Source organism: Amorphus suaedae (assembly GCF_053629675.1).
Genome location: NZ_JBRJIT010000003.1, coordinates 226,116 through 337,852, shown reverse-complemented (window position 1 = coordinate 337,852; position 111,737 = coordinate 226,116). Strand labels below are relative to the sequence as shown.

Here is a 111,737-nt window from a genome sequence, read left to right as displayed (position 1 = left end):
CGAACCGTGAAGATGCTGGCGACCGGAGGCCGAAAGCTGCCGGTCAATCTGCCCGGCCTTGCCATTGTCGCGGCCTTTCTCGTCGCCTGGGAGCTCTATACGCGGACACTTGGCGCCGAGTTCGATTCCCTCGCCTCTGTCGGGGAGATTGTGGTTGCGCTGAAGGCGCTGTGGACAGAAGGGCCATTGCTCGGGCAGATCCTGCACACCCTGACGGTCGCGGTCGCTGGATGGCTCGCAGCCGGTGTGATCGGGCTGACTCTGGGCGCCATCATCGGTGCCTCGCGGCCGGTCTGGACCTATACGATGGCCAGCATCGACGTGTTGCGCTCGATCCCCTCGATCTCGCTAGTGTCGGTCGCGCTGCTCGTGTTCGGGTTCTCGTTTCGCTCCGAACTCGTGATCGTCATCTATGTCAGCCAGTGGCCCGTCCTGCTGGCAACGATGGGCGGTCTCAGAAGCACCCCGGAAGGCCTCCTGGAGATGGCGCGCTCGTTGCGGCTGACGCCAGCTGCGACGGTGCTGAAGATCCTGCTCCCTGCCGCCGTGCCGAGCATCCTCGTTGGGCTGCGACTGGCCCTGACACTGTCCATCGCACTGACCGTCGTGGCCGAGATGATCGGCAATCCTGCAGGGCTCGGCTTCGGCCTCGTGTATGCCCAGCGCGCCATACAGCCGGCAGAGGCGTTCGCCTATCTGGTGGTGATCGGCATCCTGGGATGGCTCGCGAACGCGGTGTTCCTTCAGATCGTGCGGCGCGGCTTTGCCGGTTATGGGGTGGTCAGCTGATGGTGCCGCGCAGCAAGGGGACCGATAGGAGCATGGCTGTCTCGATGCGCGAGCGCAACGGCACGCCGATGCGTGGCCTCCTGCCGCTCATCGCTGCCTTGGTCCTGTGGCAGCTGTTCGGCGCCCCCAACTCGCCCTATTTCCCTCGACCGCTCGACTGGTTCGTCGCGCTGGATGCACTCAGGGCATCCGGTCGGCTGTGGCCGGCGCTCGCAATGACTATTGAGGACTTCCTGCTGGGGCTGCTTCTGAGCGTCGTCATCGGGTCGACGCTCGGCATCCTTCTGGGACGCTCGGCGACGCTCGACCGCCTTCTGGGGCCGATCCTGGAGTTCGGACGCACGATGCCAGCCGGTGCTCTGGTGCCCGTCGCAGTGCTGATCATGGGCTATACCTCGTCGATGACACTCTTCGTCGTGACCCTCACCAGCATCTGGCCCGTCCTACTCAACGTCCGTTCGGCCGCACAGAACATCAGTCAGGATCGGTTGGACACGGCGCGGGTGCTGCGGATGTCCTGGTGGGACGCGCAGCGGAAGGTCTTCTTGCCATCGGTGATTCCGGCGATCCAGCTCGGTACTCAGATCGCAGCCCCAATCGTCCTGATTATCGTGCTTCTGGTCGAGATCCTGACCCAGGTGTCTGGCATTGGTCGCGAGATTGCCGTGGCGCAAAGCACGTTCCGCAGCTCCACCGTCTTCGGACTCGTGATGCTGACCGGAGTGCTGGGCCTAGCCGTGAACTGGGTCATCAGCCGCGTCGGGATTTTCACGCGGATTTACCGCGCCTAGGGCGCGCGGTCGAACCGACACGTAAGGGCAAGCGGAAGGGGCGGTCAAATGGTCCTGCATGAGACCGACACTGAGGCGGCCACGCTGCAGGCTGCGCAGGCTGCAGCGCTGGGCACCCTTACGGATGCGATGTGTGACGAGATCGTCGGGGTTGCCTGCGAACTGATCGACATTGCCAGTCCCACCGGTGAAGAACTGGAGGTCGGCACCTACCTGGCCCGCCTGTTCGAGTCTCTCGGGATGACCATTGCGATGCAGGAGGTCGAGCCGCAGCGCAACAACATGGTGGCGCATCTCAACCCCGAGGCCGTCGGCCCCAGCATCATGTTCAATGGCCACATGGACACCAGCACCAGCGGCCGTGAAAGCTCGAACTTGCCGGTTGGACTGCTGCCTCGTGCGGTGATCGATGACGGCTGGCTGCGCGGGTTGGGCGCGTCCAACATGAAGGCCGCCTTCGCGTCCTATTATGGCGCCCTGCGGATGATCCAGGCAGCCGGTTTGCGGTTGGGCGGGCGCGTCACCGTCAGCGGCGTCGTGGGTGAGATCGAGAAGGCGCCTGTCGCGCGTTACCAGGGCGCTTGCTTTCGCGGCGGCGGTTGCGGGGCCAATTACGGCGTCCAGCACGGCATGATGGCGGACGCCGTGGTGATCGGCGAGCCGACCGGGATGCGTATCCAGAACGCTGCATCCAGCTACATGTTCTGCCGCGTTGGCACGACTGGTATTGCGCAGCATACGTGGTCGCGGGAGCACGGCGTCGATGCCCTTGATAAGGGCATTTACATCATTAACGCGCTGCGCGCGTGGGAACCGGAATTCGAGCGCCTGGTTGGCGGCGACAAGGTCGGCGCCCGGCTCACCGTCGGCGCGGTTGAGGGGGGGTATCCGTTCAAGCCTTCCATCGCGCCGGCGCCCATGTGCGACGTGTTCGTCGACGTTCGGTTTCCCCACGAGCGGTCGGTCGTTGAAGTCACCGGATTGCTGAGGCGGAAGTTGAAGGAGTTGGCCGAGGAGGTGGAGGGCCTCGACCCGACGCTGGAAGTGTTCCTGTGCCGCAACGGATTCATGCTGTCACCGGCTGATCCCTTCTTCCAAGATGTGGCCGCAGCCCACCTGCGAGCGACCGGTGAGCCGACGGGCGAGGTGGCGCGCAACCGCTATTTCGTATCGGCCGATGCGCCCACCTTCATCGAATACGGCATGAAAGCCCTCGCCTACGGCCCGGGCGGTCGCACACGAGACGGGTCGTACCAAATGTACGACCGGCTCGGCGAGGTATGCAGCATTGAGAACCTTTTGGCCTGTGCGAGGTCCTACGCGATGCTGATACTGGCGCACTGCAACGTCGAGGCGTAACCACCGGACCCGCGATCCGCGCGCAACAAGTGCTTGCGTAGCCGCGGTCGCCGCGGCGCTTGGGCTGGTACCTGATCGGCTTCAATTCGCCTGGCGACATTCGGGAGCGTGCGGGCACGCCGTATCCGGCGCCGATCCCCTAGATTTCGCTGGAACGCGCATCCTGCGCCGCATTGGTGCGCCTGCGCGGCGCAGGTTTTGCCTCAGCGGCCCGAGCATGCTTGCGCGCCAGTTCAAGCGCCTCGGGTGAGTTGGCGACTATGGTGCGGGCAACTCGGTGGGCCCGCGACAAGGCCGATGGGCTGACGTTCTGGAACAGCAGGTCGTTCACGTCTCGTACCAGCGGAGCGATGCGGTCGATGGCCTGCTCGCCGGCCGGGGTCAGGCTCACCAGCACCATGCGCCGGTCAGCCTCAAGGCCCTGCTTCAGCAGCAAGCCCTTGCGCTCCAGCCGACCAACCTCTGTCGTAACATGGGTAGAAGCCAGCGAAACGTGTTCGGCCAGTACTTTGATGGCGACGCCCTGCGATTTTTGCTGCGAGGCGACACCCATGAGAACCGCAAACTGAGACGAGGTAAGTCCCAGGGCGCGAGCAAAGGCATCACGGCATTTCAGAAGCTGATCGACGCTCAGGACCAGCGTGTAGATCGCTTCCCGGAACGTAACGTCGGATCCGTTATCCAGGAAATCGTCTCGGGAGGTCGTTAGCGGTTGTTTGTAGGTCATTCTCGGTATCGGTTCCGGCGCCGACTGCGGAAATACCTCCTACAACAACGGTAGAGGCTCATGCGGCTATAGAAGGGAAGCTGGCCCGAGGCAAGGCCACCTTTTGTCCCACAAAGCGTAGCAATTCCGCACTGGAAGGTCGTAAAGCGACTGTCGTGAAACACCGGTCCCGGCCGCACGACGCGCAGCGCGCCTGCATCGCTGGCAGATCATGCCGGCCGGACTCGCTGCCTGTGAACGACGATCGCCCGTGTTGAACCTTCGCGCTAGGCCAAGTTCGGCGTAGCCAGACTCCATCCGAGCAATAGGCGATCGCCTCGCGGTCGATTGGTACGGCTTAGGGAATCCGCGCACTATCTATCTACAGTATGTAGCGATAAATCACCCCTCTGAAGCCGCCGTGCTTCATTCCGCCGCTCTCATCTGTCGGGTGATCCACCCCAGCAGATATCCTTCTTGACAGCTACAATATGTAGGGTTCTATTCGGGCAATGTACTCTCGCGAGCCGCTCTTCTGCGGCGCGCTTCGGCGGGGTAGCGGAGGCCTTTGCGACAGGAGTGACTGTGGTCACCGCCTCCAGCGGAGGAGATGAGAGACGGGGCGCGACGGCCGGGTTGTTCACCACCGGCTTCGGGTCGCGGTGACAAACTGGACCCATGGAGCGCCGAATGGACTCTTCTGCCTTGTTTCAAGTTGTCGAAGCCACCATCGGGGACATCCACGAAGGATACCGAAGCGGCGCGCTCACAGCGCACCAACTGGTCAGCACGTATCTGGCGAGAATCGACGCCTACGACCGGAGCGGACCATGTATCAACTCCGTGATCGCGCTCAATCCGCAGGCGCTGGAAGAAGCTGGCCGCCTCGACGAACTTTACTTGAGCTCCGGTCCAGTAGGACCACTGCACGGCATTCCGGTGCTGCTCAAGGACCAGATCGACCTCGGTGGGATGCCGACCACCCTGGGTTCCGTCCTGTTCCAGGATTTCGTTCCCGAGCAGGACGCTTTCGTGGTCGCGAAGCTGAGGCAGGCCGGCGCGATCATCCTCGGCAAGGTCACACTGGGGGAGTTGGGGGGCGGCGACACGCACGGATCGCTGTTCGGTTCGACGCGTAATGTCTACGATCTAGAGCGGACCGCAGGCGGCTCGTCCGGCGGCTCGGGAGCTAGCGTTTCGGCCAACTTCTGCACCGTCTCGGTGGCGCAGGAGGGATTCTCGTCGATCCGCCGTCCGGCCGCCTGGAACGGCGTGGTGGGGATGCGCCCGACGGTTGGCCTGGTCAGCCGCACGGGGGTTTTCGGAGGCTGGCCGACAACAAATGGCTCGCTCGGCCCCATCGCCCGGACGGTCACGGACGCCGCCAGGTTGCTGGACTGCATGGTCGGCTACGATCCCGCCGATCCGGCCACGGCGCGCGGAGTGGGACGAGCGGCCCCGACCTATTGCGAGGGGCTGGACGCCGGGGCGCTGGCCCGAGCGCGGATCGGCATCCTTCGTGAGCCAATGGGCTATGCGGTCGAGCCCGACACGGACGACTTTGCTCAGGTCACCGAAGTCTTCGACAACGCTGTCGCCGATCTACGCAAGGCCGGCGCGGAGGTGGTCGATCCAGTCGTCATCCCTGACCTCCGCGCGCTTCTCTCCGCTCGCGCGCGAGATCTGGAGGCGGATGATCGCATGTTCGAGTTGTACTTCGCCGGCGGCAACGCACCGTTCGCCAGCCGGCGGGAGGCGATGGAATCCCCACTTTTCGCTTCGGTGTGGGAAGGCTCGCGGCGCCGCTGGGCAGATGCCAGCACGCCAGCGCAGTATGGCGCCAGCGCGGTGGCACGCGAAACTCTGATGACCAACCTACTCAAGGTCATGGCCGATCACCGGCTCGACGCGATCGTGCATCGGTCGGTCGAGCATCAGCCGACCCTTATCAGGGACGGCGTGAATCCTCCGTTCACCGATCAGAAGGGGGCGCCGCACATCAATACCTTCCTTAAGTACGTGCCCTCGATCTCGGTCCCGGCCGGGTTCACTCGCAGCGATCTGCCGGCGGGCATCACATTCCTCGGGCGACCCTATGACGATGCCAGGCTGATCCGGCTCGCTTTCGCCTACGAACAGGCGACGCACCACCGCCGTACCCCGTCCGTCGCGCCATGACGGTGGGGACCAGGTCTAAGCGGCACTTTCGATAAGTCGTTAGGGAGGCCAGGCAGTCCGGTCTCCACGGCAGGGAAGAGTGCGTCGCATTCTTCGGCGGCATGCCGACCGAGAAGGTCAATGTCACCCCCCGTGACGTGTGGGGATGCCTGCTTATCGGCCGGAGCTGGGTATCGCTGAAGTTGGGCGCAGGCGCTCGCCTCGGTTTCTTTCCGGGGGAGGAACGGTCAGCTGGACGCCCCAGATTGACATGCTCCAGATAGCTACATATTGTAATTAAAATGGCTCGCCACGCAGCGTGCCAGTCCGTTCCGACTTCGTGGGAGGTCCAAATGACAGTTCGACCGGCGCAGCCCCTCCGGGCAGAGGTGCATGATGCCGTCCCCTTAAGGACGGGTGAGAGTTTCCTTGCCGATCTCAGGGCTCGCGAGCGGACGATTTTCGTGGATGGTGAGCGCGTGCGCAATCCAGCCGACCATCCGGCCTTCCGGGGTGCGGCGCGGACCTTCGCGCGCCTGTTCGACTATGCGGCGGCGCCGGCCAACCGCGAGCAAATGACCTTCACCTCGCCCGACACCGGCGGTCCTGTGTGGCGCTGCTTCCAGATCCCGCATACGCACGCGGACCTGCGCGCCAAGCGGCTGGCAGCCGAAGGTTGGGCAGAGCAGACCCTCGGGCTGATGGGGCGTACGCCCGACCACGTTGCCAACTTCTTCGCCGGCTTTGCCGCAGTCCCAGAGTTCTTCGAGCAGGACGGTCGCGGTTTTGCCGACAACGTCCTGAACTTCTATCGGCACATCCGCGACAACCACAAGTATGTGGCGTACGCCATCGTCCCGCCGCAGATCGACCGGAGCAAGCCGGCGCACCAGCAGTCCGATCCGTCGCTGTACGCCGGCGTGGTGCGCGAGACCGATGCCGGCATCGTGGTCAAGGGCGGTCAGCAGCTTGCGACGGGTGCCGTGTTTGCCGACTATCTGCACCTCAGCTGCATCCATCCGCTGCGTCCGGGTGACGAGAACTACGCCATCAGCGTAGCCATTCCGCTGGATGCCCCAGGCGTCAGGTTGTTTTCTCGGCGGGCCTTTGCGCTGCAGGCGTCCGACGTGGAGGATTATCCGCTCACCACGCGCTTCGACGAGACGGACAGTTTCGTGGTTCTGGACGACGTCCATGTGCCGTGGGAACGGGTCTTCATCTATCGCGACATCGAGCGCTGTTTTCAGCAGTGGTGGAAGACGCCGTCGCACGCCTACGGAAACCATCAGGCGCAAGCCCGCTACGCCACGAAGCTCCGCTTCATGCTGGGCTTGGGCCAGCGCATGAACGAGGCGACCGGCAACGACAAGGCGCCTCCGGTGCAGGTCGAGATGGGGGAACTCGCCGCCTACGCCTCCATCGTGGAGCACATGCTGGCCGCGCACGAGGTATCCGGAACGATCGACGCCAACGGCATTGTCTGGCCAAGCAGGACTGCGCTCTATGCGGTGATGGCTCTGCAGTCGCAGATCAACCCGCACATGATCGACATCGTGCGCGAGTTGACCGGCGCGGCAATGATCACCCTGCCGTCATCGTCGAAGGACTTCGACAATCCCGAGGCGATTGGGGATATCGAGCGCTATTACGTGTCGGGCGACATGTCAGCGCGTGACCGCGTGCAGCTGATGCGGCTCGCCTGGGATTTCATCGGCTCCGAGTTTGGCAACCGCCACCAGCAGTACGAGAAGTTCTATGGCGGCGCTTCCTATCTCGTGAAAACCAACATGTACCGCAATTATGATTTCGAGCGGGCCGGGAAGCTGGTCGATTTCGCGCTCAACCTGCCCGAAGCCTGAGCCGTCGTCCGCCCGGAACGGGCCGCTGATGTCAGTTTCCCGGCCGCGCACAGAGGACGGGGGAATGGCAAGGTGGAGATCGATGCGCGGGGTGATCTCGCTGGATCCTTGCGCTGTCGCTTCAAACGAAAAACCCCGCCGGTCGGGCGGGGTCTTCGGAAGTTAGTTGGTTGCGGGGGTAGGATTTGAACCTACGACCTTCAGGTTATGAGCCTGACGAGCTACCGGGCTGCTCCACCCCGCGTCACCAGTGACGGTCATGTAGCAAACGCACCTCCCAGGCGAAAGGGGCAGGCGACATTTTTTTGTCATGTCCACCGGCTTTCGCGAATGTCCGCCTACTTTGTCACAGTCGCGGCCCTCGGCGCCGCCCCAGGCGAAGCCGGTCTCAGGATCGTCATCCCGCGCAGCCGCTGCCGTTTCAGCGAGGGCGTGTCCGGTGCCCGGGCCGTCCTGCTGGCCGCGAACCGCGCGCCGTCTTCGTTAAGCCGATGATGTCGAAGGATCTGTTTGGTACGGGTGGTCGGACTCGAACCGACACTCTGTCGCCAGAACCGGATTTTGAGTCCGGCGCGTCTACCATTCCGCCACACCCGCACGGCCGACCGTCGGTCCTGGGACCGCTGCGCGCTGCCGCGCTCCGCCGGCGAACGCCTCCGACCGGTCCATGCCGATGCCCCAGGCGCCCAGTCCGGTGCTCTAGCCGGAAACGCGGCGCGTGTCGACATCCTCCGGCACCGGATGAGCGGGACTCGCCGAAAGCGATTCTTTGCTACTCAGTTGTGTCCTTAGGTTGTAGAATTCACCGCGCGGGTGAGAGCGGCCCTCCGACGGGTCGCGGAACCGGTGTGGCCAGCTGCGGCTCAAGGGGGCGTCGATGCGGCTTGCGCGAGCGATCATCCCGGGTCCGTTTCACCGCCACGCATTGTCGCGGCGCGGCGCGAACGGATATTTGCCGGCTACGCACCGGCGCCGGACGTGGCATTCGTCGGCTGGTTTGCAGGTGGCGTTGGGCGCATTCGTTGCGGCGAGCGCCTTCCTCGCCGGCAATGCTTCCGCCCTCGCCGGCGCGTGGACCCCCGAGCGCGGCGACGGTGTGGTGATCGTCACCGGCACGTTCTCGGGAGCCGCGAAGGGCTTCGATGCGGACGGGCGCCTGGAGCCGCTTCCCGAATACCGGAAGTTCGAACTGTCGGCCCATGTCGAGTACGGCGTGACCGACTGGCTGACGGGGGTCCTCCACAGCGCGGCGCGGCTCGAGACCCAGGATGCGAATCTGACCACGACGGCGGTCGACGGCATCGGCCTGCGGGCACGGGTTGCCCGGTCGGACCGGATGGTCGTGTCCGCCGAGCTGAACGGCTACACGCCCGGCCTCGATCGCAACGGGCTATGGGTCGAGAGCGAGCCGGCGACGCTGGAGGCGCGTGCGCTGCTCGGCTACGCGTTCGAGGTCCGCGACCTCCCGGCCTTCGTCGACGTTCAGGGCGCCTACCGGTTCAGCGAGGGCGGGCAGGATGACGAGATCCACATCGACGTCACCCTCGGCCTCAAGCCGACGCCGCGCTGGCTGCTGATGGCCCAGTCCTTCACCACGCTGTCGGCGGGGAAGGCGTCCGACTATCGCTACCAGAAGCTCCAGGCCAGCGCGCTATGCTGGCTGACGGCGCACCACGGGCTGCAGGCCGGCGTCAGCGGAACGGTCGACGGGGTCGCGGCGCTGCAGGAACGGACCGTGTTCGCCGCCATCTGGTATCGCTTCTGATCCCGAGGCGCGGTGGCGGCACGCGATTCGGCAGCCGACCCAATCAGCCGGCGGGCTGTGGCGGGCGCGTTCCGAACAGCGCGGAACCGATGCGGACGTGGGTCGCGCCGAAGGCGACGGCAATTTCGAAGTCCGACGACATGCCCATCGACAGGCCCTGGACGCCCGCTTCCGCGGCAAGCGTCTTGAGAAGCGCGAAATGCGGGCCGGGCGCCTCGTCGACGGGCGGAATGCACATCAGCCCTTCGATCGACAGGCCGTGAACCTCCCGGCAGCGTGCCACGAAGGCGACGGCGTCTCCGGGGGCGATGCCGGCCTTCTGGGCTTCCTCGCCGGTGTTGACCTGGACGAACAACAGCGGGTGGCGCCCCTGCGCGGCGCATTCGGCGGCGATCGCGGCGGCGATCTTCTCGCGATCGACGGTGTGGATCGCGTCGAACAGGGCAACGGCTTCCCGGGTCTTGTTCGACTGCAGCGGCCCGATGAGATGCAGCTGGACGTCGGGATGCGCCTCCTTGAGCGCCGGCCACTTGGCCTTCGCCTCCTGGACGCGATTCTCGCCGAAGACGCGCTGGCCGGCCTGGATCAGCGCTTCGGCGTCCTCGGCCGGAAAGGTCTTGGAAACGGCGACGAGCTGGGTGGAGCCGCGCGCACGGCCGGCGTCGGCCTCGGCCCGTTCGATGGCGCCGCGGACGGCGGCCAGTCGCTCAGATGCATTCGCGTCCATCCGTTCCCATATCTCCGTCGAGGTTTCGGCCTCCCTCCTTAGCAAAGGTGGGCCGGGCGGTTCCAGTTGACCGGGGTGCGGTTTTTTGGTGACTGTCTCCCGACACCGCAATCGGCCCCCTTTCACACGAGCAGAACCGTCCGATGACGACAACGGAGCGCTACAACGCCCGCGACGTGGAAATTCGCTGGCAGAGCGAGTGGGATGCGCATGGCGTTTTCCGCACCCGCAACGAGGATCCGCGCCCGAAATACTACGTCCTCGAGATGTTTCCCTATCCGTCCGGCCGCATTCACATGGGCCACGTGCGCAACTACGCCATGGGCGACGTGATCGCGCGCTACAAGCGGGCCAAGGGCTTCAACGTCCTGCATCCGATGGGATGGGATGCGTTCGGCATGCCGGCCGAGAACGCGGCGATGCAGAACAAGGTGCATCCGCGCGAATGGACGTATTCGAACATCGCCCACATGCGCGGGCAGCTGAAGCAGATGGGCCTGTCGATCGACTGGGATCGCGAGATCGCCACCTGCGACGTGAGTTACTACCAGCAGCAGCAGCGCCTGTTCGTCGACTTCTACAAGGCCGGCCTGGTGGCCCGGAAGACGGCGAAGGTGAACTGGGATCCGGTCGATCAGACGGTGCTGGCGAACGAGCAGGTCATCGAGGGCCGCGGCTGGCGATCGAACGCGCTCGTCGAGCAGCGCGAGCTGACCCAGTGGTTCTTCCGCATCAGCGACTACAGCGAGGAGCTGCTGGAGGCCCTCGACAAGCTGGAGCGCTGGCCGGAGAAGGTCCGGCTGATGCAGAAGAACTGGATCGGACGCTCCGAGGGCCTGCGGCTGCGCTTCGAGTTGACGAAGACGGCCCCGCACGGCGCATCGGACCTGGAGGTCTTCACCACCCGGCCTGACACGCTGTTCGGAGCGAGCTTCGTCGCGGTCGCGGCCGACCACCCGCTGGCGATAGCCGCCGGCGAGCGGGACTCCGAGCTGCGCGACTTTCTGGTCGAATGCCGCAAGCTGGGCACGACCGCGCTGGCGATCGAGACCGCCGACAAGAAGGGCTACGACACCGGGCTGCGGGCCCGCCACCCGTTCCTGCCCGACGTCACGCTGCCGGTCTACGTCGCGAATTTCATCCTGATGGAGTACGGCACGGGCGCGATCTTCGGCTGCCCGGCCCATGACGCGCGCGACCTGGAGTTCGCCCGCAGGTACGACCTTCCGGTCCTGCCCGTGGTGCTGCCGCCCGACGCTGATCCGGCGACCTTCGAGATCACCGACACGGCCTACACCGGTCCGGGCACGATCTTCCGCTCCAGTTTCCTCGACGGCCTGTCGATCGAGGACGCCAAGGACGTCGTCGCGACCCGGCTGGAGAAGAAGCACCTCGGCAACGCGCCCCAGGCGGCGCGCCAGGTGAACTACCGCCTGCGCGACTGGGGCATCTCGCGGCAGCGCTACTGGGGCTGCCCGATCCCGATGATCCACTGCGAAGCGTGCGGGACGGTGCCGGTGCCCGAACGGGACCTGCCGGTCGAGCTGCCGTCGGACGTGACGTTCGATCGTCCGGGCAACCCGCTCGATCATCATCCGACATGGTCGAAGGTCGACTGTCCGGAGTGCGGCAAGCCGGCGCGCCGCGAGACCGACACGATGGACACGTTCGTCGACTCGTCGTGGTACTTCGCCCGCTTCACCGCGCCGCGGGCGATCGCGCCGACGGAGCTCGAGGCGGTCGACCACTGGCTGCCCGTCGACCAGTACATCGGCGGCGTCGAGCACGCGATCCTGCACCTGCTCTATTCCCGGTTCTTCCTGCGCGCCATGAAGAAGACCGGTCACGTCCGGATCGACGAGCCGTTCGCGGGCCTTTTCACCCAAGGCATGGTGACCCACGAGACCTACAAGGACGCCGACGGGAACTGGCTGTTCCCCGAGGAGGTTGCCGTGCGCGACGGCGCCCACGTGCATGCGAAAACGGGCGCGCCCGTCGTACTCGGGCCGGTCGAGTCCATGTCGAAGTCGAAGAAGAACGTGGTCGATCCGACCGCGATCATCGCGTCCTTCGGCGCTGATACGGCGCGCTGGTTCATGCTGTCCGACACGCCGCCGGAACGCGACATCCAGTGGACCGAGGGTGGCGTCGAGGGCGCGCATCGCTTCATCCAGCGGATCTGGCGGATGGTCCAGGAGTGCGCCCCCGCGCTGAACGACGTGCGCGAAGGCGACGGATCGGGACCGGACGCCGATGCCGTGCGCAAGGCCATGCATCGGGCGCTGGCCGCCGTGGAGCACGACATCGAGAGCCTCGGCTTCAACCGGGCCGTGGCGCGCGTCTACGAACTTTCCAACACGCTGCAGCCGTATCTGGCCACCGGCGTCCGCAACCCCGAGCTCGCCCCGGTGCTGAAGACCGCGATCCGCTTCCTGCTGCAGATGATCGCGCCGATGACGCCGCACCTGGCCGAGGAGTGCTGGTCGGTGATGGGCTTCCGCGGCCTCGTCGCCCAGGAAAAGTGGCCCGAGGCCGACAGGTCCCTGCTGGTCGACAGCTCGATCACCCTGCCCATCCAGATCAACGGGAAGAAGCGGGCGGAAATCACGGTGGACCGTGCGACGTCGTCAGAGGACGTGGAGCGCGCCGTGCTTCAGCTCGATGAGGTCAGGCGCCACCTCGATGGCCAGGTTCCGAAGAAGGTCATCGTCATTCCGCAAAGGATCGTCAATGTGGTCGTCTGAGATCGTTCGCGCCGTCTCGATCCGCGGCGCTGTCCGCCGGCTTGCCGCCGGCGTCGGCCTTGCGGTGGTGCTCGCCGCCGTCGGCGGATGCCAGGTGAAGCCACTTTACGGGGATGTCGGTCTTGCGGCCGACGAGGGCGTGCAGGCCCGGCTCGCAAGCATCTCCGTGCCGGCGGGTGGCTCCCAGTTCCTTCAGCAGTTTGTCCGTGAGCTGGAGTTCCGCCTGCGCGGAGGGGCCGACCCGGCGCCGACCCGCTACACGCTCCGCTACATCACCAACGATCGGTCGGCCTCTCTCGCCGTGCCGGTCACCCTCGACGAGCCGACCGCCATCTCGGTCACCCTCGGCGTCGACTTCGCCCTCATCGACACGGCGACCAACCTGACGCTGCTCACCGGGTCGAGCTTCGCCACCGCGTCCTACGACTACTCGAGCCAGCGCTTCGCCAACACGCGCGCGTCGGTCGATGCACAGAACCGGGTTGCCAGATCGGTGGCGCAGGACGTGGGTAACCGGCTTGCGGCCTATTTCTCCGCCAACCCGCAGAGCTGATCTTGCGGACGTTCACGGCCGGTCTGGAATCGCGCGGACGGCAGGCGCAGGGCGGGGCTTCCTAGGCTTGGAGGCCTCAGCCTAATCTTGTCCATCCGGTGCTGCCACCGGAGCGAAAGGGCTCGAGCGGAGCGGGAATGGCGGTCCTCAAACCCCAGGACATCGATCGCAGGCTTGCCGAAGCGGCCGGGCTGCCTCCGGTCATCCTCGTGTACGGGCCCGACCACGGGCTCGTCGGCGAGCGTGCGGGGGACATCGTCAAGCGCGCGTCCGGCGAGGACGATCCGTTCGGGCTGGTGCGGATCGATGGCGACGAGCTGGGATCGGATCCCGGCCGGCTGAGCGACGAGGCGCGGACGATCGCGCTGTTCGGAGGCAAGCGCGTCGTCTGGGTGCGCGACATTGGCGCGCGCAATCTGCTCCCGTCCGTGCAGCCGCTGCTCGACGATCCGCCGACGGACGCCCTGATCGTCATCGAGGCCGGCGACCTTCGGCCCACCTCCCCCCTGCGCAAGAGCCTGGAGAAGCACGCGGCCGCGCTGGTCATTCCCTGCTACGCTGACAGCGCGCGCGATATCGACCGGCTGCTGGAGGAAGAGGCCCGCCTTCACGGCCTGGCCGTCAGCGCCGAGGCGCGCGAGGCGCTTCACGCGCTGCTCGGATCCGACCGCACCGGCAGCCGCTCGGAGATCGGCAAGCTGTGCCTTTATGCCCATGGCGACGGGACGATCACGCTTGCCCACGTGGAGGCGGTGGTTGGCGACAGCGCCGCGCTGTCGATCGAGGAAGCCGTGGACGCGGCCTTCCTCGGCGATGCGGATGGCGCGATCCGGCGGCTGAAGCGGCTGGAAGCGGCCGGCACCCATCCGTCCGTCACCGCCGGCTTCGCGCTTCGGCTTGCCCAGTCGCTCCAGAAGATGCGGGCTCAGGTCGACAGCGGGCTCGCCGCGGACACCGTCGTCGATGGCGCCCAGCCGCGGATCTTCTTCCGCCGGAAGCCCGCCATCAAGACGATGCTCAGGGCCTGGCCTGCGGCCCAGCTCGTCCGGGCCCAGCGCCGCCTCGCCGATACGGTGAAGGCGACCCGGGTGAACCCCGTGCTCGCTCACGAACTGGTATCCGATACGCTGCTGGCATTGGCCCAGGCGGCCCGCCGCAAGCGTTGAGGGCGCCGACTGTCAGGGTCGAAACCGCGTCCTGACGTCCCGGATGATCGAGCCGATTGTCGCCGCGCCCGTGGCGAACTCCCCGGCATTTGCCGCCTGGCGCTGCTTGAGGCGCTCCAGGGCGTCGAGCACGAGATCGACCTGGCGGCTGCCGGACGTCTCGACGGGCAAGCTCGCGAGGACCCGCCGCGCCGCCGCGACCGCCATCACGCCCGTCTTGGCATCGTAGCTCCGGCTTTCGATCGCGTGCTGGCGGTCGAGAATCTCCGTCACCGCGCCGATGATCGCCCGACCATCCGGTCGGCGAACGACCCTTCGTGCCCGCTCCAACAGCCTCCGCATGGTCCGCGTGGATCCACCGCGCCCGGAGCGCCGATCAGGCGCGTGCCTTGCGCGCGCGGCTGACGCTGGCGAAGGCGAGAATCCAGGCGAGCACGGCCGCGACGGCGCCGGCAATGGCGATGGGCGGCAGCACCGAGCCGATCGGATCCCGCACCATTGGCGGCACCAACGGCACCATCGCCATGACAAGTGCCCCGGTGACGACGACATAACCGACGGCAGTGACGACGGTCGCGTTGAAGGCGGGCGAGCGGTCGTTGCGGCTGCCGATCACCCGCGCAATGAGCGTCGACACGGCGATCCAGACGATCAGCATGCTGATCACGATCATTTCCATCTGAGGTTTCCCCATGAGTTCGGCGGTCCGAGCGGAGTCACCGGCCCTGCCGTCGCTGCGAGAGCTGCCAGTAGGCGGTGCCCTGCCGCCGCCGGCATCCCCCAGATGGGGCAAGGAATCCCGGTTTCGGCTTCGCATTCCGGATAGCCTCGATTAGTCTCGCGTGACGGGGAGACGCGAGGTCACAGGGGGCGCGGGTCGGGTGGATTCCGATAGACTTCTGGCCCTGGTGGGAGGGCTCTACGAAGCCGCACTCACGCCAGAGCTGTGGCAGCGCGCGGTCAACGATATCGCCGACGCGCTGGGGGCACACACCTCGCATGTCATGGCGCTCGACCGGCGGAGCGGCGCCGAGCCCGTCAACGTGCTCGCACGACAGGATCCCGCGGCGATCCGCGCCTACATGGACGACTTCTTCGAAATCGACATCCGGGTGCCGCGCATGGACGCCACTCCGCCGGGGTTGATGGTCCTGGATTGCGACGTCTGGAGCCCGGAAGAGAAGCGTGCGAGCCCGGTCTACCAGGATTTCCAGCGGCCCCAGAAGATGTTCCACATCACCGGCGCCCAGCTGGGCGTCGAGAATTACATGACGTGGTACGGCGTTTCGCGCGAGCTCGACGACCCGTTCGATGCCGGCGAAGTCGCCATGATCGAACGGATCGTCCCCCACGTGCGTCAGGCCGTCCGGCTGACGTGCACGGTGGAGGAGCTTCGCGCCCGCGACCGGCTGCTGGGGGGACTTTGGGCCGATGCCGGCCGCGGCGTTCTCGTCCTCGCCCCAACCGGGGTGGTGACGTTCTGCAACGCGGCTGCCGAGATGCTTGCGCGCGCAGGCGTGATCGCGCTGCGCCGTGACCGGTTGCGCTTCCGCGAGGCGGGGCTGAACGGGCTTCTGGCCGCCAACCTCGCCGCGCTCGCCAATGGCGCGCCTGGCCCGGCCGCGATCGGGGCCGGACTGAGCATGACGGAGGATGGCGAGCAGTTCGGCGTGCGGTTCGTGGCGATCCCGGCGCCGGTCGCCCCTGACCTTTCAAGGGGCGCGGCGCTGGCGGTGCTGCTGGTTCCGCTGTCGCGCGAGGTCGCCCCGAGCGAGACCGAGATCGCGCAGTTCGGCAGCCTCTTCGGCTTGACTAGAAGCGAGCAGCGCGTGCTGGGCGCGGTTGCCGCGGGAGAGGACCTGACCGCCCATGCGCTGGCGCGGAAGGTCAGTCCGGACACGGTCCGCAAGCAGATGAAGACCGCGCTCGCGAAGGCCGGCTGCCGCAGCCAGAAGGACCTTCTGCGTCTGCTCGAGCGCTTCTGCTTCCTGAGCCTGCGCTGAAGCGCCACCCCCGGTCCGGATCGGCTTCGAGAGGGGCCGAACTGCGTGCGGGGGTGCTCAGTCCGCCGCGTCCTGCGGGACCGGGCAGAATGCGGCGTGAAGCGCTTCCACGACGGTCAGCACCTCCGGCTGGGTGATCCGGTAGAGCTGGGCCGTGCCTTCGCGGCGCGCCTCGACCAGCCCGTCCGATCGCAGCCGCATGAGCTGCTGGGACATCGGCACCTGCGCGAGCCCGAGTTCCTCGCGCAACTGGGCCACCGATTTCTCCTCGCGGCCGAGCGCGCACAGGACGAGGAGCCGCTGCGGATGCGAGAGGCTGCGCATCAGATCGGCCGCGCGGCCGGCCGCCGGAATCATGTCTGATACATTCATACTCTTGAATTTACATTTCTTGAATGTTACCTGCAAGACCTGATCGTTGCAGGTCCGACGGGTGCCGTCGAGCCGAGACGACCAGCCGGGCCGCATGAGGGCGCCGGCCAACGTTTCAACCATTGCGTTTGCGCAATGCGCGCAGTCATCGGAAGGCGCAGCCTTTCCCATGGTTCGGCAGGACGCAACGCTCGAAGAACGAAAAGGCGGAGGAAGTCATGGCGGAGGTTGTCGTACTTGGCGCGGGTCTCGGCGGGGTCATCATGGCCTACGAGATGAAGGAGAAACTTGGACGCGAGGGCAAGGTCACCGTGGTGAACCAGGGGGCCACCTATTCCTTCGTTCCGTCCAATCCGTGGGTGGCCGTCGGCTGGCGAAAGCCCGAGGACATCAGCGTCGATCTCGAGGGGGTGTTCTCGCGCCGCGACATCACGCTGCGCCCGGAGGGCGCCCGGCGTGTCCATCCGTCGGAAAACCGGGTCGAGCTCAACGACGGCTCGTCGATCTCCTATGATTATCTGGTCATCGCCACCGGCCCCGACCTTGCCTTCGACGAGGTGGAGGGCCTCGGACCGGACGGACATACGGCCTCGATCTGCCAGGTCGATCATGCCGGCAATACCCACGCGGCCTTCGACGCGCTGGTGCGCAATCCCGGTCCGATCGTCGTCGGCGCGGTCCAGGGCGCTTCGTGCTTCGGACCGGCCTACGAGTTCGCCTTCGTGCTCGATACCGCGCTGCGACAGGCCAAGGTGCGCGACCGCGTGCCGATGACCTTCGTGACGCCCGAGCCCTATGTCGGCCATCTCGGCCTCGACGGCGTCGGCGACACCAAGGGCCTGCTCGAGAGCGCGATGCGCGACCACCACATCAAGTGGATCACCAACGCCCGGGTGACGAAGGTCGACGACGGCCTCATGCATGTCGAGGAGGTCGCCGACGACGGTGCCGTCAAGGCGACGCACGAGCTGCCCTTCTCCTTTTCCATGATGCTGCCGGCCTTCCGCGGCGTCGAGGCGGTTCGCGGGATCGAGGGGCTGACCAATCCGCGCGGCTTCATCCTCATCGACAAGCACCAGCGCAACCCGGCGTTTCCGAACGTGTTCGCCGTCGGCGTCTGCGTGGCCATTCCCCCGGTCGGCAAGACGCCGCTCGCGGTCGGCGTGCCGAAGACGGGCTTCATGATCGAATCCATGGTCACGGCGACCGCCCACAACATCGCCGCGCTGGTGAAGGGCGAGCAGCCGCGCGCGGTCGCGACCTGGAACGCCGTCTGCCTGGCCGACTTCGGGGACGACGGCATCGCCTTCGTGGCGCAGCCGCAGATCCCGCCGCGCAACGTCAACTGGTCGTCCAAGGGGCGGTGGGTGCATGCCGCCAAGATCGGCTTCGAGAAGTACTTCCTGCACAAGGTCCGCCAGGGAAAGAGCGAGACTTTCTACGAGAATCTCGCGCTCGACATCCTGGGCGTGAAGAAGCTCAAGGACATTCACATCGAGCCCGCCGAATGAGCGCGGGACGCAACCTGGAGAAGTGAAAAATGACCGTCGATCGTGCCGTGATGATGTTCGCCGGCTTCGTGACCCTGGTGTCGTTGGCGCTCGGCGTCTTCGTGTCGCCCTACTGGTTCCTGCTGACGGCCTTCGTGGGCATCAACCTGATCCAGGCCTCCGTCACCGGCTTCTGCCCGGCGGCGATGGTGTTCCGGAAGCTCGGCGTGCGCTCCGGCGTCGCCTTCCGCTGAGCGCCGCTGCCTTCAAGCTCCCCCGTTCCCGCGCGCCGGCCACCTTGCCGGTGTGCGCCAGTCAGGATTCCGAACCGTGCGCCTGAGGCTCCTTGTCGCCCTGCCGCTGCTTGCCGCCACAGCCTTTCCGCTGGGTGCACGCGCGGCCGATCTTGTCCTCGAACCGGTGGTCGTGCCGGAGTTCAAGGCCGTCTTCGGAAAGGTGGAGAGCCGGACGATCGCGCCGGCACGTGCCCGCATCGGCGGGACGATCCGAGAGGTGCGCATCGTCGAGGGCGATGAGGTGACGAAGGGCGAGGTCCTGGCGATCGTCGTCGACGACAAGATCGCGCTGGAGACCGCGGCCGCCGACGCCCGCATCAAGGCGCTCGATTCCCAGATGGAGAATGCGCGCACCGAGCTCGACCGGGCAAAGCGGCTGCTCGAGCGCGGCGTCGCCGCCCAGAGCCGGCTGGACCAGGCACAGACCGATTTCGACGTCGTGCTGAATCAGGTCGCCGCCGCACAGGCCGACAAGTCCGTCATCGAGCAGCGGGCCCACGAGGGTGAGGTGCTCGCGCCGACCGATGGCCGGGTTCTGACCGTGCCGGTCACGCTGGGTGCCGTCGTCCTCGCCGGCGAGGAGGTCGCCCGGATCGCCAGCGGCGGCTACTTCCTGCGCCTCTCGCTGCCCGAGCGCCATGCCGCCGAGATCGAGGAGGGCGCCGTCGTGCAGATCGGCAAGCGCGGGCTCGCGGGTTCCGCCGCGGTCGATGCCGGAGCGGCGACGAGCGGGACCATCGCCAAGATCTACCCCGAGATTTCCGACGGGCGCGTCATCGCCGACGTCGAGGTCCAGAGCCTCGGCGACTATTTCGTCAACGAGCGCACGCTGGTGCGCATTCCGGTCGGCAAGCGCACGGTGCTGGCGGTCCCCCCCGACGCGGTGAAGACCATCCACGGCATCGATTACGTGAAGATCGCCAATGATGCGGGCGAGCAGGACGTGGCCGTCGTGCTCGGTGACCCGGTCACGGTCGACGACGAAGCCCGCGTCGAGGTCCTGACCGGCCTGCGCGCCGGCGACCGGGTCGTCCTGCCATGAGGCTCGGGATCGCCGGCGGCCTCACGCGCGCCTTCATCACCTCTCCGCTCACGCCCCTCTTCCTGCTCGCCTCCTTCGCGCTGGGCATCGTCGCGCTGCTGACGCTGCCGCGCGAGGAAGAGCCGCAGATCTCCGTTCCGATGGTCGAGATCCGCGTGCAGGCGAACGGCCTCAAGGCGGAGGACGCGGTCAAGCTCGTCACCGAACCGCTCGAGACCATCGTCAAGAGCATCGACGGGGTCGAGCACGTCTATTCCCGCACGGAGGACGACGGCGCCGTGGTGCTCGCGCGCTTCGTCGTCGGCACCAGCCAGGACGCGGCGATCCTGCGCGTGCACGAGAAGGTGTCCGCCAACATGGACCGGATCCCGGTCGGGATCCCCGAGCCGCTGATCGTCGGCCGCGGCATCGACGACGTCGCGATCGTCGTCGTCACGCTGACGCCGAAGCCCTCGGTGGCTGGCCGCTGGACCGAGAACGGGCTGACCCGGCTCGCCCGCGAGCTGCAGATCGAAATGTCGAAGCTGCCCGACGTCGGCCTCACCTACATCGTCGGCGAGCAGCCGGAACGGCTGCGCATCGAACCGGACCCGGAGAAGCTGTCGCTCTACGGCATCACGCTGCAGCAGCTTGCCCAGAAGATCTCCGGAGCCAACCGCTCGGTCGAGATCGGACGCGTGCGGGAGGACCAGGACCAGCGGACCCTGGTCGCCGGCCAGACGCTCCACGGCGGACCCGAGATCGGCAACCTCTTCCTGACGGCGCGCGACGGCCGGCCGGTGTACGTGCGCGACGTGGCGACCATCACGCTCGCCACGTCGCCCAACGAGGTGCGCGTCGCCGACGTCCGCAAGGTCGACGGAACGCTGGAGCGCGTGCCGGCCGTCTCGCTGGCGATCGCCAAGCGGCCGGGCAGCAATGCGGTCGTCATCGCCGAGCAGATCGTGCACCGCCTCGACCTCATGCGCGGCCAGGTGCTGCCGGACGACATCGACGTCGCCATCACGCGCAACTACGGCGAATCGGCCAACGAAAAGGCCAACGAACTCCTGTTCCACCTCGGGCTCGCGACGGTCACCATCGTCGCGCTGATCGGGTTCGCGATCGGCTGGCGCGCCGCGCTGGTCACGCTGGTGGTCATTCCGACCACGATCCTGCTCACCCTCTTCGCCGCCCGGATCATGGGCTACACGATCAATCGGGTGAGCCTGTTCGCGCTGATCTTCTCGATCGGCATTCTCGTCGACGACGCCATCGTGGTCATCGAGAACATTTCCCGACACTGGGCCATGCGCGACGGCCGCTCGCGTGTGCAGGCCGCCATCGAGGCGGTGGCGGAGGTGGGCAACCCGACCATCGTGGCGACGCTCACCGTCATCGCGGCGCTGCTGCCGATGCTTTTCGTGTCGGGCCTGATGGGCCCGTACATGGCGCCGATCCCGGCGAACGCCTCCGCCGCCATGATCTTCTCGTTCTTCGTCGCGGTGGTGCTGACGCCTTGGCTGATGCTCAAGGTGGCGGGAAAGGCCTCGGCCGCGGCGGGTGCGCACGGCGGGCATAGCGACGCCCATGGCCATGGCGGCGGCATGCTCGGGCGGATCTACGTCGCGGTGGCGCGTCCGATCCTGAAGGCGCGCTGGCGGGCCTGGACCTTCCTCCTGCTGGTGGGGGTCGCCACGCTCGCCTCGATGGTGCTGCTCTACACCAAGCACGTCACCGTCAAGCTGCTGCCGTTCGACAACAAAACCGAGCTCCAGGTGGTGGTCGACCTGCCGGAGGGCGCGTCGGTGGAAGACACCGACCGGGCGCTGCGGCAGGTCGTCGAGCGGCTCGCCGACCTGCCCGAGGCCGTCTCCTTCCAGACCTATGCGGGGACGTCGGCGCCGTTCAACTTCAACGGCCTGGTGCGCCAGTACTACCTTCGCAATCAGCCCCAGATGGGCGACGTGCAGGTGAACCTGCTGCCGAAGCAGGAGCGCGACCGCACCAGCCACGACACGGCCCTGGACATCCGCGAGCGGCTGAAGGGGATCGACGTCCCGGCCGGCACGGCGATCAAGGTCGTCGAGCCGCCGCCCGGACCTCCGGTGCTGGCGACGCTGCTGGCGGAAATCTACGGCCCGGACGCGGAGACGCGGCGCGCCGTGGCTACGAAGGTGCGCGAGGCGTTCGCCAGCGTACCGTTCGTGGTGGACGTCGACGATTCCTTCGGAACGCCGGCCGAGCGCGTGCGCATCGCCATCGATCAGGCGAACCTCGAATACTACAAGGTCGAGCAGGACGACGTGTACGACACCGTCCAGGCGCTGTTCGGCGGCCAGACGGTCGGCTACTCCCACCGCGGCGGCGGCCGCCAGCCGATCCCGATCACCATCGCGCTGCCGAAGGGGGGCAAGGTCGTCGACGAACGCACGCTGACGACCCCCGTCGCGGCCAACGCGCTGCCCGGCGACCGGGCCATCGTCGAGCTGGGCGACGTCGTCGACGTGACCCGCGAGCGGGCCTCGTTTCCGATCTTCCGTCACAACGGGCGTGCCGCGGAAATGGTGCAGGCGGAGCTCGCCGGTGCCTACGAGGCGCCGGTCTACGGCATGATCGCGGTGGCCGACGCCATCGACGCCGCCGATTGGGGCGACGTGCCCAAGCCGGTGATCAGGCTGCACGGCCAGCCGGAGGACGAGACGCATCCGACCCTTCTGTGGGACGGCGAATGGGAGGTGACCTGGGTCACCTTCCGCGACATGGGCGCGGCCTTCGGCGTGGCCATCCTCGGGATCTACATCCTCGTGGTCGCCCAGTTCGGCTCGTTCAAGCTGCCGCTGGTGATCCTGACGCCGATCCCGCTCACGCTGATCGGGATCATGATCGGCCACTGGCTGTTCCAGGCGCCGTTCACGGCGACCTCGATGATCGGCTTCATCGCACTGGCCGGCATCATCGTGCGCAACTCGATCCTGCTTGCCGACTTCATCCGCCACTCGGCCAGTCCGGATCGGCCGCTCATCGACGTGCTGCTCGAGGCGGGCGCCATCCGCTTCAAGCCGATCCTGCTCACCGCGCTGGCCGCGATGATCGGCGCGGCGGTGATCCTGGCCGATCCGATCTTCCAGGGTCTCGCGATCTCGCTGCTGTTCGGGCTGGCGTCGTCGACGCTGCTGACCGTTCTCGTCATCCCGGCGATCTACATTGCGCTCAGGGGTGGCCGGCAGCCGGCGGTGGGGGGCTGAACGAACAGGCTGGACACGCTGATGAGAGGGGTGCCGTGGACGCGCGGAGCATCGCGCTGTCGCGAGGCGCTGGTCGGGCGGGAGAAACTGTGGGGCAAATGAAAAAAAGGCCCGGACCTTACTTGTGCTTTGGTCCGGGCCTCTGAGTTGGACGCCACCCGCTTCGGGGAGGGAGGAAAGGGGGCGTCCTGCAAAAGAAACTCTCGGGTTCGAGCGGACGGCGTCCGCCGAGGCCGATCGATCCGGATCCGCTCAGGTCGTCGCCGCGGATCCGTCTCTTCAACGAGATCAACCCTAGGCCGCGTTGCTTGCGCGAACCTTGTGTCCCGGCGCGGGCCTCGTGCGGCGCTGCCAACGTCCGACCGGCGGGTCTTGGTATAGGAGGTCCGGAGGAGTCGGCAGGGCCGGGAGGTCTCGGCCGCCCTCACACGGATGAGGACCACGTCAAACGAAAAGGGCCTGGATCGGCGTATCGCTGATCCAGGCCCTTTCGGCTGGCGGTGGTCGGGTGGGAAGGAAGGGACGTCAGGCAACGTCCTTGAGGAAGCGGTCCACCACGGAACGCAGGTCGGCGGTCTGCGAAACGACGTCGTTGGACGCGGTCTCGACCTGGGACGCGGCCTCCGACGTCTGCAGCGCGACCGAGGTCACGCCGGAGATCCGGGCCGCGGCGTCGCGGGTGCCGTCGGCGGCTTCGGCGACGTTGCGCGAGATGTCACCGGTCGCCTGGCCCTGCTGGCCGACGGCGGTGGCGATCGCCGCGGTGCAGTCGCTGACCTCCTCCATGATGTCGGTGATCGACTTGATCGCGCTGACGGCATCCTCGGTCGAGCTCTGGATCGCGGCGATCTGGGCGCCGATCTCCTCGGTTGCCTTCGCCGTCTGGTTCGCGAGCGTCTTCACCTCGGCCGCCACGATGGCGAAGCCGCGGCCGTGCTCGCCCGCCCGAGCGGCCTCGATGGTGGCGTTGAGCGCGAGGAGGTTGGTCTGCGCCGCGATGTCAGAGATCAGCTCGACCACCTCGCCGATCTTGTGGGCGGCCTCGGCGAGACCGGCGATCTTCTCGTTGGTCGTGCGGGTGTCGTTGGCGGCGCGACCGACGACGTGGTTGGTGTCGGAAACCTGACGACCGATCTCGCCGATCGAGGCGGCGAGCTGTTCGGAGGCGGAAGCGACGGCCCCGACATTCTCCGACGCCTGCTGGGAGGCGGCGGCGGCGCCCGACGCGCCGCTGGTGGCGCTCTCGGCGATGCCCATGAGCTCCGATGCGGTGGCCTGCATCTGGTTCATGTTGGCGCTGATCGAACCGAGCACGCCCTGGATTTCCTCACGGAAGCGGGAAATCAGGCGCTCGATGTTTTCCTGGCGCTCCGCCCGCTCAAGCTGGGCGCGTTCCTGCTCTTCGGCCAGGCGCCGATGCTCGATGGCGTTGTCGCGGAACACCGCCACGGCCCGGGCCATCTCGCCAATCTCGTCGCGGCGGTCGACCCCTCGGATCTCGAAGTCGGTCTGACCGTCGGCGAGCTTGTTCATCGTGCCCACCACGTCGTCGATGGGCCGGCTCATCCAGCGCCGCATCGCCACCTCGATGAGCAGCGCGACCACGAGCGCGATCAGGAGAGCCTCGCCGAGGCTGATGAACGCACCGTTGCGCAGGGCGGTCCAGGTCTCGGTGTTGTTCCAGGTGACCACCACCGCGCCGATCGTGTCGTTGGTCGCACCGAAGCGCACCGGAGCGGCGGTGAACTGGTAGGATCCGTCCGTCTCGGTGACGATGTCGTTGGCGGCGAGCGCGGCGCGGGCAACCACCAGCGCGGCTTCCGCATCGTGGGCGGTCCCCGTCTCGGAGATGACGGTGCCGTCGGCGCTGACCGTCAGGAAGTGGTCGGCGTGGGCGGCCGCGTCAGCGCCGAGCTGGCCGGTCGCTCCGTCGATGGCGTCGACCTTCGCGAAACGGACCGCTCCGGACAACTGGCCGGCGAGCAGGCTGGTCAGCTGGGCGTGGGTCCGTTCCAGGGTCTCGGTCGTGCCGTTGACCTCGGTGTAGTAGGTGAGAACCGTGGTGCTCGCGAAGCCGATCGAGACGGCCGCGAAGACGCCGAGAGCGATGCGCCTGCGCAGAGATTTCTTGCGGGAGGCTCTTGCCGGCCGATCTTTGGTATCCTGTTCAGACATCGTCGTCCTCCGGTTGTCGTTTGTCGCGGCACGTGCCGTCGGAAGAAGAAAGCGGCCGCTTTCGCGGCCGTTGAAGGTGGGTGGGTTACTGCAGGTACTCGACGTTCACGCCGACGGTGAGCGCGCCGATGACGGTGCCGTTGTCGACGACGGGGATCGAGACCTGGCTCTGATAGGTCTGCGTCGACTCATCGAGCTCCACGTCGGAGAGGTGCACGGCGCCCGCGCCCTTCGGATAGGTCTCCTGCCACTTGGCTTCGTCACCCTGCCAGTAGTCGGACGTGACGCCGCTCTGGGCGACGTTCAGGCCCTTGGCGTCCATGACGAAGATTTCGGTAAACAGGCCCTGCGAGTTTTCCTTCGCGGCGACGAGAAAGGTCGACGCGGGACGGGCGAGGATGGCGTCGATGGTCGGCTGCGAGCCGCTTCCGATCTCGGCACGCCAGGCCTTGTCGGCGGCGTCGATGGTCGCCTGGTCGTAGCCCGAGGTCTGGGCGTTCTGGGCCTTCACGGCGGCCACGACTTCCGGCGCCGACGCGATGGCGGCGATATCGCCCTGGGCCAGGGTGGTCAGCGGAGCCTCGAATTCGTTGGCGAACACCGGCGCGGAGAGGAGTGCGAGGGCGCAGAGGCCCGAAACAAGCGTGGACTTCATCCTTGGGGTTCCTTCTGGTGGCTTGTCCTTACAAAGGCGGCTCGAGGCCTATCCGAGCGAGCTTGTGCGAAGCTTGGCAGCCTCGGCGGGGCTTTGAGGGGGACGGAAGCGACAGGGGAGCACGGGCCGGAGGGGCGTGCTGGTCCGAACTGGGACCAGAAAAGGGGGGGTCACTCCCAAAATGGAGTGAAATCACCTTCGCGGCGCGCCGGGTCGTGTGCGAACATCTTAACCATGTTGTCGAGAGCGCGCGGGGCCACCGCAATCTGCGGATCGTCCGCCCCTGTGCGCTATCCTGTCCGGAGCTGCGACCTCATGTTGTCGAAGCTGACGCGTCTTCTGGCGGCGCTCGCAATTGCCATCTTTCCGGGCGCCGCTCTCGCGCTGCACCCGCAAATTGATCTGACGGTGCGGTGGAAGGCGCAGGACGGCACCGTCCTGAAGGAACAGACCCTCGACACGGCAGCCCTCGAAACGCTGCCCCAAAGCACCTTCAGCACCACGACCCCGTGGACGGACGGAATACAGACGTTCTCGGGGCCTTCGATCGGCGAGATCGCTGCACTTGGACCGCATCCGGTGAAGGAGGCGAAATTCAGCGCGCTGAACAACTACAGCGGTACGCTTCCATCGGAAGACTGGACGGTGCTTGGCGCCATTTTAGCCACCCGGCACAATGGCGAGCATATGGATGTCCGGAATCTCGGCCCATTCTGGGTGATCTACCCGATCGACAAGCAACCCAGCATATTGGATGTGCAGCGTTATCATGGCCGTATGGTTTGGCAGGTCAAAGAAGTGGACTTCGTCGTCGAGTGAGGGCGGAAGGGGGTGGTCGAACCTCCTGACGGTCATCCTCACGCTGACGACGCTGGGTCTGCTGGCAAGCACTGCCATGCTCTACTGGGAGCAGGAGCGAAGCCGCCAGGCGCTGGCGATCAGCGTGCGCACGTCGGGCTGGGTCGCCTATCAGGCCCAGCTGGAGCTCGTGCGATCCCGTTCCGCGATCCGTGTCGCGGTTATCGCTCCGTCGCAGGAGGCGATGGACAATGTCGGACTTCGCCTGGCGATCCTCAGGTCCCGATTGCCGCTGCTCTACGGGTCCGAGGAAGGCCGGCTGTTGCCGAACATCCAGCAGTACCGTGGGTTGCTTGAGGGGTATGAGAGCCTGCTCGACGGTTATCTCGACAGGGAGACGCCGACGCCGGGCAGCCCGGAGGCCGTCGATGTCCTGAACGGGCTCTACGATGAGCTGGCGCCGCTGTCACAGACGCTGCAGACGGTGTTGCAGTCGGCGATCGCATACAACGAGGAAGTCTATCGGCGCGAGCAGATGCTGGCGGAGCGATCCGCCTTCGTGCCGCTCGCCCTTCTGGCCGTCTCCGGCGGTCTGCTGGTCGTGTTCCTGATCCTGCAGGGGGCGCGGGATCGCCAGCGGTTGATGGCGATGGCGGCGGCGGAGGAGGAGGCGGCGTCGGTGCGCGAGAACCTGCGCGCATTGATCGAGGCGATGCCGGCCATGATCGTCGTCTATGATCCGAACGATCTGGAAGTCTACTTCATAAACGCCATGGGTCTGGCTCTGATCAATCCTTCGTCGGAGCATCCGGACTGGCAGCGCTTCCTGGCGGCGGCGCAGACGGCGTTGCCGGATCGCGACGAACTGGACACAGGTTGGGGCTCGTTCTCGTTCCCCCGAGACGAGAGGTCCATCGTGGCCCTCAGGGGTAGTCGTCGTCCGATCACCTGGGAAGGCCGAACCCTCTGCCTCCTTGCGCTTGCCGACACCACCCAGCTTCGCGACGCCGAGTACCAGATCATGCAGGCCGCGAAACTGTCGACCCTCGGCGAGATGGCCTCGGCGATCGCGCACGAGATCAACCAGCCGCTTGCTGTCATCCGAATGGCGGCGGCAAATGCCCGCCGTCTGCTGGCAAACGGCGATACCCAGGCCCTGCAGACCAAACTTTCGCGCATCGACGAGCAGGTCGAGCGCGCCAAGCGCATCATCGATCAGGTACGCAGCTACGGCCGCAAGCCGTCGCTGCGTGCCGAGCGCTTCGCGCTGCCCCGCGCGATCGACCTTGCCATCAGTTTCGTCGCCGAGCAGTACCGGCTGTCGAGCATCCACCTGCTGCTCGACCTCGACTTGTCCGAAGATGTGATGGTCGACGGCGAGCAGACGCTGTTCGAGCAGGTCATCGTCAACATCCTGCTCAACGCGCGCGACGCGTATGAGGGAACGGAGATCGATGCGGATCGGCGGGTCGTTTCGGTCGCGGCCGCGACCGACGGGATCAAGATCCGCATCACTATTTCCGATGCTGCCGGCGGCATCGCTGAGAGCATCATCAAGGACCTCTTCGAGCCGTTCACCACCACGAAGCCCGACGGCAAGGGCACGGGGCTCGGCCTGTCGCTGTCGCGCAACATCGTCCGGAAGATGGGTGGTGAAGTCAGTGTCGAGAACATCGCGAGCGGGGCGCGCTTCACGATCGTGCTGCCGGTGGCGGATGGTGGTGTCGGCGAGCGGAGCGCGGCCTAGTGCGGGACCGCTCCATCCTGATCTGCGACGACGAGGTCGAGATCGTCGAGGAGCTCGCCGAGTTCTTCCACAGCTGCGGATGGCAGGTGCGGCTGGCGTGCACGGGGGCAGACGCCAAACGCATCCTGTTGGAAGGCGGGTGCCGGGACGTGCTCCTGACGGACCTGCGGCTGGACGACGTCGACGGATCCTCCCTCGTCACGTTCTCCAGCGAGCTGCCAGCAGGCAAGCGGCCACAGCTTCACGCAATCATGACCGGCTATGTGGTGGAGAATACCACCGCGGAAGAGCTGGGCGCAGACGCGCTCTATCTCAAGCCGGTCGATCCACTCGCGCTCGTCAAGGACGTTGAGCATCGGCTGGCGCTTCGCGACAAAGCGGCGCCGGAAGATGGATGAGCTCCACAAGAAGCGAAGACGCGAGATCGTGATCCTCGATGATGATCTGAGTCTGAGGCAGGAGCTCGCTCATTTCCTGACTGCGCACGACCATGCCGTCGTGACCCTCGCCGACGAATCCATGCTCGATCTGTCCCGTCTCGGCTTTTCGGACATCCTCATCCTCGATTTCATGCTCGGGGCAGGAGACTGCACCAACATCCTCAAACTGGTCGCGAACGTGCCCAATCCGCCTCATCTCATTCTGATGACCGGGCGGGGTGAATCGGTTCTGCGGGCGACGGCGGCGGCGGCGGAGAGCGCGGGACTGTCGGTTCTCGGCGTTCTGAACAAGCCGTTCGACTGCTGTCAGCTGCAGTGCCTCGTCGAGTCCGTTGTCGACCATGAGCCCCCCTCGGTGGCCAATGCGATCTCGCATACGCAGATCCGAAACGCGGTGGATGCCGCACTGGAGCGCGGCCAGCTCCCCGTGGCGTTCCAGCCGCTGGTGGCCGCCGACACGCTTGCATTCTGCGGAGCGGAGGCCTTGCTGGCGGGATGGCTGCCGGACATCGGGCCCGTCTCGCCGATCAAGATCATCGAGGCGCTGGAGGGCGATCGCGGCCTGATCACGCGCCTCACGGAGGACGTGCTCCGTCAGGCCGCCGTTGCGTGCCGGACCTGGACCGACGCCGGATGGAGCGGGGCGGTAAGCGTCAACGTTCCGATCGAGGTTCTGACCCAGCCGCACGCCGTCGATCATTTTTCCGTGGTCGTGCGCGATGCCGGCCTCGCTCCGGAGCAGCTGATTCTCGAGCTCACGGAGAACGCCCTTTACGATTCCTCCTTCGTTGCGGTGACCGCCCTTCTGAAGTTGCACATCGCCGGTTTCGGTCTCGCCCTCGATGACGTCGGTCAGCGCCAGAGCGGGCTTCTGCAGCTCGCGAACCTGCCGGTGACCGAGCTCAAGATCGATATGGAGCTCATCCGCGCGGCCAGGTCATGGACCAAGGGAAGGGCCATTTTCGAGGCACTCGCCGAGCTCGGCCGGAGCCTCGATCTGATCGTCGTCGCGGAAGGCATAGAAAAGGCGGAGGATCTTGCTCTCGCCCGGAAAAATCGGGTTAGCTACATTCAGGGCTATCTGATCTCTCAGAAGTGCTCGTTGTCGGAGTTGATGATCATGTTGCCAGAGTTCAGCAGTCGCTTGTCGACATATGCGGCACTCGACAATCAGGTAGCTTGACCATTGTCCGCGCCCAAAGTCCTCATTGTCGATGACGATCCTCTGGTGCTGGAGGAGCTTGGCGAGGGCCTAGTGGCGCTCGGCCATCCCGTGCACTCGGCATCAAGCGCCAACGAAGCGCTCGAGCTCTTCGACCGTCATCAAGAGCTGAAGGTCGTCGTGACCGACATCCAGATGCCGAACATCAACGGCATCGAGCTGCTGCAGAAGCTTTCCTACAAGCGCAAGGTCCGGCCATTCGCGGCGATCGTGATTACCGGCAACGCCTCGCTCGACAGGGCTGTCGCCGCCTTGCGGCTGCAGGCCGTCGATTTTCTGCAGAAACCGATCATGCCCGAAGAGGTCGCGCACGCCATCGATCGAGCGCTCGCGCTGGGAGAAGAAGTCGCCGCCGCACCGGGGCAGGCGGCACCCCCACCTGCGAAGCCGCAGCCGGATGATTATCTCCGCGGGCTGATCGCGGCGCGGAGCGATCGGGATCAGATCTTCGATTCCAGCCTGTTCTCGGATCCGTCCTGGGACATGCTGCTCGACCTCGCCCTCGCGGAAGAAAGTGGGCGCGCGATCTCGGTGACGAGCCTGTGCCTGGCGTCGCGTGCACCGACGACCACTGCGCTGCGGCGGATCGACGAGCTGCAGGCCGCGGGCCTCGTCGAGCGTGTCCCGGATCAGCAGGACCGACGCCGGATCGTCGTGCAATTGACCGAGACCGGACGGACCCGAATGCACGAATTCGTCGACCGTCAGACCAAGCGTGGTGGCCGGCAGTCGCACTGACGGAAGCGCCCGGGACAGGTCCGGACGCGCGGCTGCTGCGGGATGGGAAACGGTGCGATTGCCGCTCGGGGCTCGACGTGCCCAAGCTGGCACGCGATCGACCCGTCGGCCGGGGGGATTTTCCGCGAAAGGCCGCCGGCTGGCGGCCCTTGATTGTCGAGATCAGCCGACGAAGCGGTAGCCGATGAAGCGCTTGGCGTCGATGACGTCGTGATCCAGGCGCTGGCGCAGCTTCTTGCGCAGCTTGCTCATGTGGCCCTCGATCACGGTCTCGTCGAGGTCCTCGTTGAAGACCCCGTAGATCGCGTTGAAGAGCTGGGTCTTGGTGACCCGGCGGCCGCTGTTCTTCACCAGATACTCGAGGATGTGGCGCTCGCGGCGGGGGAGCTGCAGGGGCTCGTCGTCGATTTCCGGATCGCGGCCGTTGAAGAAGACCTTGAGGCGGCCGCTGGTCGACGGCTTCTCGACGGCATTGGCACGGCGCCAGACGGCGTCCAGCCGGGCGACGATCTCGCGAACGTGGATCGGCTTGCGAACCACATCGTCGATGCCCGCCGTGAAGAGCTCCAGCGTATGCTCCAGGGAGCGCTCCTCGCTCAGCGCGATGATGGGGGCTCGGGAATGACCACGGATGATGTCGGGATAGGTTGTCCGCCCGTCGAGCTCACCGAGAACAAATCCCTGCACCGCATCAAGGTCCTGGTCCGACGCGCTGGTCAGCCAATCCTTGAATTCGTTTGAGCAAAGCCCAAGTGACGCAAAGCCTTCGCGGGCAAAGCCGGCGGTATATCCAGATGTAACGGTGTCTCTATGATCAACTACAACGTACACGGCTGAACCTTTCCGCGAATGTTAATCTGCCAAAAGCCTGAATTTGTGAATTCTGGGCTGTCCCCCGGCGGTCTCGCCGTGTCACAATTTCTTAATATTCAGGAAAATACATCCACTCAACGGCAACCCGTTCTGCTTTGGCAGACGTTTCCATTCCAATTTGGAGCTATTCTCGAAACGTGATGGGCGCGCTTTCAAAGCGTGATGGCGCGGAGCGCCAGGCACGGCGGTTCGGCCCGTCTGCTCGATCGCGGCGGCCGGACTGCGCGTGATGCTGTCGATGAGTGAGGCCGGGATCCGGGTGAGATGTGGGCGAGGCGTGGCAATGCCGGTGCCCGTTCTCCTCATGGCTCCGGCGTCTAGGGACGCGAAGCCGGACGGGTCTCGTCGAGAACAAAGGGAAGAATGACGCGCGAGGGAGGTGGCGCGCTGGCCGCCGGCTTCGGCGCGGCGGTCCCCGGCGTTTCTGCTGATGGTCGCACGGCGCCGGCGGACGCACTGTCCGAGCTGGCCCGGGATCCGGCGATCGCGCCGTCTGTCCCCGGCCCGCGACCCGTGGGGTCGAGGGGCGCTGTCGCCGCGGCGGCCGGGAGGCCATCCGCTTCGACCAGGTCGTCCATCCGCGTCGGGCGCCATCCGGTCTCCGGGCGCCAGCATCGTCTGCCGGTGACGCGGGCCTGGCCGGCGGTCGGGGGCCTGTACTCGTACTCGAAGACCCGGCAGTCGGCTCCGTCGGGGCCGGGTTCGTAGGGGGAGACGCTGAGAAGCAGCGTCGAGCCCGAGATCAGTTCGATGCGAACACGCCGCCCCGGCGGCGTCATGTCCATCGCGGCTTCGAGCTCGTCGTCGATGGCCGCGCGGTCCGGTCCGACGATGTCGGCCGGAGTCGGGTTCCAGGCGGCTTCAGCCGGCCCGCCATTGGAGGCCGCAGCCGTCGCCGTTCGTTCCGCGGCCGGTCCGTCTGTCTGTCCGGCGGCGTGGTGCATCGATGCCGCAAGAGCGGCGGCAATGCAGGCGGCCCGGATCGCAGGGCCGCACCGAGCGGCGGTACCGGGCATGGCCGCCGTCGCGTTGGCGCGCAGGTCAGTTCTGGAAGACGGTCTCGATCTTGCCCTTCAACGTCTGGGCGTTGAACGGCTTCACGATGTAGTTCGAGACGCCGGCCTTCTTCGCGGCGACGACGTTCTCGGACTTGGCTTCGGCCGTCACCATGATGAACGGGATCGCGCTGAGGGCGTCGTCCGAGCGCACGTGCTGCAGGAGCTCGTAGCCGGTCATCGGCTGCATGTTCCAGTCGGAGATGACGAGGCCGTAGGTGCGCTCCTTGAGCTTGCCGAGCGCTTCGGTGCCGTCGGTGGCTTCGTCCACGTCCTCGAAGCCGAGCTGCTTCAGGAGATTTTTGATGATGCGGATCATCGTCTTGTAGTCGTCGACCACCAAGACCGGCATCGAGAAGTCGAGCGCCATCGTTAGCTCCATATGATTGATCGTCAGAGATACGCTCACTCTCGGGCGGCGCACCGGTTTCGATACATATCGTGTAATGGAGGTTAACTTGCGCGAGGCTTGCTTTGGTGTTCGGGGGGGAATTTACGTAGATCGCGGAGCCATACTATAAAATCTTCGCGAAAACTTGTATTGAGCCAAAGGAGACGCCGATGTCGGCAGGCTTGCGACCATATCGCATTGAGCGCGCCGGACGAGATCAGAAGGCGGCGAACGTCGAGGCCCCGACGGCGCTGCTTACGCATTTCGACCGCATTCACAGTGAACTTGCCGATCTGAGAGACCTGATCACGCGCCTCGAGGAGCGGGCCCAGGACGGCTCCGCGCCGAGTGGCGGGGTGACCCTCCTTGCCGGTGTCGAGACGATCCAGGATGCGATCAAGCGGACCCGCGGCGAGCTCGGTGCCCTGAACGCGAGGGGAAACAAGAAGGCGCAGTTCCATCGTGCCACCGACGAGCTCGATGCCGTCGTGTCGGACACCGAGGGGGCGACGGATGCCATTCTTGCCACCGCCGAGACCATCGAGGATCTGGCCTCGCGCCTGTCGAAGTCCGCGTCGCTGGAAAACGCCGAACGCGAACTGGTCGAGCAGATCCACGAGAACACCGTTCGCATCTTCGAGGCCTGCAACTTCCAGGACATCACCGGCCAGCGCATCAGCAAGGTGGTCGGCCTGATGCACTTCATCGAGACGCGTCTCGCTACGATGGCCGACATCTGGAAGAGCTTCGGGTCGCTCAACGAGGAGTACGACTCCGAGGCTCAGGAAGCCCACAGCTTCACCCGCACCGCGTCGGGCGTCGAGATGCACGGCCCGGTCCTCAACGGCGATGCCGACGTGGTGTCCCAGGACGATATCGACTCGCTCTTTCCCTGAGGGCGGGTTGCTCCGGAGGCTCGGACGCCAAGGCGCGCGGTTTCCTGCCGCGCGCCTTGGCGTTGTCGGGCCTCAAGCGCCCTTCGGCCCGGAATGGATCGATCGGGGCCGAGCGCTCTCGCCATCGACCGTGAACTCACCCGTCGCAAAGAAAAGGCCCGCCGATCGGATCGGCGGGCCTTCTTTGTTTGCGCGAACGGCGTCGGGGAGGCGGCCTCCGGGCCGGATGCGTCAGCCGCAGAAGCGGCGGGCGTTCGGCGTCCAGGTGCCGAAATCGGTGGCGACCATGTTGCGGATGACCGCGCAGACGTAGCGCTTCTGGGCAGGGTTGTTGTTGGGGCCCGCGTGATAGCGGGCGACGGCCATCGTCCAGCTGCCTTCCCTTGCCTTCAGCTCCTTCAGGAAGCGGGCCGCATAATCGACATTGGCGCGGGGCTCGAGCATCTGGCTGATGGAGCGGAACTTCTCGGCGTGAAAATGATGGTTGATCTGCATGCAGCCGAGGTCGATCAGCTTCTTGCCCTGGCTGCGCGCCTCGGCGAACTTGCGCTGGGCTTCGGCCGAGCTCTTGCCGAAGAACGACTTGCCCTCGATGTTCATCGCGTAGGGCTGGAGCGACCCCTTTCGGCCGGTTTCTGTCAGCCCCACGGCATAGAGAATGCCGAGCGGCACGCCGTACTGCGCCGAGGCCCGTTCCATTTCCTTCTCGCAGATGTTTCCGGCAACGGCGGGCGCCGCCAGCGCGAGGCTAGACGTAAAGAGAGCCAGGGCGAGAGCGCTCGCCCTCCTGAACCTGTGAACCATCGATTTCCTTGAGGTGAGACGGTGATGAACGCTGGTCGGGGCTGCCGCCGCGACCGTTATGGGATTGCGCGCCGGCGTCGGCCTGGGGCTGAAACGCGCCGCCGGTCTGGGCCGGGTTCGGCGCCGCGTCCTGGCGGATGCTCGGCAGGATGTGCGACCGGAATCCATCTCCCGACGTCTGCACCGTCAGGCTGTCGATGTCGTATCCGGCGTTCTCGACGATCGCGCTCAGCCGATGACGGTCTTCCTGGAGGTACTCGGCCGTCGTTGGCCGGGCGGCCGCGATCTGGAGGTCGATGCCGTTTCCGATCAGCCGAAGGCGAACCCGCACCAGGCCGAGATCGGCCGGCGTGAGCTCGAGGTCGAGCACGCGCACCGGCCCCCGGTCGGTCGCCGCAGATCCCTCGGCGGACGCCGGCGCTGCCGATTGGCTTGCCGCAAGCTCGCCGGCGGTCGCGAGAATGCTGCCGGCAAGACGTTGCAAGGTCGCGGTCGGCAGGCCGGGCGCTGCAGGCGACGGCGTCGTCGAGGTTGCGCCGGCGGCCGCGGTGGTTCCGGCCGTAGCCGGGCCATCGCCACCGTCTCGGGCTCGAGCTTCGCGCGCCCCCGGCCTGTCGGATGAAACGGCGTCGCTGGAGCGCTCGCGGATCGGTAGCCTGGGGTCGGCCGCCGCTTCGTCGTCCGTTGCGGATTGCGGCTCCTCGACTACGGTTCCGGATCCGCCCGCCTGTTCGGCGCGGCTCACTCCGGCGGGTCCCTTGGCCGCGTCGTCCGCCGGGTTCAGGCGCCCCGGCGCGGCGCGCTGGCCTCTCGCAAGCGTGTCGACGGGGGCAAAGTGGGTCTGGCGATCGATGATGTCGGCCGACATCACGATCGGAGCCGGTGTGCCGGCCGGCGCGGCCCCGCCATTGGAGGGGCGGAGCTCCATCGGCGCGGGCTTGACCTCTCCGGGCATGATCGCGGCCGGACGTTGCCGACCCGGATGGTCCGGTGAATGCGCGGACGTCGAGCCGGATTCCCTGGGTGCGGTCGATCGATCGTCGCCGGCTGGCTCCGCGGCAACGGATGCGGGGCGCGTGGCCAATGCGGCGGCGATCGCGGCCTCGGGAGCCGGGCGGGTCGGCGCTCCGTCGGCGGATACCGCTGGCGCGGCACCCGGCTCGGACCAGCTTGCCAGGAGATTGCGCAGGCCCAGCTGCCGATCTGGACCGGGCTCGCCGTCGGCCTCAGCCTCGGCCTTGCCGCGGCCATCGCGTTCCGCGCGACCGAGCTTGGGGTCGAGCGGGCCGGGTTCGAGCGACGGCTGGCTGTCCGCCGCCTCGGCCGTCCCGCGGGTCTGCTTCGCTGCGTCCGACCCCGTCTGCGGCATGGCCTTTTCGGAACCCGCCTTCTTCAGAAGTGCAGCGAAGTCGGGTGCGTCGTCTCCGCCTTCGTCCTGGGGCAACGCCGTTCGGACCGAGCCTTCCCGGGAAGGCCTTCCAGCGATCTTCGCGGCGTCGTCTCGCAGCGGCATGTCGGGGCGGGAACTGCTGACGCCAGCCATTATTGGGTCTCGCTCAAGAGAGTGTCCACCGCCTCGACGGCGGATGTCGCCGATGCCAGCACTTCGGATTCGATCATGGCTTCGCTCGCTTCGGCCACGGCGGTCTCGTCGACCGCCGCGCCTTCCGGGGCCGTCAGGATGAGGTTAGCGGTCGCCGCGGCCGCGTCGTAGAGGGCCGCGTCGGATGGGGTGAGCAGCCTGCGGTCGACCGCTTTCAGATCGTCGAGCGACGTCATCAACCCGTCCGGCGTCACGGCGAGGGCGGCCCCGCGATAGAGGAGTGCCCGGGCGCGGTCGCGGGACGCCGGTTGCGCGGACTGGAGCGCCCTTTCGGCCGCCATGGCGGCAACGGCGGTCTTTCCGCCATTCACCGCCGCGCGGGCCACGACGAGATAGAGTTCGCGGCGGGAGTCGTCATCGACGTCGGCGAGGAGCACGTCCAGCCGCTGGAACTGGGCCGGGTCGTCGACGAAACTCATCCGGGTGAGGGCCGCCGCAAACCGCTGTCGGAAGTTGCCGGCATAGACCGAGTGGCGGAACCGGCGAAGATACTGCCGTGCGAGCTGCTCGAACTTGTCGACGTCGTTCTGCTCGCTCACGAGATAGATCTCGCGCCGCAGCGCGGCTTCCTCCACGAGGGTACCCGGCGAGAGAAGACGGGCGAGGTCGAGAAGCTGGAGCGACTTTTCGGGCTCGGTGGCGAGGGTCAGGGTTGCCTGGGCGAGCGCCACCTGGCCGGCCAGGTTGGTGGGCAGCGACAGCGGGTCCTGTTCTCCGAGCAGCTTGCGCGCTTCCGACTCGCGTCCAAGGACATAGGCAAGCGCTCCGCGGAGGAGCCGCTCGTCGACGTTCGGACTGGGATCGCGCGACAGGAGCTCGCGGGTCACCTCCGGACGGCCCCCGCTGAGCGTGTAAACGACGAGGGCCTCGGCGTTCCGGCGCTCCGCCCAAAGGGCCGGATCCGCCGCCAGCAGATCCCGGTCGAGCCGGGCGAGCAGCACCTTCTGGGCGGCAAGGGCCGCGGAGGACCCTCCAGCGATGTTGTCCTGCAGCGTCTGCAGCGTGCGGACGAGCTGGTACGGGGGCGCGATCGCGTTGCCGCTGGCCGTTGCGTCGGCTCCGCCCAGCCGCGACGGCAGGTCCAGCGGCGGTGCCGCGGGGACTTCATCTCCGTGGCCGCTTGCCGTCGCTCCGTGCCCCGCATCGGTCTCGGAGGTCTCGTGGGCCTCTTCTGCCGCCCCATGACCGCCGTCGGCGACCGTCTCGGCGCCGTGCGCGCCGGTGGCGTCACCGTGGGGTTCCGTGGCGTGCGTCTCGGGTTCGTCCGCGATGTGCGGATCGGCTTCCGCCACGTCCGCGGGCGGATGGGGTGACGGGCTTTGAGCGGCTTCCACCACAAGCTCCCCTTCGCCAGACACAGCGACGATCTCCTCGGCCGTATGTGCGACGGGCTCGACCGGTGCCGACGCGTCGGCCGGTGCGTGTTCTTCCGTCACCGCGACCGGCTCGGCGGAATCGCTCTGCTGGCCCGCCGGTGGGGCATCACCGTGAAGACCAGCGGTCTCGCCTTCGGCAGTGACCTCGGCGATCTCCAAGGTCTCGGAGATCGCCTCCGGGACGTTCGTCGCCTGGGACGCGACGGACGGCTCAAGATGCCCGGCGGAGGCGCCATGAGGATTCCCGGTCGGGAGCGGCTCCGCGGCCGGCTGCAAGGCCGCCACCTCGATTTGTGCGACCGACAGGGCCGGTGCCTGCGGACCTGGACGCGGCCGGGGAACCGGCACGCCGGCGGAGGCGGACGCGACGATCGGAGCCTCCGGCTCCTCGGTTGTCACCGCGCCGGTGGCGGCGGTGGATCCGGCAACAACTGAGTTCGCCGCGGCAGCGGCCATGTCGAGGGCGCGTTCGTTCCTGAGTTCGGCCGAGAGGCCTGGATCCGTGGCCACCGTGATCGGGTCGAGCGTCCGTTCCGAAGGCGCAGCCGCGGTCGCCACGGTGGCTTCCCGGGTCGGGTGAGGGGTCGGCAGTGGGATGCGACGAGCGCTTTCCGGCACCGCCGTAGCGGCCGTCACCGCGTCCTGCGGTACGTCGCCAGGCATGGCCGCGGCGGCGTCGGCCTGCGCGGTTCCGGCCGCCGGGACCGAGGCTTGCGCGGTCGGGACCGTGATCGTTGGCCGATGGATGGCGTCCATCCTCGGCGGCGGCGGCACCGGCCGGCGGAAGGGGGAAAAGACGCCGAAGCCGCCGCGGCGCTTTGGTTCGGCCGCTTCCGGACTCGGCGGCACGAGCACCATCGGCTCTCCCGTGGCCGGAGGGGAGACGGCAACCGGGGTCGACGGCGTCGCCTGGGCGGCGGCGCCATCCGGCCTTGCGATTGCGAGCGCGCACGCGGCCAGCGCGAGGACGGTGGCGGGCAGACGCGAACGAACGGTCATGGCCGGGTGCCTTTCGCCGGCTCGCGAAGCAGGATCACGATGCGCCGGTTCTCGGGAGCGTTCGGATCCTGCGGATCCTTCAGGTCACGGTCTGCGTGGCCCTCGACGCTGACGATCCGGCCTTCGTCGAGCCCGCCGCGCACGAGCATGTAGCGGGCCATGTGGGCGCGGGCGCTCGAGAGCCGCCAGTTGTCGTAGGTTTCCGAGCGGAACGGCCGGGCGTCGGTATAGCCGCGGATGACGATATCGCCATCGCGGTGCTGCAAGGCCCGGGCGATGGTCTCCATCGCCTTGACCACCTTCGGGTCCGGAACCGCGGAGCCGACCGGGAACATGGCGAAGTCGATGTCGTCGGTCAGGCTGACAAGAAGGCCTTCGGCGGTCTGCTGGACCGCGAGGTGCGGCTTCCCGCCGGCGGTGCCGGTGTCGTCGAGCGCGGTGCCCAGCTCCCGTGCCAGCGAGGTGACGGCCTGCGGATCGGCGTCGGCGCCCTCTCCCGCCGGCAGGATTTCAGCGGCGCCGGAAAGTGCCAGGGCGCGGTCGCTCTGTTCAGCCGCTGCCTGTTCGGCCTCGGCTATGGCGGCGGCATTCTCGATGGCGCTTGCCATCAATTCGGCGGCGGTGCCGTCGGGACGGGCAGCCCGCGCATCCGGAAGCGCCGCGGTGGGGCTGCTGGCCTCGGTGCCCGCCTTGCCCGGGGCTTCGGCGACCGACGGCCGGGAGGCGTCGGTCTGCCAGTAGACCGGGTCGAAGGGGTCGCGCAGGATATCGCCGCCGGTCTCTCCCGGATCGCCGGCCTCGCCTTCCGGAACATCGATGTCGCTCGACTGGTTCGGCTCGGCCTCGGCGGCGAGCTTGGCGAGAATGGAGTAGGGGTCCTGGAAGGCCGCCTGTTCGCGTGCGGCCTGGGTTGCGTCGCTGGGTTCCGGCGCGTGCTCGCCGCCGCCTTCGCCCTCGCCCCGACCGGGATTGTTCTCCGGCGTGACGAGGCCGGCGTCCTCGGGGTCGTGCAGTCCCTTGGTGTTGGTGACGCTCGCGGCCAGATCGACCGGATTGAAGTAGGCGGCCACCATCTTGCGGACTTCGTCGTCGGTCGCGTTGATGAGCCACATGATCAGGAAGAACGCCATCATCGCCGTCATGAAGTCGGCGTGAGCCACCTTCCAGGCGCTCGAGTGATGCTCGTGCTCATCCTCCTCGATGCGGCGGATGATGATCAGTTCCTGATGGTCGGCGGGTCCCATGGGCGGCTCAATTCACAGCTTCGGCCAGGCGGTCGAGCCAGGCGCGCAGTCGGGTTTCGATGACGGTCGAACTGGAGATCACACGGACGTCCGCGGTCTCCCCTGGCTGGAAGGAGATCGAGGCCGCGCGATCGCCGAGGTGGGTGCGGACCCGATCCAGCAGGTCCTCAGGGCCAGTAACCCGCAGATTGGGATGCTCGTTGTCGGCCAGCAGTGCGGTGATCGCTTCGCCAAGTTCGTCGATCGCCCTGGTGCGCAACGGGGCCGCGAGGAACGGTCCGATCGCGCGCGCAGCGGTTTCGGCGATGCGGGCTTCGAGGTCGGCCAACGCGTCGGTGAGATGCTTCGCAAGCCGCTGGCCCTCGGCGTCGGCCCAGCCACGACGGCTTTCGGCAAGTTCCTCGTCGAAGCGCAGGCGGTCCTCGGCCCGCAGCCGCTCGCATTCCGCCTCGGCCTCCGAGCGCGCCTCGGCGCGGGCGCGGGCTTCGACGGCCGCGAGGTCGGGTCCGGGGGCCGGCTTGTCGGCGGCTTCCACGAACGACAGAAGCGTCGGCTCGGTCTGGACGACCGGGACATGGGGCGCGTCGAAGTCGGGAATGAGGCGGGCGAGCGCGTTCATGTCGATCAAGCCTTTGCTTCGCTGCCCAGCCACTGGCGGAGCACCGCGGCGGCCTGCTCGTCGTCGTACTCGATGATCTGCTCGAGGCGCTTCTGCGGGGTGCGGTTGCGCTTCGAGGTGAGGTCCTCGATGAGGTTGATATCCTCATCGGGCAGGAGCGCCTGAGTGCCGTCCTCAAGGGTGACGACGGAGGTGTCGAGCGCCGGCAGGGCCGTGGCATCGAGCGCAGCCTGCTCTTCGTCCTGCGGCCGGGCGAGGATGGCCCGCATCGCCGGTCGAAGACCGAACCAGATCAGAAGGATGGCGACCACAAGCATGGTGGCGGCGTTGATGAGCGTGCCGAACTGCCGGATCAGCAGGTCGAGAACGGAGAGCGGAGCCACGGGTTCGAGCTCGCCCGCGCCGGCGGCGAAGCCGACCGCCGAGACCTTGAGCTGGTCGCCGCGCTCGGAATCGAGGCCGGCCGCGGAGGCAACGAGCTGCTCGATCTCCGCGATCTGCGCGTCGACCGGAACGGAGCCGCCATTGGTGCCCGCGGCGGCCATCAGCCGCTCCTTGTTCACCAGGACGGCGATCGACAGGTGCTTGACCCGGAAGCCGTCGCTGACCGTCTCGACCACCTTCGAGGAAATCTCGAAGTTCGTCAGTTCTTCGCGGCGCTCGTTCTGCTCGTTCGAACCGCCCCCGGTCGCGGTCGGAAGCTGCTCCTGCGGGATGTTCTGCTGAACCGTCGCCGGGGTCTCGTTGGAGCTGTTGCGCGACTGCGCGTTCTCCTTGATGACGCGGACCGACCGCTCCACCCGGGAGTTCGGATCAAAGATGGTTTCGCTTGTCCGCGTCTTGTCGGTGTCGAGGGTCGAGGCGACGGAGATCTCGAAGTTGTTGAGGCCAAGGTACGGGGTCAGCGTGCGGCGGATATTGGCCTCGATCTCGCCGTTCACCCGGTCCTGAAGGTTCGCCAGCTTGCCGGTGGCGGCGTTGTCGCCGTCCTCGCCCGAGGCCAGCACCGTACCTTCGGTGTTGAGAACGGTGACGTTGTCGAGCGTCATGCCGGGGATGGCGGCCGCGACGAGATGGCGGATCGCCTGGGCGTCGTTGGAGTCGTTGGGGCGTTCGGTGCGGATGACGACGGAGGCCGAGGCCACCTGCTGGTCGCGGCGGAAGGAGCCGCGCTCGGGCAGCACGATGTGGACGCGCGCCGCCTTGATCCCCTTCATCGACTGGATGGTGCGCGCAAGTTCCCCCTCCAGGGCGCGGACGCGCGTGATTTCCTGCATGAAGGAGGTCAGGCCGAACGAGCCGAGTTCGTTGAACAGCTCGTAGCCGGAGTTGGTGTCCTGCGGCAGGCCGTTCTCGGCCAACAGCATTCGGGCGCGAGAGGTGTCGGCATGCGCAACGAGCACCGAGGTGCCGTCGGACGAGACGTCGAAGTCAATGCCGGCGTCCTTGAGCGCGCCGCCGATGCGGCTGACGTCCTCGCGCGACAGATCGACGTAGAGCGCCTCCCTCTCGGGCTGGCTCAGAAAAAAGGCACCCACGGCCACCACCAGGATGACGGTGAGGCCGACAAGGCCGAGAGCCACGAGACGGCGGGTGCCGAGCTCTCGAATATTGTTCCACAGACGTTGTGCCTGTTCGCGGCCGCTCATCGACAGCTTTCCATTCCTCGAAGGCCGCACGATGCGGACGCTGCCAAGACGAATGGCAAGCCAGCACGGCGGGAATCACATCTTCGGGTTTGCCGGCGAGGACTTCATGCGCCGGCGACAGGGGGGACTGTCGGTGATCAACCTTGCGCGGACGTTGCGGCCCCGGCGCAGACAAGAAAAAGGCCACGCTCGTTGCCGAGCGTGGCCAAAGCCTTCGTCGAAACGAAAGCTGTCAGTTTTAGCCGCGGAACAGCGAGAGGATGTTCTGGCTGGAGGAGTTGGCGATCGACAGCGACTGAACGGCGAGCTGCTGCTGAGTCTGCAGAGCCTTCAGGCGGGTCGATTCCGCTTCCATGTCGGCGTCAACCAGCGTGCCGATTGCGCGCTCGTTGGCGTCCATCAGCGCCGTCACGAAGTTCTCCTGCGAGTCGATGCGGGCGGTCAGAGCACCAGCCTTGGTCGACGCGTCGGTGAGATCGAGAAGCGCGGCATCGACGACCTTCAGGTAGTTCACGACGTCGGTGGACGTCGCGCTGGAGATGTCGATGTCGGCGACGGCGATCTGCGTGGAGGTCGTCGTCACGGTCGGCGAAGTGGCGAGGCCGAAGTCGCTCGCATCCAGGTCAGCCGTCGCGGCGTCGGTCACGACCGTCAGTGCGCTGAGCGAGAAGCTCTTCGCGCTGTCGATGCTCACAGTGCCACCCGTGTTGTCGGCGGTCAGGGCAAGATCCTTGATGCCGGCGTCGGAGAAGGCCTTTTCCATCACCGCCTTGAAGTCGGCGGCGTTGGTGAGCGCGGTGGTGCCGGTGCCGAGAGCGGACTCGACAGTGGCCTGGTTGATCGTGACCTTGGTGGTGTTGCCACCGATCGTCACGTTGAACTCGACCTCGTCAGTCGGGTCGTCGAAGGCCGTCGCCACGACGGCGAGCGAGCTGGTGTAGCTCGTGGACGAGCGCGCCTTGTCCATGATGCCGGTGTTGGTGCCGGCCTCGTAGAGGGAGAAGCTGTCCATATCGACGGAGATCGTGTCGAGCGCGATCGACGTACCGGAGCGCGAGAAGGACACGACGATGTCCTTGGTCTCGCCGGCGGTGTTCACCGACAACCAGTTGTTGCCGGAGATGACCGACGAGTCGGCCGTGTTCCGGATGCCGTCGAGCAGGCTGCGGATTTCCGTCTGAAGCTTGCTCTTGTCGGCTTCCGGAGCGGCGGCCGTAACAAGCTTCTCTTTGACCTTCTGCAGGGACTCGCGAACGGTGTCGAGACCGGTGTTGGCGGTGTCGACCGAGGCCTTGCCGAGACCAAGGGCGTCCTTCACGGAGCTGAGCGCGCCGTTGTCGGACTTGGTCGTGGTGGCGATGGACCAGTAGGCGGCGTTGTCGGCGGCCGAGTTGACGCGGAGACCCGTCGACACGCGGTTGTTGGTCTCGTCGAGGCTGCTGTTGATGCCGCGCAGGGTCTGCAGGGCGACCATCGACGAGGTGTTGGTGATGATGCTAGACATTGGGATGTCCCTCTAAGTTGAATGAAGTTGTCGGGGGACATACCGGGCTCTCACCGGTATGGCAGAGCGGCATCATGCCTTTGGATGCTGGACCCGTTTCTTCCGGAGCCCGGCCACTGCTTGCTTCGCGAGCAAGCAGCCAATCTGCCATGGCGAGACCATCTCAGACCAAACTTGCGCGAAGCTTGCGCCGGGAGACGATGCCGTGGGGCGCACAAGAGTGGCGCTCCCGCCGCGTCGGATCGGATGCCCGATCGACCGGCTGGTCGCGCTGGCCAAGTCGCGGAGCATCGCCGGAAATGCAATCGCCCGGATCGACGCGATCCGGGCGAGGAGACCTGATTGGTCAGAAGGCGGAGGGAGTTGGCGCGACCCGGCGGGGGAGGCACGCGCGCGGCGCGGAGCTCTCGACAGTCGCCGGCGGCCGGAGCCGCCGGCCGGGTCGATCAGAAGAACGACTTCACCAGGCTTCCGACCAGCAGATTCCAGCCGTCGATGAGAATGAAGAACAGGATCTTGAACGGCAGTGCGATCACGGTCGGCGGCATCATCATCATGCCCATCGACATGACGAGGGTGGCGACGATCATGTCGATCACCAGGAACGGCAGCACGATCAGGAAGCCGATCTCGAAGCCGCGGCGCAGCTCGGAGATCATGAAGGCGGGCACCAGGATACGCAGCTCGACCTGCTCGCCGGGCCCGATCGGTGGCACGTTGGCAAGATCGGCGAACAGGCTCAGGTCCTTGTCGCGCACCTGCCCAAGCATGAACTCGCGGAACGGGTCCGTGATCTTGGCGTAGGCTTCCTGCTCGCTGATCCGGTTCTCCGTCAGCGGCTGGATGCCATCGTTCCAGGCCCGCTCGAACGTCGGCTGCATGACGAAGAACGTCATGAACAGGGACAGGCTGATCATCACCAGATTGGCCGGTGTCGTCTGCAGGCCGAGCCCGGACCGCAGGAACGAGAGCGCCACGATGAACCGGGTGAAGCTGGTCACCATGATCAACAGGCCGGGGGCGATCGACAGGATGGTGATCAGCGCCACGAACTGCACCATCCGGCCGGTGGCGGAGGCCGAACCGTCGGGAAGCAGGGCGTCGAGCGACGGCAGCTCCTGTGCGGCCGCCGCCGCCGGGAGGATGAGGGTGGCGAGACCCGCGACCAGCGCGAGCGCCAGCGGGCGACGGCCGAGCGATGGGACGAACCGGACCATCACTGCACCACCATGGTTTCGATGATGAGTTCGCTGACCTTGCCGTCGGTGCGAAGGGACGCGCGCTCGTTCAGGTCGTCGCGCAGGTACTGCAGCGCCGTCGGCCCCTGCAGCTGGCTCAGGGACAGCGTGCGGGCATAGGCCACGATGTCCTGGCCGATCTGCGCCGCTGCCACGTCGGGGTTGGCCAGCGAGCCGTTCGGGAAGACGATCGCCGTCTCGATGCGGATCCACGTGTCGCTGGGCGCGGCCAGGTTGGCGATCACCGGCTCGAGGCGCAACAGCACATCGTCGCCGGAATACCGCATCTCGCTGGTCGCGACGGCCGGCTGGTCGACCTCGCGGCTGGTCACGGCCTTCTCGACCGTCGACGCGAGCTTCATGCCGATGCCGCCGCCCGCGCCGACCGCGAGAACGGTCAGCGCGAGGATTGCGATCAGCGTGCCACCCTTTTTCTTCTTCTGGGGCGGAGCGGCTTCTTCGGCCGGGGCTTCAATGTCCTTTGCCATTTCGTCCCCGGATCAGAACGGTGCGGCAACGTCGTAGAGGCGCTGCCCCCACGCCGGCTGCTGCATGTCGGTGAGACGGCCACGGCCACCATAGGAGATCCGGGCCTCGGCGATCTTGTCGTAGGCGATCGTGTTGTCGTCGGCGATGTCGAGCGTGCGCACGACGCCTGCGATGTTGAGGACGCGAACCTCGTAGTTGACGCGGATTTCCTGGGAGCCGCTGATCAGCAGGTTGCCGTTGGGCATGACGTCGACGACGACGGCCGCGACGGACAGCCGGAGCTTCTCCGACCGGTCGATGGTGCCCTGGCCCTTGGTGCTCGTGCCGGACTTGATGTCGAGGTCGGCGGACAGGTCGGCTGCGCTCGCCCCGAGGCCGAAGCCGGCGGCCGCGAGCGCGGCGTTGAGCCCGAACTTCGCCTTGCCGTCACGCGACCGGTCGCTGGCGTTGTCGAACTGCGCCTTGTCGTTGATCTGGATGGTGACGGTGAGCACGTCGCCGATCCGGTTGGCGCGCATGTCGCGGAAGAGATCCTGACCCTGGCCACCCCAGGTGGATCCCAGCGCCTTCGGTGCCGCCGGGGCATAGCTCGTCGGCATGGCGGCGGTCTGGATGACCACGCCCTGACCGACGGGAGTGAGCTCCGGGCCGGTGAACAGATTGTCTTTCGAAGACTGGCACCCGGCGACGACGAGCGCTGCCGCCGCGGCGGCGAAAAGGGAGGGCCTCATCCGGCGTTCCTCTGGCTGCTGGCCCGGTCGGAGAGGCCGGCCATGATGTTGGTGAGCTGAGCGGCCTTGGTCGGGTCCATCTCGTTCAGGATGGCACTCGCGGTCCGCGCCGGAAGCTTGGCGAGGATGGCGGCCGCGGTGAATTCGTTCATGATGGCAAGCTGTTGAGAGGCAGAGTCCGGCCGCATCTGCGTGTAGATGGCGACAAGATTGTCTTCGGCGCTCTTCAGAAACTTCTCGCGCCGCTGCAGCCAGTCTTCGTATTCGGCGCGCTTCTGCTCCAGGGTGACGACCCGCTCCTGGATCTTCTTCTCGAGCTCCTTCAGGGCCTCGACCTGGCGCTGGAAGCGCGCGTCGGTCGCCGCGTCAGCGATGTTGGCGCAGTATTCGGCCGCGTTGCGGTCGGTCGGGTTGACCGACTGGAGGGCCGGCTTGTCCGCTCCCTCGTTCCCCTTGCCTTCCGGGGCGGCCGATGCGGCCGCGGTGTCCGGTGCGACGGGAACCGGCTCGTTGGCCAGACCCGGCCCGGCAGCGAGGGTCGCCGCGAGAAGCGCGGCCGCAGACGCCTTGCAGAATGTGAACATGACGGAACCCCTCCTGTGGGGGGACTACCGGCACCGTCGGCCGGTGCGGGTCTATTGAACGATGAGTTCGGCTTGAAGGGCGCCTGCGGTCTTGATGGCCTGCAGGACGGCGATGATGTCGGTCGGCTTCAGGCCCACGCGGTTCAGCCCGTGGACCAGCGTCTGGAGGTCGGAGCCGCCGACGACGGCCAGGTGGCCGCTGCCTTCCTCGGCATTGACCACGGTCTGCGGCACGACGACCGTCGCGCCGTCGGAGAACGGATTCGGCTGGGACACCACGGGCATCTCGGTGACCCGCACCGTCATGTTGCCGTGGGCGATGGCGACCGTCGAAATCTCGACGTTCTGCCCGACGACGACGGTGCCGGTGCGCTGATCGATGACCACCCGGGCCGGAATGTCCGGCCGGATGGGCAGCTCGCCGATTTCGGCGAGGAAACGGGCCCGGGAAACCTTGGCGGGCCGGGTCAGCACCACCGAACGCATGTCGCGTTCGCGGGCCGCCCGCTGGCCGTAACGGCCGGTCGAATAGGCGTTGATGGCGTCGGCGATGGTCGCGGCGGTCTTGAAGTCGGGGTTGTCGAGTTCCAGCACGAGCGTGCCGATGTTGCCGAGGCCGCCGGGAACCTGGCGCTCGACGATGGCGCCGTTCGGGATACGCCCGGCGGTCGGCACGCCCTGGGTGAGCGTCTCGGCGGCGCCCTGGGCGGTGAAGCCGGACACGGCGAGCGGTCCCTGGGCGACCGCATAGGTCTGCCCGTCACCGCCCATCAGCGGGGTGACGACCAGCGTTCCCCCCTTGAGCGAGGTGGCGTCGCCAACGGACGAGATATTCACGTCGATCCGCGAGCCCACCCCCGCGAAGGGAGGCAGGTCGGCGGTGACGGTCACCGCGGCGACGTTGCGTGCCCGCAGCGGCACGCCCTGGACGTTGACGCCCAGCCGGTTGAGCATCGACTGGAGGGCCTGCTCGGTGTAGGGCGAGTTGCGCAGCGTGTCGCCGGTGCCCTGAAGGCCCATGACGAGGCCGTAGCCGATCAGCTGGTTGTCGCGGACGCCCTGGAGATTGGTGATGTCCTTGATGCGGGTCGCACCCGCGGGTCCGCTCACGCAGACCGCAAGCGCGGCGAGAAGGCAGAGCCAGCGGGTCATCGGCCGCTTCCCACGAGAAGGCTGCCATCGGCCTGTACGATCCCGGCGATCATCTGGCCGGAATCGAGGTTCCGGGCCTGGATGAGCGCGCCGAGCGCACCGGACTGGAGCGGCATGACGGTTGCGCTGATGGTCAGGTTGCCCGCCTCGAAGCGGGCTTCCGCAGGCTGACCGCGCGTGATCAGGGTCGGCTCGCCGAACGAGTTGTTCGGGATCGGCTTGCCGGCGACCAGCGTCCGCCGGGCCACCTTGCCCAGGATGGGCTCCGCGGAATCAACGACGGCGAGCGGCAGGTTCGGATCGTAGTAGAAGGGGCGCTCGGTCAGCATCTCCGGCGCGATGACGTCGCCGGGATAGATGGTGACCGACGGCACCGGAAGCATGCCCTGCACCTGGGCGGCGAGCGCCGAGCCCGCGGCCGCAAGGCAGGCGACCGCACCGGCGGCGATGGGGAGAAGACGGCGGATCGCGTGTGCCATCATGCGCCTCAGCGAATTCCCTTGGACACGGTGCCGGACATCTCGTCGGCGGCCTGGATGACCTTCGAGTTCATCTCGTAGGCGCGCTGCGCCGAGATCAGCTCGGTGATTTCCTTGACCGGATCGACGTTGGAGCCCTCGAGATAACCCTGGTGGATCTTGCCGAGGCCTGCCTCGGAGGCGACGCCCTCGAGCGGCTGCCCGGATGCGGCGGTCTCGCGGTAGAGGTTGTCGCCGAGCGGCTCGAGGCCGGCCGGGTTCGCGAAGGAGACGAGGGTCAGCTGGCCGAGCAGCAGCGGATCCTGCTGCGAGGCGACCTGGGCATAGACCTCGCCCGACTCGTTGATGGTGATGTCGGTCGTGTCGTCCGGGAAGATGATCGCGGGCTGGACCGCATAGCCGTCGACGGTCACAAGCTGTCCTTCCGGACCCTTGTTGAAGGCTCCGGCGCGGCTGTAGAGGCTCTCGCCGTTCGGGCCGACGATCTGGAACCAGCCGCCGCCGTTGATGGCGAGGTCGAGCGGGTTCGACGTGTTGGTCAGCGGGCCCTGGATGTGCAGGTTGCGCACGCCGACCGTGCGCACGCCGAGCCCGACGCGCGCCCCTTCCGGAACGGGGTTCTCGCCACCCTGGTTGGGGACGCCCTGAACGCGCTCGAACTGGTAGAGCAGATCGGAGAATTCGGCACGGGCCCGCTTGAAGCCCGTCGTGTTGATGTTCGCGACGTTGTTCGCGATGACTTCAACGTTGGTCTGCTGGGCGCTCATGCCCGTGGCGGCGATCGCAAGTGCTTTCATATCAATCCCCTAGATCGCCATCCGGCTGACTTCCTGGTAGGCGTTCACAACCTTGTCGCGGATCGCGATGGCCGCCTGCAGGGTCTCCTCGGCCGACATGATCGCCTCGACGACCTTCTGCACCGAGGCATTGCCCTGGATGCCCGAGATCGCGGTGGCCTCGCCGGTCTTCATCGTGCCGATCGCGTCAGCCGACATTTTCGCCAGCACCTCCCCGAAGGAGGTGGGGGACGCAGCCGCCGTGGCGGTCGCGCCTTCCGGACGTATCTGGGTCGCGACGGAACCGACGCTCCCGATTGCATTGATCATCATCGTCACGACCCCCTCAGCAGATCGATGGTCATCGAGATCATCGAGCGTGCTTGCTTCATCATCTGGAGATTGGCCTCGTAGGAGCGCGTGGCCTCACGCATGTCGGCCATTTCCACGAGCATGTTGACGTTCGGCATCTTGATGTTGCCGCTGGCGTCCGCGGCCGGATGGCCGGGGTCGTATTCGACCTGGAACGGGGTCTTGTCCGGGACGACGCCCTTTACCTCGACACGCTCGGCTCCGAGCGCGTTGTCGAACGAGGTCTCGAAGAGGATCGTCTTGCGGGCGTAGGGCTCGGCGCCCTGGGTCGCGCCGGTCGAGCGGGCGTTGGCGATGTTCTCCGCCACGATACGCAGACGCGTGGATTGGGCCTCGAGGCCCGAACCTGCGATCCGGCCGACGGCCATCAACGGGTCCATCATCAACCGCTCCTCAGGCTGGTCATGATCATGCGGTGGAAGGACCGCATGATGTTGGTGTCGAGGGAGAAGGCGCGGCTGACCTCATTGGCTTTCATGAGTTCTTCGTCGATGCTCACGCTGTTGCCCGAGTGGGTGACTTCCCACGTGTCGGTGCGCCGAGCGTCGGTCGTGCCGTCGGTGTCCGGTGTCGAGCCGATGTGGCCCACGGCGGTCGCGGTCATCCGGAGGCTCGTGCGGTCGAGGACGGCCTCGAACGGCTCGATGTCCTTCGCCACGAACCCCGGAGTGTTCGCATTCGCTATGTTCGCGCTGATCGTTGCCTGCCTCACCGCCGCCCACTGCGCATGGCGGCCAGAGAGGTTGAAAAGATGAATAGGTTCCACTCGGAGCCTCCACTGCTTCATCGCGGTGGAACCTAGGCAGGCAACCTTGCCCGAGGCTGGCGGATGACCGCGATTTCGCACGGATCCGTAGAACTCCTGATGATGCTCCGAAGAGCGGCCGTTTCCGCGCCATCCGGCAACGAGCCAGACGGGCGGATCGTGCCGGAGCGACGCCTCCTGACGGCCGGGCGATCGCCTCACCCGCAATCAGGTTAGGTCTGCCAATCCGGGACGTACGAAGGAGGGGGCCGGCCGAGATCGTCGCCGCGGATCATCAGGATCCGCACGGGCGTTCGGTCACGCTTCAGGCTCTGTGGGGGAAGGAGTCGCGGCGTCGGGCAGGCACGCCACGAGATAAGGCGGCGCGTTGCGATCCGCTCGATGGTCCGCATTGGATCGTATGGCCGCGGTGCCATGGTTCCGGCAGCGGCCCGGGCGCTGGCGCGCCATGCAGGCGCGTCAGTGCATCGAGTGGTCCGTGGAATCGGGCTGTGCCGGCCCGTCGATGCGGCGGGGGCCGGTTTCCGCGAGGCTGCTTTCGGCGACGACCGCGGCAAAGCGCAGCCAGTTCTCGTCGTCGCTGCCCGGCGCACCCGAATAGAGGATGCCGTGCAGGTTCACGCCGACGAAGTCCGCCTCGAAGACCACGCTGAAATAGGCGGTGAGCTGCGGATGGCGCAGCTCGAGTTCGATCGCCGCGGTCGGCTTGCTTCCCCATTCGCACCTGGCGCAGGCGGCGCGGCCATAGTGCAGGAAACCGGGCTTCAGGAAGTTCTCCGCGGACGACTCGATCAGATCCTCGAGCAGCCTCTCGCGCTCGAGGAGGATGTAGCCGATCAGCACGCCCGCATCGATGAGCTGCAGCTCGCCGATGAAGGCGCGCAGCGTGCGTGCCAGCAGCCGCTCATAGCGGCGATACAGCCGCGCGTGTTCGTCCTGCGTGCTGACGAAGTGATTGTCGGCTTCCATGTCAATCACCCTCGCGCGAGTAGATGTAGTAGATGATTTTCGCCACCGCGGTGTAGAACTCCGGCGGGATCCATTGGTCGACTTCTACTGCGTCATAGAGGGATCGCGCGAGGGGTTTGTCCTCGATCACCGGAATTCCGTGCAGCGTGGCGATCTCGCGGATCTTGAGGGCGACGAGGTCGGCGCCCTTGGCAACCACCAGCGGAGCGCCACCCTCGTCCTGGCGGTAACGCAGGGCGATCGCGTAGTGCGTCGGGTTGGCGATCACCACGGATGCCTGCGGAACCGAGGTCAGCATGCGCCGGCGGGCCCGGTCTCTGGCGAGCGAGCGCATGCGCGCCTTCACCATCGGGTCGCCCTCCATCTGCTTCATCTCGTCCTTCTGTTCCTGGTGCGACATCCGCAGGTCCTTGCGCCATTTGAAGCGCGACCAGAGAAGGTCGACGGCCACCAGCACGATGGTGGCCGCGCAGACCGCGGCCAGCAGCCGGGTCGCAAGGGAGAGAATCTTGGCCGGGAGTAGTGTCGGATCGCTGGTGATCGCGTTGATCACGCCGACGATCTCGCTCCGGAGAAGCATGATCGTGATCGTTCCGATCGCGGTGAACTTGACCAGTGATCGCCCGAACTCAATCACGCCCTGAATGCCGAAAATGCGCTTCCATCCCGCCATGGGTGAGATCCGCGACCACTGCGGCCGGATGCGTTCGCCAACGATCCGGGGCGCGTTCTGACTGAGGGAGGCGATGAGGCCCAGGACACTGAGCAGGGCCACTATCGGCACGAGAAACACCGCCACCGCACGGCCGATGTCTGCAAACAGGAGAAGGGCGTCCGACCCGTCCTTGATGAGGTAGCCGCCGGCGTTGTCGAAGACGCGTGAAAGTGAGGAGACGAGGGCCGGTACCTTCTCGGCGACGAGAAACGACAGGACGAGGAGGATGCCGAGCAGGGACGCAAAAATGGGAGCTTCCTTGGAGAAGGGAACGTTGCCCTTCTCCAGCGCATCGGAGATTTTCTTCTCCGATGCATCTTCTGTCTTGCTGTCCTTGTCCTGGTCTTCTGACACCTTCTTGGTTCATCCTGCCCTAGTTCGCGTAACCGTCGTCGTCGTTGTCGGCGAGTTCGATCTCGCCGCGACCGGCCATTTCCAGGGCGAGGTCGGTGATGAGGCGCCGCGCTTCGCCGACGTCCCGCTGGGAGGACGGTTCGCTGCCCTGGATTTCCTGTTCCACCATGCGGCGGACGCGCGAACCCAGGGACTGAAGGATGATGTTGCAGAACTCCGCGTCCGCGCCCTTGAGCGCGATCACGACCTTGTCGGTCGGGACCTGGTCGAACAGCGTCGTCCGCGCCCGCGGGGTCAGGCGAATGATGTCGTCGAAGGTGAACAGAAGGCCCTTGAGGATTTCGGCGGACTTGGGCTTCGAGTTGGAGAGGTCATCGAGCACCTGCTCCATCTGATCCCGCTCCATCTTGTTGATGATGTCAGCCATGCGCGCATGGGTGTCGGCACCCGCGTTGCGCGAGAAATTCATCATGAAATCGTCGTGGATCGTCTTCTCGATGATCTGCATCGTCTCGTCGACGATCGGCTTGAAGGTGAGCATTCGGCGGGTCAGGTCGTTGCGCATCTCCGGCGTCAGTTGCGCCATCACCTTGGCCGCGCAGCCGGACTTCACCTTCGAGAGGATCAGCGCCGCCGTCTGCGGGTGCTCCTTCGCGACGTAGGAGGCGAGCGACTGTTCGGCCACCTGGGAGATCCGGTCCCAGATCGAGTGGTTCTGGTTGCCCAGAACGTCGCTCATGATCTGGCGGACCTCCTCCGGGTCGAGGACGCCGCTCAACAGCTTTTCGACTTCGTCGACGGTTCCCACGAGGTTCGCGCCGGTGCCGAACTGCGTGGCGAAGTCTTCGACGATCGTCTCGATCTGGGCCGTGCTAACCGGTTTGAGCTCGGCGATCGACCGGGTGACCATGCGGATCTCGTCCGCATTGAAGTGACGCATGACGCGGGCGGCCGCCGGCTTCCCCATTGCCATGAGCAAGGCCGCAACCTTGTCGGGGCCCTTGAGCGGTCGTGATCTCGAGGAGGGAGCTGTGGTGACCATCAGTGGGATCGACCTGTCTCGGTTTCGAAGAAAGCGGCTTCCGCGAGGTGAAGAGCGCCGGCGGCCCTAAGGCGAACCGGCGCGCGCCCGCGCGGACGGATGGACGGCCTCGCCGTCCCCGCGTGTCTCAGTGGTTGGTCTCGGAGCCCGGAGGTCCGACGATCTCGGTCAGCGAGACGCCGAAACGGGAGTTGTCGTCTTCCACGACCACGACTTCGCCACGCGCGATGACCCGGCCGTTGACGACCACGTCGACCGGCTCGCCGACGCGATGGTCGAGCGGCACGATCGCGCCGCGGCCAAGCTTCATCAGGTTGGCAACGGGCATGGTTGCCGATCCCAGCACAACCTGCATCAGGACCGGGATGCGAAGGATCGAGTCGAGGTTCCGGGTCCCGCCGAAGGTCCAGTCGCCTGACTTGTCGGCGGTCTCCGTCGAGGTGTCGGTGCCGGCTTCGTCGTCGAGGGCGTCGTCGGAAAAGTCCGTGGGGTCGATGCTGTTCATGGTCTATCCTTTTTGCGCCGAGGCCGGCCTGTTCGTGTCTTTCGAGCCCGACGCCTCGATCCGCGCGTCGAACTGGCGGATGAGGGATTCGGCCTTCTCGATCCGGTCGGCGAGGGTGATCGCCGTTTCGCGACCTTCGGCACTGAGGCTCGCCACCGCGCTGAGCGCCGCCTGGAGGGCGTCGTCGGTTTCGGCGAGGATGCGCTTGTAGTCGGAATGGTAGAGGTCGAGCCGCTTCAGGCGGCGGTACATCGCGGCCGCGAAAACGCTGGTGACGACAAGCGCGACCAGGAGCGCGGCATCAGCGAGGTAGGATGTCATCGATGAACTCCTGCTCCTGATCCACCATGTCCTCGATACGCAGCTTGTAGAGACCTTCAGCCTGGCCGAGCTGGCACCAGAACAGCGGCTGGTTGTTGCCTTCCAGCTTGACCCGCGTGCGAGGAGTTGCGGACAACTGGAGCACCTGGCCGACCTTGAGCTGGGAGATTTCGTCGAGCGAGATTTCCCGGGACTCCAGAATGGCGTTGAGCGTCACGGAGGTCTTTCGGACCTCCGTGCTGATCTGCCGGACCCAGGCGGGATCGCGGACCGAGGAATCGCCGGTGAAGGCGCGCGCCAGCGTCTGCCGCATCGGCGTCAGCGCCGACTGCGGGATCATGACGAACATCTCGCCGCCGCGGTTGATCGCCTGCAGCAGGAACTTGGCAACCACCGACTGGTTGTTGCGGCGTCCGATGACGGCGAAGTCGAGGCGGGTCTCCAGGCGCTCGAACTTGAAGCTTGTATTGGAGATGAGGGAGAACGACTCCTTCATCGCCTTCGCCACCTGCTCGAACAGCGTCTGGCAGATGCGCATCTCGATGTTGGTGAAGGGGCGCTCGTCGTCGACCGGCGGCTCCGAGCCGTCCGATCCGAACAGCGCCTCCACCATCGTGAAGACGAAGTCCCTGTCGAAGCCGACCAGGACGTGCGAGTCCCAGCCCGGGGCGTTGAACACGCCGACGATGGCGTTTCCTTCGTATTCCTCGAGCACGTCGCCGATGCGGCCGCTCTCGATGTTGCTGAGCGAGTAGTAGCACTGGGACGCGGCCAGGTGGCGCAGGCCATCGGCACAGTGGGTCGACACGCGGTCGAAGATCACGTGCAGCATGGGCAGCCGGTCGAGGGACAGGCCGGCCGCGTCGAGAAGCCTGTCGCGGATGTCGCCGCGCGCCGGAGAGGGCATTGCGTTCATCGTATTAGGCTGCCTGCTGGAGGGCGGCACCGGAGCCGGGGATGTTGGCGATCGAGTCGTTCTCGACGTCGTCGATGGACGGACGCTCGGACGCGGAGATGGTCTTGCGGCCGTGCTCGAGGGCGATCTGGGGAAGCGCGCCGTTCATGTAGGCGATCAGCGTCTGCTTCACGATGATGTAGGGCTGGCACTGCTTCTCCCGGGTCGACTTGATCTTGGTCGCCAGCGGCGAGAGCATCGCGTACGAGGAGAAGATGCCGACGAAGGTGCCGATCAGCGCCGAGCCGATGTAGTGACCGAGGATCTCGGGTGACTGGTCGATTGCACCCATCGCCTTCACGATGCCGAGCACCGCAGCGCAGATACCGATCGCCGGGAGCGCCTCGGCCACCGAGCTGACCGCCGAGTAGGGCTTGGCCTTGTGCTTCTTGATGGTGGAGATTTCCTGCTCCATCAGCGCCTCGATTTCATGCGAGCGGGCGTTGCCGATAAGGATCAGGCGGGCGTAGTCGCAGATGTAGTGCGTCAGGTAGCTGTCCTTGTAGATCTTCGGATAGTGCTGGAAGATCGACGACTCGGCCGGATTGTCGATGTGGACTTCGACCTCGTTGCGCGGCTTGGAGCGCAACTCGCGCATCAGAGAGTAAAGCAGGCCAAGAAGCGCGAGATAGTCGGCCTTCTTGGGCCCGGCACCCTTCAGGGCCTCAACAATACCTTTGCCGGTGTCTTTGATGACCGACATCGGGTTTGCAATGATGAAGGTGCCGAGGGCGATTCCGCCGATGATGACGTATTCGAACGGCTGCCAGATGACTCCGATATGGCCACCCATCGCCATAAAGCCCCCGGCCATGGAGCCGATGCCGACAATAAGGCCTATGAGAACGCCCACGGATTTTCTCCCTTCCCGGTAAGATGGGCTCACCATAGGGCGCGTTGGCTTGCGCGAGGCTGATCTCGGAGGGGTCCGGCAGGGGATGGTGTGGCGGCAGCTTCGCGCAAGCCACACGGCCGATGGTGCGGGCCTGCCCTTCTCGAGGACCGGCCATGCTTTCCACCTACACATCCTATCAATTGGCGACGCGCGACCTCGACAGAACGCTGTCGCAGAAGGCCCAGGAAAGGTCCGTCGCGCTGGAGACGAAGTACTATCTGGACAACATCGCGAAGGTGAATTCGGTCGATGAGTTCCTGAAAGACACGCGTCTCTTCAAGTTCGCGATGAAGGCCTTCGGGCTGGAGGATCTGTCCCACGCCAAGGGGCTGATGCGGAAGGTCCTGAGCGAGAGCCCTTACGACGACGCTGCCTACGTCAATCGGGTATCGGACGACCGGTTCATCGACTTCGCCACGACGTTCAATTTCGCCGACACGGGACCGCTCGCGACGGTGACGCAGGACGCCGGCCAGGGCGTGGTCGATCGCTATGTCCGCCAGACCCTCGAGATCGATCTCGGCGAGGAAAACCAGGCGGTCCGGCTGGCGCTCTACTTCGAGCGCTCGGTCGACAAGATCAAGACGGGCTACAGCATCCTCGGCGATTCGGCCCTGCAGGAAGTCGTCTACACGACGCTCGGCTTCCCCGACGAGATGAAGGCGGCCGACATCGACCGGCAGGCAGCGACGATCGAGAAGCGCCTGGATCTGGCATCGCTGAAGGACCCGGAGACGCTCAAGAAGTTCCTCATGCGCTTCACCGCGGTGTGGGACGCGAAGAACGGCGTCCAGACGTCGCCGATCCTTTCCCTCTTCAATGGGGGCTCCACCACGTCCGTCGGTCTCGACCTGGTCATGACCTTGCAGAATCTCAAGCGGGGAGGATAAGCGCCGATGCCGTCCAGCCTCTATGTCTCCCTCTCCGCCCAGATCGCGCTCGAGCGGCGTCTGAACACCGTGGCCAACAACGTCGCGAACATGAGCACCGCGGGCTTTCGGGCTGAGGAGGTCCGGTTCGAGACGGTCCTGTCGAAACTGGGTGAACAGGAGGTCGCGTTCGCGACGACCGGCGAAACCTACATTTCCCGCCGCGCGGGGCCCGTTTCCTATACGGGCAACAAGCTGGACGTGGCCGTCAACGGTGATGCGTGGTTTGGCGTCGATACGCCGGCAGGCGTCGCCTACACCCGCGACGGCCGCATGCAGATCACCGAGTCAGGCGACCTGCAGTCCGTCGAAGGCCACCCGATCGTGGACGCGGGTGGCGCGCCGATCGCCCTCGACCCGCAGGGCGGCGAGGTCACCATCGGGCACGACGGTTCGATCGTGCAGGGCGGACGTCAGATGGGCGTCCTCGGCCTCTTCCTGCTGCCCGAGAACAGTCAGCTCACCCGCTACGGTGACTCTGCCGTTCTCTCCGACAAGGAGGGAAACCCGGTAGAGGACCGGGTCGCCAACGGCGTCAAGCAGGGCTTCCTTGAGGGAGCGAACGTCAATCCGGTGATGGAGATGACGAAGCTGATCATGATCTCGCGCACCTTCGACAGCGCCGCCTCCGCGGTCCAGCAGAGCGAGAACACGCAGCAGCAGGCGATCCGCGAACTGGGCCCGTCGTCCTGAGGACGACCCTGAAGGAGGACGCCGTCGATGCACGCGCTTGCCCGCCTCGCCGCCACCGTCGAAGAAGCGCTGTCCGAAGTGCCGATGACCCGCATTGGCGGCACGATATGCGACATCTCGCCGACCCAGTATCGTGTGGCGGGGCTGTCGCGGCATCTGCGTCTCGGTGACCGGGTGGCCTTCGAGGATGGCTCACGCCAGGTGACCGGCGAGGTCATTCGGGTCGACGACGATACCGTCGTGGTGAAGCCGTTCGACGGCAAGATCAGCATCGGGGTCGGGTCGAACGCCTATCGCATCGGCAGGATGGGGCTGAAGCCGCACCCGGCGTGGGTCGGTCGCGTCATCAACGCGCTCGGCGAACCGCTGGACGGAAAAGGCCCCCTGCCGCGCGGCGACAAGATCATGCCAACCGACCGGGAGCCGCCGGCGGCGATGACGCGGGCACGCATCGACAAGCCGCTCAAGACCGGGATCAAGGTCATCGACCTGTTCACGCCCATCTGCGAGGGCCAGCGCATCGGCATCTTCGCCGGGTCCGGCGTCGGCAAGTCGACGATGCTGGCCATGCTGGCGCGGACGGAAGGCTTCGATGTGGTGGTCGTGGCGCTCGTGGGGGAGCGCGGCCGCGAAGTGCGCGAGTTCCTCGAAGGACCCCTCGCGTCCAACCGTGCGCGGTCCGTGGTGGTCGTCTCGACCGGCGACGAAAGCCCGATGATGCGCCGTCTCGCACCGCAGTCCGCGATGTCGATCGCGGAATACTATCGCGACCTGGGCAAGTCGGTCCTGCTGATCATCGATTCCGTCACCCGTTACGCCCATGCGGCCCGCGACGTTGCGCTCGCCGCTGGCGAGCCGGCGGTGGCCCGGGGATACGCACCGAGCACCTTTTCCGAGCTTCCGCGGCTTCTGGAGCGGGCGGGGCCCGGCCTGGAGGGCGGCGGCAACATCACCGGCGTCTTCTCCGTGCTCGTCGACGGCGACGACCACAACGATCCCGTCGCCGACTCCATCCGCGGCACGCTCGACGGCCACATCGTCCTCGACCGCGCCATCGCCGACCAGGGCCGCTTCCCGGCGGTCAACGTGCTCGGATCGATCTCGCGGCTCGCGGATCTGGTGTGGACCAAGGACCAGCGGGAGCTCGTCCGGCTTCTCAAGTCGCTGATCGCGCGTTTCGAGGATACCCGCGATCTGAGGCTGATGGGCGGCTATCACCCCGGCAGCGATCTGGAACTCGACCAGGCCGTGACTCTCGTTCCGAAGATCTTCGAGGTGCTGCGCCAGAGCCCGGACAACCCGGCCTGCCGTGACGTGTTCGCCGAACTCGCGAAGGTCATGAAGGGCTAGGGCGTTCCTCGGCACAGGCGAAGATCTCGAACGCTTTTGAATCCAACGACATAGGATTCATTCGGTCGCTCGGACCGCGCCTGTTCCACCCTCAAAGGCCAGTCGAACTTTGTTCGCCAATCACTCGCCAAGCCCAGCCTCGCACAAGCTAGTCGGGCTCTATTGCATCAAGACCAACCCGGAGAACCCACATGTCCCTTTACGGGCTCCTTCGCACTGGTGTGGCGGGCATGAACGCCCAGTCCACCAAGCTCAGCACCATCGGTGACAACGTCGCCAATGCCGACACCACGGGTTACAAGCGCGCATCGACCGAATTCTCGTCGCTGGTTCTTGCCAACGGCAAGAACAGCTACAATTCCGGGTCGGTCACGACGAGCGTTCGCCATGCCGTGAGCGAGCAGGGCGCGCTGACCTACACCACGTCGGCCACTGATCTTGCCATTCAGGGCGATGGCTTCTTCGTGGTGACCGATCCCAACGGCCAGCCCTTCCTGACGCGCGCCGGCTCGTTCACCCGCGACGGAGATACCGGCAACCTGGTCAACGCCGCCGGCTTCACGCTGATGGGCTACGACATCAGCAATGGCCCCGCCGCCGGAACGCTGAACGGCTACGCCAACCTCGTCCCGATCGACGTGTCCGCCATGAACATGCAGGCGAGCCCGTCGACGTTGGGCACGTTCACGGCGAACCTGCCGGCGGACGCCGCGGCCGTCGGCCCGACGGTGCTGCCGAGCACCAACTCGGCAACCGCCAGCTACACCGCGAAGTCGTCGCTGGTTGTCTACGACAATCTCGGTAGCGAGGTGGTGCTCGACCTCTACTTCTCGAAGACCACGGCGGGGGACTGGGAAGCGACGGTCTACAATCAGGCCGATGGTTCGCCCGGGACGAGCTTCTCGTACCTCTCCGCCGCGCTTGTGAGCCAGACGCTGACCTTCGACGCCGCGGGCAACCTGACGAGCGCCGGAACGCTGGACGTGCCCGTACCGAACGGCCAGACGGTCTCCCTCGACATCTCCCGCATGACGCAGCTCGCCACCGAGTACACCCCCCTCACGGCGACGGTGAACGGCAGCACGGCGAGCCTCGTGTCGGACATTGAGATCGGCGAGGACGGCATCGTTCAGGCGGTCTACGAGAACGGTACCAAGGCCAATGCCTTCCGCATTCCGATTGCCGATGTTCCGAGCCCTGACAAGCTGAAGACGCTTGCCGGCAACGTCTATCAGACGACTCTCGATTCCGGCGATCTGACCATCGGCTTCCCGACCGAAGGCGGCATGGGGAGCCTCTTCTCCGGCGCGCTGGAGCAGTCGAACGTCGACCTTGCGACCGAATTCACCGAGATGATCGTCGCCCAGCGCAGTTACACGGGTAATTCGAAGGTCTTCCAGACCGGCTCGGAGCTGCTCGACACTCTCATGAACCTCAAGCGCTGACGGCGCCGGTTCGTCGGACCTTAGAGCGGAGATACCCAGGTGAGCCTGTCGGTTGCGCTGAACACGGCACGGTCGTCGATACAGACGACGTCCACTCAGATCGCCACGTCCGGAAGGAACGTGGCGGGGGCGGACGATCCGACCTATTCGCGCAAGATCGCGATGAAGTCGACGACCGCCGACGGCGGCGCGCGCACGATCTCCATCGCCCGTGCGACCGACGTGGCCCTGTTCACGCGGATGGTCGGCGCCACCTCGCAGACGACCGGTCAGGAGGCGTTGCTTGCCGGCCTGGAGCGGCTCGCCGAAACGGTCGGCGATCCGGAAGATGGAGGATCGCCGGCGGCGAAGCTCGGCGTCCTGACGTCCGCGCTTGGCGAGTACGCCAACACGCCAGACGATCCCCTGTTCGGCCAGAATGTCGTGACCGCGGCGAACGACCTCGTTCGCACGATCAACGGCGCCGCCAGTACGGTCCTTGCCGTACGGAACGAGGCCGACGCCGAAATCGCCAGTTCCGTCTTCAATCTGAACGAACTCCTGGTTCGTTTCGAGGACCTCAACAAGCAGGTCGTTACCGGCACCGGTACCGGCCGCGACGTCACCGAACTCCTGGACAAGCGGGATGCCGTGCTCGCCTCGATCTCCGAGGAAATCGGTATCTCCGTCGTGGCCCGGCCGGACAACGATCTGGCGCTCTACACCGACAGCGGTGTCACGCTGTTCGAGACACGGGCTCGGTCGGTGACCTTCACGCCGGCCACTTCGCTGGCCGCCGGCGCCCCCGGCAATGCGGTGAGCATCGATGGTGTTCCGGTCACCGGCGCGTCGTCATCGATGCCCCTTCAGTCGGGCCGGATCGTTGGCCTGACGCAATTGCGCGACGATGTCAGCGTCATCTATCAGCGCCAGCTCGATGAGATCGCCAGGGGCCTGGTGACGGCCTTCTCCGAGAGCGACCAGACGGCCGGTGGCGCACCCGATCTGCCGGGTCTCTTCACCTATACCGGGGCGACCGGCGTGCCGAGCGGATCGACGCCGGGTCTGGCCGCCGCGCTCAGGGTGAACGCCGCAGTCGACCCGGGGACGGGCGGTTCGGTCGCCGCCCTTCGCGACGGCATCAATGGGGGCGTCTACACCTACAACACCACCGGGGCGGCGAGCTTCTCCGACCGCCTGTTCGCGCTCGCCGACGGAATGAGCGCAAGTCAGAGCTTTGACGCAACCAGCGAATTGTCGACGTCCATCGGGCTGAACGAATTCGCGTCCGGATCGGTCAGCTGGCTCGAGGGCAAGCGCAGCGTGGCTTCGCAGCAGGTGAATTACCACACGGCACTTCTCAGCCGTGCTTCGGAAGCGCTGTCGAACGCGACCGGCGTCAACCTGGACGAAGAGTACGCGATCCAGCTGCAGCTCGAGCAGAGCTACGGCGCGTCCTCCAGGCTCATCTCGGTGATCGACAACCTGTTCCAGACGCTGCTCTCGGTCGTGAGGTAAGTCCAATGCGTACCAGCCTTATTTCCACGGTGACGCTGAACAATTCCCCACGCACCAATCTCGCGCAGATGCAGCAGCGTCTTGCCGACGCGAACAAGGAAGTGGCGACCGGTCGTCATGCCGATGTCGGCCTCAAGCTCGGCGACCGGGCCGGCCGTACCGTTTCGCTGCGCAGCGAGATGGGGGCGCTGGAGTCGATGATCGCCTCCAACGGGCTCGCCAAGGCCCGTCTCGATCAGACCCAGTCCGCGCTCGAAGGGCTGAACGCGCTTGGCGAGAAGTTCCAGCAGGCGGTCATCTCGCTTCCGTCGACGGCTCTCTCGGTCGACGTCCTCAAGCGTCAGGCGCAGCAGGGACTGGAAACGTTCCTGTCCACGATGAACGCCACCGACGGCCGGTCCTATCTGTTCGCGGGGATCAACACCTCCACCCAGCCGATGGCCCCCTACGAGGGCGCACCGAAAGCCGCGGTGGACGCCGCGCTCGTCGCAAAATTCGGCCTTTCGGCGGCGGCTCCCCAGGACGATGCGTCCGGCCTCGCCGCGATCGCGCCGAACGACATGGCAGACTTCCTGGACACCGAATTCGCGGCCCTGTTCGACAGCGCGAGCTGGACAACGAACTGGTCGACGGCGTCCGACCAGCCCCAGAGGAGCCGGATCTCCTCGAACGAGACCGTCGATTCCTCCGTGTCCGCCAATCAGGAATCCTTCCGCAACCTGGCGAAGGCTCTCACCATGATCGCCGACATCGGCATCGATCATCTGAGTGAGGAGACGCGCGCGGTCGTGGTCGCCAAGTCGCGCGACGTCGTGAACGGGGCGCTGTCGCAGATGGTCTCGGACCGGGCGATCCTGGGCGTCTCCCAGCAGCGCCTCGATGGCGCGGACACGCGCATGCGGACCGCCAAGGATCTGGTCGAGCAGCGCATCTCTGGCTTTGAAACCGTCGATCCCGTGGAGGCGAAGGTCGAGATCGACCAGCTCTCGACGCAGATCGAGATGTCCTACTCGCTGACCGCGAAGATCCTTCGCCTCAGCATCATGAACTACGCTTAGCGGGAGACCCGAAGCTCATGTACAAGTTCTCCTATGCCGAAGTCTTGGACGATGCGGGCGACGAACGGCGTGGCCGCGAGGTCATGGCGATCGATCATGGCATCGAACTCTTGCGCAAAGCGGACCTGTCCAATGTGACGGAACCGTCGACGCGCGACGCGCTGCTCTACATCCAGCAGCTGTGGGGCTTCTTCATTCGCGACCTGGCCGACAGCGACAATGCGCTCGCCGAGCCCGTGCGCGCCGACCTGATCTCGATCGGCTTGTGGGTTATCCGCGAAGCCGACCGCATCCTCTCCGGCGCCTCCTCGGACCTCGCGGGTCTGATCGACATCAACCGCACAATCCGGGATGGACTGAAATGACCAAGCCAATCCAGCTCTCGCTGCGCTCCGGCGAACGTATCTACGTCAACGGGGCGGTGATCCGGGTGGGCCGCAAGGTGACGCTCGAACTCCTGAACGACGTGACCTTCCTGCTGGAAAGCCACGTCATGCAGGTCGAGGAAACCACCACTCCCCTTCGGCAGCTCTATTTCGTGGTGCAGACCATGCTGATCGATCCGCGCAATGCGCGGGCGACGCGTCACCTGTTCGACAGCCTGTACGCTGCGATCGTCGAGGCCAGCACAAACGAGGAGATCCTCGAGGGTCTCGCCGAGGCCGAGGGCTTCGTCGCGGCGGAGCGGCCTTTCGACGGACTGCGGACGATCCGCCGCCTGTTCGCGGTCGAAGACGCGATCCTGAACCGGCTGCAGGGCGCAGAGACGGCGCGCAAGAAGCCGACCTGGACGATGCACGCCGACCCCGCCGTCGCGACGGCCTAGCGCCGTCCGGACCGGGCGGGACACTTTGGAAGGTGCGGACCCAGTTGCCGGCCGCCCTTCCGCGCCCCCGCCGACACACCCTCTCCGCCCGCCGACGGCGTCGGCTCCAAGCGGACCCAGACTGGAGGACCGCACCATGACCGATGTAGCCAGCCTGACCGGCAATTCGACGTTCGCCAAGTCGCAGTCCAAATCGGACTCGCAGACCTCGACGAAAACGCCCGACTACAACGCCTTCCTGCAGCTTCTGGTCACTCAGCTGAAGAACCAGGATCCGACGGAACCGGTCGATTCCACGCAGTACATGTCTCAGCTCGCCACCTTCTCCCAGGTCGAGCAGCAGATGCAGTCGAACGCGAAGCTCGAATCCCTCCTGACCTCGTCGACGCTGTCGTTGGGGGAGAGCGTGATCGGGCGGACGGTGACGTCGGCGGACGGATCCGAGAGCGGCGAGGTCGTCTCGGTGAAGATCACGTCGGACGGGCCGCAGGCGACGCTCGCGAACGGGTCGACCCTGATGATCGGTGCGGGCGTGGTGGTGAGCTGACGATGACCGAGGTAGATGCCATCGACGTCGTCCAGCAGGCCATCTGGACGATCATTCTCGCGTCCGCTCCGGCGGTCGCTGCCGCCATGGGCATCGGGCTCGCGATCGCGCTTTTCCAGGCGCTGACCCAGGTCCAGGAAATGACGCTCACCTTCATTCCGAAGATCCTGACGATCCTCACCGTAACAGCGCTCACGGCCACCTTTATCGGTTCGCAGATCTTCTCGTTTACCGAAGAGGTCTACGGACGGATCGTCACCGGCTTCTGAACGCCGCCACGGGGTCGACCTGCCGGCGGATGGTGTCGTAACGCAAGCTTCCCGACAGCGTCGCGATGCAGTGTCTGCTCCATCACCCCGGGGAGTAGACCGTGACAGACATCACCTCGACGGATCTGCCTGCAGTCGTGCGCAAGCCCCTGCGAGACGTTGGCTTCGCCATGGGCGTCGTCACCATTCTCGCCGTTCTGTTCCTGCCGATCCCGACCTTCCTGATCGACGTCGGGCTGGCGATATCGATCGCCCTGTCCGTTCTCATCCTGATGGTCGCCCTCTGGATCGAGAAGCCGCTGGAGTTCTCCTCCTTCCCGACGGTGCTGCTGATCGCGACGCTGACGCGACTGGCGCTTTCGGTTGCGACCACCCGGCTCATCCTCGCCAACGGCAACGAAGGCGTCTCCGCCGCGGGACACGTCATCCAGGGCTTCTCGCAGTTCGTCATGGGCGGCGATTTCGTCATCGGAATCGTCGTCTTCCTGATCCTCGTCACCGTCAACTTCCTCGTCATCACGAAGGGTGCGACGCGTATCGCCGAAGTCGGCGCGCGCTTCACCCTCGATGCGATCCCCGGCAAGCAGATGGCGATCGACGCCGACCTTGCGGCCGGGCTGATCGACGACAAGGACGCCCAGGCCCGTCGGCGTGAGCTTGAAGAGGAAAGCGCGTTCTTCGGGTCGATGGACGGTGCCTCGAAGTTCGTGCGCGGCGAGGCGATCGCGAGCCTGATCACCATCGCCGTCAACATCTTCGGCGGCATCATCATTGCCACCACGCGCTATCAGATGCCGCTGGCCGAAGCGGCGGACGTCTTCACCCGCCTGTCGGTGGGGGATGGTCTGGTCGCGCAGATCCCGGCGCTCATCGTGTCGCTGGCCGCGGGTCTGCTCGTCTCGAAGGGCGGCACAAGGGGAACCGCCGAACAGGCCGTCCTCGGACAGCTCGGGGCCTATCCTCGGGCGCTGTTCGTCGCGGCTGGCCTGATGGCTGTCTTCGCGGTGATGCCCGGACTGCCGATGCTTCCGTTCCTCGCCCTCAGCGCCGGGATGGCCTTCATCGGCTACACGATCCCGAAGCAGATCGCCGCCAAGGAAGCCGCTGCCGTCGCCAAGGCGGCGGTGGAGGAGGAGGCGCGCAAGCAGGAGGTGAAGGAGTCGGTCAAGGAGTCCCTGAGGGTCGCCGAAATCGAACTGGCCATCGGCAAGCAGCTCGCCGCCACGGTGCTCCGTCAACAGCAGGAACTCGCCCTGCGCGTCAACAAGATGCGGCGCAAGTTCGCCACCCAGTACGGCTTCGTGATCCCGGAGATCAAGGTCACCGAAAGCCTGTCGGTGCCGACCAAATCCTACCAGATCAAGCTGCACGGCACGATCGTCGCGAGCCAGGAACTCAGGATCGGCGAACTCCTCGTCGTCATCGGGGATGGCCGGAAGCCGGACGTTCCAGGCGACGAGGTTCGCGAGCCGGCGTTCGGGATGCGGGCGATGTGGGTGTCGGATGCGTTCTCCAGCGAGATGCGCCGCGAGGGCTTCGCCCCCGTCGACAACCTTTCCGTGGTGCTCACGCACATTGCCGAGGTCGTGCGCAACAACCTTCCGCAGCTGCTGTCCTACAAGGACATGCGTGCGCTGCTCGAACGCGTCGACCCGGAATACAAGCGGCTGATCGACGAGATCTGCCCTGCCCAGATCTCCTTTTCGGGGCTCCAGGCGGTGCTGAAGCTGCTGCTCGCGGAGCGCATCTCCGTCCGCAACCTTCACCTGATCCTGGAAGCCGTTGCCGAGGTCGTGCCGCACGTGCGGCGCACCGAGCAGGTGGTCGAGCATGTCCGCATGCGCATGGCGCAGCAGATCTGCGGCGATCTCTCCGAGGGCGGCGTGCTCAACGTCCTGCGGCTGGGCAACAAGTGGGATCTGGCCTTCCATCAGGCCCTGAAGCGCGATCCGAAGGGAGAGGTCGTCGAGTTCGACATCGATCCGCGGCTCGTCGAGCAGTTCGGGCAGGAGGCATCGGAGGCGATCCGCGATCGCATCGCCAAGGGCAAGGCGTTCGCCATCGTCACGGCCCCCGACGCACGGCCATACGTGCGCATGATCGTCGAGCGGATGTTCCCGTCTCTGCCGGTCCTTTCCCATGTGGAGATCGCCCGCGGAGCCGAGATCAAGCTGCTCGGCACGATATCGTGAGCATGATCGCCTCCGAGACCGTGCTCGGGGTGTTTCTTGTGTTCTGCCGTATCGGCGGCTGCCTGTTGATGGCGCCGGGCCTCTCGAGCATGCGCATCCCGTCGCAGGTCCGCTTGTTTCTCGCCGTCGGTCTGTCTCTCGCGCTCACGCCGGTGCTCCTGCCGGAGGTGATGCCGGCGATCGGAAACGGCAGTCCGGCCTCGCTGTTCGGGGCGATCGTGTCGGAATCGGCGATCGGGCTGCTGATCGGATTCCTGGCGCGAATCTTCTTCATGGCGCTGCAGACGATGGCCGTCGCGATCGCGCAGTCCATCGGTCTTGGCGGCATGTTCGGCGGCATCCCCGACGAGTCCGATCAGCTGCCGGGCGTCGCCGTGCTGTTCACCATGACCGCCACGACGATGATCTTTGCCTCGGACCAGCATTGGGAGCTTCTGCGCGGTCTCGTCGAATCGTACCAGGTGATGCCCCCGGAGGCCGGCTTCTCGCCCCGGCTCAGCCTCGTGAACATCGCCGACCAGCTCGCCAGCACGTTCGTTCTCGGGCTGCGGATCGCCAGTCCGTTCCTGATCTACTCGGTGATCGTCAACCTTGCCGTCGGCATCACCAACAAGCTGACTCCGCAGATCCCGGTCTTCTTCATCGCCATGCCGTTCGTGACGGCGGGCGGGCTCCTTCTCCTGTTCTTCACCGTCAAGGAGGTGCTGAGCGTGTTCTCCAATGCCTTCGGTGCCTGGCTGGTGGCGGGCTGAGCGATGGAAGACCGCGTCCGCCGCATGAAGCGCATCCAGACCGTGCAGGAGCAGATGCACCGCCTGGCCGAACAGCGCCTGAGTGGTCTGGTTTCGGCCGAGAAGGAGCTCCGGCGCCACGAGGAACAGCTGGTGACGTCGCTGGACGAGGCGACGCTCCTGCACGGCCTGTTCGTCGAACAGATGGCCCGGCGGGTCCGCACCGTGGCGGTGGAGGCGGCCGCCACAGCCGCCCAGGCGGTGGTCCAGCGTGAGAAGCTGTTGGAAGAAAAACTCAAGTTGAAGCGGGTCGAAGACGCCACCAGGCGCATCGAGCGCGAATATCAGCGCATCCTCGAGCGCAAGCGTCTGGAAGAGGTGGTGCGGCCCGTCTCGCGCGTCGGAGATGCAAGCCTCCCGTAAGCTTGCAGGGGCAGTGTGCGGTCATTCGAAGTCTTCCCGCCGAAGGTCGCAAAATGGCTATCAGTCCTCCCTCCGACATCGTCCTGGATGTCGCCAAGGCCGTCGATCCGATGAGCTACACCGAAGCGGTCGGGCGCCTTCGTCGCGCCGCCGCCGGTGCGGCGGCGGAGCCGGCCGGCTTCGAGGGTGTGTTCGACGGAATGGTGAACGGCGAGCGGCGCATTCTGCGCGACGCCGGCTTCTCGATGACCACGCGGGCCAACAACCAGGTCCTGTTCGGCAGTCAGCAGCTCAGCGCCCGTGACGACGCCTACCAGAATTTCGAGGCGATGGCGCTCACCACCTTCGTCCAGACCATGCTGCCCGATGACGCCGACAACGTGTTCGGCTCCGGCACCGCCGGTTCGGTGTGGCGCTCGCTCCTGGCCGAGAAGATTGCCGGCCAGATGGCCGCCGCCGGCGGCATCGGCATCGCCGATCAGATGCGTGCGGCCGACGAACGGCGCGAGGCCGGACTGGATGCATCCGAGACTGTGTCCGCGGCGCCCGCGACTTCCGTCCCGTCCGCTGCCGATCTCCCGACGGCCGTCGCCGACAGGCTCGCCAGCCTCGACCTGCCGCTTGGCCTCGGCTCCGCCGGGCAGCCCGAGTGAGGATGACCATGATCCCGACATCCGACCGCTACAGCGTTGCCATCTCGACCCTCCTCGATCGTCTCGAGGATGCCATCGACGCCGAAATGGTGGCCCTTGGCGAGCTCCAGACCGGCGGCTTCGACGTGTTCTGCCGCCAGAAGAGCCGCATTCTCCTCGAGCTGTCGCGGCTCGTCCGGGTGGCGGGCGTCGAGCCCCTCGATCCGGCCCTCGCCAGTCGGCTCGACACCGTCCGGACCAAGCTCGAGCGCGACCAGTCGCTGCTGGGCATCCATCTGACGGCTGCCCAGGAAGTCGCCGAGATCATCGCGAACTCGCTGCGTGAAGCGGATTCCGACGGCACCTATTCGGCCCCGTTCGCCAGCACCGAGGCTCAGGCGTGATGAAGATCGTCATGATCGGTCTCTGGGTGTGCCTGGCGGCGCTGGGGTCGAGCTATGCCTCGGCCTACTGGGTCTCGGGTCGCTCCGCGGTCGAGGAGGAGCCGTATCTGGAGGGGCTCGAGTACCGGAAGCTCGAGCCGATCACGATCCCGATGGTCTCGGAGGGGACCATCAAGGGCTACGTCGTGGCCAAGATCGTCTACACGGCCGACGCCGCGACGCTGCGCGAACTGAAGGTCGAGCCCGACCCGTTCGTCATCGATGCCGTCTTCCGCGAGATCTATACCAACGGTCAGGTCGAATTCGGCAAGCTGTCCAAGTACAACCTTCCGGAAATCGCTCTTTCCGTCAAAGAGACCACCAATACAAAGCTCAACTATGAAGTCATCCAGGACATCCTTCTGGAGGGACTGAACTATATCGACAAGAACGATATGCGGCGCGTGCTTCAGACCGCCGTTGCCGAACAGTCAAGTGGCCCGAAGCCGGCCGAAACAGCCGCCGCCGGGCACTGACCCACGTCGCCCTGGAGAGACGAACATGAAGATCCTCGGAAAGATCACCGCCATCGTCGGGCTCCTCGGCGCCAGCACCGTCGCCGTCTGCTCGATCGGCCTCTACGCCATGAGCCAGCTCGACCTGCGGGCGGATGAGCTCGAAGACGCGGCGATGCGTGCCGTCATTCTCGGCGCGATCGACAAGGACGTGAACGGGGTCGTTGCCGACACACGCGGCATCTACGTCACCTCCAACCCGGAAAGCGTGAAGGGTTTCGCCGAGTCCGTTCAGGCTCATCTCGCCGCCATCGATGCCAACATCGTCGAGCTGACGCCGCTGGTGGAGGAGAACGAACGGCCACTCTTCGAGGGCCTTCTCAGCACCTATTCGGCCTTCCGGGACTTCCGCGCCGAAACGGTCCGGCTCGCCACCGAAACCGGTGCGTTCGCTGCAATGGCCCAGGGCCAGGGCCCCGAGGCGGCAACGATCACGGCCGACCTTGAGGCGGTGCTGCGCGACTACAAGGCGGATGTCGGCGAGGACTTCAACGAGCTGCACCTCGCCCGATACGACTTTACCACCCGGATGAACGTCTTCGTCATCGCCGCGACGGTCCTTGGCCTCGTGGCGGCGGCTGGCCTCTCCATGCTGGTGGCGGTCCGCTCGATGAGCCGCCCCCTGCAGCGCGCGACGCGTGCGCTGGGGGAGATGTCATCGGGCAACCTCGACGTGACGGTGGACGCCTCCCGCTCGAATGACGAGATCGGCGAGATCTGGGAGGCGACCGACAAGCTGCTGGTCGAGCTGCGCAACGGCGAGCAGATGCGCGCCGAGCAGGCCACCCAGAAGGAACGCGCCGAGGCGGAGAAGCGGGCGGCAATGCACGCGCTCGCCGACGAGTTCGACCTGGAGGTCTCCTCCATCGTGCGCACCGTCTCGGCCGCCGTCGGCCAGCTCGAGCAGTCCGCCGGCACCATGAGCACGTCGGCCGACGAGACCTCGCGCCAGTCGACCGTGGTCGCAGCCGCCGCCGAGCAGGCCACCTCCAACGTGCAGACCGTCGCCTCCGCCGCCGAGGAACTCGCAGCCTCCGTCCGCGAGATCGGTCAGCAGGTGGCCGTCGCCGCCGAGATCGCCAGCGAGGCCTCCGATCAGGCCAGCGGCACCGCCGAGATCGTCCGTGGCCTCTCCGCCTCGGCCGACCGCATCGGCCAGGTCGTCAACCTGATCACCGACATCGCCTCGCAGACCAACCTGCTCGCCCTCAACGCCACCATCGAGGCGGCCCGGGCGGGCGAGGCCGGCAAGGGCTTCGCCGTCGTCGCCATGGAAGTGAAGACGCTCGCCGAGCAGACCTCCAAGGCGACCGGCGAGATCACCTCGCAGATCTCCGCGGTGCAGTCGGCCACCAACGACGTGGTCAAGGCGATCGAAGGCATCTCCGGCACCATCCGCCGGGTCGACGAGATCTCCTCCGCCATCGCCTCCTCCGTCGAGGAGCAGGGCGCCGCCACCGGCGAGATCGCCCAGAACGTCCAGCAGGCCGCCCAGGGCACCCAGGAGGTCTCCACCAACATCGTGTCGGTCTCCTCGGCCGCCAACGACACCGGACGCGTCTCCTCCGAGATCGTCCACGCCGCCGCCGACCTCTCCAACCAGGCCCAGAGCCTCAGGACACAGGTCGACGCATTCATCGCGCGCGTCCGCGCCGCCTGACAAGCCCACGAACAAGCGTTTCAAGGAAATCGGAGTCTGACATGAAGATCCTCGGCAAACTCAGCGGCATCGTCGGTGTGCTTGGCTGTGCCACCGTCGTCGTCTGCGGCATTTCTCTCTACGCAATGACCAAGCTCGACGAGATGAGCCTGGTGCGCAGCGAGACGGCCTCCCGCGCGTTCCATCTGGAGCGGATCAACCGTTACGTCACGGCCGTCGTCATGGATGCCCGCGGCACCTACATGGCCGCGACCCCCGAGAAGGCGGCGAAGTTCGCGGACGGAATCATGGGCTTCCTCGGCAAGATCGACGAGGAGCTCGTCGAGCTCAGGACGCTTACCTCCAGCGCCGATGATGCGCTGTTTGCCGAACTGCAGAGCAATCTTGCCGGCTTCCGGCAGTTCCGCGCCGAAACCGCCCGCCTCGGTCGTGAGGTGGGCTCGGAGGCAGCCAATGCCCAGGGCAATACTGACGAGAACCGGGCCAATCGCCAGGCGCTCCAGGTCACGATCGACCAGTTCACCGACCAGGTGAACAACGAGCTGGAAGGCCTCCGGGCGAAGGCCGCCGAGTTCAGCCGCCAGATGCGCCTGCTCGTCATCGGGACCTCGCTGATCGGCCTCATCCTGTCGGTCGCGATTGCGATGCTCGTGGGCGTTCGCTCGATGAGCCGGCCGCTGCAGAAGGCGTCGGGCAGGCTTCGCCGGATGGCCGATGGCGACCTCGACGTGACGGTCGATGCATATCGCTCGAATGACGAGATCGGCGAGATCTGGGAGGCGACCGACAAGCTGCTGGTCGAGCTGCGCAACGGCGAGCAGATGCGCGCCGAGCAGGCCACCCAGAAGGAACGCGCCGAGGCGGAGAAGCGGGTGGCAATGCACGCGCTCGCCGACGAGTTCGACCTGGAGGTCTCCTCCATCGTGCGCACCGTCTCGGCCGCCGTCGGCCAGCTCGAGCAGTCCGCCGGCACCATGAGCACGTCGGCCGACGAGACCTCGCGCCAGTCGACCGTGGTCGCCGCCGCCGCCGAACAGGCCACCTCCAACGTGCAGACCGTCGCATCGGCCGCCGAGGAACTCGCAGCCTCCGTCCGCGAGATCGGTCAGCAGGTGGCCGTCGCCGCCGAGATCGCCAGCGAGGCCTCCGATCAGGCCAGCGGCACCGCCGAGATCGTCCGCGGCCTCTCCGCCTCGGCCGACCGCATCGGCCAGGTCGTCAACCTGATCACCGACATCGCCTCGCAGACCAACCTGCTCGCCCTCAACGCCACCATCGAGGCGGCCCGGGCGGGCGAGGCCGGCAAGGGCTTCGCCGTCGTCGCCATGGAAGTGAAGACGCTCGCCGAGCAGACCTCCAAGGCGACCGGCGAGATCACCTCGCAGATCTCCGCGGTGCAGTCGGCCACCAACGACGTGGTCAAGGCGATCGAAGGCATCTCCGGCACCATCCGCCGGGTCGACGAGATCTCCTCCGCCATCGCCTCCTCCGTCGAGGAGCAGGGCGCCGCCACCGGCGAGATCGCCCAGAACGTCCAGCAGGCCGCCCAGGGCACCCAGGAGGTCTCCACCAACATCGTGTCGGTCTCTTCGGCCGCCAACGACACCGGACGCGTCTCCTCCGAGATCGTCCACGCCGCCGCCGACCTCTCCAACCAGGCGCAGAGCCTCAGGATGCAGGTCGACGCATTCATCGCGCGCGTCCGCGCCGCCTGACAACACAGCAACCGTGCCGGCGGCGATGGTCGCCGCCGGCCCAGTCACATCCCCGCAACAAGCGCTGGAATCGAGCCATGGATGACCTGCTGCGCGAGTTTCTGACCGAGACCAACGAGAATCTCGATGTCGCCGACACCGAGCTCGTGAAGTTCGAGCAGGACCCCAACAACGCCGATATTCTGAACAACATTTTCCGGCTGGTGCACACGATCAAGGGAACCTGCGGTTTCATTGGTCTGCCGCGCCTGGCGACGCTGACCCATGCGGCCGAGACGCTGATGGACCGGTTCCGCGAGGGAATGGCCGTGACGCCCGAGGCGGTCAGCCTCGTGCTCACCACGGTCGACCGGGTGAAGGAGATTCTCACCGCGATCGAGGAACGTGAGGGCAAGGAGCCGGACGGCTCCGACCAGGACCTGATCGACCGCCTCGAGGCGCTGGCCGCGGGCAGGAGCCTCGAGCAGGAGACCGCGCCGGTCGCGGAAGCCGAGCCGGAGGCCGTCGAGGAGGAAATCGACGAGCTGGAGCGTCTCTTCCGGGAAACCGAGGTGGAGCCGCCAAAGGCACCGAAATCGGTCGCGTCGGCCTCCGAACCGGTCGAGCTGACCGCGAAGCCCAAGGCCGAGACCAAGGCGAAGCCGAAGGCGAAAGCCGAGGCCGCTCCGAAGAAGGCCGCCGAGGCTGCGCCGAAGAAGGCCGCCGAGCCGGCCAAGGCCGCGGCGCCTGCCGCCCAGTCCGAAGAGCACGCGCCGGCGCAGGCCTCGAACGTCTCGTCGCAGTCGATCCGCGTCAACGTCGATACGCTCGAGCACCTGATGACGATCGTGTCGGAGCTCGTGCTGACCCGCAATCAGCTGACCGAGATCGCCCGTCGATCCGAGGACAGCGACTACAAAGTGTCCCTGCAGCGCCTGTCGACGGTGACGGGCGAACTGCAGGAAGCCGTCATGCGCACCCGCATGCAGCCGATCGGCAATGCCTGGCAGAAGTTGCCGCGCATCGTCCGTGACCTTGCCCGCGAGCTTGGCAAGCACATCGAGCTGGAGATGACGGGCGCGGACACGGAACTCGACCGCCAGGTCCTCGACATGATCAAGGACCCGCTCACCCACATGATCCGCAACTCCGCGGACCACGGCCTGGAAATGCCGGCCGACCGCCGGGCGGCCGGGAAGCCGGACAAGGGAACGATCAAGCTCTCGGCCTACCATGAGGGCGGCCACATCGTCATCGAGATCGCCGACGACGGCCGCGGGCTGGACGTCGAGCGGATCAAGGCGAAGGCCATCGAGAACCGGCTGACCACCGAGGCCGATCTCGCGAAGATGACCGACGCGCAGATTTACCGCTTCATCTTCCAGGCGGGCTTCTCGACGGCGGCCAAGGTGACGAGCGTCTCCGGGCGCGGCGTCGGCATGGACGTGGTGCGGTCGAACATCGAGGTGATCGGCGGCAGTGTGGAAGTCCGCTCGAAGGCGGGCGCAGGCTCGACCTTCCTGATCAAGATCCCGCTGACGCTGGCGATCGTCCCGGCGCTCATCGTCGCCGCCGCCGGCGAACGCTTCGCGATCCCGCAGTTGTCGGTGGTCGAACTCGTGCGGATCCAGGCGAACTCGGAGCACACCATCGAACGGCTTAAGGGCGCGAACGTGCTCCGGCTGCGCGACAAGCTGCTGCCGATCTTCCCGCTTTCGGATCTGCTCGAGGTCGGGACGGTCGGTACCGCCAACCTGGAGGACTCGTTCATCGCGGTCATCCAGGTCGGCAGCCAGACCTTCGGCATCGTGGTCGATGCGGTCTTCCACACCGAGGAAATCGTGGTGAAGCCGATGACCTCGCGCCTGCGGCACATCAACATGTTCTCCGGCAGCACGATCCTCGGCGACGGCCGGGTCATCATGATCATCGATCCGAACGGCATCGCCCAGTCCGCCGCGACGACCATCGATGTCAGCCAGGCCAATGCCGCGCATACGGCCGAGGCGGCCAACGACGACCAGGAAGAGAAGGTGTCGTTGCTTCTGCTGCGTGCCGGAACGCCGGAGCCGAAGGCGGTGCCGCTCTCGCTCATCACGCGCCTTGAGGAAATCGAGGTCGGGCGGATCGAACACACCAACGGCCAGCCGATGGTGCAGTATCGCGGGACCCTCATTCCGCTGGTGTATGCACACGAGGCGACCGCGGCGAAGACGGGCGGCACGCTGCCGGTTCTCATCTTCTCCGAGGGCGATCGCTCGGTCGGCCTCGTCGTGGACGAGATCGTCGACATCGTCGAGGACCGGCTGGACATCCAGCTTCCCTCCGACGCCCCGGGTGCGCGCGGGTCGGCCATCATCCATGGCCAGGCGACGGCCGTTCTCGACGTCGCGTACTTCCTGTCGATCGCCTTCAAGGACTGGTTCGACCGGGCCCTCGACGACCGGTCGGCGCCGCGCGGCACGCTCGTGCTGGTCGATCAGAGCGAGTTCTTCCGCAACCTGATCGAGCCGGTTCTGTCGGAGATCGGGTACCGGGTGATCGCCTTCTCGGGTCCCCAGGATGCGCTTGAGCATCTGAACGCCGGCGGCCCGGCCGATGTCATCCTGTCCGACCTCGACATGCCGGAAATGGACGGCTTCCAGTTCGCCGAAACGCTGCGGGCCGACGAGGCCTTCGGCACCCTGCCGATCATCGCCGTCTCCGGCGGGCCGTGCACGCCCCAGAAGGTGCATCGCGCCCGCGTCGCCGGCTTCACCGACTACGTCGCCAAGTTCGATCGGGCCGGTCTCGTCGCGGCGCTGACCGAATTCGACCATCACATCCAGGGAAAAGCAGCATGAGCACCAGCAGATCCATTCATGACGTCGCGTCGTCGGAGCGGCAGTTCGTTACCGCGCGCGTCGCCGGCAAGCTGTTCGGCCTCTCCATCGAGGCGGTGCACGAGGTGTTCTCGCCGGAAGGCATCACCCGGGTTCCGCTGTCGCCGCCGGAGATCGAGGGTGTCCTCAACCTGCGCGGCCGGATCGTCACCACGATCAATCTCCGCAGGATGCTCGGCCTGGACGAGGCGGACTGCGAGCACCGCATGGCGGTCGGACTGGAGGACCGCAACGAGACCTTCGGCCTCATCATCGACGAGGTCGGAGAGGTTCTCACCCTCGACGCGGCGGCCAGCGAGCCGCCGCCCTCGAACCTCGACCGGCGCTGGGCGGACATCGTCAGCGGCGTTCACCGGCTTCCCGGTGAACTGCTTCTGATCCTCGACGTCAAGCGTGTGCTGGGCGGGATTTCCACGGAGCAGGCGGCCTAGCGCCGTCTGCTTGGACCTAGAAACCAAACCCCTGGTGTTGCGATGATCAAGACCTGTCTCGTGGTCGACGATTCCCGGACGGTGCGTCGGATCGTCCGGTGCATTCTCGAAGACCTCTCCTTCGACGTGTCGGAGGCGGAGAACGGCCAAGTGGCTCTCGAGCTCTGCGATCGGTCGATGCCCGATGCCATCCTGCTCGACTGGAACATGCCACTGACCGATGGGCTGTCCTTTCTGAAGGCGCTGCGTGGGCGCCCGGACGGCCAAACCCCGAAGGTTATATTCTGCACCTCCGAAAGCGATATATCGAATATTGCGGAGGCGATCGACTACGGGGCGAATGAATACATCATGAAGCCGTTCGATTACGACATCGTCAAAGAGAAGCTATTCGAAGTTGGTCTGATCGACAGTATCTGAATTCATCCCGTACGCGACGGATCCCCGAAGATGCCCCTCGAAGCTTCCACACTATCCAAACCGCCTGCGCCGGGTGCTGCGCCGGTCCGCGTGATGATCGTTGATGATTCAACGGTCATCCGGTCGGTCCTCAGCAAATGGATCTCCGAAGTCCCGGAGCTCTCGGTGGTCGCGAGCCATGTCAATGGCCGCCGGGCCGCGGACGACATCGTCCGTGCCCAGCCCGACGTGGTGATCCTCGACATCGAGATGCCGGAGATGGATGGGCTCACGGCACTGCCGCTCATCCTCGAGCGGAAGCCGGGGACCATTGTGCTGGTGGCCTCCACGCTGACCCGGCGAGGGGCGGAAGTGAGCCTGCGGGCCCTCACGCTCGGGGCCGCGGACTACATCGCCAAACCCGATGCGCTTGCCGGGATGAAGAGTGCGGACGACTTCCGGCACGACATCATCACCAAGGTGAAGCAGCTCGGCCTGCGGGGCCGGATCCGGCACCGTGCCGCCGAACCGGCAGCTGCATCGGCGACCTCCACCGCGACCGTCGGTGCCGCGGCGCCGGCGGCTGCCAAGCCGGTGCCGGCGACGAAGCTGCGCACCTATTCGCGCGCCGCCATCCCGGCCCTGGTCATCGGCAGTTCGACGGGTGGCCCCCAGGCCCTCAACAAGGTGCTGACGGCGATCGGGCCGATGATGGCGAACGTGCCGGTGCTGATCACGCAGCACATGCCACCGACCTTCACGGTGATCCTCGCCGAGCACATGGCCCGGGCCTCCGGACGTCCGGCGAAGGAGGGACAGCACGGCGAACCGCTGGAGCCCGGCCACATCTACGTGGCGCCCGGTGGCCACCACATGGTCGTGGCGAAGTCCGGCGGGCGTGTGGTGACCAGGATCACCGACGATCCGCCGGTCAACTTCTGCAGGCCGGCCGTCGACACGCTCTTCTTCTCCGCGGCCGAGGTGTTCGGCGCGGGGCTGCTTGGGGTCGTGCTCACGGGCATGGGAGCGGATGGCGCCAAAGGGGCGGTGGCGATCGCCGATGCCGGCGGCAGCATCATCGCCCAGGACGAAGCTTCCAGCGTCGTGTGGGGAATGCCGGGCGCCACCGTCGCGGCCGGTGCCGCATGCGACGTGCTGCCCCTCGAAGAAGTCGGCCGGAAGGTCGCCCGAATGCTGTCAGGAGGACGCATATGATCAGCACTTCCGACTATGAATTCCTGCAGCGCTTCCTGAAGTCCAAGTCGGGCCTCGCCCTCTCAGCCGAGAAGCATTACCTGCTCGAAAGCCGGCTGATGCCGGTGGCGCGCAGCCTTGGCTGCGGATCGCTGAGCGAGCTGGCGCAACTGTTGCGGCGTCCCGGCAATGATGCGGCGGGGGAAAGGGTGGTCGATGCCATGACCACCAACGAGTCGCTTTTCTTCCGGGACAAGCATCCGTTCGAGGCGTTTACGGAGCGGATGCTTCCGCACCTGCTCTCCAAGCGGTCCCCGCACCAGCCGATCCGGATCTGGTGCGCGGCGGCCTCCTCGGGCCAGGAGCCTTATTCGCTGGCGATGCTGTTGCAGGAGAATGCCTCGCTCGTAGCGGGCCGCCGCTTCGAGATCGTCGGTACGGACATCTCCAGCGACATCCTCGACCGGGCCCGCAAGGGAATCTACAGCCAGTTCGAGGTGCAGCGCGGCCTGCCGGTCCACTACCTCGTGCGCTATTTCTCGAAGGTCGGCGACGACTGGCAGGTGTCCGAGAAGATCCGCCGTGCGGTGACATTCCGGAAGATGAACCTTCTCGATCCGTTCTCCGGCATGGGGCCGTTCGACATCGTCTTTTGCCGCAACGTGCTGATCTACTTCGACAACGAGCGGAAGATCGACGTCCTCCAGCGGCTTGCCAAGGTCATGCACTCGGATTCCTTCCTCGTGCTCGGCGGCGCGGAAAGCGTGATCGGGCTCACCGACACGTTCGAGCTGGAAGGCGGCTATCGCTGCCTGTTCAGGCCGAGGTCGCTGGCATCGGCACCCGCCCTGGCGCTCGCAAGATAAGATCCGGGCCGGCCGGGATGGCGCTCAGTCGCCAGCCCGGTCGGAGCGGTCCGCGGGGGCCTGCAACGGCATGGCCTCCTGCTCGCTCTCGCGCCAGCGGCGCACCAGGTCCGTCTCGATGTCGAAGAGGTCGAGCACCCGGCCGATCGTGTGGTTGACGATATCGGCGATCGACGTCGGCTTCGCGTAGAAGGCGGGCACGGGAGGCATCACGATGGCGCCCATCTCGGTCGCCTGGGCCATCGCGCGGATGTGGCCGAGATGAAGCGGCGTCTCCCGCATCAGGAGGACGAGCCGCCGGCGCTCCTTCAACACGACGTCGGCCGCGCGGGTCAGCAGCGCGTCGGTGGAGCCGTAGGCGATGTCGGCCAGGCTTCGGGCCGAGCACGGGGCAACGACCATTCCCCTCGTCTTGAAGGAACCGCTGGAGATCGCCGCGCCGATGTCCTGGATCGGATAGACGACGTCGGCGAGTTCGCGAACCTCCTGGACGGTGATGTCGAGCTCGTAGGCGATCGTCAGCGCCGCCGCTCGCGAGATCACCAGGTGGCTCTCGACGCCCGATTGCCGGAGTGCCTCCAGCATGCGGACGCCGTAGATGGCGCCGGAGGCGCCGCTGATCCCGACGATCAGCCGGTCGGGGGCGGCACCGCGCGCCATCAGCGCATTCCCCGCGGCGGGGCGGAAGCTTCGGAGGCGGGCTCTGAACGGCTGGGACGGATCACGGTTCGCGAACTCTTTGGAGAAGACCGGTCTGACTGGCGCGGAGGGCGGACCGCCGCTCCCCTAGTGCTAGTCGCTCGAAACGGTCTGCGCAAACGTTCGCTGGTCGAAGGAGACCGACTTCACCAGCGCGAAAACCTCCATTCCGCCCTGTAGTTGCAGGTCGGCGACCGCCTCCCGTGTCAGCTGCGCGCGCAGGCGTGCGGCTCCGACCGCGAGCTGGACCTCCGCGAACGCGGTCTCCGGATCCTCGACGATCCGCAGGACCGTTGCCGCCAGCACATTGCGCACGCTGATGCCTTCGGGCCGGGTCAGGGACACTGACACATCGCGGGCGCGGATGCGCAGGCGCACTTCCCGGCCGTCGGACAGTCCGGAAAACGGGATCGACAGTGTCTGCCCCGCCAGGTCCAGGCGGGTCATCTTGTAGGCTTCATCGGTGGCCACGACGCGCGCGGCGAGCACGACGCCGGCCTCGGCGCGCTCCTGCTCAAGGTGCAGGTCGAAGTTCTCGAAGACCTCTTCCACCGATCCGCTCGCGGCGACCGAGCCGTTGGACAGCACCACGATGCGGTCGGCGAGGCGTGCCACCTCGGAGACGTCGTGGGTGACGTAGACGATGGGAACGCCGTGATCGGAGGCCAGCCGCTCCAGGTAGGGCAGGATGTCCTGCTTGGTGGCGCGATCCAGGGCCGACAGCGGTTCGTCCATCAGCAAGAGGCGTGGGCCGGAGAGCAGCGCCCGGCCGACGGCGACGCGTTGCCGTTCGCCTCCCGATAGCGCCGCCGGTGCGCGGTCGAGATGCGTGCGGAGGCCGAGCATGTCCACGATGGTGTCGAAGTCTCCGTCATGCCCGGTGCCGGCGCGCTTCGACGCGAACCGGAGGTTCCCAAGAACGCTCAGGTGCGGAAACAGGCTCGCCTCCTGGAAGACATAGCCGACCGGGCGCTTGTGCGGCTTCACGAAGTGGCCGGCGTCCTGCCAGCAGTCCGCGCCGACGGCGATCCGGCCGCGGACCCGGGCGAGGCCGGCGATCGCCCGCAGGATCGTCGTCTTGCCGGAGCCCGACGGTCCGAAGAGCGCGGTCACGCCCTGCAGGGGGACGGAAAAGGTCGCCTCGAGCGCGAAACGTCCCAGCCGGTCGGAGACGGCGACCTCGAGGCGGTCCGGTGCGCTCATGGGCGGGCGCCGCCGCCGAGGCGCTTCTCGATCAGCATCATGGAGAGGATGACCAGGAACGCGAAGACCACGAGACCGCCGGACAGGAGATGGGCTTCCCGCCATTGTAGCGTCTCGACATAGTCGTAGATCGCGACCGAAAGCACTTTCGTCTCGCCGGGTATGTTGCCGCCGATCATCAGCACCACGCCGAATTCCCCGACGGTGTGGGCGAAGCCGAGGACGGCCCCGGTCAGAAGGCCCGGCCGTGCCAGCGGCAGCGCGACCGTCCAGAACGCGTCCCACGGGCTCGCCCGAAGCGTTGCCGCGACCTCCAGCGGGCGGTCGCCGGCCGCGGCGAAGGCGTTGCGGATCGGCTGCACCACGAAGGGAAGCGAATAGATCACCGAGCCGATCACCAGCCCTTCGAAGGTGAAGGCCAGCGAGCGCAGTCCGAACAGGCCTCCGATGGCGCCGCCGGGACCGTTCGGGCCGAGAAACAGCAGTAGATAGAATCCGAGGACCGTCGGTGGCAGCACCAGCGGAACGGCCACCACGGCCGCAACCGCCTCCTTCCAGCGGGCGCGCGAGCGGACGAGCCACCACGCGATCGGCATTCCCACGATCAGGAGGAAGACCGTGGTGATCGTCGCCAGCTCGAGGGTGAGCCGGAGGGGCGACCAGATCGCGGGGTCGAGCATGTCGGTCGTGGCCGGTCCGTTTGCGGGGTCAGTCGATGAAACCGTATCCGTAATGCTCGATCACCGCACGCGCCTCGGGTCCCTTCAGGAACGCCACGAAGCGCATTGCGGTGGGGTCGTCGGCGGCCGGCGTCAGCAGCACCGCGTCCTGGGAAATCGTGTCGTAGAGCCCCTGGGGCACGGGCCAGCGCGAGCCGCCCGTCACATCGGCGATCTGGGAGAGGGCGACGAAGCCCACCTCCGCGCTGCCCGACGCGACGAACTGATAGGTCTGGGCGATGTTGGTGCCCTGCACCAGCTTTGCCCTCAGCGCCTCGTAGACGCCGAGGCGTTCCATCGCCTGGACGGCGGCAGCGCCGTAGGGCGCGGTCCCGGGATTGGCGATCGCGATTTTCTGGAACGCGCCGCGCTTGAGCGTCTCCTCGCCGGTCACCAGCGCCTGATCCGCCGAGTAGAGCACGATCTTGCCGGTCGCGTAGGTGAAGCGGCTGTCGGCTACGGCCAGGCCTTCCGCGACGGCCTTCTCTGGGCGCGTCTGGTCCGCGGCGAGGAAGACGTCGAACGGGGCCCCCTGGGCGATCTGGGTGTAGAGCTGGCCGGTGGAGCCGAAGGACAGGATGGCCGTGTCGCCGGTTGCGGCCTCGAACTTCGCGGCGATGTCCTTGGCCGCGGCGGTGAAGTTCGCCGCCACCGCGACGTGCACGTCGGCGGCCCGGCCCGTGGCCGCGCCCATGACCGAGAAGGCGATCGCCGCCGCCAGTCGAAGCCCCGCCCCGTGTCGCCTCATCAGTCCCTCCATGGCGCGATACGCTATATCCAATTGTATATAGCGATCCTAGTCATCGGCTCTCGCGTTGGCAAGCGCGGGGCGCGTTCCGGCCCGGCTTCCGGTGGCCCGCGTGGATCGGTCCGCGCCTCGCTGCGCGGCAGCTGAGAGCGATGCCTCGGCGCCGCCCACTCTTTCTTGCAAATAATTCGCAGTTGCAAAGTTCAGGTGCGGGCGCTAGATCTGTGGACAATGGGACACGGTTCGGCATTGGAAAGCGCTATGCAGCCACCACGGGAGGCGGACGACGGCCGTGTGATCGGGGGAGCGCGCACCGTTGCTCGCCCTTTGCGGAGGCTCGCGTTGTTTTGCGGGCTGCTCGGCATGGTGCTGCAGGCGGGGCCCGCGACGGCTGCGGATCAGATGAAGGTGGTGACGACCTTCACGGTGATCGCCGACATGGCCCGCAACGTCGCCGGCGACGCCGCGACCGTGGAGTCCATCACCAAGCCCGGCGCCGAGATCCACAACTACCAGCCAACCCCGGGCGACATCCTGAAGGCTCAGGATGCCGACCTGATCCTGTGGAACGGGCTCAACCTGGAGCGCTGGTTCGAGAAGTTCTTCCAGAACCTGCGCGACGTGCCGAGCGCGACCGTCTCCGACGGCATCGAGCCGATGAGCATCGGCGACGGACCCTACCAGGGCAAACCCAACCCCCACGCCTGGATGTCGCTCGACGGCGCGCTGCGCTATGTCGACAACATCCGCGATGCCTTCGTCGCCCACGATCCCGACAACGCGGCGGCCTACGCGGCGAACGCGGAGGCCTACAAGGGTGAGATCCGGGCCGCCATCGAGCCGATCCGCGACGAACTCGCCGCGATCCCGGAGGACCGGCGCTGGCTGGTGACGAGCGAGGGCGCGTTCTCCTATCTCGCCCGCGACTTCGGTCTCAAGGAGCTGTTCCTCTGGCCGATCAACGCCGACCAGCAAGGCACGCCCCAGCAGGTGCGCAAGGTGATCGACGCGGTGCGCGCCAACGACATCGGCTGCGTCTTCTCCGAAAGCACCATCTCGGCCAAGCCGGCCGAGCAGGTCGCTCGCGAGACGGGCGCGGAGTATGGCGGCGTGCTCTACGTGGATTCGCTGAGCGATGCTGACGGGCCGGTGCCGACCTATATCGATCTTCTGAAGGTAACAGCGGGCACGATCGCCACATGCTTGACACGCTGAGCCCCGACACGACCGGTTCCGCATCGGAGCGCGAAGGCTCCGGGATCTCCGTCTCCCATGTCACGGTGACCTACCGCAACGGCCACACGGCACTGCGCGACGCGAGCTTCGCGATCCCCACCGGCACGATTACCGCGCTGGTGGGCGTCAACGGGTCCGGCAAGTCGACCCTCTTCAAGGCGATCATGGGCTTCGTGCGGGCCTCGAAGGGCGAGATCACCGTCCTCGGCCAGAGCGTGCGCAAGGCGCTCCGCCAGAACCTCATCGCCTATGTGCCCCAGGCCGAGGAGGTCGACTGGAACTTTCCCGTCCTCGTCGAGGACGTGGTGATGATGGGCCGCTACGGCCGCATGAACATGCTGCGCATTCCGTCCGCCGACGACCGCGCGGCGGTGACGTCGGCGCTGGCGCGCGTCAGCATGTCGGATTTCCGCAAGCGCCAGATCGGCGAGCTGTCGGGCGGCCAGCGCAAGCGCGTCTTCCTCGCCCGCGCGCTCGCCCAGGACAGCCGCGTGATCCTCCTCGATGAGCCTTTCACCGGCGTCGACGTGAAGACCGAGGAGGCGATCATCCGCCTGCTCGCCGGGTTGCGCGACGAGGGCCGGGTGATGCTGGTCTCCACCCACAATCTCGGCTCGGTGCCGGAATTCTGCGACCGCACGGTGCTGGTCAAGAACACCGTGCTGGCCTACGGCCCGACGGCGGAAATCTTCACCCAGGACAATCTGGAAAAGGCGTTCGGCGGCGTGCTGCGCCACTTCGTGCTCGGCGAGACCGAGATCGGCCAGCCGCGCGCCGTCGGCGTCATCACCGACGACGAGCGCCCCTTCGTTGTCTATGGCGACGAGGTCGACCCCGTCGCGCCGGAAGGCGGCCTGCGGTCGTGATGGATCTGCTGCTCCAGCCTTTCGGCTACGGCTACATGATCAACGCCATGTGGGTGTCGGCGCTGGTCGGTGGGGTGTGCGCCTTCCTCTCCGCCTACCTGATGCTGAAGGGCTGGTCGCTGATCGGCGATGCGCTCTCCCATTCGATCGTGCCGGGCGTGGCCGGCGCCTACATGCTCGGCCTTCCCTTCTCCATCGGCGCCTTCTTCGCCGGCGGCTTGGCCGCCGGCGCCATGCTGTTCCTCAACCAGCGGACCAAGTTGAAGGAGGACGCCATCATCGGGCTGATCTTCACGTCCTTTTTCGGCCTCGGCCTGTTCATGGTGTCCCTGTCGCCCACGTCGGTGAACATCCAGACCATCGTGCTCGGCAACATCCTCGCCATCACGCCGTCCGACACCCTTCAGCTTGCGCTCATCGGCTTCGTGTCCCTGGCGATCCTGCTGCTCAAGTGGAAGGACCTGATGGTGACCTTCTTCGACGAGAACCACGCGCGGTCCATCGGCCTCAGGCCCACCTTCCTGAAGCTCCTGTTCTTCACGCTGCTGTCGGCCTCCACCGTCGCCGCCCTGCAGACCGTCGGCGCGTTCCTGGTCATCGCGATGGTGGTCACGCCCGGCGCCACCGGCTACCTCCTCACCGACCGCTTCCCGCGCCTGCTGGTCATCGCCGTCGCCATCGGCACGCTGACCAGTTTCATCGGCGCCTATGTGAGCTATTTCGTCGACGGCGCCACCGGCGGCATCATCGTCGTGCTGCAGACGCTCGTGTTCCTAACCGCCTTCGTGTTCGCGCCGAAGCACGGCATGCTGGCCGCGCGCCGGCGCGCGGCGGACGCCTTGAAGGAGGCCGCATGAGCATGGAAAGCCTGCTGCTGCCCTTCCAGTTCGAGTTCATGCGCAACGCGCTGATCATCTCGGTGCTGGTGGCGGTCCCGGCGGCGCTGCTGTCGTGCTTCCTGGTGCTCAAGGGCTGGTCGCTGATGGGCGACGCCGTCTCCCATGCGGTGCTGCCCGGTGTGGTGATCGCCTACATGGTCAAAATCCCGCTCGGCGTCGGTGCGTTCGCTGCCGGGATGATCTGTGCGCTTGCCACGGGATTCCTGAAGGAGAACAGCCGCATCAAGCAGGATACGGTGATGGGCGTCGTGTTCTCCGGCATGTTCGGGCTCGGGATCGTGCTCTACACCAAGATCCAGTCGGACGTGCATCTCGACCACATCCTGTTCGGCGACATGCTTGGCATCGGCTGGGGCGACATCCTGGAGACCGGCATCATCGCGCTCATCTGCGGCGGGCTGATCGTGGCGAAATGGCGCGACCTGCTGCTGCACGCCTTCGATCCCGCCCAGGCACGGGCCGTCGGCCTGCCGGTGCGGGTGCTGCACTACGGCCTGCTGGCGATCCTGTCGCTCACCATCGTCGGCGCGCTCAAGGCGGTCGGCATTATCCTGGCCATCGCCATGCTGATTTCGCCGGGCGCCATCGCCTTCCTGCTGACTCGCAGCTTCGGACGGATGATGGCGCTCGCCGTGGCGCTCGCCGTCGGCGCCTCGTTCGTCGGCGTCTACCTGAGCTTCTTCATCGACAGCGCCCCGGCCCCCACCATCGTGCTCCTGCTGGCGCTCCTTTTCGGGGTGGCGTTCGTCTGGTCCACCGTTCAGACGGCGCGGATGCAGAAGCGTCGGCTGGAGCCTGATCGCGCCTGATCGCGGTCGCGGGCCCTGTCTCCCGCCCTTAAAGCTCCACCGTGGCGATGTGGTTGTCCCAGGCGATGCCGCGGTCCTCGCGCACGAGGGCACCGTCCTGCCACAGGTTGCCCCTGCCGTCGGAGTAGACGAAGCCGGCGCCGTACGCTGTGAGCCCGCACGTGTCGGGGACGACGCGCTGTTCGATCACCTGTCGGGTGACGCTGTCGAAGACCGTCATCGAGCCACCGCGGGGGCTTGTCGATGCCACGCGCCGGCCGTCGAGGCTGGTCGCCATCGCGCCGATATAATGGTTCATCGCGCGGTAGACGCCGGCGTCGGCGGAGACGAGCGCCACGTCCTGGCCGCGGGCGTGGCTGCCGACCAGTTCCACCTGGTCGGTCAGCGGCCCCTCGTACTGTCCGCCGAACCAGACCGAGCCGTCGCCGGCCTCGGTGAGGTGGCGGATCGACATCTGGTGGTAGCTCTCGGGCAGCACCGCCCTGTCGAGCAGGTCCCCGGTCTGCGCGTCCACGTAGGCCAGACATGGCTCCATGGTCGCGAGGTTGAGCTTCATGCGGGGAAAGTCCGGATGGGTGGCAAGTCCGCCGTTGGCGATGGCGATGGTCCGCCCGTCCGACATCAGCAGCGCCTGGTGCGGGCCGATGCCACCGGCATCGAACTCGCCGATGCGCCGATAACCGTCGGTGGCGTCGTAGAGGCCGAGAACCCCGCGTTCGCCGTCGAAGTCGTTCTCGGTGGCAAAGAGCGTACGCCCGTCGGCGGAAAAGAATCCGTGGCCGTAGAAGTGACGGTCCTCGGGCGGCGTGAACACCAGCACCCGCTTGCGGTTGACCAGATCGAGGACCATCGCGAACCGGTCCGGCCGGCGGGCGAAGATGACCGCGGTCGAGCGGTCCGGCGAGATCGTCGCGTCGTGTCCGCGCCGTTCCAGCGGCTCGGAGAACAGCACGCGGCCATCGGGGTCAAAGACGCACGCCGTGTAGCGCCCGTCGGTTTCGCGGCGGCAGGCCACGAAGGCGGGGATCCCGTCGGCATGGGCGAAGCGGCAGAGCGGCGTGAAGCCGAGCGCGGCGATGCCGGCGAGAACGGTGCGGCGGTTGAAGTCCATCGGGGAGGCTCCCGGTCCGGTTGGTGGGGGTCCGGCGGCCCTTGTCGGGTCGTCATCGTGGTTCGAGACAGAAGCGCGCGGCAGGTGTCCGCAGCGGCGGCGTCGACCGGTGCCGTCTAGTCGCCGTCGAGGGCGTTGAAGCCCAGGATCAGTCCGAGGGCGGCCGGGTAACGGGTCGCCAGGATTTCCAGGGCGCCGGTGATCGGGATCGTCGCGTAGGTCAGGCGCTCGTGGGTGGCCGGATCCTTGACGATCTCCGCCCACGGGCGACCGCTCTTGCTGAGTTCCTCGAAGACCCCGCCCGCCTCGGCAAGCTGGAAGCGCAACGAGCCGGCATTGAAGGCGGCGTCGGCGGGCAGCAGGTTGGCGAGACCGCCCTCGTCCTGAAGCGTCTCGACCGCCTGGAGGTTCGCCTCGAGCGACGGCAACACCAGCCCGGAGCGCCAGAACGGCGCAAGCTTCGGCTTGGCGGCGGCGGGCGTTTCGCCGATCACCGCAACGATCTTCATGTCGCGCACGACCTGAAGCTGCTCGCGGCTGGCCTCCAGGAATTCCTGCACGACTTCGCCGTGGCTGCGGAAGACCGGATTATCGGGACCGGCGGTCCTCATCAGCGCGCCGTACCCGTCGGGCGCGGTCCAGCCGCTGCGGATTTCCTCGGCGGTCTTCAGGACCGCGCCGGCGATCGCCTCCGCATAGCGGCACCGATAGCCGGCGGGGGCAACCGCAAGCTCGGCCGCGTCGTCGTCGGCGATCACGTAGTCGAGGGCGATGAGGCCCTGGACTGCGACGCTCTTGGCGCGCAGCGTGTCGACGTCGAGGGCGGTCGGATCTTCTTCGGCCAGCAGGCTCTGAACCTGGCGCATACCGATACCGCGGCGGTCGGGCCAGAAGAAGTTCCGCTCGAACCGGTTGTCGTCCCGGGCCGGCCCGAAACGGTAGGGCTCCACCGCGGAGAACGCCAACACCAGATCGGCGAAGCCGTCGCGCGCGGCCTTCAGCGTATCGTCGCCGGGGGCGTCGCAAAGGCCGGAAATGGCCGCCTGTTCGGTGCGCGCCGCATCGACGAGCCGGTCGTAGGACGGCACGATGACGCGGGAAATGATCCGGTCGACCGCCGGCTTGAAGGCGATGGGCGCGCCCGTCTCCTGGGCCATGCCGGGAGACACGGCCTGGGTGGCGGCCAGCAGCAGGGCGATGGGTAGAGCGCGGAGCATGGAGGTCAGCATGGTTTGCACCATCACAGCGATTTCAGGAAGGCGATGAGGTCCGCCCGCTCGTGGGGCGCCAGGGCGGCGAAGGCGTCCCGTGAGGCCTTCGCCTCGCCGCCGTGCCAGAGGATCGCCTCGGTGAGGTTGCGGGCCCGGCCGTCGTGGAGGAAGAGGCTGTGCCCGCTCACGGCCTCGGTCAAGCCGATTCCCCAGAGGGGAGCCGTCCGCCATTCGCGGCCGTTAGCCTCGCCGACGGGGCGACCGTCGGCGAGGCCGTCGCCCATGTCGTGCAGCAGCATGTCGGTGTATGGCCAGATCAGCTGGAAGCGCAGCTCCGCCTGGTCCGCGTCGCGCCGCGTGACGTACTTGGGCACGTGGCAGGACGCGCAGCCTGCCTCGTAGAACAGCTTCTTGCCCGCCAGCACCCGGGGGTCGTCGATGTCGCGGCGGGCGGGGACGGCGAGGTTGCGCGAGTAGAACGCCACCAGATCCATCACCGGATCGGGGGCCTCGGTCGCGCCGAGCCGCGACTGCACGCCGGTCGGCAACGTCTTGCAGGCGGTCTGGTTCTCGGTGCAGTCCCCGTAAGGGTCGGGGACCTCGGGCGTCGAGATGCCGATGTCGCCCGAGAACGCGTTGGCCGACTGGGTGCGCACGTCCGGCATCGAGGCCTTCCAGCCGAAGCGGCCGAGGGTCATCTCGCCCGTCTCAGGATCCCGCACCAGGCTCGGCTTGCCGGAAATGCCGTCGCCGTCCGCGTCGTCGGGATCGGCGTGGGCGAGGATATCGGCCGGGTGAATGGCCTCCAGCAGGCCCAGCCCGATCATCGGCGGGGCGACGCGCGGCGACAGCAGCACGTCGGGATCCATCGGGCCGTAGCCGAGGTCGGTCACCGAATAGCTCGGCGCGCGGAGGACGACCGTCTCGCCGCCGGCAAGCTCCACGGGGACATCCGTGTAGTCGATCCGCATGTGTCCCTCGATGGGGATGCCCGGCGCCGCGAAATCCTGGAGCTGGCCGCCGTAGGTGGGCTCGGGGATAGACAGCAGGGCCCTGGAGGCCAGCGCTTCCCGGTCGACGTCGGTCTTCGGCGGCACCGACAGGCGCAGGAACATGGACGTGGCGGCATCGTCGGCGCTGGACGGCGGATGCCCGCGGCCGTCCTTCAGGTGGCAGCGCTGGCAGGAGCGCGCGTTGTAGAGCGGGCCGAGCCCGTCGGAGGCCTGCGTCGACGACGGGGCGGGCACCCAGAGCTTCTTGAAGAGGCCGTTGCCCAGCTTGAAGTCGCGCTCGCCCTCGAACGACAGGTTGGCGGAGAAATCGGAAAAGGAGTTGATGCCGACGCTGGCGGTGGAGGTGGCGGCACCCCCCGACATGCGCTCGAAACGCTCCGGCTTCGTGAAGTCTGTGGTCGGCCGCGTCACGGCCTCGACGCGGCCGCGATCGGTCGGCGTCAGGTCGGTGCGGGTGGTCGGAATGGTGTCGGCGGTGGAGGGTGGCGTGTCGGGGCCGGCAGAGGCGGCGAGGACCGCCGATGTGGCGATCAGGAGACCGGTGGCGAGCGGCAGAATGTGCCGAGCGCGCGGGCCGGTTGTATGCGCCGAATGGACCATGGAAGCGGTCATGTACTCGATGCGGGATCGGCGGCCGGGACCTTGCGTTCCCGCATGCGCGCGCCGCTCCCGGCAGGTGTCGTTCGGGCGGGGGGCGCGGCGGTCGGCCGGCGGAGCCCGCTATGTGCCCGAAAAGGCAAGAGGCGGGCCTGAGCCCGCCCCTCTATTCCGTCGGACGAAAGCGTCCGTCAATCACTGAAAGACGGCGTTCGGATTGTCGAGGCTGTCGGATCCCTCGAATTCGACGCTCGAGAGGTCCAGGGTCGCCACCGCCCGCTCGATGGTGCGGGTCTGGTCGATCAGCCCGTCGATGGCGGCCTGCACCACCGCGTTGCCGACCTCGTTGCCTTCGCCGATCATCTGATCGTAGGCCTCAACGGTCTCGCCGCGCGCCTTCATGATCGCCATGGCCGCAACGGTCGCGTCGAGCTTGGCCAGCAGTTCGTCGTTCACCGCCGGATCGGCCGCGGCGACCAGGTCGCTGATCGACGGACCGTCGACGACGCTGCCGTCGATGCGCCGATAGTGGCCGGTGTAGACGTTGCGGATGCCGATCTGGTCGAAGTAGTGCGAGTTGACCGTGTTGTCGGAGAAGCAGTCGTGCTCTTCCTCCGGATCGTGCAGCAGCAGGCCGAGCTTCATGCGCTCGCCGGCCAGCTCGCCGTAGGAGAGCGACCCCATGCCGGTGAGAATGGTCGACAGGCCGGCGGCCTCGTCGTCCATCAGCGCGGTACGGGCGGCGCCGTCCGCGGTCCAGTTGTCGACCATTTCCTGAAGGTCCGCGACGAGCAGCGTGCTGGCGGCCTTGAGATACTGGGCGCGCCGGTCGCAGTTGCCGTGGGTGCAGGCGTCGCCGCTGGCGTAGTCGGTTGCCGGGCGGGCACCGGCGCCCGGGCCGGTGCCGTTCAGGTCCTGGCCCCAGAGCAGGAATTCGATGGCGTGGTAGCCGGTGGCGACGTTCGCCTCGACCTCCTCGGCCTCCTGCAGCTTGTTCGCCAGCAGGTCAGGCGTGATCTCGGAGGCGTCGACCTTCTCGCCGTTGATGGTGATCTCCGGGTTGGCGATCACGTTGACGGTGTAGAGCGCGTTGGAATCGGAGTCGGTGCCGTAGGAGGCGTCCACGTAGTCGATCAGCCCCTCGTCGAGCGGCCAGGCGTTCACCCGTCCCTCCCAGTCGTCGACGATCGGGTTGCCGAAGCGGAAGGCCTCGGTCTGCTGGTAGGGCGCGCGGGCGACGACCCAGGCGGCCTTGGCGGCGAGCAGCGTCGCCTCGGACGGATTGGCGATCAGCGCGTCGACCGCGGCGTCGAGCGCGGTCGCGGTTTTGAGCGAGTCCTCGTAGCCTGCGTGGGCGATGTCGGCGTAGGTCGTCAGCACGTCCTTGGGCGACTGGGCCGCCGCGGGCACGCTGAACGCCACCACCGACGCGGCGACGGCAAGGGAGAGGTCTCGAAACATTCTGAACTCCTTCATAGGTCGATTCAAAGGTCGCACGCAGGTCTGGATCAGTGGAATTGTCCGACGGGAGGGCGGCCGACGATGTCCTTCATCATTTCCGCCGGGATCGGAAGCAGCGCCTGGCCGAGGTCCATCAGCGTCGCCGCGTAGCGGCCGGCCGCGTCGGTGATCTCGTTGCTGCGGGGGCAGCCGCCGAGGCCGGAGATGCAGCAGCCGCGTAGCGTCACGTCGTTGTGCTGGCAGGCTGCCACCAGCCCGACGGCGAGGCACTCTTCCCGGCAGAGCCACTTCGCCCCGTACGGAAACATCCGCAACGGACAACCGGCGCAGCCGCGCAGCGCTCGCACGAAGCCGGAGAGGTCGGAGACGGCGCGCCGTCCGTCGGCGTCGCCAAGCTCGGTCATGTAGAAGCTCCACGCGAGCTCCCACGGTTCGATCGAGCCGGTTTCGTAACCGGCCATCCAGCGTCGATAGCCTTCGACGACGAGCCGTTCGGGCCGCCGCTCGAGGTAGCTGTTGGTAGAGGCGGAGGATTCCTGGCGCATCGTTTTCCCCCCGTCGCGCCTGACGGTCGCTGTCCCTGAGGCCGTCGGCAGCCGCTGTGGCGGATGCCGCCCTGAACCCCCGACGGACATCATCCGAACCTGCGAAGCAAGGTTCGGTACCAAGACGAAACGGTTCTACACTGTGATCGATTTCGAGCCGAGCAATAAAACGGAAAGCAGATCGCCTCAACCGTTATCTTTTCGAACGGTTATAGATCAGAAATAGAATAATTTTAATCGAGCGGTGGCAACTACATTGGAAGATCTACAATCTTGCCGGCCCGTGCGAGTTCCAGCTGGGGAGCCGTGCGTCGGTCGGGCCGCCGCGCAAGCTGGTCCCGCGTGGCCGAGACGGTGCGCAATCAACCCGCGCGTTGCGGGGCGGACCCATCCTCCGATATCCATTTTGGACAGATTCGCGCCACAGCCCCCGCGCCGCATGTGACACCTTCGACAGGTAACCGGAGGCGGCCCGCCGCACTCCGAAAAAAGATAGGGCGCGGCCCTCGAAGGCGCGCCGAACGGGAGGAAACCATGAAGCGCGTGCTCCTTGCATCCGTAGCCGCGTCGGTGTTGCTCGCCGGCCCGGCGCTGGCCGACAAGATCACCGTCGGCATTACCCAGAACAACGTCGGCGTCGACAGCTACCAGACCACCTACGAGAAGGCCTTCATCGCTGCCGCCGATGCCGATCCGGACGTCGACGCGGTCGTGCTCGACGCCGGTGGCGACGTCGCCCGCCAGATCGGCCAGATGCAGGACCTGATCCAAAAGCAGGTCGACGTCATCGTGATCTGGCCGACCAACGGCCAGGCGGTGGTGCCGATCGTGCGCCAGGCCAAGCAGAAGGGCATCCCGGTGGTCGTGACCAACAGTCAGATCGCCGATGCCGGCCAGGAATTCATCGCTGCCTTCTCCGGCCCCAACAACATCATCCAGGGCCAGTATTCCGCGCAGATGATGTGCGATGCCCTCGACGGGAAGGGCGAGGTCGTGCAGATCTCGGGTCAGCCGGGCTACACCACGGCCATCGAACGCCAGAAGGGCTTCGAGGACGAGCTTGCCAAGAGCTGCCCGGGCGTCAAGATCCTGGAAACCCAGCCGGGCGACTGGAACCGCGAGAAGTCCCAGCGGGTGATGGAGAACTTCCTCACCAAGTACGACAAGATCGACGGCGTCTATTCCGGCGACGACAACATGGGCGTCGGCGCGCTCAACGCGGCAAAGGCGGCCGGACGGGCCGACGGCATGATCTTCATCGGCGCCACCAACTTCGCGGTGGGCTACGAGGCGATGGAACGCGGCGAGTACTACGGCTCGGTCTACCAGTCACCGGTCGACGACGCGAAGAACGCGCTGGCCACCGCCAAGGCCGTGGCGGCCGGGGAAGAGGTGCCGAAGCTCAACTACTTCGACACGCCGAAGATCACCCAGGACAACATGAAGGACTTCGACAAGCCGGTCTTCTGACCGGCGGCCGAAGCTCCCTTTTCCCAACTCACCATCAGACCGCCTCGGGCGGCAGCGGAGACGTGTGTCCGCTGCCGTGCCCCCGGCGCGTGATGCGGCATCAGCGAGGAACGAACCCATGGGACGCATGGAGGGCAGGAACGTCATCGTGACGGGCGCGGGTCGAGGTATCGGCATGGCGATCGCCGACGCGCTCCTCAAGGAAGGCGCCAATGTCTGCTACGGCGACCTGAGCCCGGACGTGGCCGATGTCGCGAACGGCGCGGCCGACCGCATCGCCGGCACCGCCGGAAAGGCGATCGGTGTGCGGGTCGACGTCACCCGCCGCGACCAGGTGAAGGCGATGATCGACGAGGTCGTCGGCATGTTCGGCTCGCTCGACGTCAAGTTCAACAACGCCGGCGTGAACAAGCCCATGAACTTCCTCGACGTGACAGAGGAGAACTGGGATTTCATCATGCGGATCAACGGCCTCGGCGTGCTGATCGGCAGCCAGGAGGCGGCCCGGCAGATGATCGCGCAGGGCAACGGCGGCAAGATCGTCAACACCTGCTCCATCGCCAGCCGCCAGGGCTTCGACAACGTCGCGCCCTATTGCGCCTCGAAGTTCGCGGTGCTGTCGCTGACCCAGTCCGCGGCCCGTGACCTGGCGAAGCACAAGATCACCGTCAACGGCTTCGCGCCGGGGGTGGTCAACACTGAGCTGTGGCGCCAGCTCGACCAGGATCTGATGGAGATCGGGGCCTCGGAAAAGCCCGGTCAGGCGATGGAGGAGTTTTCCTCCGGCATCCTGATGGGCCGGCCGGCAACGCCCGACGACATCGTCGGAACGGCGACCTTCCTGGCGTCCGCCGATTCCGACTACATGACGGGCCAGTGCATGATGATCGATGGTGGCATGATCCTGGTCTAGAGCGTCTTCCGATGCGGTGGACACGCCCGATCGGCAAGACGCGGGATCCGGTGTCGATGCCCCGAGCAATCCGAACGGGAATTGCTCGGGACAGCCTCCAGCCGCGCCGGACTCCGGCAGCCGGCTGGAACCACGCCAGGAACGGGTGGCTGGGACCGTGAATTCGGCGCCAGCCCACGAAGGCTTCGGTTTGAACCGGGCGACAATGGTCGGCGATGGTGCCGGCCGCGACCTCCGAAAGACCGGCGCCAGACCGGCAGGGAGGCGGGAGGAACGACAATGGCGAAAGTCGATGCCGGGGCCGGGAATCCGGCCGAACGGCGGCCTTTTCTGACCGGGGAGGGCGTGCGGCGGATCCTGCAGACGCAGGGGATCCTGATCGCCTTCATCCTGTTTCTGATCGCGTTCTCGCTCTCCAGCGACCGCTTCGCGAGCCTCGACAACATCTCCACCGTCTTCCGCCAGGTGTCGATCATCGGGACCATGGCGCTGGGCGTGACGATCGTCGTGATCGGCGGCAATCTCGACCTCTCCGTGGGATCGCTGCTGTCGTTCACGACCGTCCTCGTCGTCGACCTCCACGACAAGATCGGACCCGGGCCGGCGATCCTGGTGATGTTCGCGGCGGCGCTCGCCGTCGGCGCGGTGAACGGAATCCTCGTCGGCTTCGCGCGGCTCAATTCACTCATCGTCACGCTCGGCATGCTGTCGGCCATCCAGGGCGCAACGTTGATCTATTCGGGCGGCCAGAACGTCGACGTCGTCGAGCAGGAAAGCACCTGGTTCGCCTTCTTCGGCCGCGACTTCCTGCTGGGCATCGCGGTGCCCACCTGGATCTTCCTGGTGCTCGCCGTCGTCTGTCACATCGTGCTCACGCGCACGACGTTCGGCCGCCGCGTCTTCGCGGTCGGCGGCAACCCAACGGCCGCCGCCTTCTCCGGGGTCCGCCGCGGCTGGGTGGTGTTCTCCACCTACCTGATCTCGGCCGCGACCACCGGCTGCGCGGCGCTCATCCTCGGCAGCCGCGTGATGGGCAGCCAGAACAACGTCGGCCAGGGCTACGAACTGCTCGTGCTGGCGGGCGTCATCCTCGGCGGAACCTCGCTGCTCGGCGGGTCCGGCTCGATCCCGAAGACCGTCATCGGCGTCCTGATCCTGGGTTTCATCCAGAACGGACTTCTGCTGATGGGCTACCCCTATTACGCCCAGTGGCTGGTCACCTGGGTCGTCATCATCCTTGCTGTCTGGCTGGACGTCGCGTCCAAGCGCGGCCGGCTGCTGACGACCACGAGCTGAGGAGGGGCGATCATGACACCCGTGCGCAGCGGTCTGGCCAGGCTGATGGTGGTGCCGCCGATCTGGCTCATCCTCGGCGCCTGCCTGATCTTCTTCTCGGTCTTCGCCGACAACTTCCTGGCGCTGACCAACTTCACCAACATCCTGATCCAGACGTCGACCATCGGGCTGATCGCGCTCGGCATGACCGTGGTGATGATCAACGGCAACATCGACCTGTCGGTCGGCGCAGTCGTGGCGCTGGCGGCCAGCCTGTCGGTCGGCCTGCAGGATCAGCTCGGCATCCTGCCGGCGGTGATGGTGGGGCTCGGCGCCGGCATCGCGCTTGGTTTCGTCAACGGCATGATCGTCTGGAAGACGGGCGTCGACGCCTTCATTGTCACCCTCGGCGCGATGATCGGCGTCCGTGGACTGGTGTTCCTCTACACCAAGGAGCAGTCGTTCTTTTCCATGAACTTCGCCTACGCCGACTTCGGGATGTCGTCGTTCGTCGGCCTGCCGACGCTGGCGATCGTGTTCCTCGCCTTCACCGTGCTGATGCACTGGATGATGACGTCGACCACCCACGGCCGGAACGCCTACGCGGTCGGCGGCAACCGGGAGGCGGCCGAGAACGCCGGCATCCGCGTCGGCTGGCACATGGTCGCGAACTTCATGCTCATCGGCTTTTTCGCGGCGCTGGCCGGCATCACGCTGTCCACCCAGATGGGCGCTTCCACCCCCAATCTCGGCGTCAACTACGAGCTCTGGACGATCACCGCCGTGGTGCTCGGCGGCACCAAGCTCGCCGGTGGCGCCGGATCGATCCTCGGCACCCTCGGCGGGGTGCTGACCATCGGCGTGCTGCGCAACGGCATGAACCTCATGCAGGTGCCCGCCTTCTACGTGCTCGTCGTCATGGGCGTGATCCTGATCGCCGTCCTGTTCGTCGACCAGCGGGTGAGCAGCCGCGAGGCGGAGGAGCTGAAGCTGTGACCCCTGTTGCCCATCACACCGAAGCCGAACTCGCTGACCTCAAGGCAAAGGCGCCGCTCCTCGTACTCGACGGGGTGACCAAGACCTTCCCCGGCGTGAAGGCCCTCGACGAAGTGTCCTTCGAGGTTCGCCACGGCGAGGTCCACGCGCTGCTGGGCGAGAACGGGGCAGGCAAGTCGACCCTGATGAAGGTGCTCGCCGGCAACCACCAGGCCGATCGCGGCCAGGTCCATCTGGAAGGCGAGGTGGTGAAGGTCGACAATCCGCTGGAGGCGAAGAAGCGCGGCATCGTTCTGATCCACCAGGAGCTTTCGCTGGTTCCGGAGATGACGGTTGCCGAGAACATCTTCCTCGGCTCGCTGCCGACCACCCTGCTCGGGATGGTCGACTGGCGGACGCTGTTCGACAAGGCGGGGCGGATCCTCGATCAGCTCGGCTGCCGCTTCGCCGCCTCCGACAAGGTCGACGACCTCTCCATCGCCAACCGCCAGATGGTCGAGATCGCCCGTGCGCTGGTGTTCACGCCCAAGGTTGTGGTCTTCGACGAGCCGACCGCGTCGCTCACCGATGCGGAGAAGGTCGTGCTGTTCGACATCATCGAACGGCTGAAGCAGGAGCGGGTGGGGATCGTCTACATCTCCCATCGCATGGACGAGATCTTCACGCTCTCCGACCGCATCACCGTGCTGCGCGACGGTGCGGTGCGTGGCACGCTCGTCACGGCCGAGACCAGCGAGGACGAAGTCACCCGGCTGATGATCGGCCGCTCGCTGGAACGCCGTCCGGTGGCGGCGTCCGGCACCACCGGCGCGGTGGCCCTGGAGGTGAAGGGGCTGTCCTGCGGCGCTCTCTTCCGGGACATCTCCTTCCGTCTGCACGCGGGCGAAGTGGTGGGCATGTACGGCCTCATCGGCGCCGGGCGCACCGAGATCGCGGAGACCATCTTCGGCCTCCGCACGCCCGATGCCGGCGAGATCCGCATCGACGGCGAGGTGGTCGAGATCACCTCGCCGCCGGAGGCGATCCGCCACGGCATCGCGCTGGCGCCCGAAAGCCGCAAGGAGCAGGGCCTGGTTCTCAACATGAACTGCCGGGACAACATGTCCCTCGCCCAGCTGGAGGGTGTCTCGCGTACCGGCTGGCTCGATCGGACCGCCGAGCAGGCGATCTACGACGACTACGCGGACCGGCTGGCGCTGAAGTCGCCGAGCTGGCGCACCCCCGTCGTCAACCTGTCCGGCGGCAACCAGCAGAAGGTGGTGCTCGGCAAGTGGCTTTCCACGAAGCCGCGCATCCTCATCGTCGACGAGCCGACGCGAGGCATCGACGTCGGCTCGAAATCCGAGATCCACGCGCTGATCCGGCGACTCGCGGCAAGCGGCATCGCCGTGCTGGTCATCTCGTCGGAGATGCCGGAGGTGCTGGGCGTGTCCGACCGGATCCTGGCGCTCTACCACGGCCGGCTCGCGGCGGAGTTCGATGCCGCGAGCGTCACCGAGGACGCCCTGGTCCAGGCGATCTCCGGCATGTGACCGGCGGCGCCCGCGTTCCCCTCACCAAGCGATCGAGGCGCACCATGAAGGCAGCACTTTTCTGCGGTGGCTGGGAAGGCCACAAGCCCGAGGCGTTCCGCGCCTGGGCGGAGGGACTCCTGTCGGCCAACGGGTTCGAGGTCGAAAGCCACGACACGCTGGCGCCGCTCGCCGACCGGGACGCCATGCGCGATGTCGATCTGATCGTGCCGATCTGGTCGTCGGCGCGCTCGGCTCACCGGCCCGAGTTCGGCACCATGACGAAGGACGAGGAGGACGGCCTGCTCGCCGCGATCGCCGGCGGATGCGGCATCGCCGGCTGGCACGGCCACATGGGGGACGCCTTCCGCGACCGGCCCACCTACCACTTCCTGATCGGCGGCCAGTTCGTGGCCCATCCGCCCGGCTGGCCGGACAATCCGGTACCGTCGGACGATTTCGTCGACTACGACGTCACCGTCACCAACCCCGGTCACCCGATCATGCAGGGTATCGACAGTTTCCGGCTGCGCTCGGAACAGTATTATATGCTGGTCGATCCCTCCAACGATGTGCTCGCCACCACCACCTTTTCCGGCGAGCATCTCTGGTGGATCGAGGGCGCGACCATCCCGGTGGTCTGGACCCGGCGCTGGGACAAGGGCCGCGTGTTCTACTGTTCCATCGGCCATGAGGTGGCCGATCTGGAGGTACCGCAGGTGACGGAAATCATGCGCCGCGGCGTCCTGTGGGCTGCCCGGCAACGATCATGAACGCACCCACGCGTCGATCGGGCGAAGGGTTCGGGCCGGCTCCCCCCAAGGTGCGCCAGCGGGGGGCGACCGGCAGCGATCCCACGGCGGCCATCCGCTTCACGCCTGAGGAGATGCTGCGCTTCATCGATTTCCTGGAGGAGGTCGAGAGCGAGGGCGAGCACGTGCTGCCCCTGTTCACCGCCGATCCCTATCTGCGCATGACGCTTTTTCTCATGCGCAACCACATCGACGGCAAGCTGACGACGATCTCGTCGCTGGCGATCGCGTCGGGCATTCCCTACGCCACCGCCATGCGGCGCATCCAGGACATGATCGGCTCCGGCCTCATCGACCAGCGGGCGCGATCGGCGTCGGGCAAGAGCTTCTCGCTCCATCCGAGCGCGACCCTCATCGAGGCGTGGATCGATTATGCCCACCGGGTGAAGCTCTTGGTCGGCAAGGCGCTCGGCCTCTCCGACAAGGGCCGCGGCGCCGACTACTATTTCGGCGGCTCCTATCTGAAGGCGCGCATCATCCCGATGCCGGCGGCGCGCACGACGCCCCTCAACATCACCGCGCCGCTGCGCATCCTCGTCCACGCCGACCCCACCTTCATGACCATGGACACGCTGAAGCGGCAGTTCGAGCAGCTGCTCGGCGTGTCGATCCGCAACCGCGCGCTGTCCATCGACCGGCTGCGGCTGGAAGCGCTGGAGAACGCGTCGCGTCCGGCATCGGCCTACGACATCATCGCCGCCGACCTCCCGTGGATCGGCGAGTTCGGCGAAAAGGGTGTGCTGGCACCCATCGACGACTTCGTCGCTCGCGATCACGTCGACGCGTCCGACTTCCACGCCGCCGGCTGGCAGGGCTGCTTCTACCGGGGACGCCAGTACGGGGTGCCGATCCAGACGACGCCCGAGCTGCTGTTCTACCGCACCGATCTCCTGGAGGAGGCGGGGCTTGCGCCGCCGGAGACGACCGACGATCTGCTGGCCGCCGCCAAGCGGCTGCACCGGCCGGAGCGCAACCTGCGCGGCATCGCCTGGAACGGCGCCAAGGGCACGCCGCTCGGCCACACCTTCATGTTCACCATGGCCGACTTCGGCCAGCCGGTGGTGAACCTTCGCCGCCGCGGCGCCCACTTCGACACCGGCGACCTGGAGGGCGAGCGCCTGCGTCCACGCATCGACAGCGAGGGCGGTCGCGCGGCGGCCGACTTCCTGATGCGCCTCCTCGACGTGTCGGCCCCCGAGGTGCTGACCATGTCGTGGTTCGAGCGCGTGAAGGCCTACTCGGAAGGGCGCGTCGCGATGGCCTACGGCTACTCGCTGCTGGCGCCCTATTTCGAGCTCGACCCGACCTCGCCTGTCTACGGCCGCACCGGCTTCCTGCCGCATCCCGCCGGCCCCGGGGCGGCGCGGGTCGCACCCGTCGGCGGCTATGTCCTCGGCATCCCGGCCAACATCGCGCCCGACCGGCGGCTGGCGACCGAGAAGGCGGTGCGGCTGCTCACCTCCGCCGAGGCGTGCAAGCTCTACATCACCAACGGCTCGCGGGTGTGCCCGCGCTACTCCGTCTCCGCCGATCCCGACGTGCGCGACCTGTCGCCGATCATCGAGGCGGTGGACGACATCGCCCGCGACGGCAGCCTGCAGCTTTGGCCCCGGCCGCCGGTCCCGGAGTTTGCCGAGATCACGGGCATCCTCGGTGAGGAGATCCATCTCATGCTGCGCCGGGAGAAAAGTGTCGCGGCCGCCCTCGCCGACGCCCAGGATCGGGCCGACCGGCTGATGCAGGCGAACGGCCGCTACTGAGCCGTTGCCCTCGCGGGCCCCCCCGCTTGACACTCCGCGGATAAAGCTGACAGTCGGGGGAAGAGGTTTGCCCCCAAACCAAGCGCATCGCGCGGCCGGCGGGCGTCCCGGTGCCGTCCCTTTTTCGATGGCGCGCGGAAGGCTATAACGCAGTCACGACAGGGCGGATTCAACCGTCTGACGATCCTGGAGGAAAACGAATGAGCAGACACGGAATTCTTGGCAAGGCCGGCATCGTCGCCGCCGCGCTTCTCGTCTCCGGCAGCGTCTACGCCGCCGACACCGTCAAGGTCGGACTGATCCTGCCGATGACGGGACCCTTCGCCTCGACCGGCCGTCAGGTCGAGACCGCCGCGAAGGCCTACATGGCCACCCATGGCGACGAGGTCGCCGGCAAGACGATCGAACTGGTCGTTAAGGACGACGGTGGCGTTCCGGACCAGACCAAGCGCCTCGCCCAGGAACTCGTCGTCAATGATGGGGTCAACATCCTGGCCGGCTTCGGCCTGACGCCGCTCGCCTTCGCCACCGCCCCGATCGCCAGCCAGGCGAAGGTGCCGATGGTGGTGATGTCGGCCGGCACGTCGTCGATCACCGAGAAGTCGCCCTACATCGTGCGGACGTCGTTCACCCTTCCCCAGTCGACGGTTCCGCTGGCCAAGTGGGCGGCCGAGAACGGCATCAAGACCGTCGTCACGGTCGTCGCCGACTATGCGCCGGGCCTCGACAGCGAGACGAGCTTCAGCAAGGAGTTCGAGAAGAACGGCGGCAAGATCGTCGAAAGCATCCGCGTGCCCGTCGCCAACCCCGACTTCGCGCCGTTCCTGCAGCGCGTGCGCGACGCCAAGCCGGACGCGGTGTTCGTGTTCGTGCCGTCCGGCGTCGGGTCCGCGTTCATGAAGCAGTTCAAGGAGCGCGGCCTCGCCGAGGCCGGCATCAAACTGATCGGAACCGGTGACGTCACCGACGACGACATCCTCAACGACATGGGCGATGTGGCCAAGGGCGTGATCACCACGCACATCTACTCCGCCGACCATCAGTCCGACGCGAACGCCAATTTCAAGGAAGCCTTCAAGGCGGCCGGTGGCGGACGCCCGAACTTCATGGCCGTCGGCGGCTGGGACGGCATGGCCCTGATCTACGGTGCGCTGGAGAAGACCGGCGGCGACACCGACGGCACCAAGCTCGTCGACGCGATGAAGGGCATGGAGTGGGAAAGCCCGCGCGGCCCGATCTCCATCGATCCGGAGACCCGCGACATCATCCAGAACGTCTACTATCGCAAGGTCGAGGAAAAGAACGGCGAACTCTACAATGTGGAGTTCGGCAAGGACGAGGCCGTCAAGGATCCCGGCAAGGCCGGCAAGTAGCGGCTTCGCCCGAGAGACGCGCACCGCCGGGCGGGTTCTCCTCCCGGCGGTGTTGTGACCGACGTGCAGGTGGATGCCCGGAGGGGGCGTGGCGAGCGGGGTGATCCCCGTCGGTCCGGCCTGATGATCCCGACGGCTGCACCCCCTGCGGCCCGCCCGCGCCCCCGAGAGGATCGTCTCCGGGGATGTTCCGCCCGAAGGCGTATCGATGCTCACCATCCTCTTCGACGGCGTCGCCTACGGCATGCTTCTCTTCGTGCTGGCGTGCGGCCTTGCCGTCACCCTCGGCCTGATGAACTTCGTCAACCTGGCCCACGGCGCGTTCGCCATGGCGGGCGGCTATCTCACCGTCATCCTGATGAACGACTACGGGATCTCGTTCTTCCTGTGCCTGCCGGCCGCCTTCCTCGTCGCAGCACTTCTGGGAGCGGTCCTGGAACGCACCCTCTACCGCCATCTTTACGATCGCGGCCATCTCGACCAGGTGCTGTTTTCCGTCGGGCTCATCTTCATCGCCATTTCGGCCATCGACTACTTCATGGGGGCGCGCCAGCAGATCGTCACGCTGCCGGAAATCCTGCGCGGGCGGATCGAGATTTTCGGCGTGCCCGTCGGGGTCTCGCGGCTGTTCATCATCGGCATGTGCGCGCTGATCATGATCGGGCTCCAGTACGTGCTGGCCTACACCCGCTTCGGAAGTCGGCTGCGCGCCGCGGTCGACGATGGCCGGGTTGCGCGGGGCCTGGGCATCAATGTCGGCGCGGTGTTCGCCATCACCTTCGCCGTCGGCTCCGGTCTCGCCGGCCTCGGCGGCGCGCTGGGCGCCGACATCCTCGGCCTCGACCCGACCTTCCCGCTGCGCTTCATGATCTACTTCCTGATCGTCGTCACCGTGGGCGGCACCTCGTCCATCACCGGCCCGTTCATCGCCTCGCTGATCCTCGGCGTCGCCGACGTGGCTGGCAAATATTACTTCCCGGCCGTCGGCTCGTTCGTCATCTACGCGGTCACCGTGGGCATCCTGTTGTGGCGTCCCTACGGACTTCTGGCGCGGGAGAACGCCCGGTGAGCACCCCCGACGAGACCGTTTCGCGTCCGGCTCCGGCCGCCCCGCCGGACACCAGCGCCCGGCGCAGCGACGCCGTGCGCCTGATCGCGCGGGGCAGCGCCTGGAACCCGCTGGAGATCGTCTTCTGGCTGGCGGCGCTGGCCACGATCTTCCTGCTGCCGAAGAGCTACCTGCTGCTCAACGACATCGCCATCCTGGCGCTGTTCGCGCTGTCGCTCGACCTGCTGCTCGGCTACGCCGGCATCCTGTCGCTGGGGCACGCCGCCTTCTTCGGGCTCGGCGCCTATGCGGCGGGGCTGTTCTCGCTGCATGTGTCGGCGGAGCCGGTGACCGGCCTGGTCGTGGCGGGGCTGGTGGCCGGGGTTCTGGGCTTCCTGTCCAGCTTCCTGGTCCTGCGCGGCTCCGACCTGACCCGCCTGATGATCACTCTCGGCGTGGCCCTCATGCTGATGGAGGCGGCCAACCAGTGGCGGTCGCTGACCGGCGGCGCCGATGGCCTCACCGGCATGGTCATGGGTCCGATCCTGGGCATGTTCGAGTTCGATTTGTGGGGCCGGACCGCCTACATCTACTCGCTCACCACGCTGTTCGTGCTCTTCCTCATCGCCCGTCGGCTGGTGCGCACGCCCTTCGGCCTGTCGCTGAAGGCGGTGAAGGGCAACCCGACCCGGGCGACTGCGGTGGGCGTGTCCAACAACCGCCGCCTCATCGCCGTCTACACGATCGCCGCCGTCTATGCCGGCATCGCCGGCGCGCTGCTGGCGCAGACGTCCCAGTTCGTGTCGCTGGATGTGCTGGCCTTCCAGCGCTCCGCCGACGGGCTGCTGGTTCTCGTCATCGGCGGCACCGGCTACCTCTACGGCGGGCTCATCGGCGCGGTGATCTTCAAGATCATGCACGACACGATCTCCACCATCACGCCCCAGTACTGGCTGTTCTGGCTCGGCCTGCTGCTGGTCATCATCGTGATGGTCGGCCGCGAGCGGATCTTTGCCGGCCCGCGCCGGGCGGTGACCTGGATCGGTGACCGAACCGCGCGCCTCATGCGGAGGAACGGGCGATGACCGTCATTCTCGAAACCGTCTCGCTGGTGCGCAACTTCGGCGGCCTGGTCGCCACCAACGATGTCACCATGACGCTCGAGCAGGGCGCCCGTCATGCCCTGATTGGGCCCAACGGCGCCGGCAAGACCACCTTCGTCAATCTGCTCACGGGCGCCCTGAAACCCACTTCCGGGCGCATCCTGCTGGAAGGCGTCGACATCACCCGCGAGCCCGCCCACCGCCGCGTCGGCCGCGGCATGGCCCGCACCTTCCAGATCAACCAGCTCTTCCCCGACCTCACGCCGCTGGAAACCGTGACGTTCGCGGTGCTCGAACGGCGCGGCAGCGGCATCGATGCCATCCGCTCCGTGGCGAGCCATGCCGAGGCGATCGACGAGGCGGCGGATATCCTGGAGCGCTTCCGGCTCGCCGACGTGATGGGCTGGAAGACGTCCGACATGCCCTATGGCAAGCAGCGGCTTCTGGAGATCGCCGTGGCGATTGCCGCGAAGCCGAAGGTGCTGCTGCTCGACGAGCCCGCCGCCGGCGTGCCCGAGGGTGAGCGGCACGAGATCCTCGACATGGTCAACGGCCTGCCGAAGTCCGTCGCCGTGCTGCTGATCGAGCACGACATGGACCTGGTCTTCTCGTTCGCCGAGCGGATCTCGGTCCTCGTCAACGGCGCCTTGCTGGTCGAGGGCACCACCCAGGAAGTGGGCGACGACCCGCGCGTGCGCACCGCCTATCTCGGGGAGGACGCCGATGCCTGAACTTCTCCGGGTCGAAAATCTCGTCGCCGGCTACGGCGCGGCCGTGGTGCTCACCGGCATTTCGCTGAGCCTGCAGGAGGGCGAGTCGCTGGCGCTGCTCGGCCGCAACGGCACCGGTAAGACGACGCTGATCAACAGCCTCGTCGGGGTGACGACGTTCAAGTCGGGAAAGATCGTCTTCGACGGCAAGGAGATCCAGCGCACGCCCATCGAGCGCCGGGCCGAGCTGGGCATCGGCTGGGTGCCGCAGGAGCGCAACATCTTCCGCTCCCTCACCGTGGAGGAGAACCTCACGGCGACCGCGCGGCCGGGCACCTGGACGCTGGACCGTGTCTACGACCTGTTCCCGCGCCTTGCCGAGCGCAAGTCCAACCTCGGCAACCAGCTGTCGGGCGGCGAACAGCAGATGCTCGCGGTGGCCCGTGCGCTGATGCTGAACCCGCGGCTGCTGTTGCTCGACGAGCCGCTGGAGGGGCTCGCCCCGATCATCGTCGACGAGCTGATGGGGGTCTTCCACAAGGTGGTGCGTGAAGAGGGCCTGTCGGCGATCATCGTCGAGCAGAAGGCCCGCAAGATCCTCATGGAAACCGACCGGGCGATCATGCTCGACCGCGGCACCATTGTGCACGAGAGCACCAGCGCCGATCTACTCGCCGACGAGGCGGCCCTGTCGAACCACCTCGGCGTCACCCAGAAAAAGAGCGCCTGAACCCGGCTACGCCGGATCGTGCCGGGGAAGGCGGCCCCGACTTCGACTCAGCTCAGGCGGTAGCCCGTGTCGATGACCGCGCGGCCGCCGACGAGCCGGGAGACGCAGGCGCACATCGTCTTGTTGGCGTGCTTCTCCTCGTCGGAGAGGAAGACGTCCCGGTGGTCGATGCGGCCGTCGAGGTCGACGATGTCGACGGCGCAGAGGCCGCATTCGCCGCGGCGGCAGTCCGACACCATGTCGACGCCGGCCTCCGTCAGCGCGTCCAGCAGCGACTGTTCCGGCTTCACGTCGACGGTGAGGTCGCGGTTCAGGATCTCCACCCGGAACGGCAGCTCCGGTTCGGCGCCGGAATCCCCGAACACCTCGTAGCGCAGCCGGGTCGGCTTGCGGCCGCTGGCCTCCCAGAGCCGCTTGGTCTCGGTCAGCATCGGCAGCGGACCGCAGATGTAGAGCTCGCCGTCGGGCGAGAGCGCGTCGATCTCGGCGGCGAGATCGATGCGTCGGCCCTCGTCGGCGACGAAGAACTCGGCACGCTCGCCGAGCAGCGCGCGAATGTCGGCCTCGAAGGCGAGCTGGTCGCGCTGATGGACGCCGTAGACCAGGCGCACCGGCTCGGGGCGCCGTGCCAGCGCCTCCGCCATGCCGAGGATCGGAGTGATGCCGATGCCGCCCGCGACCAGCAGGTAGTCGGGCGCGCGCCAGGACAGCTCGAACCGGTTGACCGGCAGCGTGAGGCGCACCGCCGCGCCTTCCTCAAGCGTCCACATGAAGCTGGATCCGCCCCGGCTCGCCGCGTGCCGTTTCACCGCGATGCGGATCCGGCCGGCCGGGCAGGGCAGGCAGCTGTAGCAGCGTTCGGCCCGCGCCGTTCCCACCGTCACCGCAACGGTGATGTGGGAGCCCGGCTGCAGCGACGGCACGCCGCCGTCGAGGGCGAACTCGATCAGCCGGACATCGGCTGCGATGGTCTCGGCCCGGACGACGTGCGCGTCCCGCCACTCGTTGCGACCTTTCATGACGTCGTTCTCCCGTCGCGAGCGTGCGCCTGCCGGCATGGGCCGGCCAGCTCTGGCGCCGCTTCATCTCTTGTTCCGCAGCCGGTCCCTGGCCGTCCGGTATCCCGGCGGCCGGAAGCGGCGCCCGTCAGCCCTGCACCAGGAACAGGCCGGGCACCTTCTTCATCAGTTTCCGGTTCTCGATGACGTAGTCGAGGTTCTGCCGCGCCAGCCGCGCGTGCTCGCGCGCCAGCGCCTCGGCGCGGCCGCCTTCGCGCATCTCGATGGCGTTCAGGATCGCCCGGTGATGCGCCTGGCCGATCACCAGCGAGGCACGGCACTGCGGGATCTCCGCCTGGGCCTCGATGAACGCGCTCGGCCCGGCGAACGGCAGGCTCATCACCCGGTCCAGCTCGCGGCGGACCATCTCGCTGCCGCAGAGGCTCTTCAGCGCCTCGTGGAACTCCTGGTTCCGCGCGATGTAGGCCTGGAAATCGAAGTCCTCCAGCGGAACGCCCACGATCAGGTCGAGCTCCACCATCAGGGCGTTCAGCGTGGCGAGCCGGGCCGGCGCGACGCCGCGCTCGGCGGCCAGGCGGGCGGCGGTGCCCTCCAACACGCCGCGCAGCTCGATGGCGTCGGCGATGTCGGCCTCGGTGAACGACCGGACCGCGTAGCCGCCGGACGGGATCATCTCCAGGATCCCTTCCTGCTCCAGCCGCGCCAGGGCGGCCCGCACCGGCGTGCGCGACAGGCCGAGCTGTTCGGAGATGGTGATCTCCGACAGGCGCTCGCCCGGCAGCACCTCGCCGGAGAACACCAGGTCGCGGATCCCGAGGATGGCCTTCACGGACTGGGAGGCGCTTCGCTCGGCGATGGGTCTGATGGCCATTGTCTACTCCGCAGCCACCCCGATCTGCGGGGCCGTTTCCTCGGCGATCATCCGGTCGATCAGCTTGCGGGCCCACATCGATCCGGCGTCGATGTTGAGATTGTAGAACACGTGGTCGGGATTCTCCTCAATGGCCTTCTGCTGGGCTTCGAGAATGAGTTCGTCCTCGCGGAAGATGGTGGCCACGCCCTCGCGGAGCTGGTGGGTGCGGGCCTGGTTCTTGAGGTCGTAGTTGCGCGAGAACGCCCAGAAATAGAGGCAGGTGTCCTCGGTGGCCGGCGTGATCGTGTTGAGCACGAAGCCGTTGACCCCCTGCGACCGGTCGCCCTCGGGCGCCCCGGTGCCGGCCGGCGCCACGCCCACATCGATGGCGATGGTCGCCGGCGCCTCGAAGTTGATGATCTGCCAGCGATCGACGTTGCCGGGCTTGCCCAGCTGGCCGCGCCAGAACGGCGGCGGCTCCACGTCGCGCATCCAGCGCGTCACCGTCGCGGTGCGGTCGGTGTGGGTGGTGGCGAACGGGGATTCGGCGACGGCCCGGTTGCCGATCGACGAGCCGTGGACGTAGGTCTCGTGGGTCAGGTCCATCAGGTTGTCGAGGACGAGGCGGTAGTTGCAGGCGACCTCGATCATCTTGCCGTCGGCGGCCCAGTCCGGATGGTCGTTCCAGTGCAGGTCGGGCACCAGCGCCGGATCGGCGAGCGCCGGGTCGCCGGGCCAGATCCAGACGAACCGGTGGCGCTCGACGATCGGGTAGCGCTTCACGCAGGCCGACGGATTGATGGTCTCCTGGGAGGGCATGTATACACAGCGGCCGGTGTCGTCGAATTCCAGTCCGTGATAGCCGCAGACGACGTGGTCACCGTGTAGTTCGCCCTTGGAGAGCGGCAGCAGCCGATGCCAGCAGGCGTCCGCCAGCGCGCAGGCCGACCCGTCCTGCTTTCGGTACAGAACCACGGGGTTTCCGCAGATCTTGCGGGAGACGAGCTCGCGCTTGACCTCGACGTCCCAGGCGGCGGCGTACCACGCGTTGAGCGGAAAGGAGCGATCGGACATGATGACCTCCCTAAGGTCGTCGTTCTTGGTATCCGGATTGTATACAGGTTGACCTCCGCGAGCGCAACGCCGATAACGCCATGCATACGTGGCGTCAGCGAGCGCCGCGCTGAAGCGATGGGTCGGGCCCGCGCGGTCCGCGCGCTGTTTCACCGAACCGACCAGCAAGGGAGGACTTCATGACGAATGCCCCGTTCCGCGCCGACGAAGTCGGCAGCCTGCTCCGCCCGAAGGAACTCAAGGACGCCCGCGCCGCCCGCGAGGCCGGCAAGCTCGACGCCGCCGGCCTGAAGGCCGTGGAAGACAGCTGCATCCGCGATGCCGTCGCGCACCAGGAGCGTGTCGGCCTGAAGGCGGTCACCGACGGCGAGTTCCGCCGCTCCTGGTGGCACTTCGACTTTCTCGCCGGCCTGGAAGGCGTCGACCTCGTCAAGGGCGAGAAGACCATCCAGTTCACCGGCATCCAGACCCGCTCGGAAAGCCTGGCCATCAACGGCAAGGTCGATTTCGGCGACCACTACATGCTCGACCACTTCCGCTTCCTGAAGGAAGTGGCCACGGTCACCCCGAAGATGACCATTCCGGCGCCGTCGGTCCTGCACTTCCGCGGCGGACGCAAGTCGATCTCCAAGGACGTCTATCCGGATCTCGACGCCTTCTTCGCCGACACCGCCGAGGCCTACGCCAAGTGCGTGCGCGCCTTCTACGAGGCCGGCTGCCGCTATCTGCAGTTCGACGACACCGTGTGGGCCTATCTGTGCTCGGAGAAGGAGATGCAGGCGGCGCGCGAGCGCGGTGACGATCCGGAGGGTCTGCAGCAGATCTACGCCGACATGATCAACCATGCGCTGGCCGCCAAGCCGGCCGACATGACGATCACCACCCACGTCTGCCGCGGCAACTTCCGCTCCAGCTGGATCTCCGAGGGCGGCTACGAGCCGGTGGCCGAGACGCTGCTCTCCAAGATCAACTACGACGGCTACTTCCTCGAGTACGATTCCGACCGTGCCGGCGGCTTCGAGCCGCTCCGCTTCCTGCCGAAGGGCGACAAGCGCGTAGTGCTCGGCCTGATCACCTCGAAGTCCGGCGACCTGGAGAGCCATGACGACGTGATGGCCCGCATCGAGGAAGCGCAGAAGTACGCCCCGCTCGACCAGTTCTGCCTCAGCCCCCAGTGCGGCTTTGCCTCCACCGAGGAAGGCAACATCCTCACCGAGGAGCAGCAGTGGAAGAAGCTGGAGTTCATCGTCGACATCGCCAAGGAAGTCTGGGGCGAGATCTGACCCACGGACGTCGCCGCCCGGCACGAGGCCGGCGGCGCATCTGACGCCTTGCAGCGCCGGCCCGATCGGGCCGGCGTTTGCGTTTCAGCCTTGCGCGGCCGCCGGTCGCTACTGCCGCATTCGCCAGACCAGCTTGTCGAGGAAGCGCAGTGCGACGATCACCACCAAGCCGATGGCGCCGGCGATCAGGGCGATGACCACGTAGCCGAGCCCGCAGGCGCTGCCGAGCGCCCCCGCCAGCCAGAGGCCCGCGCCGGTCGTCAGTCCGCGCACGACGCCGCCCGCCCGGATGATCGAGCCGGCGGCGAGGAACGCGACGCCAGCGGTCACCGCCTCGAGCACGCGGATGGGATCGATGCGCACCCGCTCCGGATCCGGAAGCGGCAGATGCAGTACCTCCAGCATCAGGATGGAGAACACCGCCGCCGCCAGCGCCACCAGCATGTGGGTCCGGAGGCCGGCCGAATGCTGCTCCAGCTCGCGGTCGAAGCCGATCGCTCCGCCGACGAGGGCGGCGCAGGCAAGCCGCGCGGTGATCACCCAGACGGGAATGGCCGTCGGCTCGATGAAGGGAACGGGGCCGGTTTCCATGCTTGCCTCTGCCGTCCGGATGCTCCGCTTTTCCTGCCGAAACGGGGAGCGGATCTGCCGTCTCGTCGGCCGGATTATGGCGCCGGACTCCCGCCCCCGATCAATCCCTCTTTGCGCCTTCCGGCACGAGGTGCCTGCCGACGGTCAGAACGGCGTGCCCGCCTTCTCCCGATGGGCCTTCGCGGCGTTGGCCCACCAGTCGAGCTCGTCGAGGAACCCGGCGGACGCCTTGACGAGATAGTCGGCCTTCGGGCTGCCGTCTTCCGCAAGCGCGTCGGAGATGCCGGGGACGGCCAGCATGGTCGAGATCGACACCATGCCGAGTTCGCCCAGCACCGGGCGGAGCTGCACCGCGGCGCGCACGCCGCCGAACCGTCCGGCGGAATAGCTCAGGATCGCAGCCGGCCGGAAGAACCACTCCTGCAGGTAATGGTCGAGCAGGTTCTTCAGCGCCGGCGGGATGCCGTGGTTGTACTCGCCGGTGACCATCACGAAGCCGTCGGCCCGTTCGATGAGCTGGCCCAGCGCCTCCATCTTCGCGGGGGCCTCCCCATCGGGGTACTCGGCGCGTCGGCGGTCCAGGAGCGGAAGGTCGACCTCCAGCGGGTCGACGAGCTTCGCTTCATGCCCGCGCGCCTCGATTTCCCGGCAGATGTAGCGGGCCGCTCGAATGCCCTGTCGTTCGGTGCGGACGGAGCCGTAGATGACGGGGTAAAGCAACGTCGTGCCTCCATGGATTGCGGGTGGGGCCGGCGACGGATGGCGCGGGCGTGGTGAGCGTCGAACGCCGGAATGTGGCCGTCGTTCCGGCGATGGTACCTGCGAACGGATGGCGCGCGGCCCTCAATCCGCAGGACGGCTGACGATTCCGGCGTCGAAAACGTTCAGGGACCAGGGAACCGCAAAACCTTGGGCAGCGTTTTCCTCTTACGGTTGGGGTCAGGATTGAGTTTTCGCGTTTCCGGGTGGATGGATGTCTCTCGACAGCCGCAGCCTGGCGTGGCCCGCATTCCCCTCCGTTTCGTCAAGCCGGCCGCCCCTCGCGGCCCAGATCAACCGCTTGGAAAAGCGATGCCGGCCGGGTCACCGGCTCGGCAGTTCAAAAGGAGAACCTGCGGATGGGTCCCGAATTCGGCGGCATACTCGGCCTTATCATCCTGGCCTTCGATATTTACGCCATCGTCAAGATCATCGGTTCCGGCGCGTCGACCGGCGCCAAGGTCCTGTGGATCCTGATCATCCTGTT

General features: G+C 66.7%; 109 protein-coding genes and 2 tRNA genes (2 of these 111 cut by a window edge). 61 read left to right on the top strand and 50 right to left on the bottom strand.

Annotation, left to right across the window (positions count from 1 at the left end; translation table 11 throughout):
• The 3 genes in view from AB7M35_RS23025 to AB7M35_RS23015 are tightly spaced (at most 48 nt apart) and all read left to right on the top strand, a layout consistent with a single transcriptional unit that may run on beyond the window.
• Window positions 1-789 carry the 3' portion of an ABC transporter permease gene (locus AB7M35_RS23025; protein ID WP_453962923.1) on the top strand. 6 nt of this gene lie to the left of the window's left edge, so 789 of the gene's 795 nt are visible here — the last part of the coding sequence; the start codon falls outside the window, past its left edge; it ends in the stop codon at window positions 787-789.
• 32 nt (window positions 790-821) lie between these two features.
• Window positions 822-1,580, top strand: coding sequence for an ABC transporter permease (locus tag AB7M35_RS23020; RefSeq protein WP_453962922.1), 759 nt, complete (start codon window positions 822-824; stop codon window positions 1,578-1,580).
• Between the two features lie 48 nt (window positions 1,581-1,628).
• Entirely contained in the window at window positions 1,629-2,939 is a 1,311-nt protein-coding gene (locus AB7M35_RS23015; RefSeq protein ID WP_453962921.1) for a M20 family metallopeptidase, read from the top strand.
• A 139-nt stretch (window positions 2,940-3,078) separates the two neighbouring features.
• Here AB7M35_RS23015 and AB7M35_RS23010 read toward each other — a convergent pair whose 3' ends face one another.
• Window positions 3,079-3,666 (bottom strand): MarR family winged helix-turn-helix transcriptional regulator, encoded by a 588-nt coding sequence (locus tag AB7M35_RS23010; protein WP_453962920.1) that lies wholly within the window; start codon window positions 3,664-3,666, stop codon window positions 3,079-3,081.
• Between the two features lie 669 nt (window positions 3,667-4,335).
• Here AB7M35_RS23010 and AB7M35_RS23005 point away from each other — a divergent pair.
• Window positions 4,336-5,823, top strand: coding sequence for an amidase family protein (locus tag AB7M35_RS23005; RefSeq protein WP_453962919.1), 1,488 nt, complete (start codon window positions 4,336-4,338; stop codon window positions 5,821-5,823).
• Between the two features lie 332 nt (window positions 5,824-6,155).
• A complete protein-coding gene (locus AB7M35_RS23000; RefSeq protein ID WP_453962918.1) occupies window positions 6,156-7,661 on the top strand; it encodes a 4-hydroxyphenylacetate 3-hydroxylase family protein in 1,506 nt (501 codons plus the stop codon).
• Between the two features lie 167 nt (window positions 7,662-7,828).
• On the opposite strand, the gene AB7M35_RS22995 is transcribed toward AB7M35_RS23000, so the two are convergent.
• Both AB7M35_RS22995 and AB7M35_RS22990 read right to left on the bottom strand, forming a co-directional pair.
• Window positions 7,829-7,905: transfer RNA gene (locus AB7M35_RS22995), tRNA-Met, on the bottom strand.
• Window positions 7,906-8,172: 267 nt separating this feature from the next.
• A tRNA-Leu gene (locus tag AB7M35_RS22990) sits at window positions 8,173-8,258 on the bottom strand.
• Window positions 8,259-8,670: 412 nt separating this feature from the next.
• On the opposite strand from AB7M35_RS22990, the gene AB7M35_RS22985 reads away from it, so the two are divergent.
• Window positions 8,671-9,426, top strand: a complete 756-nt coding sequence (locus AB7M35_RS22985) for a hypothetical protein (protein WP_453962917.1) — start codon at window positions 8,671-8,673, stop codon at window positions 9,424-9,426.
• Between the two features lie 43 nt (window positions 9,427-9,469).
• Here the strand turns inward: AB7M35_RS22985 and AB7M35_RS22980 are convergent, their stop codons facing one another.
• Window positions 9,470-10,153 (bottom strand): YggS family pyridoxal phosphate-dependent enzyme, encoded by a 684-nt coding sequence (locus AB7M35_RS22980; protein WP_453962916.1) that lies wholly within the window; start codon window positions 10,151-10,153, stop codon window positions 9,470-9,472.
• Window positions 10,154-10,296: 143 nt separating this feature from the next.
• On the opposite strand from AB7M35_RS22980, the gene leuS reads away from it, so the two are divergent.
• From leuS to holA, 3 genes are all read left to right on the top strand, one after another.
• Entirely contained in the window at window positions 10,297-12,897 is a 2,601-nt protein-coding gene (gene leuS / locus AB7M35_RS22975) for a leucine--tRNA ligase (protein WP_453962915.1), read from the top strand.
• Entirely contained in the window at window positions 12,884-13,450 is a 567-nt protein-coding gene (locus AB7M35_RS22970; RefSeq protein ID WP_453962914.1) for an LPS assembly lipoprotein LptE, read from the top strand. The genes leuS and AB7M35_RS22970 overlap by 14 nt, the downstream gene beginning before the upstream one ends.
• Before the next feature lie 137 nt (window positions 13,451-13,587).
• Window positions 13,588-14,616: a DNA polymerase III subunit delta gene (gene holA / locus AB7M35_RS22965; protein WP_453962913.1), complete on the top strand. Its 1,029-nt coding sequence runs from the start codon at window positions 13,588-13,590 to the stop codon at window positions 14,614-14,616.
• Between the two features lie 12 nt (window positions 14,617-14,628).
• Here holA and AB7M35_RS22960 read toward each other — a convergent pair whose 3' ends face one another.
• The gene (locus AB7M35_RS22960; protein ID WP_453962912.1) at window positions 14,629-14,889 is read right to left on the bottom strand and encodes a hypothetical protein; all 261 of its coding nucleotides are present in this window, start codon (window positions 14,887-14,889) and stop codon (window positions 14,629-14,631) included.
• 103 nt (window positions 14,890-14,992) lie between these two features.
• A complete protein-coding gene (locus tag AB7M35_RS22955; protein ID WP_453962911.1) occupies window positions 14,993-15,295 on the bottom strand; it encodes a hypothetical protein in 303 nt (100 codons plus the stop codon).
• A 202-nt stretch (window positions 15,296-15,497) separates the two neighbouring features.
• Between AB7M35_RS22955 and AB7M35_RS22950 the strand changes: the two genes are divergently transcribed.
• Entirely contained in the window at window positions 15,498-16,619 is a 1,122-nt protein-coding gene (locus AB7M35_RS22950) for a helix-turn-helix transcriptional regulator (protein WP_453962910.1), read from the top strand.
• A gap of 57 nt (window positions 16,620-16,676) precedes the next feature.
• Here AB7M35_RS22950 and AB7M35_RS22945 read toward each other — a convergent pair whose 3' ends face one another.
• Complete coding sequence (locus AB7M35_RS22945) at window positions 16,677-17,114, bottom strand: ArsR/SmtB family transcription factor (RefSeq protein ID WP_453962909.1); 438 nt, start codon at window positions 17,112-17,114, stop codon at window positions 16,677-16,679.
• 95 nt (window positions 17,115-17,209) lie between these two features.
• Between AB7M35_RS22945 and AB7M35_RS22940 the strand changes: the two genes are divergently transcribed.
• The 4 genes from AB7M35_RS22940 to AB7M35_RS22925 all read left to right on the top strand — a co-directional run bounded on the left by AB7M35_RS22940 (window position 17,210) and on the right by AB7M35_RS22925 (window position 23,046).
• Complete coding sequence (locus AB7M35_RS22940; protein WP_453962908.1) at window positions 17,210-18,502, top strand: NAD(P)/FAD-dependent oxidoreductase; 1,293 nt, start codon at window positions 17,210-17,212, stop codon at window positions 18,500-18,502.
• 29 nt (window positions 18,503-18,531) lie between these two features.
• A complete protein-coding gene (locus tag AB7M35_RS22935; RefSeq protein ID WP_453962907.1) occupies window positions 18,532-18,735 on the top strand; it encodes a YgaP family membrane protein in 204 nt (67 codons plus the stop codon).
• Window positions 18,736-18,811: 76 nt separating this feature from the next.
• On the top strand, window positions 18,812-19,819 hold the full coding sequence (locus AB7M35_RS22930) for an efflux RND transporter periplasmic adaptor subunit (protein ID WP_453962906.1): 1,008 nt from the start codon (window positions 18,812-18,814) through the stop codon (window positions 19,817-19,819).
• Window positions 19,816-23,046 carry an efflux RND transporter permease subunit gene (locus tag AB7M35_RS22925; protein WP_453962905.1) on the top strand — a complete coding sequence of 1,077 codons (3,231 nt, stop codon included), beginning with the start codon at window positions 19,816-19,818 and terminating at the stop codon, window positions 23,044-23,046. Before AB7M35_RS22930 ends, AB7M35_RS22925 begins: the two co-directional genes overlap by 4 nt.
• Before the next feature lie 525 nt (window positions 23,047-23,571).
• On the opposite strand, the gene AB7M35_RS22920 is transcribed toward AB7M35_RS22925, so the two are convergent.
• Window positions 23,572-25,221 (bottom strand): methyl-accepting chemotaxis protein, encoded by a 1,650-nt coding sequence (locus AB7M35_RS22920; protein WP_453962904.1) that lies wholly within the window; start codon window positions 25,219-25,221, stop codon window positions 23,572-23,574.
• A gap of 85 nt (window positions 25,222-25,306) precedes the next feature.
• Window positions 25,307-25,876, bottom strand: a complete 570-nt coding sequence (locus AB7M35_RS22915; protein WP_453962903.1) for a hypothetical protein — start codon at window positions 25,874-25,876, stop codon at window positions 25,307-25,309.
• 315 nt (window positions 25,877-26,191) lie between these two features.
• Between AB7M35_RS22915 and AB7M35_RS22910 the strand changes: the two genes are divergently transcribed.
• From AB7M35_RS22910 to AB7M35_RS22890, 5 genes are read left to right on the top strand one after another with little or no spacing between them, the layout of a single operon-like run.
• Complete coding sequence (locus AB7M35_RS22910; RefSeq protein WP_453962902.1) at window positions 26,192-26,695, top strand: hypothetical protein; 504 nt, start codon at window positions 26,192-26,194, stop codon at window positions 26,693-26,695.
• On the top strand, window positions 26,646-28,421 hold the full coding sequence (locus AB7M35_RS22905; RefSeq protein WP_453962900.1) for a sensor histidine kinase: 1,776 nt from the start codon (window positions 26,646-26,648) through the stop codon (window positions 28,419-28,421). The genes AB7M35_RS22910 and AB7M35_RS22905 overlap by 50 nt, the downstream gene beginning before the upstream one ends.
• On the top strand, window positions 28,421-28,819 hold the full coding sequence (locus AB7M35_RS22900; protein WP_453962898.1) for a response regulator: 399 nt from the start codon (window positions 28,421-28,423) through the stop codon (window positions 28,817-28,819). The genes AB7M35_RS22905 and AB7M35_RS22900 overlap by 1 nt, the downstream gene beginning before the upstream one ends.
• Window positions 28,812-30,044, top strand: a complete 1,233-nt coding sequence (locus AB7M35_RS22895) for an EAL domain-containing protein (protein WP_453962897.1) — start codon at window positions 28,812-28,814, stop codon at window positions 30,042-30,044. The genes AB7M35_RS22900 and AB7M35_RS22895 overlap by 8 nt, the downstream gene beginning before the upstream one ends.
• A 3-nt stretch (window positions 30,045-30,047) precedes the next feature.
• Window positions 30,048-30,821 carry a response regulator gene (locus tag AB7M35_RS22890; protein WP_453962896.1) on the top strand — a complete coding sequence of 258 codons (774 nt, stop codon included), beginning with the start codon at window positions 30,048-30,050 and terminating at the stop codon, window positions 30,819-30,821.
• 162 nt (window positions 30,822-30,983) lie between these two features.
• Here AB7M35_RS22890 and AB7M35_RS22885 read toward each other — a convergent pair whose 3' ends face one another.
• From AB7M35_RS22885 to AB7M35_RS22875, 3 genes are all read right to left on the bottom strand, one after another.
• The gene (locus AB7M35_RS22885) at window positions 30,984-31,652 is read right to left on the bottom strand and encodes a response regulator transcription factor (RefSeq protein WP_453962895.1); all 669 of its coding nucleotides are present in this window, start codon (window positions 31,650-31,652) and stop codon (window positions 30,984-30,986) included.
• Window positions 31,653-32,011: 359 nt separating this feature from the next.
• Window positions 32,012-32,710: a hypothetical protein gene (locus AB7M35_RS22880; protein ID WP_453962894.1), complete on the bottom strand. Its 699-nt coding sequence runs from the start codon at window positions 32,708-32,710 to the stop codon at window positions 32,012-32,014.
• 25 nt (window positions 32,711-32,735) lie between these two features.
• Complete coding sequence (locus tag AB7M35_RS22875; RefSeq protein ID WP_453962893.1) at window positions 32,736-33,119, bottom strand: chemotaxis response regulator CheY; 384 nt, start codon at window positions 33,117-33,119, stop codon at window positions 32,736-32,738.
• Window positions 33,120-33,310: 191 nt separating this feature from the next.
• Here AB7M35_RS22875 and AB7M35_RS22870 point away from each other — a divergent pair, with 191 nt between their 5' ends.
• Window positions 33,311-34,036, top strand: coding sequence for a protein phosphatase CheZ (locus AB7M35_RS22870; protein WP_453962891.1), 726 nt, complete (start codon window positions 33,311-33,313; stop codon window positions 34,034-34,036).
• Between the two features lie 231 nt (window positions 34,037-34,267).
• Here AB7M35_RS22870 and AB7M35_RS22865 read toward each other — a convergent pair whose 3' ends face one another.
• From AB7M35_RS22865 to motA, 24 genes are all read right to left on the bottom strand, one after another.
• The gene (locus AB7M35_RS22865; protein ID WP_453962890.1) at window positions 34,268-34,840 is read right to left on the bottom strand and encodes a transglycosylase SLT domain-containing protein; all 573 of its coding nucleotides are present in this window, start codon (window positions 34,838-34,840) and stop codon (window positions 34,268-34,270) included.
• On the bottom strand, window positions 34,785-36,383 hold the full coding sequence (locus AB7M35_RS22860; protein WP_453962889.1) for a flagellar hook-length control protein FliK: 1,599 nt from the start codon (window positions 36,381-36,383) through the stop codon (window positions 34,785-34,787). Before AB7M35_RS22860 ends, AB7M35_RS22865 begins: the two co-directional genes overlap by 56 nt.
• A complete protein-coding gene (locus AB7M35_RS22855; RefSeq protein ID WP_453962888.1) occupies window positions 36,383-38,818 on the bottom strand; it encodes a hypothetical protein in 2,436 nt (811 codons plus the stop codon). Before AB7M35_RS22855 ends, AB7M35_RS22860 begins: the two co-directional genes overlap by 1 nt.
• Window positions 38,815-40,062 (bottom strand): MotB family protein, encoded by a 1,248-nt coding sequence (locus AB7M35_RS22850; protein WP_453962887.1) that lies wholly within the window; start codon window positions 40,060-40,062, stop codon window positions 38,815-38,817. The genes AB7M35_RS22855 and AB7M35_RS22850 overlap by 4 nt, the downstream gene beginning before the upstream one ends.
• A gap of 7 nt (window positions 40,063-40,069) precedes the next feature.
• The gene (locus AB7M35_RS22845) at window positions 40,070-40,690 is read right to left on the bottom strand and encodes a hypothetical protein (RefSeq protein ID WP_453962886.1); all 621 of its coding nucleotides are present in this window, start codon (window positions 40,688-40,690) and stop codon (window positions 40,070-40,072) included.
• Window positions 40,687-42,330, bottom strand: coding sequence for a flagellar basal-body MS-ring/collar protein FliF (fliF, locus tag AB7M35_RS22840; RefSeq protein WP_453962885.1), 1,644 nt, complete (start codon window positions 42,328-42,330; stop codon window positions 40,687-40,689). The genes AB7M35_RS22845 and fliF overlap by 4 nt, the downstream gene beginning before the upstream one ends.
• Before the next feature lie 238 nt (window positions 42,331-42,568).
• Window positions 42,569-43,834, bottom strand: a complete 1,266-nt coding sequence (locus AB7M35_RS22835) for a flagellin N-terminal helical domain-containing protein (RefSeq protein WP_453962884.1) — start codon at window positions 43,832-43,834, stop codon at window positions 42,569-42,571.
• Window positions 43,835-44,280: 446 nt separating this feature from the next.
• The gene (gene fliP / locus AB7M35_RS22830) at window positions 44,281-45,051 is read right to left on the bottom strand and encodes a flagellar type III secretion system pore protein FliP (RefSeq protein WP_453962883.1); all 771 of its coding nucleotides are present in this window, start codon (window positions 45,049-45,051) and stop codon (window positions 44,281-44,283) included.
• Window positions 45,051-45,560, bottom strand: coding sequence for a flagellar basal body-associated FliL family protein (locus AB7M35_RS22825; protein ID WP_453962882.1), 510 nt, complete (start codon window positions 45,558-45,560; stop codon window positions 45,051-45,053). Before AB7M35_RS22825 ends, fliP begins: the two co-directional genes overlap by 1 nt.
• Window positions 45,561-45,572: 12 nt before the next feature.
• Window positions 45,573-46,292 carry a flagellar basal body L-ring protein FlgH gene (gene flgH / locus AB7M35_RS22820; RefSeq protein WP_453962881.1) on the bottom strand — a complete coding sequence of 240 codons (720 nt, stop codon included), beginning with the start codon at window positions 46,290-46,292 and terminating at the stop codon, window positions 45,573-45,575.
• On the bottom strand, window positions 46,289-46,876 hold the full coding sequence (locus tag AB7M35_RS22815; RefSeq protein WP_453962880.1) for a MotE family protein: 588 nt from the start codon (window positions 46,874-46,876) through the stop codon (window positions 46,289-46,291). The genes flgH and AB7M35_RS22815 overlap by 4 nt, the downstream gene beginning before the upstream one ends.
• Window positions 46,877-46,927: 51 nt before the next feature.
• Window positions 46,928-48,028, bottom strand: a complete 1,101-nt coding sequence (gene flgI, locus AB7M35_RS22810) for a flagellar basal body P-ring protein FlgI (RefSeq protein ID WP_453962879.1) — start codon at window positions 48,026-48,028, stop codon at window positions 46,928-46,930.
• Window positions 48,025-48,507 (bottom strand): flagellar basal body P-ring formation chaperone FlgA, encoded by a 483-nt coding sequence (gene flgA / locus AB7M35_RS22805; RefSeq protein WP_453962878.1) that lies wholly within the window; start codon window positions 48,505-48,507, stop codon window positions 48,025-48,027. Before flgA ends, flgI begins: the two co-directional genes overlap by 4 nt.
• Window positions 48,508-48,515: 8 nt before the next feature.
• Complete coding sequence (flgG, locus tag AB7M35_RS22800) at window positions 48,516-49,304, bottom strand: flagellar basal-body rod protein FlgG (RefSeq protein ID WP_453962877.1); 789 nt, start codon at window positions 49,302-49,304, stop codon at window positions 48,516-48,518.
• A 9-nt stretch (window positions 49,305-49,313) separates the two neighbouring features.
• Window positions 49,314-49,613 (bottom strand): flagellar hook-basal body complex protein FliE, encoded by a 300-nt coding sequence (locus AB7M35_RS22795; protein ID WP_453962973.1) that lies wholly within the window; start codon window positions 49,611-49,613, stop codon window positions 49,314-49,316.
• A 5-nt stretch (window positions 49,614-49,618) separates the two neighbouring features.
• A complete protein-coding gene (gene flgC / locus AB7M35_RS22790) occupies window positions 49,619-50,038 on the bottom strand; it encodes a flagellar basal body rod protein FlgC (protein ID WP_453962876.1) in 420 nt (139 codons plus the stop codon).
• On the bottom strand, window positions 50,038-50,421 hold the full coding sequence (gene flgB, locus AB7M35_RS22785; protein WP_453962874.1) for a flagellar basal body rod protein FlgB: 384 nt from the start codon (window positions 50,419-50,421) through the stop codon (window positions 50,038-50,040). Before flgB ends, flgC begins: the two co-directional genes overlap by 1 nt.
• Before the next feature lie 459 nt (window positions 50,422-50,880).
• Window positions 50,881-51,390, bottom strand: coding sequence for a hypothetical protein (locus tag AB7M35_RS22780; RefSeq protein ID WP_453962873.1), 510 nt, complete (start codon window positions 51,388-51,390; stop codon window positions 50,881-50,883).
• A gap of 1 nt (window position 51,391) precedes the next feature.
• Entirely contained in the window at window positions 51,392-52,459 is a 1,068-nt protein-coding gene (gene flhB, locus AB7M35_RS22775; protein WP_453962872.1) for a flagellar biosynthesis protein FlhB, read from the bottom strand.
• Window positions 52,460-52,478: 19 nt separating this feature from the next.
• Window positions 52,479-53,501 (bottom strand): flagellar motor switch protein FliG, encoded by a 1,023-nt coding sequence (locus AB7M35_RS22770; RefSeq protein WP_453962871.1) that lies wholly within the window; start codon window positions 53,499-53,501, stop codon window positions 52,479-52,481.
• A gap of 127 nt (window positions 53,502-53,628) precedes the next feature.
• Window positions 53,629-54,006 (bottom strand): flagellar motor switch protein FliN, encoded by a 378-nt coding sequence (gene fliN, locus AB7M35_RS22765; protein WP_453962870.1) that lies wholly within the window; start codon window positions 54,004-54,006, stop codon window positions 53,629-53,631.
• Between the two features lie 3 nt (window positions 54,007-54,009).
• Window positions 54,010-54,327 carry a hypothetical protein gene (locus AB7M35_RS22760; RefSeq protein WP_453962869.1) on the bottom strand — a complete coding sequence of 106 codons (318 nt, stop codon included), beginning with the start codon at window positions 54,325-54,327 and terminating at the stop codon, window positions 54,010-54,012.
• Window positions 54,308-55,234, bottom strand: a complete 927-nt coding sequence (locus AB7M35_RS22755; protein WP_453962868.1) for a flagellar motor switch protein FliM — start codon at window positions 55,232-55,234, stop codon at window positions 54,308-54,310. Before AB7M35_RS22755 ends, AB7M35_RS22760 begins: the two co-directional genes overlap by 20 nt.
• A gap of 13 nt (window positions 55,235-55,247) precedes the next feature.
• A complete protein-coding gene (gene motA / locus AB7M35_RS22750) occupies window positions 55,248-56,135 on the bottom strand; it encodes a flagellar motor stator protein MotA (protein WP_453962867.1) in 888 nt (295 codons plus the stop codon).
• A gap of 155 nt (window positions 56,136-56,290) precedes the next feature.
• Between motA and AB7M35_RS22745 the strand changes: the two genes are divergently transcribed.
• The 23 genes from AB7M35_RS22745 (at window position 56,291) to AB7M35_RS22635 (ending at window position 78,853) form a co-directional block, all read left to right on the top strand.
• Window positions 56,291-57,067 (top strand): DUF1217 domain-containing protein, encoded by a 777-nt coding sequence (locus AB7M35_RS22745; RefSeq protein WP_453962866.1) that lies wholly within the window; start codon window positions 56,291-56,293, stop codon window positions 57,065-57,067.
• 6 nt (window positions 57,068-57,073) lie between these two features.
• Window positions 57,074-57,799 (top strand): flagellar basal-body rod protein FlgF, encoded by a 726-nt coding sequence (gene flgF, locus AB7M35_RS22740; RefSeq protein ID WP_453962865.1) that lies wholly within the window; start codon window positions 57,074-57,076, stop codon window positions 57,797-57,799.
• Between the two features lie 27 nt (window positions 57,800-57,826).
• Window positions 57,827-59,149 carry a flagellar protein export ATPase FliI gene (fliI, locus tag AB7M35_RS22735; protein ID WP_453962864.1) on the top strand — a complete coding sequence of 441 codons (1,323 nt, stop codon included), beginning with the start codon at window positions 57,827-57,829 and terminating at the stop codon, window positions 59,147-59,149.
• A 191-nt stretch (window positions 59,150-59,340) separates the two neighbouring features.
• Window positions 59,341-60,594, top strand: a complete 1,254-nt coding sequence (locus AB7M35_RS22730; protein ID WP_453962863.1) for a flagellar hook protein FlgE — start codon at window positions 59,341-59,343, stop codon at window positions 60,592-60,594.
• Between the two features lie 39 nt (window positions 60,595-60,633).
• Window positions 60,634-62,091, top strand: a complete 1,458-nt coding sequence (gene flgK / locus AB7M35_RS22725) for a flagellar hook-associated protein FlgK (RefSeq protein WP_453962862.1) — start codon at window positions 60,634-60,636, stop codon at window positions 62,089-62,091.
• Between the two features lie 5 nt (window positions 62,092-62,096).
• A complete protein-coding gene (locus AB7M35_RS22720; RefSeq protein ID WP_453962861.1) occupies window positions 62,097-63,149 on the top strand; it encodes a flagellar hook-associated family protein in 1,053 nt (350 codons plus the stop codon).
• 17 nt (window positions 63,150-63,166) lie between these two features.
• Window positions 63,167-63,514 (top strand): flagellar biosynthesis regulator FlaF, encoded by a 348-nt coding sequence (gene flaF / locus AB7M35_RS22715; RefSeq protein WP_453962860.1) that lies wholly within the window; start codon window positions 63,167-63,169, stop codon window positions 63,512-63,514.
• Window positions 63,511-63,975 carry a flagellar biosynthesis repressor FlbT gene (gene flbT, locus AB7M35_RS22710; protein WP_453962859.1) on the top strand — a complete coding sequence of 155 codons (465 nt, stop codon included), beginning with the start codon at window positions 63,511-63,513 and terminating at the stop codon, window positions 63,973-63,975. Before flaF ends, flbT begins: the two co-directional genes overlap by 4 nt.
• A 136-nt stretch (window positions 63,976-64,111) precedes the next feature.
• Window positions 64,112-64,522, top strand: coding sequence for a flagellar hook assembly protein FlgD (gene flgD, locus AB7M35_RS22705; RefSeq protein WP_453962858.1), 411 nt, complete (start codon window positions 64,112-64,114; stop codon window positions 64,520-64,522).
• 2 nt (window positions 64,523-64,524) lie between these two features.
• On the top strand, window positions 64,525-64,791 hold the full coding sequence (locus AB7M35_RS22700; RefSeq protein ID WP_453962857.1) for a flagellar biosynthetic protein FliQ: 267 nt from the start codon (window positions 64,525-64,527) through the stop codon (window positions 64,789-64,791).
• A 170-nt stretch (window positions 64,792-64,961) separates the two neighbouring features.
• The gene (flhA, locus tag AB7M35_RS22695; protein WP_453962972.1) at window positions 64,962-66,983 is read left to right on the top strand and encodes a flagellar biosynthesis protein FlhA; all 2,022 of its coding nucleotides are present in this window, start codon (window positions 64,962-64,964) and stop codon (window positions 66,981-66,983) included.
• A 2-nt stretch (window positions 66,984-66,985) separates the two neighbouring features.
• On the top strand, window positions 66,986-67,735 hold the full coding sequence (gene fliR / locus AB7M35_RS22690) for a flagellar biosynthesis protein FliR (RefSeq protein ID WP_453962856.1): 750 nt from the start codon (window positions 66,986-66,988) through the stop codon (window positions 67,733-67,735).
• Window positions 67,736-67,759: 24 nt separating this feature from the next.
• Window positions 67,760-68,137, top strand: a complete 378-nt coding sequence (locus AB7M35_RS22685) for a hypothetical protein (RefSeq protein ID WP_453962855.1) — start codon at window positions 67,760-67,762, stop codon at window positions 68,135-68,137.
• Between the two features lie 53 nt (window positions 68,138-68,190).
• A complete protein-coding gene (locus AB7M35_RS22680; RefSeq protein ID WP_453962854.1) occupies window positions 68,191-68,790 on the top strand; it encodes a rod-binding protein in 600 nt (199 codons plus the stop codon).
• 8 nt (window positions 68,791-68,798) lie between these two features.
• Window positions 68,799-69,173: a hypothetical protein gene (locus AB7M35_RS22675; RefSeq protein WP_453962853.1), complete on the top strand. Its 375-nt coding sequence runs from the start codon at window positions 68,799-68,801 to the stop codon at window positions 69,171-69,173.
• Window positions 69,173-69,688, top strand: a complete 516-nt coding sequence (locus tag AB7M35_RS22670; RefSeq protein ID WP_453962852.1) for a hypothetical protein — start codon at window positions 69,173-69,175, stop codon at window positions 69,686-69,688. The genes AB7M35_RS22675 and AB7M35_RS22670 overlap by 1 nt, the downstream gene beginning before the upstream one ends.
• Before the next feature lie 25 nt (window positions 69,689-69,713).
• Window positions 69,714-71,387, top strand: coding sequence for a methyl-accepting chemotaxis protein (locus AB7M35_RS22665; protein ID WP_453962851.1), 1,674 nt, complete (start codon window positions 69,714-69,716; stop codon window positions 71,385-71,387).
• 41 nt (window positions 71,388-71,428) lie between these two features.
• Window positions 71,429-73,102 carry a methyl-accepting chemotaxis protein gene (locus AB7M35_RS22660; RefSeq protein ID WP_453962850.1) on the top strand — a complete coding sequence of 558 codons (1,674 nt, stop codon included), beginning with the start codon at window positions 71,429-71,431 and terminating at the stop codon, window positions 73,100-73,102.
• A 77-nt stretch (window positions 73,103-73,179) separates the two neighbouring features.
• Window positions 73,180-75,924: a hybrid sensor histidine kinase/response regulator gene (locus AB7M35_RS22655; protein ID WP_453962849.1), complete on the top strand. Its 2,745-nt coding sequence runs from the start codon at window positions 73,180-73,182 to the stop codon at window positions 75,922-75,924.
• On the top strand, window positions 75,921-76,394 hold the full coding sequence (locus tag AB7M35_RS22650; RefSeq protein WP_453962848.1) for a chemotaxis protein CheW: 474 nt from the start codon (window positions 75,921-75,923) through the stop codon (window positions 76,392-76,394). The genes AB7M35_RS22655 and AB7M35_RS22650 overlap by 4 nt, the downstream gene beginning before the upstream one ends.
• Window positions 76,395-76,439: 45 nt before the next feature.
• Window positions 76,440-76,814, top strand: a complete 375-nt coding sequence (locus AB7M35_RS22645; protein WP_453962971.1) for a response regulator — start codon at window positions 76,440-76,442, stop codon at window positions 76,812-76,814.
• A gap of 30 nt (window positions 76,815-76,844) precedes the next feature.
• Window positions 76,845-78,008 carry a protein-glutamate methylesterase/protein-glutamine glutaminase gene (locus tag AB7M35_RS22640; RefSeq protein WP_453962847.1) on the top strand — a complete coding sequence of 388 codons (1,164 nt, stop codon included), beginning with the start codon at window positions 76,845-76,847 and terminating at the stop codon, window positions 78,006-78,008.
• Window positions 78,005-78,853 carry a CheR family methyltransferase gene (locus AB7M35_RS22635; protein ID WP_453962846.1) on the top strand — a complete coding sequence of 283 codons (849 nt, stop codon included), beginning with the start codon at window positions 78,005-78,007 and terminating at the stop codon, window positions 78,851-78,853. The genes AB7M35_RS22640 and AB7M35_RS22635 overlap by 4 nt, the downstream gene beginning before the upstream one ends.
• Before the next feature lie 24 nt (window positions 78,854-78,877).
• Here the strand turns inward: AB7M35_RS22635 and AB7M35_RS22630 are convergent, their stop codons facing one another.
• The 4 genes from AB7M35_RS22630 to modA form a co-directional block, all read right to left on the bottom strand.
• Window positions 78,878-79,513 (bottom strand): UbiX family flavin prenyltransferase, encoded by a 636-nt coding sequence (locus AB7M35_RS22630; protein WP_453962845.1) that lies wholly within the window; start codon window positions 79,511-79,513, stop codon window positions 78,878-78,880.
• Between the two features lie 132 nt (window positions 79,514-79,645).
• A complete protein-coding gene (modC, locus tag AB7M35_RS22625) occupies window positions 79,646-80,755 on the bottom strand; it encodes a molybdenum ABC transporter ATP-binding protein (RefSeq protein WP_453962843.1) in 1,110 nt (369 codons plus the stop codon).
• Window positions 80,752-81,435: a molybdate ABC transporter permease subunit gene (modB, locus tag AB7M35_RS22620; protein ID WP_453962842.1), complete on the bottom strand. Its 684-nt coding sequence runs from the start codon at window positions 81,433-81,435 to the stop codon at window positions 80,752-80,754. Before modB ends, modC begins: the two co-directional genes overlap by 4 nt.
• Before the next feature lie 28 nt (window positions 81,436-81,463).
• Window positions 81,464-82,222, bottom strand: coding sequence for a molybdate ABC transporter substrate-binding protein (gene modA, locus AB7M35_RS22615; RefSeq protein ID WP_453962841.1), 759 nt, complete (start codon window positions 82,220-82,222; stop codon window positions 81,464-81,466).
• 363 nt (window positions 82,223-82,585) lie between these two features.
• Here modA and AB7M35_RS22610 point away from each other — a divergent pair, with 363 nt between their 5' ends.
• From AB7M35_RS22610 to AB7M35_RS22595, 4 genes are read left to right on the top strand one after another with little or no spacing between them, the layout of a single operon-like run.
• Complete coding sequence (locus tag AB7M35_RS22610; protein WP_453962970.1) at window positions 82,586-83,437, top strand: metal ABC transporter substrate-binding protein; 852 nt, start codon at window positions 82,586-82,588, stop codon at window positions 83,435-83,437.
• On the top strand, window positions 83,422-84,324 hold the full coding sequence (locus AB7M35_RS22605; protein ID WP_453962840.1) for a manganese/iron ABC transporter ATP-binding protein: 903 nt from the start codon (window positions 83,422-83,424) through the stop codon (window positions 84,322-84,324). Before AB7M35_RS22610 ends, AB7M35_RS22605 begins: the two co-directional genes overlap by 16 nt.
• Entirely contained in the window at window positions 84,324-85,181 is an 858-nt protein-coding gene (locus AB7M35_RS22600; protein WP_453962838.1) for a metal ABC transporter permease, read from the top strand. Before AB7M35_RS22605 ends, AB7M35_RS22600 begins: the two co-directional genes overlap by 1 nt.
• On the top strand, window positions 85,178-86,032 hold the full coding sequence (locus tag AB7M35_RS22595; protein WP_453962837.1) for a metal ABC transporter permease: 855 nt from the start codon (window positions 85,178-85,180) through the stop codon (window positions 86,030-86,032). The genes AB7M35_RS22600 and AB7M35_RS22595 overlap by 4 nt, the downstream gene beginning before the upstream one ends.
• A 28-nt stretch (window positions 86,033-86,060) precedes the next feature.
• Here AB7M35_RS22595 and AB7M35_RS22590 read toward each other — a convergent pair whose 3' ends face one another.
• From AB7M35_RS22590 to AB7M35_RS22570, 5 genes are all read right to left on the bottom strand, one after another.
• Window positions 86,061-87,143 (bottom strand): DUF1513 domain-containing protein, encoded by a 1,083-nt coding sequence (locus tag AB7M35_RS22590; protein ID WP_453962836.1) that lies wholly within the window; start codon window positions 87,141-87,143, stop codon window positions 86,061-86,063.
• A gap of 116 nt (window positions 87,144-87,259) precedes the next feature.
• Window positions 87,260-88,384 (bottom strand): imelysin family protein, encoded by a 1,125-nt coding sequence (locus AB7M35_RS22585; RefSeq protein ID WP_453962835.1) that lies wholly within the window; start codon window positions 88,382-88,384, stop codon window positions 87,260-87,262.
• On the bottom strand, window positions 88,384-89,979 hold the full coding sequence (locus AB7M35_RS22580) for a di-heme oxidoreductase family protein (RefSeq protein WP_453962834.1): 1,596 nt from the start codon (window positions 89,977-89,979) through the stop codon (window positions 88,384-88,386). Before AB7M35_RS22580 ends, AB7M35_RS22585 begins: the two co-directional genes overlap by 1 nt.
• A gap of 180 nt (window positions 89,980-90,159) precedes the next feature.
• The gene (locus tag AB7M35_RS22575) at window positions 90,160-91,440 is read right to left on the bottom strand and encodes an imelysin family protein (RefSeq protein ID WP_453962833.1); all 1,281 of its coding nucleotides are present in this window, start codon (window positions 91,438-91,440) and stop codon (window positions 90,160-90,162) included.
• Between the two features lie 32 nt (window positions 91,441-91,472).
• On the bottom strand, window positions 91,473-91,970 hold the full coding sequence (locus tag AB7M35_RS22570; protein ID WP_453962832.1) for a hypothetical protein: 498 nt from the start codon (window positions 91,968-91,970) through the stop codon (window positions 91,473-91,475).
• Between the two features lie 534 nt (window positions 91,971-92,504).
• On the opposite strand from AB7M35_RS22570, the gene AB7M35_RS22565 reads away from it, so the two are divergent.
• The 12 genes from AB7M35_RS22565 to AB7M35_RS22510 all read left to right on the top strand — a co-directional run bounded on the left by AB7M35_RS22565 (window position 92,505) and on the right by AB7M35_RS22510 (window position 105,671).
• Window positions 92,505-93,440, top strand: coding sequence for a sugar ABC transporter substrate-binding protein (locus tag AB7M35_RS22565; RefSeq protein WP_453962831.1), 936 nt, complete (start codon window positions 92,505-92,507; stop codon window positions 93,438-93,440).
• A gap of 118 nt (window positions 93,441-93,558) precedes the next feature.
• Window positions 93,559-94,353 (top strand): SDR family oxidoreductase, encoded by a 795-nt coding sequence (locus AB7M35_RS22560; RefSeq protein WP_453962830.1) that lies wholly within the window; start codon window positions 93,559-93,561, stop codon window positions 94,351-94,353.
• A 279-nt stretch (window positions 94,354-94,632) separates the two neighbouring features.
• Entirely contained in the window at window positions 94,633-95,649 is a 1,017-nt protein-coding gene (locus AB7M35_RS22555) for an ABC transporter permease (protein WP_453962829.1), read from the top strand.
• A gap of 12 nt (window positions 95,650-95,661) precedes the next feature.
• Entirely contained in the window at window positions 95,662-96,624 is a 963-nt protein-coding gene (locus AB7M35_RS22550; RefSeq protein ID WP_453962828.1) for an ABC transporter permease, read from the top strand.
• A complete protein-coding gene (locus AB7M35_RS22545; RefSeq protein ID WP_453962827.1) occupies window positions 96,621-98,156 on the top strand; it encodes a sugar ABC transporter ATP-binding protein in 1,536 nt (511 codons plus the stop codon). The genes AB7M35_RS22550 and AB7M35_RS22545 overlap by 4 nt, the downstream gene beginning before the upstream one ends.
• A gap of 44 nt (window positions 98,157-98,200) precedes the next feature.
• Window positions 98,201-98,908 carry a ThuA domain-containing protein gene (locus AB7M35_RS22540; RefSeq protein WP_453962825.1) on the top strand — a complete coding sequence of 236 codons (708 nt, stop codon included), beginning with the start codon at window positions 98,201-98,203 and terminating at the stop codon, window positions 98,906-98,908.
• On the top strand, window positions 98,905-100,707 hold the full coding sequence (locus tag AB7M35_RS22535) for an extracellular solute-binding protein (RefSeq protein ID WP_453962824.1): 1,803 nt from the start codon (window positions 98,905-98,907) through the stop codon (window positions 100,705-100,707). Before AB7M35_RS22540 ends, AB7M35_RS22535 begins: the two co-directional genes overlap by 4 nt.
• Window positions 100,708-100,907: 200 nt before the next feature.
• The gene (locus tag AB7M35_RS22530; RefSeq protein WP_453962823.1) at window positions 100,908-102,080 is read left to right on the top strand and encodes an ABC transporter substrate-binding protein; all 1,173 of its coding nucleotides are present in this window, start codon (window positions 100,908-100,910) and stop codon (window positions 102,078-102,080) included.
• 208 nt (window positions 102,081-102,288) lie between these two features.
• Entirely contained in the window at window positions 102,289-103,149 is an 861-nt protein-coding gene (locus AB7M35_RS22525) for a branched-chain amino acid ABC transporter permease (RefSeq protein ID WP_453962822.1), read from the top strand.
• Between the two features lie 74 nt (window positions 103,150-103,223).
• Window positions 103,224-104,213: a branched-chain amino acid ABC transporter permease gene (locus tag AB7M35_RS22520; protein ID WP_453962969.1), complete on the top strand. Its 990-nt coding sequence runs from the start codon at window positions 103,224-103,226 to the stop codon at window positions 104,211-104,213.
• Window positions 104,210-104,962, top strand: a complete 753-nt coding sequence (locus tag AB7M35_RS22515; protein WP_453962821.1) for an ABC transporter ATP-binding protein — start codon at window positions 104,210-104,212, stop codon at window positions 104,960-104,962. The genes AB7M35_RS22520 and AB7M35_RS22515 overlap by 4 nt, the downstream gene beginning before the upstream one ends.
• Entirely contained in the window at window positions 104,955-105,671 is a 717-nt protein-coding gene (locus AB7M35_RS22510) for an ABC transporter ATP-binding protein (RefSeq protein ID WP_453962820.1), read from the top strand. The genes AB7M35_RS22515 and AB7M35_RS22510 overlap by 8 nt, the downstream gene beginning before the upstream one ends.
• A gap of 47 nt (window positions 105,672-105,718) precedes the next feature.
• Here AB7M35_RS22510 and AB7M35_RS22505 read toward each other — a convergent pair whose 3' ends face one another.
• The 3 genes from AB7M35_RS22505 to AB7M35_RS22495 all read right to left on the bottom strand — a co-directional run bounded on the left by AB7M35_RS22505 (window position 105,719) and on the right by AB7M35_RS22495 (window position 108,617).
• Complete coding sequence (locus tag AB7M35_RS22505) at window positions 105,719-106,690, bottom strand: PDR/VanB family oxidoreductase (protein WP_453962819.1); 972 nt, start codon at window positions 106,688-106,690, stop codon at window positions 105,719-105,721.
• A 127-nt stretch (window positions 106,691-106,817) separates the two neighbouring features.
• Window positions 106,818-107,561, bottom strand: coding sequence for a GntR family transcriptional regulator (locus AB7M35_RS22500; RefSeq protein ID WP_453962818.1), 744 nt, complete (start codon window positions 107,559-107,561; stop codon window positions 106,818-106,820).
• Between the two features lie 3 nt (window positions 107,562-107,564).
• A complete protein-coding gene (locus AB7M35_RS22495; RefSeq protein ID WP_453962817.1) occupies window positions 107,565-108,617 on the bottom strand; it encodes an aromatic ring-hydroxylating dioxygenase subunit alpha in 1,053 nt (350 codons plus the stop codon).
• A 179-nt stretch (window positions 108,618-108,796) separates the two neighbouring features.
• On the opposite strand from AB7M35_RS22495, the gene AB7M35_RS22490 reads away from it, so the two are divergent.
• A complete protein-coding gene (locus tag AB7M35_RS22490) occupies window positions 108,797-109,900 on the top strand; it encodes a cobalamin-independent methionine synthase II family protein (protein WP_453962816.1) in 1,104 nt (367 codons plus the stop codon).
• Between the two features lie 108 nt (window positions 109,901-110,008).
• Here AB7M35_RS22490 and AB7M35_RS22485 read toward each other — a convergent pair whose 3' ends face one another.
• Window positions 110,009-110,491, bottom strand: coding sequence for an MgtC/SapB family protein (locus tag AB7M35_RS22485; RefSeq protein ID WP_453962815.1), 483 nt, complete (start codon window positions 110,489-110,491; stop codon window positions 110,009-110,011).
• Between the two features lie 144 nt (window positions 110,492-110,635).
• A complete protein-coding gene (locus AB7M35_RS22480) occupies window positions 110,636-111,211 on the bottom strand; it encodes an NADPH-dependent FMN reductase (protein ID WP_453962814.1) in 576 nt (191 codons plus the stop codon).
• 398 nt (window positions 111,212-111,609) lie between these two features.
• On the opposite strand from AB7M35_RS22480, the gene AB7M35_RS22475 reads away from it, so the two are divergent.
• Window positions 111,610-111,737, top strand: the 5' portion of a protein-coding gene (locus AB7M35_RS22475) for a PLDc N-terminal domain-containing protein (RefSeq protein ID WP_453962813.1). It continues 64 nt past the right edge of the window; the window shows 128 of its 192 coding nt (coding positions 1-128); the start codon lies at window positions 111,610-111,612; the stop codon falls past the right edge of the window.

Coding starts and splice junctions, on each gene's coding strand:
- AB7M35_RS22495 (WP_453962817.1), bottom strand. CDS start 108,617: ATGTCCGATCGCTCCTTTCCGCTCAACGCGTGGTACGCCGCCGCCTGG.
- AB7M35_RS22865 (WP_453962890.1), bottom strand. CDS start 34,840: ATGGTTCACAGGTTCAGGAGGGCGAGCGCTCTCGCCCTGGCTCTCTTT.
- AB7M35_RS22515 (WP_453962821.1), top strand. CDS start 104,210: ATGACCGTCATTCTCGAAACCGTCTCGCTGGTGCGCAACTTCGGCGGC.
- AB7M35_RS22575 (WP_453962833.1), bottom strand. CDS start 91,440: ATGAAGGAGTTCAGAATGTTTCGAGACCTCTCCCTTGCCGTCGCCGCG.
- AB7M35_RS22655 (WP_453962849.1), top strand. CDS start 73,180: ATGGATGACCTGCTGCGCGAGTTTCTGACCGAGACCAACGAGAATCTC.
- AB7M35_RS22700 (WP_453962857.1), top strand. CDS start 64,525: ATGACCGAGGTAGATGCCATCGACGTCGTCCAGCAGGCCATCTGGACG.
- AB7M35_RS22685 (WP_453962855.1), top strand. CDS start 67,760: ATGAAGCGCATCCAGACCGTGCAGGAGCAGATGCACCGCCTGGCCGAA.
- AB7M35_RS22760 (WP_453962869.1), bottom strand. CDS start 54,327: ATGACATCCTACCTCGCTGATGCCGCGCTCCTGGTCGCGCTTGTCGTC.
- flgD (WP_453962858.1), top strand. CDS start 64,112: ATGACCGATGTAGCCAGCCTGACCGGCAATTCGACGTTCGCCAAGTCG.
- AB7M35_RS22665 (WP_453962851.1), top strand. CDS start 69,714: ATGAAGATCCTCGGAAAGATCACCGCCATCGTCGGGCTCCTCGGCGCC.
- AB7M35_RS22925 (WP_453962905.1), top strand. CDS start 19,816: ATGAGGCTCGGGATCGCCGGCGGCCTCACGCGCGCCTTCATCACCTCT.
- AB7M35_RS22910 (WP_453962902.1), top strand. CDS start 26,192: ATGTTGTCGAAGCTGACGCGTCTTCTGGCGGCGCTCGCAATTGCCATC.
- flgC (WP_453962876.1), bottom strand. CDS start 50,038: ATGATGGACCCGTTGATGGCCGTCGGCCGGATCGCAGGTTCGGGCCTC.
- AB7M35_RS22770 (WP_453962871.1), bottom strand. CDS start 53,501: ATGGTCACCACAGCTCCCTCCTCGAGATCACGACCGCTCAAGGGCCCC.
- AB7M35_RS22795 (WP_453962973.1), bottom strand. CDS start 49,613: ATGATCAATGCAATCGGGAGCGTCGGTTCCGTCGCGACCCAGATACGT.
- AB7M35_RS22630 (WP_453962845.1), bottom strand. CDS start 79,513: ATGGCGCGCGGTGCCGCCCCCGACCGGCTGATCGTCGGGATCAGCGGC.
- AB7M35_RS22605 (WP_453962840.1), top strand. CDS start 83,422: ATGCTTGACACGCTGAGCCCCGACACGACCGGTTCCGCATCGGAGCGC.
- AB7M35_RS22600 (WP_453962838.1), top strand. CDS start 84,324: ATGGATCTGCTGCTCCAGCCTTTCGGCTACGGCTACATGATCAACGCC.
- AB7M35_RS22670 (WP_453962852.1), top strand. CDS start 69,173: ATGAAGATCGTCATGATCGGTCTCTGGGTGTGCCTGGCGGCGCTGGGG.
- AB7M35_RS22755 (WP_453962868.1), bottom strand. CDS start 55,234: ATGCCCTCTCCGGCGCGCGGCGACATCCGCGACAGGCTTCTCGACGCG.
- flhA (WP_453962972.1), top strand. CDS start 64,962: ATGGGCGTCGTCACCATTCTCGCCGTTCTGTTCCTGCCGATCCCGACC.
- AB7M35_RS23020 (WP_453962922.1), top strand. CDS start 822: ATGGCTGTCTCGATGCGCGAGCGCAACGGCACGCCGATGCGTGGCCTC.
- AB7M35_RS23000 (WP_453962918.1), top strand. CDS start 6,156: ATGACAGTTCGACCGGCGCAGCCCCTCCGGGCAGAGGTGCATGATGCC.
- flgH (WP_453962881.1), bottom strand. CDS start 46,292: ATGAGGCCCTCCCTTTTCGCCGCCGCGGCGGCAGCGCTCGTCGTCGCC.
- modA (WP_453962841.1), bottom strand. CDS start 82,222: ATGAGGCGACACGGGGCGGGGCTTCGACTGGCGGCGGCGATCGCCTTC.
- AB7M35_RS22915 (WP_453962903.1), bottom strand. CDS start 25,876: ATGAAGTCCACGCTTGTTTCGGGCCTCTGCGCCCTCGCACTCCTCTCC.
- AB7M35_RS22540 (WP_453962825.1), top strand. CDS start 98,201: ATGAAGGCAGCACTTTTCTGCGGTGGCTGGGAAGGCCACAAGCCCGAG.
- AB7M35_RS22505 (WP_453962819.1), bottom strand. CDS start 106,690: ATGAAAGGTCGCAACGAGTGGCGGGACGCGCACGTCGTCCGGGCCGAG.
- AB7M35_RS22635 (WP_453962846.1), top strand. CDS start 78,005: ATGATCAGCACTTCCGACTATGAATTCCTGCAGCGCTTCCTGAAGTCC.
- fliP (WP_453962883.1), bottom strand. CDS start 45,051: ATGGTCCGGTTCGTCCCATCGCTCGGCCGTCGCCCGCTGGCGCTCGCG.
- AB7M35_RS23005 (WP_453962919.1), top strand. CDS start 4,336: ATGGACTCTTCTGCCTTGTTTCAAGTTGTCGAAGCCACCATCGGGGAC.
- AB7M35_RS22650 (WP_453962848.1), top strand. CDS start 75,921: ATGAGCACCAGCAGATCCATTCATGACGTCGCGTCGTCGGAGCGGCAG.
- flgF (WP_453962865.1), top strand. CDS start 57,074: ATGCCGTCCAGCCTCTATGTCTCCCTCTCCGCCCAGATCGCGCTCGAG.
- AB7M35_RS22680 (WP_453962854.1), top strand. CDS start 68,191: ATGGCTATCAGTCCTCCCTCCGACATCGTCCTGGATGTCGCCAAGGCC.
- AB7M35_RS22580 (WP_453962834.1), bottom strand. CDS start 89,979: ATGACCGCTTCCATGGTCCATTCGGCGCATACAACCGGCCCGCGCGCT.
- AB7M35_RS22955 (WP_453962911.1), bottom strand. CDS start 15,295: ATGGAAATGATCGTGATCAGCATGCTGATCGTCTGGATCGCCGTGTCG.
- flgI (WP_453962879.1), bottom strand. CDS start 48,028: ATGACCCGCTGGCTCTGCCTTCTCGCCGCGCTTGCGGTCTGCGTGAGC.
- AB7M35_RS22835 (WP_453962884.1), bottom strand. CDS start 43,834: ATGTCTAGCATCATCACCAACACCTCGTCGATGGTCGCCCTGCAGACC.
- AB7M35_RS22555 (WP_453962829.1), top strand. CDS start 94,633: ATGGCGAAAGTCGATGCCGGGGCCGGGAATCCGGCCGAACGGCGGCCT.
- fliN (WP_453962870.1), bottom strand. CDS start 54,006: ATGAACAGCATCGACCCCACGGACTTTTCCGACGACGCCCTCGACGAC.
- AB7M35_RS22870 (WP_453962891.1), top strand. CDS start 33,311: ATGTCGGCAGGCTTGCGACCATATCGCATTGAGCGCGCCGGACGAGAT.
- AB7M35_RS22585 (WP_453962835.1), bottom strand. CDS start 88,384: ATGGTGCAAACCATGCTGACCTCCATGCTCCGCGCTCTACCCATCGCC.
- AB7M35_RS22875 (WP_453962893.1), bottom strand. CDS start 33,119: ATGGCGCTCGACTTCTCGATGCCGGTCTTGGTGGTCGACGACTACAAG.
- AB7M35_RS22525 (WP_453962822.1), top strand. CDS start 102,289: ATGCTCACCATCCTCTTCGACGGCGTCGCCTACGGCATGCTTCTCTTC.
- AB7M35_RS22610 (WP_453962970.1), top strand. CDS start 82,586: ATGGTGCTGCAGGCGGGGCCCGCGACGGCTGCGGATCAGATGAAGGTG.
- AB7M35_RS22945 (WP_453962909.1), bottom strand. CDS start 17,114: ATGGTTGAAACGTTGGCCGGCGCCCTCATGCGGCCCGGCTGGTCGTCT.
- AB7M35_RS22880 (WP_453962894.1), bottom strand. CDS start 32,710: ATGCCCGGTACCGCCGCTCGGTGCGGCCCTGCGATCCGGGCCGCCTGC.
- leuS (WP_453962915.1), top strand. CDS start 10,297: ATGACGACAACGGAGCGCTACAACGCCCGCGACGTGGAAATTCGCTGG.
- modB (WP_453962842.1), bottom strand. CDS start 81,435: ATGCTCGACCCCGCGATCTGGTCGCCCCTCCGGCTCACCCTCGAGCTG.
- AB7M35_RS22825 (WP_453962882.1), bottom strand. CDS start 45,560: ATGGCAAAGGACATTGAAGCCCCGGCCGAAGAAGCCGCTCCGCCCCAG.
- flgG (WP_453962877.1), bottom strand. CDS start 49,304: ATGAAAGCACTTGCGATCGCCGCCACGGGCATGAGCGCCCAGCAGACC.
- fliF (WP_453962885.1), bottom strand. CDS start 42,330: ATGAGCGGCCGCGAACAGGCACAACGTCTGTGGAACAATATTCGAGAG.
- AB7M35_RS22535 (WP_453962824.1), top strand. CDS start 98,905: ATGAACGCACCCACGCGTCGATCGGGCGAAGGGTTCGGGCCGGCTCCC.
- AB7M35_RS22980 (WP_453962916.1), bottom strand. CDS start 10,153: ATGGACGCGAATGCATCTGAGCGACTGGCCGCCGTCCGCGGCGCCATC.
- AB7M35_RS22530 (WP_453962823.1), top strand. CDS start 100,908: ATGAGCAGACACGGAATTCTTGGCAAGGCCGGCATCGTCGCCGCCGCG.
- AB7M35_RS22720 (WP_453962861.1), top strand. CDS start 62,097: ATGCGTACCAGCCTTATTTCCACGGTGACGCTGAACAATTCCCCACGC.
- AB7M35_RS22860 (WP_453962889.1), bottom strand. CDS start 36,383: ATGGCTGGCGTCAGCAGTTCCCGCCCCGACATGCCGCTGCGAGACGAC.
- AB7M35_RS22745 (WP_453962866.1), top strand. CDS start 56,291: ATGCTTTCCACCTACACATCCTATCAATTGGCGACGCGCGACCTCGAC.
- AB7M35_RS22560 (WP_453962830.1), top strand. CDS start 93,559: ATGGGACGCATGGAGGGCAGGAACGTCATCGTGACGGGCGCGGGTCGA.
- AB7M35_RS22970 (WP_453962914.1), top strand. CDS start 12,884: ATGTGGTCGTCTGAGATCGTTCGCGCCGTCTCGATCCGCGGCGCTGTC.
- AB7M35_RS22595 (WP_453962837.1), top strand. CDS start 85,178: ATGAGCATGGAAAGCCTGCTGCTGCCCTTCCAGTTCGAGTTCATGCGC.
- AB7M35_RS22550 (WP_453962828.1), top strand. CDS start 95,662: ATGACACCCGTGCGCAGCGGTCTGGCCAGGCTGATGGTGGTGCCGCCG.
- AB7M35_RS22490 (WP_453962816.1), top strand. CDS start 108,797: ATGACGAATGCCCCGTTCCGCGCCGACGAAGTCGGCAGCCTGCTCCGC.
- AB7M35_RS22510 (WP_453962820.1), top strand. CDS start 104,955: ATGCCTGAACTTCTCCGGGTCGAAAATCTCGTCGCCGGCTACGGCGCG.
- AB7M35_RS22590 (WP_453962836.1), bottom strand. CDS start 87,143: ATGGACTTCAACCGCCGCACCGTTCTCGCCGGCATCGCCGCGCTCGGC.
- AB7M35_RS22815 (WP_453962880.1), bottom strand. CDS start 46,876: ATGTTCACATTCTGCAAGGCGTCTGCGGCCGCGCTTCTCGCGGCGACC.
- AB7M35_RS22895 (WP_453962897.1), top strand. CDS start 28,812: ATGGATGAGCTCCACAAGAAGCGAAGACGCGAGATCGTGATCCTCGAT.
- AB7M35_RS22660 (WP_453962850.1), top strand. CDS start 71,429: ATGAAGATCCTCGGCAAACTCAGCGGCATCGTCGGTGTGCTTGGCTGT.
- AB7M35_RS22485 (WP_453962815.1), bottom strand. CDS start 110,491: ATGGAAACCGGCCCCGTTCCCTTCATCGAGCCGACGGCCATTCCCGTC.
- flbT (WP_453962859.1), top strand. CDS start 63,511: ATGACCAAGCCAATCCAGCTCTCGCTGCGCTCCGGCGAACGTATCTAC.
- AB7M35_RS22730 (WP_453962863.1), top strand. CDS start 59,341: ATGTCCCTTTACGGGCTCCTTCGCACTGGTGTGGCGGGCATGAACGCC.
- AB7M35_RS22935 (WP_453962907.1), top strand. CDS start 18,532: ATGACCGTCGATCGTGCCGTGATGATGTTCGCCGGCTTCGTGACCCTG.
- AB7M35_RS22675 (WP_453962853.1), top strand. CDS start 68,799: ATGATCCCGACATCCGACCGCTACAGCGTTGCCATCTCGACCCTCCTC.
- AB7M35_RS22500 (WP_453962818.1), bottom strand. CDS start 107,561: ATGGCCATCAGACCCATCGCCGAGCGAAGCGCCTCCCAGTCCGTGAAG.
- AB7M35_RS22920 (WP_453962904.1), bottom strand. CDS start 25,221: ATGTCTGAACAGGATACCAAAGATCGGCCGGCAAGAGCCTCCCGCAAG.
- fliR (WP_453962856.1), top strand. CDS start 66,986: ATGATCGCCTCCGAGACCGTGCTCGGGGTGTTTCTTGTGTTCTGCCGT.
- AB7M35_RS22855 (WP_453962888.1), bottom strand. CDS start 38,818: ATGACCGTTCGTTCGCGTCTGCCCGCCACCGTCCTCGCGCTGGCCGCG.
- flaF (WP_453962860.1), top strand. CDS start 63,167: ATGTACAAGTTCTCCTATGCCGAAGTCTTGGACGATGCGGGCGACGAA.
- AB7M35_RS23015 (WP_453962921.1), top strand. CDS start 1,629: ATGGTCCTGCATGAGACCGACACTGAGGCGGCCACGCTGCAGGCTGCG.
- AB7M35_RS22905 (WP_453962900.1), top strand. CDS start 26,646: ATGGCCGTATGGTTTGGCAGGTCAAAGAAGTGGACTTCGTCGTCGAGT.
- AB7M35_RS23010 (WP_453962920.1), bottom strand. CDS start 3,666: ATGACCTACAAACAACCGCTAACGACCTCCCGAGACGATTTCCTGGAT.
- holA (WP_453962913.1), top strand. CDS start 13,588: ATGGCGGTCCTCAAACCCCAGGACATCGATCGCAGGCTTGCCGAAGCG.
- modC (WP_453962843.1), bottom strand. CDS start 80,755: ATGAGCGCACCGGACCGCCTCGAGGTCGCCGTCTCCGACCGGCTGGGA.
- AB7M35_RS22850 (WP_453962887.1), bottom strand. CDS start 40,062: ATGGGACCCGCCGACCATCAGGAACTGATCATCATCCGCCGCATCGAG.
- AB7M35_RS22780 (WP_453962873.1), bottom strand. CDS start 51,390: ATGGAAGCCGACAATCACTTCGTCAGCACGCAGGACGAACACGCGCGG.
- flgA (WP_453962878.1), bottom strand. CDS start 48,507: ATGGCACACGCGATCCGCCGTCTTCTCCCCATCGCCGCCGGTGCGGTC.
- AB7M35_RS22640 (WP_453962847.1), top strand. CDS start 76,845: ATGCCCCTCGAAGCTTCCACACTATCCAAACCGCCTGCGCCGGGTGCT.
- AB7M35_RS22570 (WP_453962832.1), bottom strand. CDS start 91,970: ATGCGCCAGGAATCCTCCGCCTCTACCAACAGCTACCTCGAGCGGCGG.
- fliI (WP_453962864.1), top strand. CDS start 57,827: ATGCACGCGCTTGCCCGCCTCGCCGCCACCGTCGAAGAAGCGCTGTCC.
- AB7M35_RS22940 (WP_453962908.1), top strand. CDS start 17,210: ATGGCGGAGGTTGTCGTACTTGGCGCGGGTCTCGGCGGGGTCATCATG.
- AB7M35_RS22565 (WP_453962831.1), top strand. CDS start 92,505: ATGAAGCGCGTGCTCCTTGCATCCGTAGCCGCGTCGGTGTTGCTCGCC.